At 69.6% G+C, this 112987-nt stretch carries 97 protein-coding genes, 1 tRNA gene and 3 pseudogenes (2 of these 101 only partly in view); 52 read left to right on the forward strand and 49 right to left on the reverse strand.

Annotation, left to right across the window (positions count from 1 at the left end; genetic code table 11):
* The 11 genes and pseudogenes from OOT46_RS12725 to OOT46_RS12775 all read left to right on the forward strand — a co-directional run.
* Positions 1-1154 carry the end of an AAA family ATPase gene (locus OOT46_RS12725; protein WP_265403984.1) on the forward strand. The gene continues 2092 nt to the left of window position 1, outside the view, so 1154 of the gene's 3246 nt are visible here — the last part of the coding sequence; its start codon lies beyond the left edge, outside the window; it ends in the stop codon at positions 1152-1154.
* Positions 1155-1164: 10 nt separating this feature from the next.
* Positions 1165-3438 carry an AAA family ATPase gene (locus OOT46_RS12730; protein ID WP_265403985.1) on the forward strand — a complete coding sequence of 758 codons (2274 nt, stop codon included), beginning with the start codon at positions 1165-1167 and terminating at the stop codon, positions 3436-3438.
* A gap of 452 nt (positions 3439-3890) precedes the next feature.
* Positions 3891-4163, forward strand: a complete 273-nt coding sequence (locus tag OOT46_RS12735; protein WP_265403986.1) for a hypothetical protein — start codon at positions 3891-3893, stop codon at positions 4161-4163.
* Between the two features lie 170 nt (positions 4164-4333).
* On the forward strand, positions 4334-12202 hold the full coding sequence (locus OOT46_RS12740; RefSeq protein WP_265403987.1) for a type I polyketide synthase: 7869 nt from the start codon (positions 4334-4336) through the stop codon (positions 12200-12202).
* Between the two features lie 84 nt (positions 12203-12286).
* Positions 12287-12808 carry an SET domain-containing protein-lysine N-methyltransferase gene (locus OOT46_RS12745; protein ID WP_265403988.1) on the forward strand — a complete coding sequence of 174 codons (522 nt, stop codon included), beginning with the start codon at positions 12287-12289 and terminating at the stop codon, positions 12806-12808.
* An 81-nt stretch (positions 12809-12889) separates the two neighbouring features.
* Positions 12890-13921 carry a TauD/TfdA family dioxygenase gene (locus OOT46_RS12750; RefSeq protein ID WP_265403989.1) on the forward strand — a complete coding sequence of 344 codons (1032 nt, stop codon included), beginning with the start codon at positions 12890-12892 and terminating at the stop codon, positions 13919-13921.
* A gap of 8 nt (positions 13922-13929) precedes the next feature.
* Positions 13930-15354: an aminotransferase gene (locus OOT46_RS12755; RefSeq protein ID WP_265403990.1), complete on the forward strand. Its 1425-nt coding sequence runs from the start codon at positions 13930-13932 to the stop codon at positions 15352-15354.
* A complete protein-coding gene (locus OOT46_RS12760) occupies positions 15348-16760 on the forward strand; it encodes a gamma-aminobutyraldehyde dehydrogenase (RefSeq protein ID WP_265403991.1) in 1413 nt (470 codons plus the stop codon). The genes OOT46_RS12755 and OOT46_RS12760 overlap by 7 nt, the downstream gene beginning before the upstream one ends.
* A 58-nt stretch (positions 16761-16818) precedes the next feature.
* A pseudogene (locus OOT46_RS12765) lies at positions 16819-17859 on the forward strand (NAD(P)-binding domain-containing protein); the annotation flags it as partial.
* A gap of 77 nt (positions 17860-17936) precedes the next feature.
* The gene (locus OOT46_RS12770) at positions 17937-19142 is read left to right on the forward strand and encodes an alanine racemase (protein ID WP_265403992.1); all 1206 of its coding nucleotides are present in this window, start codon (positions 17937-17939) and stop codon (positions 19140-19142) included.
* A gap of 250 nt (positions 19143-19392) precedes the next feature.
* Complete coding sequence (locus OOT46_RS12775) at positions 19393-20289, forward strand: AEC family transporter (protein WP_265403993.1); 897 nt, start codon at positions 19393-19395, stop codon at positions 20287-20289.
* 45 nt (positions 20290-20334) lie between these two features.
* Here OOT46_RS12775 and OOT46_RS12780 read toward each other — a convergent pair whose 3' ends face one another.
* Positions 20335-21066, reverse strand: a complete 732-nt coding sequence (locus OOT46_RS12780; protein ID WP_416136188.1) for an IS3 family transposase — start codon at positions 21064-21066, stop codon at positions 20335-20337.
* Here OOT46_RS12780 and OOT46_RS30945 point away from each other — a divergent pair.
* On the forward strand, positions 20950-21414 hold the full coding sequence (locus OOT46_RS30945) for a tyrosine-type recombinase/integrase (RefSeq protein WP_416136189.1): 465 nt from the start codon (positions 20950-20952) through the stop codon (positions 21412-21414). The genes OOT46_RS12780 and OOT46_RS30945 overlap by 117 nt on opposite strands.
* A 164-nt stretch (positions 21415-21578) precedes the next feature.
* Here OOT46_RS30945 and OOT46_RS12785 read toward each other — a convergent pair.
* From OOT46_RS12785 to OOT46_RS12800, 4 genes are all read right to left on the reverse strand, one after another.
* Positions 21579-21669 (reverse strand) — tRNA-Ser (locus tag OOT46_RS12785).
* 66 nt (positions 21670-21735) lie between these two features.
* Complete coding sequence (gene serS / locus OOT46_RS12790) at positions 21736-23043, reverse strand: serine--tRNA ligase (protein ID WP_265403994.1); 1308 nt, start codon at positions 23041-23043, stop codon at positions 21736-21738.
* A gap of 84 nt (positions 23044-23127) precedes the next feature.
* A complete protein-coding gene (ispH, locus tag OOT46_RS12795) occupies positions 23128-24078 on the reverse strand; it encodes a 4-hydroxy-3-methylbut-2-enyl diphosphate reductase (RefSeq protein ID WP_265403995.1) in 951 nt (316 codons plus the stop codon).
* A complete protein-coding gene (locus tag OOT46_RS12800; protein ID WP_265403996.1) occupies positions 24078-24554 on the reverse strand; it encodes an FKBP-type peptidyl-prolyl cis-trans isomerase in 477 nt (158 codons plus the stop codon). Before OOT46_RS12800 ends, ispH begins: the two co-directional genes overlap by 1 nt.
* A 60-nt stretch (positions 24555-24614) precedes the next feature.
* Here OOT46_RS12800 and radC point away from each other — a divergent pair, with 60 nt between their 5' ends.
* The gene (radC, locus tag OOT46_RS12805) at positions 24615-25289 is read left to right on the forward strand and encodes a RadC family protein (RefSeq protein ID WP_265403997.1); all 675 of its coding nucleotides are present in this window, start codon (positions 24615-24617) and stop codon (positions 25287-25289) included.
* 9 nt (positions 25290-25298) lie between these two features.
* Positions 25299-25961, forward strand: a complete 663-nt coding sequence (locus tag OOT46_RS12810) for a Smr/MutS family protein (protein ID WP_265403998.1) — start codon at positions 25299-25301, stop codon at positions 25959-25961.
* A gap of 1 nt (position 25962) precedes the next feature.
* On the opposite strand, the gene OOT46_RS12815 is transcribed toward OOT46_RS12810, so the two are convergent.
* The 3 genes from OOT46_RS12815 to OOT46_RS12825 form a co-directional block, all read right to left on the reverse strand.
* Positions 25963-26085, reverse strand: a complete 123-nt coding sequence (locus tag OOT46_RS12815; RefSeq protein ID WP_265403999.1) for a hypothetical protein — start codon at positions 26083-26085, stop codon at positions 25963-25965.
* A 72-nt stretch (positions 26086-26157) separates the two neighbouring features.
* Entirely contained in the window at positions 26158-27567 is a 1410-nt protein-coding gene (locus OOT46_RS12820) for an ATP-binding protein (protein WP_265404000.1), read from the reverse strand.
* A complete protein-coding gene (locus OOT46_RS12825; RefSeq protein ID WP_265404001.1) occupies positions 27564-28226 on the reverse strand; it encodes a response regulator in 663 nt (220 codons plus the stop codon). The genes OOT46_RS12820 and OOT46_RS12825 overlap by 4 nt, the downstream gene beginning before the upstream one ends.
* 155 nt (positions 28227-28381) lie before the next feature.
* Here OOT46_RS12825 and OOT46_RS12830 point away from each other — a divergent pair, with 155 nt between their 5' ends.
* Positions 28382-30112 carry a phosphoethanolamine transferase gene (locus OOT46_RS12830; protein WP_265404002.1) on the forward strand — a complete coding sequence of 577 codons (1731 nt, stop codon included), beginning with the start codon at positions 28382-28384 and terminating at the stop codon, positions 30110-30112.
* Between the two features lie 7 nt (positions 30113-30119).
* Here OOT46_RS12830 and OOT46_RS12835 read toward each other — a convergent pair whose 3' ends face one another.
* Positions 30120-30722, reverse strand: coding sequence for a hypothetical protein (locus OOT46_RS12835; RefSeq protein ID WP_265404003.1), 603 nt, complete (start codon positions 30720-30722; stop codon positions 30120-30122).
* Between the two features lie 371 nt (positions 30723-31093).
* Between OOT46_RS12835 and OOT46_RS12840 the strand changes: the two genes are divergently transcribed.
* The 3 genes from OOT46_RS12840 (at position 31094) to OOT46_RS12850 (ending at position 34470) form a co-directional block, all read left to right on the forward strand.
* The gene (locus tag OOT46_RS12840) at positions 31094-31654 is read left to right on the forward strand and encodes a DUF5132 domain-containing protein (protein WP_265404004.1); all 561 of its coding nucleotides are present in this window, start codon (positions 31094-31096) and stop codon (positions 31652-31654) included.
* Positions 31655-31657: 3 nt separating this feature from the next.
* Positions 31658-32278 carry an HMA2 domain-containing protein gene (locus OOT46_RS12845; protein ID WP_265404005.1) on the forward strand — a complete coding sequence of 207 codons (621 nt, stop codon included), beginning with the start codon at positions 31658-31660 and terminating at the stop codon, positions 32276-32278.
* 62 nt (positions 32279-32340) lie between these two features.
* Complete coding sequence (locus tag OOT46_RS12850; protein WP_265404006.1) at positions 32341-34470, forward strand: heavy metal translocating P-type ATPase; 2130 nt, start codon at positions 32341-32343, stop codon at positions 34468-34470.
* Positions 34471-34565: 95 nt separating this feature from the next.
* Here the strand turns inward: OOT46_RS12850 and OOT46_RS12855 are convergent, their stop codons facing one another.
* From OOT46_RS12855 to OOT46_RS12885, 7 genes are all read right to left on the reverse strand, one after another.
* Positions 34566-37247, reverse strand: coding sequence for a DUF1996 domain-containing protein (locus tag OOT46_RS12855; RefSeq protein ID WP_265404007.1), 2682 nt, complete (start codon positions 37245-37247; stop codon positions 34566-34568).
* A gap of 136 nt (positions 37248-37383) precedes the next feature.
* On the reverse strand, positions 37384-38451 hold the full coding sequence (locus tag OOT46_RS12860; RefSeq protein WP_265404008.1) for a DUF1996 domain-containing protein: 1068 nt from the start codon (positions 38449-38451) through the stop codon (positions 37384-37386).
* 322 nt (positions 38452-38773) lie between these two features.
* On the reverse strand, positions 38774-39196 hold the full coding sequence (locus tag OOT46_RS12865) for a group II truncated hemoglobin (protein WP_265404104.1): 423 nt from the start codon (positions 39194-39196) through the stop codon (positions 38774-38776).
* A 27-nt stretch (positions 39197-39223) separates the two neighbouring features.
* Positions 39224-40567 carry a M48 family metalloprotease gene (locus OOT46_RS12870; protein WP_265404009.1) on the reverse strand — a complete coding sequence of 448 codons (1344 nt, stop codon included), beginning with the start codon at positions 40565-40567 and terminating at the stop codon, positions 39224-39226.
* A 44-nt stretch (positions 40568-40611) separates the two neighbouring features.
* Complete coding sequence (locus OOT46_RS12875) at positions 40612-41421, reverse strand: MinD/ParA family protein (protein ID WP_265404105.1); 810 nt, start codon at positions 41419-41421, stop codon at positions 40612-40614.
* 4 nt (positions 41422-41425) lie between these two features.
* Positions 41426-42142 carry a GGDEF domain-containing protein gene (locus OOT46_RS12880; RefSeq protein WP_322114253.1) on the reverse strand — a complete coding sequence of 239 codons (717 nt, stop codon included), beginning with the start codon at positions 42140-42142 and terminating at the stop codon, positions 41426-41428.
* A 183-nt stretch (positions 42143-42325) separates the two neighbouring features.
* Entirely contained in the window at positions 42326-44857 is a 2532-nt protein-coding gene (locus tag OOT46_RS12885) for an ABC transporter permease (protein WP_265404010.1), read from the reverse strand.
* 199 nt (positions 44858-45056) lie between these two features.
* Here OOT46_RS12885 and OOT46_RS12890 point away from each other — a divergent pair, with 199 nt between their 5' ends.
* Positions 45057-45917, forward strand: coding sequence for a dioxygenase (locus OOT46_RS12890; RefSeq protein ID WP_265404011.1), 861 nt, complete (start codon positions 45057-45059; stop codon positions 45915-45917).
* Between the two features lie 49 nt (positions 45918-45966).
* On the opposite strand, the gene opgC is transcribed toward OOT46_RS12890, so the two are convergent.
* Entirely contained in the window at positions 45967-47247 is a 1281-nt protein-coding gene (gene opgC / locus OOT46_RS12895) for an OpgC domain-containing protein (protein ID WP_265404012.1), read from the reverse strand.
* A gap of 257 nt (positions 47248-47504) precedes the next feature.
* Between opgC and OOT46_RS12900 the strand changes: the two genes are divergently transcribed.
* Entirely contained in the window at positions 47505-48125 is a 621-nt protein-coding gene (locus tag OOT46_RS12900) for a DUF938 domain-containing protein (protein ID WP_416136190.1), read from the forward strand.
* Positions 48126-48135: 10 nt separating this feature from the next.
* Here the strand turns inward: OOT46_RS12900 and OOT46_RS12905 are convergent, their stop codons facing one another.
* From OOT46_RS12905 to OOT46_RS12955, 11 genes and pseudogenes are all read right to left on the reverse strand, one after another.
* Positions 48136-49215, reverse strand: coding sequence for a BMP family ABC transporter substrate-binding protein (locus tag OOT46_RS12905; protein ID WP_265404014.1), 1080 nt, complete (start codon positions 49213-49215; stop codon positions 48136-48138).
* 67 nt (positions 49216-49282) lie between these two features.
* Positions 49283-50326, reverse strand: a complete 1044-nt coding sequence (locus tag OOT46_RS12910) for an adenosine deaminase (RefSeq protein WP_265404015.1) — start codon at positions 50324-50326, stop codon at positions 49283-49285.
* A gap of 75 nt (positions 50327-50401) precedes the next feature.
* On the reverse strand, positions 50402-51556 hold the full coding sequence (locus OOT46_RS12915; RefSeq protein WP_265404016.1) for a BMP family ABC transporter substrate-binding protein: 1155 nt from the start codon (positions 51554-51556) through the stop codon (positions 50402-50404).
* A gap of 116 nt (positions 51557-51672) precedes the next feature.
* The gene (locus OOT46_RS12920; RefSeq protein ID WP_265404017.1) at positions 51673-52599 is read right to left on the reverse strand and encodes an ABC transporter permease; all 927 of its coding nucleotides are present in this window, start codon (positions 52597-52599) and stop codon (positions 51673-51675) included.
* A 1-nt stretch (position 52600) separates the two neighbouring features.
* Positions 52601-53710: an ABC transporter permease gene (locus tag OOT46_RS12925; protein WP_265404018.1), complete on the reverse strand. Its 1110-nt coding sequence runs from the start codon at positions 53708-53710 to the stop codon at positions 52601-52603.
* Positions 53697-55262: an ABC transporter ATP-binding protein gene (locus OOT46_RS12930; protein ID WP_265404019.1), complete on the reverse strand. Its 1566-nt coding sequence runs from the start codon at positions 55260-55262 to the stop codon at positions 53697-53699. The genes OOT46_RS12925 and OOT46_RS12930 overlap by 14 nt, the downstream gene beginning before the upstream one ends.
* 14 nt (positions 55263-55276) lie before the next feature.
* Positions 55277-56617, reverse strand: a complete 1341-nt coding sequence (gene guaD, locus OOT46_RS12935) for a guanine deaminase (protein WP_265404020.1) — start codon at positions 56615-56617, stop codon at positions 55277-55279.
* A 52-nt stretch (positions 56618-56669) separates the two neighbouring features.
* Positions 56670-57572, reverse strand: a complete 903-nt coding sequence (locus OOT46_RS12940; protein ID WP_322114254.1) for a LysR family transcriptional regulator — start codon at positions 57570-57572, stop codon at positions 56670-56672.
* 170 nt (positions 57573-57742) lie between these two features.
* Positions 57743-58355: pseudogene (gstA, locus tag OOT46_RS12945) on the reverse strand (glutathione transferase GstA).
* Between the two features lie 89 nt (positions 58356-58444).
* The gene (locus tag OOT46_RS12950) at positions 58445-59449 is read right to left on the reverse strand and encodes a Bug family tripartite tricarboxylate transporter substrate binding protein (RefSeq protein ID WP_265404022.1); all 1005 of its coding nucleotides are present in this window, start codon (positions 59447-59449) and stop codon (positions 58445-58447) included.
* Positions 59450-59570: 121 nt separating this feature from the next.
* A complete protein-coding gene (locus OOT46_RS12955; RefSeq protein WP_265404023.1) occupies positions 59571-60401 on the reverse strand; it encodes a Crp/Fnr family transcriptional regulator in 831 nt (276 codons plus the stop codon).
* 167 nt (positions 60402-60568) lie between these two features.
* Between OOT46_RS12955 and OOT46_RS12960 the strand changes: the two genes are divergently transcribed.
* A complete protein-coding gene (locus OOT46_RS12960; protein WP_265404024.1) occupies positions 60569-61102 on the forward strand; it encodes a hemerythrin domain-containing protein in 534 nt (177 codons plus the stop codon).
* A gap of 7 nt (positions 61103-61109) precedes the next feature.
* On the opposite strand, the gene OOT46_RS12965 is transcribed toward OOT46_RS12960, so the two are convergent.
* Both OOT46_RS12965 and OOT46_RS12970 read right to left on the reverse strand, forming a co-directional pair.
* Positions 61110-63362: an ATP-binding protein gene (locus OOT46_RS12965; RefSeq protein ID WP_265404025.1), complete on the reverse strand. Its 2253-nt coding sequence runs from the start codon at positions 63360-63362 to the stop codon at positions 61110-61112.
* 147 nt (positions 63363-63509) lie between these two features.
* Entirely contained in the window at positions 63510-64787 is a 1278-nt protein-coding gene (locus tag OOT46_RS12970; protein WP_265404026.1) for a glycerate kinase type-2 family protein, read from the reverse strand.
* 212 nt (positions 64788-64999) lie between these two features.
* On the opposite strand from OOT46_RS12970, the gene OOT46_RS12975 reads away from it, so the two are divergent.
* Complete coding sequence (locus OOT46_RS12975) at positions 65000-66694, forward strand: SulP family inorganic anion transporter (RefSeq protein WP_265404027.1); 1695 nt, start codon at positions 65000-65002, stop codon at positions 66692-66694.
* Here the strand turns inward: OOT46_RS12975 and OOT46_RS12980 are convergent.
* Complete coding sequence (locus OOT46_RS12980) at positions 66682-67674, reverse strand: CYTH domain-containing protein (protein ID WP_265404028.1); 993 nt, start codon at positions 67672-67674, stop codon at positions 66682-66684. The two genes, OOT46_RS12975 and OOT46_RS12980, sit on opposite strands and share 13 nt — an antisense overlap.
* A gap of 98 nt (positions 67675-67772) precedes the next feature.
* Here OOT46_RS12980 and OOT46_RS12985 point away from each other — a divergent pair, with 98 nt between their 5' ends.
* Positions 67773-68438 (forward strand): hypothetical protein, encoded by a 666-nt coding sequence (locus tag OOT46_RS12985; protein WP_265404029.1) that lies wholly within the window; start codon positions 67773-67775, stop codon positions 68436-68438.
* A gap of 11 nt (positions 68439-68449) precedes the next feature.
* Here OOT46_RS12985 and bamE read toward each other — a convergent pair whose 3' ends face one another.
* Positions 68450-68938, reverse strand: a complete 489-nt coding sequence (gene bamE / locus OOT46_RS12990) for an outer membrane protein assembly factor BamE domain-containing protein (RefSeq protein WP_265404030.1) — start codon at positions 68936-68938, stop codon at positions 68450-68452.
* 153 nt (positions 68939-69091) lie between these two features.
* On the opposite strand from bamE, the gene OOT46_RS12995 reads away from it, so the two are divergent.
* The 4 genes from OOT46_RS12995 (at position 69092) to panC (ending at position 72018) form a co-directional block, all read left to right on the forward strand.
* Positions 69092-69301 (forward strand): DUF3460 family protein, encoded by a 210-nt coding sequence (locus tag OOT46_RS12995; RefSeq protein ID WP_265404031.1) that lies wholly within the window; start codon positions 69092-69094, stop codon positions 69299-69301.
* Positions 69302-69356: 55 nt separating this feature from the next.
* Positions 69357-70211, forward strand: coding sequence for a segregation and condensation protein A (locus OOT46_RS13000; protein WP_416136185.1), 855 nt, complete (start codon positions 69357-69359; stop codon positions 70209-70211).
* Positions 70212-70328: 117 nt separating this feature from the next.
* Positions 70329-71171 (forward strand): 3-methyl-2-oxobutanoate hydroxymethyltransferase, encoded by an 843-nt coding sequence (gene panB, locus OOT46_RS13005; protein ID WP_265404032.1) that lies wholly within the window; start codon positions 70329-70331, stop codon positions 71169-71171.
* 7 nt (positions 71172-71178) lie between these two features.
* Positions 71179-72018: a pantoate--beta-alanine ligase gene (panC, locus tag OOT46_RS13010; RefSeq protein WP_265404033.1), complete on the forward strand. Its 840-nt coding sequence runs from the start codon at positions 71179-71181 to the stop codon at positions 72016-72018.
* Between the two features lie 10 nt (positions 72019-72028).
* Here panC and OOT46_RS13015 read toward each other — a convergent pair whose 3' ends face one another.
* Entirely contained in the window at positions 72029-73039 is a 1011-nt protein-coding gene (locus OOT46_RS13015) for an SDR family oxidoreductase (protein WP_265404034.1), read from the reverse strand.
* A 128-nt stretch (positions 73040-73167) separates the two neighbouring features.
* Here OOT46_RS13015 and OOT46_RS13020 point away from each other — a divergent pair, with 128 nt between their 5' ends.
* Positions 73168-73905 carry a Mut7-C RNAse domain-containing protein gene (locus tag OOT46_RS13020; protein WP_265404035.1) on the forward strand — a complete coding sequence of 246 codons (738 nt, stop codon included), beginning with the start codon at positions 73168-73170 and terminating at the stop codon, positions 73903-73905.
* Positions 73906-73919: 14 nt separating this feature from the next.
* Here OOT46_RS13020 and OOT46_RS13025 read toward each other — a convergent pair whose 3' ends face one another.
* Positions 73920-74504: a hemerythrin domain-containing protein gene (locus OOT46_RS13025; RefSeq protein WP_265404036.1), complete on the reverse strand. Its 585-nt coding sequence runs from the start codon at positions 74502-74504 to the stop codon at positions 73920-73922.
* A gap of 113 nt (positions 74505-74617) precedes the next feature.
* On the opposite strand from OOT46_RS13025, the gene ybaL reads away from it, so the two are divergent.
* Positions 74618-76336 carry a YbaL family putative K(+) efflux transporter gene (gene ybaL / locus OOT46_RS13030; protein ID WP_265404037.1) on the forward strand — a complete coding sequence of 573 codons (1719 nt, stop codon included), beginning with the start codon at positions 74618-74620 and terminating at the stop codon, positions 76334-76336.
* Here ybaL and OOT46_RS13035 read toward each other — a convergent pair.
* The gene (locus OOT46_RS13035) at positions 76293-77030 is read right to left on the reverse strand and encodes a TetR/AcrR family transcriptional regulator (protein ID WP_416136186.1); all 738 of its coding nucleotides are present in this window, start codon (positions 77028-77030) and stop codon (positions 76293-76295) included. The two genes, ybaL and OOT46_RS13035, sit on opposite strands and share 44 nt — an antisense overlap.
* 303 nt (positions 77031-77333) lie before the next feature.
* Here OOT46_RS13035 and OOT46_RS13040 point away from each other — a divergent pair, with 303 nt between their 5' ends.
* The 5 genes from OOT46_RS13040 (at position 77334) to OOT46_RS13060 (ending at position 84363) form a co-directional block, all read left to right on the forward strand.
* Complete coding sequence (locus OOT46_RS13040) at positions 77334-78695, forward strand: NAD(P)-dependent oxidoreductase (protein WP_265404039.1); 1362 nt, start codon at positions 77334-77336, stop codon at positions 78693-78695.
* A 26-nt stretch (positions 78696-78721) separates the two neighbouring features.
* On the forward strand, positions 78722-80029 hold the full coding sequence (preA, locus tag OOT46_RS13045) for an NAD-dependent dihydropyrimidine dehydrogenase subunit PreA (RefSeq protein ID WP_265404040.1): 1308 nt from the start codon (positions 78722-78724) through the stop codon (positions 80027-80029).
* A gap of 122 nt (positions 80030-80151) precedes the next feature.
* Positions 80152-81600, forward strand: coding sequence for an NCS1 family nucleobase:cation symporter-1 (locus OOT46_RS13050; RefSeq protein ID WP_265404041.1), 1449 nt, complete (start codon positions 80152-80154; stop codon positions 81598-81600).
* Positions 81601-81623: 23 nt separating this feature from the next.
* Positions 81624-83084: a dihydropyrimidinase gene (gene hydA / locus OOT46_RS13055; RefSeq protein ID WP_265404042.1), complete on the forward strand. Its 1461-nt coding sequence runs from the start codon at positions 81624-81626 to the stop codon at positions 83082-83084.
* Between the two features lie 16 nt (positions 83085-83100).
* A complete protein-coding gene (locus OOT46_RS13060; RefSeq protein WP_265404043.1) occupies positions 83101-84363 on the forward strand; it encodes a Zn-dependent hydrolase in 1263 nt (420 codons plus the stop codon).
* Between the two features lie 15 nt (positions 84364-84378).
* Here OOT46_RS13060 and OOT46_RS13065 read toward each other — a convergent pair whose 3' ends face one another.
* The 3 genes from OOT46_RS13065 to OOT46_RS13075 form a co-directional block, all read right to left on the reverse strand.
* Positions 84379-84579, reverse strand: coding sequence for a hypothetical protein (locus OOT46_RS13065; protein ID WP_265404044.1), 201 nt, complete (start codon positions 84577-84579; stop codon positions 84379-84381).
* Between the two features lie 103 nt (positions 84580-84682).
* Positions 84683-85162, reverse strand: a complete 480-nt coding sequence (locus tag OOT46_RS13070) for a nuclear transport factor 2 family protein (RefSeq protein ID WP_265404045.1) — start codon at positions 85160-85162, stop codon at positions 84683-84685.
* Positions 85159-85782, reverse strand: coding sequence for a TetR/AcrR family transcriptional regulator (locus OOT46_RS13075; RefSeq protein ID WP_265404046.1), 624 nt, complete (start codon positions 85780-85782; stop codon positions 85159-85161). The genes OOT46_RS13070 and OOT46_RS13075 overlap by 4 nt, the downstream gene beginning before the upstream one ends.
* A gap of 206 nt (positions 85783-85988) precedes the next feature.
* Between OOT46_RS13075 and OOT46_RS13080 the strand changes: the two genes are divergently transcribed.
* From OOT46_RS13080 to OOT46_RS13120, 9 genes are all read left to right on the forward strand, one after another.
* On the forward strand, positions 85989-86936 hold the full coding sequence (locus tag OOT46_RS13080; protein ID WP_265404047.1) for a sugar ABC transporter substrate-binding protein: 948 nt from the start codon (positions 85989-85991) through the stop codon (positions 86934-86936).
* 5 nt (positions 86937-86941) lie between these two features.
* Positions 86942-88489 carry a sugar ABC transporter ATP-binding protein gene (locus OOT46_RS13085; RefSeq protein WP_265404048.1) on the forward strand — a complete coding sequence of 516 codons (1548 nt, stop codon included), beginning with the start codon at positions 86942-86944 and terminating at the stop codon, positions 88487-88489.
* A gap of 19 nt (positions 88490-88508) precedes the next feature.
* Positions 88509-89492, forward strand: coding sequence for an ABC transporter permease (locus OOT46_RS13090; RefSeq protein WP_265404049.1), 984 nt, complete (start codon positions 88509-88511; stop codon positions 89490-89492).
* A gap of 4 nt (positions 89493-89496) precedes the next feature.
* The gene (locus OOT46_RS13095; protein ID WP_265404050.1) at positions 89497-90519 is read left to right on the forward strand and encodes a LacI family DNA-binding transcriptional regulator; all 1023 of its coding nucleotides are present in this window, start codon (positions 89497-89499) and stop codon (positions 90517-90519) included.
* On the forward strand, positions 90516-91466 hold the full coding sequence (rbsK, locus tag OOT46_RS13100; RefSeq protein ID WP_265404051.1) for a ribokinase: 951 nt from the start codon (positions 90516-90518) through the stop codon (positions 91464-91466). Before OOT46_RS13095 ends, rbsK begins: the two co-directional genes overlap by 4 nt.
* Positions 91463-91855, forward strand: a complete 393-nt coding sequence (gene rbsD, locus OOT46_RS13105; protein WP_265404052.1) for a D-ribose pyranase — start codon at positions 91463-91465, stop codon at positions 91853-91855. The genes rbsK and rbsD overlap by 4 nt, the downstream gene beginning before the upstream one ends.
* Positions 91856-91963: 108 nt before the next feature.
* Positions 91964-92188 carry a hypothetical protein gene (locus OOT46_RS13110; protein WP_265404053.1) on the forward strand — a complete coding sequence of 75 codons (225 nt, stop codon included), beginning with the start codon at positions 91964-91966 and terminating at the stop codon, positions 92186-92188.
* Positions 92189-92215: 27 nt separating this feature from the next.
* Complete coding sequence (locus OOT46_RS13115) at positions 92216-92875, forward strand: response regulator (RefSeq protein WP_265404054.1); 660 nt, start codon at positions 92216-92218, stop codon at positions 92873-92875.
* 2 nt (positions 92876-92877) lie between these two features.
* Positions 92878-94266: a sensor histidine kinase gene (locus OOT46_RS13120; protein WP_265404055.1), complete on the forward strand. Its 1389-nt coding sequence runs from the start codon at positions 92878-92880 to the stop codon at positions 94264-94266.
* A 4-nt stretch (positions 94267-94270) separates the two neighbouring features.
* On the opposite strand, the gene OOT46_RS13125 is transcribed toward OOT46_RS13120, so the two are convergent.
* From OOT46_RS13125 to kbl, 3 genes are all read right to left on the reverse strand, one after another.
* Entirely contained in the window at positions 94271-95716 is a 1446-nt protein-coding gene (locus OOT46_RS13125) for a glycosyl hydrolase family 18 protein (RefSeq protein WP_265404056.1), read from the reverse strand.
* 176 nt (positions 95717-95892) lie between these two features.
* Positions 95893-96852 (reverse strand): NAD-dependent epimerase/dehydratase family protein, encoded by a 960-nt coding sequence (locus OOT46_RS13130; protein WP_265404057.1) that lies wholly within the window; start codon positions 96850-96852, stop codon positions 95893-95895.
* Positions 96852-98057 (reverse strand): glycine C-acetyltransferase, encoded by a 1206-nt coding sequence (kbl, locus tag OOT46_RS13135; RefSeq protein ID WP_265404058.1) that lies wholly within the window; start codon positions 98055-98057, stop codon positions 96852-96854. The genes OOT46_RS13130 and kbl overlap by 1 nt, the downstream gene beginning before the upstream one ends.
* A gap of 100 nt (positions 98058-98157) precedes the next feature.
* Between kbl and OOT46_RS13140 the strand changes: the two genes are divergently transcribed.
* Positions 98158-98748 (forward strand): helix-turn-helix domain-containing protein, encoded by a 591-nt coding sequence (locus OOT46_RS13140; RefSeq protein WP_265404059.1) that lies wholly within the window; start codon positions 98158-98160, stop codon positions 98746-98748.
* A gap of 19 nt (positions 98749-98767) precedes the next feature.
* Here OOT46_RS13140 and OOT46_RS13145 read toward each other — a convergent pair whose 3' ends face one another.
* From OOT46_RS13145 to OOT46_RS13165, 5 genes are all read right to left on the reverse strand, one after another.
* On the reverse strand, positions 98768-100597 hold the full coding sequence (locus tag OOT46_RS13145) for a hybrid sensor histidine kinase/response regulator (protein WP_265404060.1): 1830 nt from the start codon (positions 100595-100597) through the stop codon (positions 98768-98770).
* Positions 100594-102138, reverse strand: coding sequence for a B12-binding domain-containing radical SAM protein (locus OOT46_RS13150; protein ID WP_265404061.1), 1545 nt, complete (start codon positions 102136-102138; stop codon positions 100594-100596). Before OOT46_RS13150 ends, OOT46_RS13145 begins: the two co-directional genes overlap by 4 nt.
* A 26-nt stretch (positions 102139-102164) precedes the next feature.
* Positions 102165-102905 (reverse strand): response regulator, encoded by a 741-nt coding sequence (locus OOT46_RS13155; protein ID WP_265404062.1) that lies wholly within the window; start codon positions 102903-102905, stop codon positions 102165-102167.
* A gap of 138 nt (positions 102906-103043) precedes the next feature.
* On the reverse strand, positions 103044-103499 hold the full coding sequence (locus tag OOT46_RS13160; RefSeq protein WP_265404063.1) for a MaoC family dehydratase: 456 nt from the start codon (positions 103497-103499) through the stop codon (positions 103044-103046).
* The gene (locus tag OOT46_RS13165; protein ID WP_265404064.1) at positions 103496-104122 is read right to left on the reverse strand and encodes a ParA family protein; all 627 of its coding nucleotides are present in this window, start codon (positions 104120-104122) and stop codon (positions 103496-103498) included. Before OOT46_RS13165 ends, OOT46_RS13160 begins: the two co-directional genes overlap by 4 nt.
* Before the next feature lie 149 nt (positions 104123-104271).
* Here OOT46_RS13165 and OOT46_RS13170 point away from each other — a divergent pair, with 149 nt between their 5' ends.
* Positions 104272-104877: an NAD(P)H-dependent oxidoreductase gene (locus OOT46_RS13170; RefSeq protein ID WP_265404065.1), complete on the forward strand. Its 606-nt coding sequence runs from the start codon at positions 104272-104274 to the stop codon at positions 104875-104877.
* 53 nt (positions 104878-104930) lie between these two features.
* Positions 104931-106745, forward strand: a complete 1815-nt coding sequence (gene kefC / locus OOT46_RS13175; protein WP_265404066.1) for a glutathione-regulated potassium-efflux system protein KefC — start codon at positions 104931-104933, stop codon at positions 106743-106745.
* A gap of 15 nt (positions 106746-106760) precedes the next feature.
* Here kefC and OOT46_RS13180 read toward each other — a convergent pair whose 3' ends face one another.
* Entirely contained in the window at positions 106761-107522 is a 762-nt protein-coding gene (locus OOT46_RS13180) for a sulfite exporter TauE/SafE family protein (protein ID WP_265404067.1), read from the reverse strand.
* Positions 107523-107593: 71 nt separating this feature from the next.
* On the opposite strand from OOT46_RS13180, the gene OOT46_RS13185 reads away from it, so the two are divergent.
* The 3 genes from OOT46_RS13185 (at position 107594) to OOT46_RS13195 (ending at position 109089) form a co-directional block, all read left to right on the forward strand.
* Positions 107594-108226 carry a trimeric intracellular cation channel family protein gene (locus tag OOT46_RS13185; RefSeq protein ID WP_265404068.1) on the forward strand — a complete coding sequence of 211 codons (633 nt, stop codon included), beginning with the start codon at positions 107594-107596 and terminating at the stop codon, positions 108224-108226.
* A 116-nt stretch (positions 108227-108342) separates the two neighbouring features.
* Positions 108343-108603: a hypothetical protein gene (locus OOT46_RS13190; RefSeq protein WP_265404069.1), complete on the forward strand. Its 261-nt coding sequence runs from the start codon at positions 108343-108345 to the stop codon at positions 108601-108603.
* A 54-nt stretch (positions 108604-108657) separates the two neighbouring features.
* On the forward strand, positions 108658-109089 hold the full coding sequence (locus tag OOT46_RS13195) for a DUF1841 family protein (protein ID WP_265404070.1): 432 nt from the start codon (positions 108658-108660) through the stop codon (positions 109087-109089).
* Between the two features lie 175 nt (positions 109090-109264).
* Here OOT46_RS13195 and OOT46_RS13200 read toward each other — a convergent pair whose 3' ends face one another.
* Entirely contained in the window at positions 109265-109948 is a 684-nt protein-coding gene (locus tag OOT46_RS13200) for a c-type cytochrome (protein WP_265404071.1), read from the reverse strand.
* Between the two features lie 99 nt (positions 109949-110047).
* Here OOT46_RS13200 and OOT46_RS13205 point away from each other — a divergent pair, with 99 nt between their 5' ends.
* Both OOT46_RS13205 and OOT46_RS13210 read left to right on the forward strand, forming a co-directional pair.
* The gene (locus OOT46_RS13205; RefSeq protein ID WP_265404072.1) at positions 110048-110890 is read left to right on the forward strand and encodes an AAA family ATPase; all 843 of its coding nucleotides are present in this window, start codon (positions 110048-110050) and stop codon (positions 110888-110890) included.
* A 10-nt stretch (positions 110891-110900) separates the two neighbouring features.
* Positions 110901-111497 (forward strand): GNAT family N-acetyltransferase, encoded by a 597-nt coding sequence (locus OOT46_RS13210; protein WP_265404073.1) that lies wholly within the window; start codon positions 110901-110903, stop codon positions 111495-111497.
* A 63-nt stretch (positions 111498-111560) separates the two neighbouring features.
* Here the strand turns inward: OOT46_RS13210 and OOT46_RS13215 are convergent.
* Positions 111561-112019 (reverse strand): annotated as a pseudogene (locus tag OOT46_RS13215) (hypothetical protein); the annotation flags it as partial.
* Positions 112020-112230: 211 nt separating this feature from the next.
* On the opposite strand from OOT46_RS13215, the gene OOT46_RS13220 reads away from it, so the two are divergent.
* A protein-coding gene (locus OOT46_RS13220; RefSeq protein WP_265404074.1) for a vWA domain-containing protein crosses the window boundary here: on the forward strand, positions 112231-112987 show its 5' portion. It continues 428 nt past the right edge of the window; 757 of the gene's 1185 nt are visible here — the first part of the coding sequence; its start codon is at positions 112231-112233; its stop codon lies beyond the right edge, outside the window.

Consider the following 112987-nt stretch of genomic DNA (forward strand, 5'->3'; position numbering starts at 1 on the left):
TGCAGCTGGAGCGCGTGCTGTCGCGCGACGGCTTCGTGCGACGGCTGAGCTTCCTGAACGTCTCGGAAGACGGGCTCGAACAGCTCGCCCACCTCGGTCACGACGAAACGCTGGGCGCGCGCGCCCTCAAGCGCGCCATCGAACGGACACTGACCGGCCTGGTCGCACAGCGGCTCGCCTCTTCCCACACGGACCGTCCGATGCTGCTCGACGTGACCGTCGAGCAGGGACGGCTCGCCACCCGCGCCACCCTGCTCGACTACGCCGCGCCCCGGCCGGTCGCGCTGCCGCCCGACAGCGCATCGGCCAGCGGCTACGACAGCCTCTCGCGGCAGGCCGAGGCGCTGCACGAGCGGCTGCATGCAGGGCTCGATACCGCGCCGGACCCGGCGACGGTGCTGGCACTGCGGGCGATCCAGGTGCGGCTCGACCCGCTGCGCGACACGCTGGCGCGCATCACCTGGGAACTGGCCGAGCACCGGGTCCCCGCGCTGCGCACCGCCAGGCCGCGGCAGCCGCGGCCGCGCGACTGGCGCGAGCTGGGGCGGCCAGTGACGGACATGCTGTTCGCGCAGCACGACATCCACGACTTCTTCGAGCAGCTGCACACCGCTGCCCACCCGGTGCGAGGCGCGGAGAGCGAGCTGGTGCGCTGGCAGCTGGAACTCGCGCTGCTCGCGCGTCGCGCCGACTGCCTTCAGCAGCACGGGCTGGAGCGCGTCGAGATCGAGATCGTCACGCTGCAGCGCGGCGCGGTGCCCGCCGTGGTCGACACCGCCTGGGCCGACTACGCGGCGCTGCTCGCGCAACTGGACCTGCACGAGCTGCCCGCTGCGCGGCCCGGCACCCGCTGCTTCGAAGGCGCGGGACTGCGCAGCGCCTTCGCCGGCGAATGCGGCATCCACCTCTGGTACATGGGCGACCAGCGCCCCGTGCCCGTGGCGGTACGCCTGCTGCCCATCACGGCGGAAAACCTCCGGCCGCCCCCGCCCACCGAGATCGTTCGCCTGCGGCTCGAACCGGCACGCGCCGGCGATCAGCGCCGTTTGACCGACCTGCGCTCCGGCTGGGTGCGCAAGTTCTCCGGCCCCTTGTCCGAGGAGGACTGGCGGCTGCTGCTGTGGAACGGCGGCTCGCCGGACCGGCCCGTCTGAGGTGTTCCCGATGGCGACATCGTCTTATCCCCTGGTGTGTTGGCAGATCGGCGAGGAGTCGGTCTTCGGCCTGCTGCTCGGCACGGACTTGCAGGCGGTCGAGCGCAACACGCGGCGCCTGAAAACCGCACTCGCCGAGACGCTGCAGCGCGAGCGTGAACGCGGCCGTCCGCTGCCCGAGCCCGAGCTCGACGAGGCGCGCATGAAACTCGTCACGGTCAAGGTGAACCTGGCGCACCGCACCGCCAAGGGCAGCTTCGCGGTGCCGACCGCGACCGAGTTCACCGTGGCGGCCATTTACGGCGGCAATGCCGTCGAAGGCTATTCGAAGTGCTACCTGCCCTACCTTGACGAGAGCTTCTACTACTACGACGACGGCCAGCTGCCGGTGCTGATCGAGCACTACACGCGCGACCGGCTGGACGGCATGGCGCCCGAGGACGCTCAGCGCTACCTCATGCCCACCCGCCCCTGGCTGGAGCAGGTCGAGTGGCGCAAGGACGACCGGACGCCGGACCGGCAGCGTCTGCCCCGCTACCTGCGTGACGCCCACGCCCGGCTCGCCGTCGTCGCCGACCGCCTGCCCGAGACAGGCGCTCGCCGAGGCCAGCACGTGTTCCCGGAGACCGCCTGGGAGCAGGGCGCGCTGGTCGACGAACTGGCCGGGCGCCTGGCACGGGGTGCCAACCTCCTGCTGGTCGGCGAACCTGGCGTCGGCAAAAGCGTGGCGATCCTCGAGGCGATCCGCAAGGCGCACCGCCTCACCGCGGGGACCGAGCAGCCGTTCACCTTCTGGCGCAGCAATGCCGAGCGCCTCATCGGCCGCGCCAAGTACCTGGGCGAATGGCAGGCACTGTGCGACCAGCTGGTGCAGTGGCTGGAGATGTCGGAGGGCCTGCTCTGGGTCACCGATTTCGTCCACCTGCTGCAAACCGGCGGTGACAACGCCGAGGACTCGATGGCCGCCTACCTGCTGCCGGCTCTGCGCCGCGGCGCACTGCGCCTCGTCGGCGAGGCGACGCCCGAAGAGCTCGAGAGCGCGCGCCGACGACTGCCGGCATTCATCGACTGTTTCGAGCCGCTGCGCCTGGCCGAGATGGACGGCACCCGCGCGCGCCGGGTGCTGGACCTGTTCGCCGGTCATGCGAAAAACGCGCTGTCCATCGAGATCGAGCCCGCGGCGCTCGATACCGGCTACCGGCTGCTGCAGCGTTATGTGCGCTACGAGCGTTTTCCCGGCAAGGCGGTCAAGTTTTTCGGCGAGTGCGTGCGCAGCGCCATGGCGGACCGTCTCCCGGCGGTCAGCGAACAGGCCGCCATCGCGCACTTCGCCAGGACGACGGGCCTGCCCGAGGCTTTCCTGCGCGACGACCGGCCGCTGGTCGAGGAGGAGGTGCGCCACTTTTTCGGCCAACGGCTGTTCGGCCAGCATGCCGTCATCGGCCACCTCCAGGACGTGGTCTACCTGTTCAAGGCCGGGCTCAACGACCCGGCCAAGCCCATCGCCACGCTGCTGTTTGCCGGCCCGACAGGCGTTGGCAAGACCGCCGCGGCGAAGGCGCTGGCCGCCTACTTCTTCGGCGCAGGGAGCGGGGCCGATCCGCTGTTCCGCATCGACATGAGCGAGTTCCAGCACAGCTTCCAGATCGCCCGCCTCGTCGGCACCGGCGAGCGGCCCGGCAAGCTGGTCGAACACGTACGCCAGCGGCCCTTCTCGGTGGTGCTGCTCGACGAGATCGAGAAAGCCGACCCGTCGGTGTTCGACCTCTTGCTCGGCGTGCTCGACGAAGGCCGGCTGCGCGACAGCCGCGGACGGGTGACCGACTTCCGCAGCAGCCTGGTGGTCATGACCACCAACCTCGGCGTGCGCCACGGGGCCTCGCTCGGCTTCACCGAAGCGGGCGGCGGCGACACCGTGCTGCAGGACATCCGGCAGTTTTTCCGGCCGGAGTTTTTCAACCGTATCGACCGGGTGGTGCCCTTCGCGCCGCTGTCGCGCGAAGCGATCGAGGCGATCGCGCTGCAGGAGCTGCGTGGCATCGAGCGCCGCGAAGGGCTGCTTCGGCGCGGCATGAGCTTGCGCTTCTCGCCAGCCGTCGTCGCCTTCGTCGCCGGTGTCGGATTCAGCCCCCGCTATGGGGCCCGTCCGCTGCAGCGCGCGGTCGAGCAGCACGTGGTGGCCGCGGTGGCACGCGCACTGTTCGAGGTGGTGGACGATGGGGTCTGCCTGGAGGTCGAGATGGCTGGGGACACGGTGGTGGCGAGGCCTGCGGCAGGCCCCTGAGCCGCGACCCGCAAAACGCCTCGCGTTGAGGGGCTACGGCAGGCCCGAACGGGCTCATTCTGCAGACCTGTAAGGCGCGCGAGTTGCGCCGCTGGTTGGACGGCGGAGGTCGGCTATTGCCCGGCCCGGCGGCCCACCGGGAGGCCGAGGCGCTGTTGCTGCCGGGTGGTGACCGAACACGCTACCACCATTGAGGAATCGGGATTTTTGCTGAACCGCCAAGAGGCCAGGTCTGCGCCTCGAAATGATGACTCACCCGGTTGATTTCGAATCTGGAGAGCCAGCGGCGCAGGAAAACATGTGCCTCATCAACTGATATTGCTGCTTCCCGGTGTCTGCCTCAGAAATACGTGACATTGAGACGGGACACCAGTACCACTTAAAAGGCCCGTTGGAATGCGTGATTGTGTTTCGGCCGCCCCTTACCGGCTGAACAGGAAGGCGCCAGTGATATGCATACTGCGCTGCCCGCCGAAGTCATCCGCCAGGTCTGGGACGAGGAAGCGCTACGCTTCAACGCCGATCAGCACCTCGTCCCATCCCAGGCCCACCACGTGAGAGACCAGCCAGCTCAAGGTAGGCAGGCGAAGTTCCTCGGATTCCGTGCGTTCACCGCACCCATCCATCTGCAAAAACTAACAGTTCCGGCCTGGTATCTGCATTGGCATCATGAGGATCTAAGAGAAACAGATAACGAAAACTCGAATCAGGTCCAAGGCAGTTAAATCTGTTCCCTCATCCTGTTTGAACCTCGTGTCGTTTCGATCCGAGAGGCTGCTCACCTGGTTGCCGTTCGTCGTTACATCGATTCAGCATTTCAATCTGCTGCGCCAACGATGAGATTCGCGCTCCCAGTGCGAGGGCGCGTGGGCGCCAGTATTGGCGAGAACATGCCATGTCTCGGATAAGGTCAACCGTTAGCGGCTCTTTGAATAGCGGAGTAAAACTGATCGCACTCCCTTTTGCCGGCGGCGGGGAGTCGAGCTACCGTACTCTGGCGGATAGGCTGAAGAACAATTTCGCCGTCGTCACCTTGAGTCTGCCCGGCCGCGGCGCACTGCACGATGTCGACTCGTATAGCGACTGGCCTCGCCTCATTGCCGATCTGACTGAGGAGGTCGGCAAGCAGACAGCCGGGGCTCCGTTCGCCCTGTTCGGGCACAGTTTCGGTGCTCTTCAAGCTTTCGAAGTGTGCCGCGCATTGGCGCTTCGCCAGATGCCGCTCCCGCTGGGCCTTTTTGTTTCGTCTCATCAAGCGCCCCAACTCGTCAACCCGCGCAGCCTGCCTGGCCAGCAAATCCACACGTTGCCCGATGAAGAATTTGCGAGCGCCGTTCGTGAATGGGGCTTCTTCAGCCGCGAGCTCACCGACGAGGTCGGTTCAGGGCAGCAAGAGGCCTTGCTGCTGCAGTACGCGGCCGGTGCACTGCGAGCGGATCTGCGTCTGGATGAAACCTATCCCTACGCGCCGGGCGCTGCATTGCCGATCCCTGTCGTCGTTTTCGGTGGCACCGACGACGACAGTGTGACGCCCGAGGGTCTGGCCGAGTGGCGTGCTCAATCCGCTCCATGCAGCGCCTTTTCGCTAGAGCGTTTCGAAGGCGGGCATTTCTATTTCCTGCAGGAGGCGGCCGCTGATGCACTGGCTGAGCGCCTGACATTTCACATGGAGCAGTGGCTGGGCGACCTGCGGCCCTCTCTGCTGGAGGTCCGTCTGCCTCCCGGTTCCCTGCTGCCAGGCTGCTCCTGGCAGTCCGAGGCGTGGAGCGCTGAGCACTCGGTACTCGCCCACATCTGCCGACAGGTCGAGCGGGTGCCGCACTCTCTGGCACTGTTGGACGGCGATCGAAGCTGGACCTACCGGCAACTGTCGGCCGCCGCCGTACAACTGGCCGACTCGCTCGCAACCGCCGGCATCAAGCCCGGCGACGTGGTGGGCGTATATCTGCCTCACTGTGCCGAGTACACGCTGTCGCTGCTGGCCGCCTGGTCCGTCGGGGCTGCCGTCTGCCTGCTGGAGAAGAACTGGTCCGACACCCTACTGACCGAATTCGTCGCGAGCTGCGAAGTGAGGCTGGTCTTGGCCCTGCCTGCTGAAATCGGGCGCGTGCAGGCGCTGCTGTCGCCGCGGCCCTGCCTGGCCGTGTCGGCAGGCTCCGGGCGGGACGCCAACGCGCGCTTGACGCCAGCCCACTGCCAGGGCGACGCACTGGCTTTCGTCTCGCTCACCAGCGGCTCCACCGGCAAACCCAAGGCCGTCCTCACCGCACAGCAGGGTGTGAGCTACTGCTTCTTGGCGCGCCAGGATCTGTATCCCTACCAGGACGGCGAGCGCGAAGGCGTGAACGTGTTTTTCGCCTGGGAGTGCCTGCGGCCCTTGATGTTCGGGCTGACGGCCGTCGTTATCCCGGACAACGTGATCTTCGATCCGCCCCGCCTCGTGGCTTTCCTCGAACGGCAGCGCATCACCCGGCTCGTGGTGACGCCCTCGCTGCTGGAAACGACGCTCGACGTCCCCGGTCTTGCAGGCCGGATGCACCGCGCACTCGGCCAGCTGTCGATCTGCTTCCTGATGGGAGAGGTGGTGCCAGCTCGCCTGGTGGACAAGGCAGCCCGGGATCTGCCGGCCCAGCTTCGCCTCGTCAACGCCTACAGCACCTGGGAGAGTCTGGACATTGCCTATGCCGAGCTGCTCCCGCCGGCGCCTTTCCCGGCCCAGAGCGCACCGGTTGGCCGTCCCCTTCCCGGGTGCACGGTGGCGGTGCTGGACGAGGCCGGCCGGCCCGTCCCGCAAGGTGTCGCCGGCGAGCTATACGTCGCCAGCCCGGGGCTCGCCCTCGGCTATCTCGGCGATGCGGCCAAGACGGCGGAGCGCTTCGTGCCCGCTCCGGCGGCCCTGGCTCGCCCCGAGGGCCCGGCGCTCTTCTACCGCACCGGCGACGCGGCGCGGGTGTTGCCCGACGGGCAGCTGCTGGTCCTAGGCCGCATCGACAGCACCGTCAAGATTCGCGGCTTCAAGGTGTCCTTGCAGGCGATTGAGTCGGTGGTCGATGCCGTCGAGGGTGTCGGCAAGTCGCTGGTCCTGCCGATTGAGGATCGCCAAGCAAACCAGCCGACCGTTCTGGTCGCCTATGTCGTCGGCATCGGGGGGGCACCGTCCGAAACCGTGCTGGCCCGCGTGCGCCAGCAGGCCCGGGCCCAGCTACCGGAGTATGCGGTGCCGGCGAATGTCATCGGCCTGCCGTCCTTCCCGCTGCGCCAGGGGGAGTCGCGCAAGCTCGACCGGACCGCGCTGCCACGCCCGCAGCTCGCCGCCGAATCGGCCGCGACGCCGCAGTCCGAACCAGAGCAGACGCCGCTGGAACAACAAGTGGCCGCCGTCTGGCGCGAAGTTCTCGGGCTTTCGGCCGTGCGCCGCGACGACCACTTCTTCGAACTGGGGGGCAGTTCGCTCGCGGCGGCTCGGTTGGTGGGCTTGCTCAACGAGCGTCTTGGCCTGTCGCTTGCGGTGCTCGACCTCTACCAGCACAGCGTCCTTGGGGACTTGGTGCGGCACTGCATGGGCACTAGCAGCGATGTGTCCGGGCCGGCGCCGCTGCCGCACACGACCCCGCCGGACGCTGCCGCCCGCCCCGTCGCGGTTGCCATCGTCGGTCTGGCAGGGCGATTTCCGGGCGCCCCTTCCATCGAAGCCTTTTGGCACAACCTGAGCCAAGGTGTGGACAGTCTGCGTCGCTTCGGGCGGGAGGAACTGCTGGCCAAGGGCGTGGCGGCCGCCCAGCTCGATCATCCCGACTGGGTGCCGGTCGGGCAGGTGGTGGACGATGCCGACAAGTTCGACGCGCTTTTCTTCGGCATCGGCCAGCGCGAGGCGGTGTTGATGGACCCGCAGCACCGCCTGTTCATGGAAGTCGCCTGGTCGGCGCTCGAGCAGGCCGGTTATGCCCGCAGCAACAACCCCTACCGCACGCGCACCGGGGTGTTCGCCGCCTGCGGCATCGACGGTTACCTGGTGCATCATCTGCAGGGCGGTGGGCTGCACACGCCGCTCGACCCGGGTCGTCTGTTTCTCACCGAGATCGGCAACGAGAAGGACTACATCGCCACCCGGGTGTCCTACCAGCTGGACCTGGGTGGCCCGGCTGTCACGGTCACCTCGGCCTGCAGCAGCGCGCTCGTCGCAGTGGCCCAGGCGGCGCAAGCCATCGTCTCCGGGCAGTGCGACATGGCGGTGGCCGGCGCCGCCTCGCTCACCTTCCCCAATTTCGGCTATTGCTACGAAGAGGGGCTGGTGGGCAGCCAGGACGGGCACGTGCGGCCTTTCGACAGCCGCGCCAGCGGCACGCTGTTTGGTGATGCCGTGGGAGCCGTGGTCTTGAAGCGACTGGACCTGGCCCGGGCCGACGGCGATCACATCTGGGCGGTGGTGTCGGGCTTCGGTCTCTCCAACGATGGCCGCATGAAGGCCGGCTACACAGCGCCGAGCGCCGAGGCGCAGAGCCGCTGCATCGTCGATGCGCTGCGCATGGCTGACGTCCATCCGGCCCAGCTGTCCTATGTGGAGTGCCACGCTACCGCCACGTTGATCGGCGACGCCATTGAGCTCAAGGGCTTGAGCGATGCCTTTGCCCAAACGCAGGACGGTCGGCCGTTGCCGAGCGCGAGCTGCGCCATCGGCAGCGTCAAGGGCAACATCGGCCACGCGAACGCGGCAGCCGGCATCACCGGCCTGATCAAGACGGTGCTGCAACTGCATCACCGCCAACTCACCCCCACGGTCCATTTCGAGACACTCAACCCCAAGCTGGTGCCCTTCGTGGACCACGAGCGCTCGCCCTTCCGGGTGCAGCGGGTGTTGAGCGACTGGACCGTGGCCGACAGCACTGCGCAGCTGCCGCGGCGTGCTGGCGTCTCGAGCTTCGGTATCGGCGGCACCAACGCCCACCTGATCCTCGTGGAAGCCGAGGCGGAGTGCCCCTCAGCCCCCGACTCGGCCGCGAGCGTGCGTCCGCTGCACTTGCTGACGGTGTCGGCACGGTCGCGCGGCGCTTTGCAGCGCCACCTGCGCGAGCTGGCCGACGACCTGACCACGGCTTGCGCCGATCAACTCGCCTGCAGCGCCTATACCCTGCATCTGGCACGCGAGGCGCATCCCCTGCGGGTGGCGCTCAGCGTGCCGGCCACCCCCGGCGCGGCGGCCGCCGCCCTGCACGAGCGTGCCGCCCGGCTGCCCGCCGAGCTCGCCCGGGCGAAGCACGGAGCCACCGTGGCCTTCTGCTTCTCCGGCCAGGGCTCTCAGCATGTCGGTATGGCCCGGGGCCTCTACCACTCGCAGGCCGAGGGCGGGCGTTTCAGGCGCCATTTCGACAGGGCGTGCGCGGCGCTGAGCCAGCGCTTGGGCTTCGACGTCGCGGCCTTGGTCATGGAGGCCGACGAGGTGACCTTGCAGAGGCCCGTCGTGACCCAGTGCGGCCTGTTCGCCATCGAGCATGCGCTGGCCGCTGTCCTGGGGGAGTACGGCATCCGCCCGGTGGCGGTGGCGGGCCACAGCATCGGGCAATACGCGGCAGCGGTCGTCGCTGGCGCGCTGACGCTGGACCAGGCAGCGGCGCTGGTGGCGGCGCGGGCGGCGGCGACCGAGGCTTTGGACGGCTTTGTGGCCCCGAACGGCGAGCAGGTCGCGGGCGGCATGCTCGCCGTTCGGGGCAACGAGTCGGCTGTCCTCGCCTGGCTGAAAGGCAGGCGCGATGTCTGGCTGGCGGTACGCAATGCGCCGGGCCTGCTGGTGCTCGCCGGACTCGGCCCTGCCTTGCAACAGGCGCAGCAGGACCTCGTTCGGCTCGGCGCTGAATGCCGGCCGGTACCGGTCTCGCATCCCTTTCACACGCCGCTGCTGCAACCGGTGGCCGATGCGATCGCAGAGGTACAGGTCGCCGGCCAGCGCCCTGGGCTGCCGATGGCCTGCAATGTGACCGGCGGCTGGCTGGGCGAGGAAGCCGGTGACACCGCCTATTGGGCCCACCATGTCCTCGCGCCTGTCCGATGGGCTGACAACGTCGCGACGCTGCTGCGTTGGCAGCCCGACGCGGTCGTCGAGATCGGCCCTGGCAAGGTGCTGTGCAGCCTGGTGGGCAAGTGCCTGCCGGCCGACGCTCCGGCACCGTACATCATTGCCAGCCTGCCCGACGCCCAGGGTGTGCAGGACGACGTGCGCCACTTCAGCGACGCGCTCGGCCAACTCTGGTGCGCCGGCGTCGCGCTGGATTGGCGGGCCTATCACCGGGGCGAGGCGGCCTCCCCGGGCCGCGCGCTGAGGCGCCGGCCGTTGCCGACCTATCCCTTCGAGCGGGACAGCTACTGGTCGCGTCCGCAAGCCTCGATCTATGTCGATGCGCCGCCGCCAACAGGGCCTACCACGGCCGTGGCCGTCTCGCCTTGGCTGGTGTGCCTGCGGCCGCGGCCGCAAGCGCAACTCAAGCTCTACTGTTTCCCCTACGCCGGAGGCAGCAGCCGCAGCCTGGAAGGCTGGTCCCGCCGAGCGCCCGATTGGCTCGAGGTGGTCGCCATCGAATGGCCCGGCCGCAACCAGCGCGCCGAGGAGGCGCTGGCGCAGGACGATGCGGACGACGCGCGCGCCCGCCAAGCGATCGCTGCTGCCATACGGGCCGATGCTGGCAACTTGCCAGTGGCGTTCTGCGGGTTGAGCTATGGCGGCGCAGCGGCAACCGAACTGCTCTGCGCCGAGCTGGCCGACTTCGCCCGCAGCGGCCAGGTGAAGGGACTGGCCGTCGTAGGCCGCGCGCCGCTGCTGGAGCCGCCGCCCCTGAGCACCGATGCCGAAAGTTTTCTGCTGGTGCCGGCCGAGCTGCAGGCCGATGCGCTGTGGCGGGATCTGTTCCGACCTATCCTGAACGCCGACTTGGCCGCTGATGGCCGCGCCGCCCGGCGCATCGCCGCCCGCTGGCGGTCGGGTGGACGGGAACCGTTGCTGAGCTTGCCGCTGCAGGTGCACGGTGGCGAAGCCGACCCCGCCTTTGACTGGCTGCACGCAGCCGAGTGGGGGCGCATCTCCTCTGCGCCGCCGGCCGGCCTGCATGCTTATCCCGGCGGCCACGACTTCATGATCCGCGCCGAAGCCGACATCCTCGGTCGACTGGTTGACTGGTTGCGCCCACATGGCTCACCCGGCAAGACGGCTGCAGTGCGTCCGGCGCCGACCTACGGCCTGCGTTGGCAGCCGCTGCCTGCCCGGCCGCCAGCCGGTCAGACACAGGCGTGGACCGAATGGCGCGCTGGCGAGGAGCTGGCAGCACTCGACTGGCTACTGGCACACCTGCAGGCCGGGGGCGACCGGGCGGCCCTGCTGTGTCGCCGCGGTGAGGTCCCCGACGCCGCCGGCGTGCGGCAATGTGTGGGCTTCGTGGCCTTGTGGCAGGCGCTGATGCAGCACAACTGCCAGGGCACGCTTTGCCTGCTGCTGCCAATGGACGCCGCGAGCGGACCGCTGGCGGGTGCGGCCCGTGTCGCACACGCCGAATACAGCGCGCTCGACGTGCAGCTTGTGTTCGCCGACGATCACCCCGATCTCGGCGTCGCGAGGAGCGACGCCGCCTGGACGGACCGTCTGGTGGCCGAGGCCGCTGCGTATCCGGACGAGCCCCAATGGTGCCGCCGGCAGGGTCGGCCCCTGGCAGCACGGCTCAAGCCCCTTGCCGGTGATTCCTTGCCCGATGGCAGCCTGGGTCGCTCCGGCGGCCACTACCTCGTGACGGGCGGTTCGGGTGGGCTGGGCTCAGTCTTGCTGGACTGGCTGATCGATCGCCAAGGCGTGGCGCCGCAGCGCATCGTCGTGCTGCAGCGCACGCCGAGCCGGGTCCGCGAGGGCGTGCAAACCCGGGTAGCAGACCTGAGCGATGCCGCCGCCCTGGCGACTCAGCTGGCCGGCATCGACGCCGTCGAAGGCGTGTTCCACCTGGCGGGGCTGCTGGACGACGGTGTCATCGCTCGCCTCGACGCGACACGCATCCACCGTGTGCTGGGTCCCAAGCTGGGACTGGCGCACCTGCTCCCGCACACGGCACGCTGGCAGACCCGCTGGATCGTGGCCTTCTCGTCCACCAGCTCGCTGCTGGGAGTGGCGGGCCAGACGGGCTATGCCGCGGCCAATGCATGGCTCGATCAGCTCGCCAGCTGGCCGCCCGGTGGTCAACCGCCGGTGATCAGCGTGCAGTGGGGCAGCTGGGCCGAGGTCGGCATGAGCGCGCGTAGCGACAAAGCGATGCGCCGCGCGATGCAGGACGGCGAGCGCCCGTTGCCGACTGCCGCCGCACTGGCCGCGCTGGGTTCGCTGCTGGCTGGTCTGCTCGGCGAGGCCTTGCCCGGCCGGCAGTTCGCGGTCTGCGACGTCGACTGGCCACGCTCGCCCTGGGCTCAGCTGCCGTTGCTGCGCCCGGTGCTCGACAGCGAGCCGGCGCGTCTCCACGAAGCGACGGCCGAGCCGCCGAGCACGAAGGGTGCCGGCGGCGGCCAGAGTGATGCCGTCCAGTCCTTCCTCAGCGACTACCTGAGCCGCTGGGACGAGGGGCTCGATCTGGCCGCACTGGGCCTGGATTCGCTCGACCTCGCGCAGCTCCGCAATGGCTTCTTCAAGCGTTTCGGCCGGCACATCCCGCTATCGCTGCTGTCCTCACCCACGCTGACCGTCGGCGAGCTGATGCGGCACCTGCGCGAGGCCGCCGGCACCGAGTTGTCCCAAGTCCCCTGAACCCCTATCCAACGCTCGGCGTGGCGTTCCGGACCCGGTGCCGGGTACTCCGATCGAGCGAGCACCCAAACAAAGGGAAACAGCATGAGCACATTGAGCATCGTCGAGTCGACCGCCCCGCCCGAAGGGTTCTACCCCTACGCCGACCTCGATCCCCGCGAGGGCTATCCCAGCACTAGCGATTTCCAGGTCATCCAAACCCAGGACGGCCGTGGCGCCGGCATCCGGGCCGTCAGGGGGTTCAAGCGCGCGGAGATGATGGCCCGCGTCTCGGGGCAACTGCTCAGCTCGCGTCGCCTGCACACGCTGCAGATCAATCCCCAGTCACACCTGTTCGACCCATACTTCTGTGGCCTGCTGTTGCATTCCTGCGACCCGAACACCCGGCTCGACATGGTGGCCTTCGAGCTGTGGGCCCTGCGGGACATCAGCGCCGGCGAGGTGCTCACGATGGACTACGCAACGACAGAGGACGTGCTGATGCGTCAGTTCGCCTGCCGCTGCGGCGCGCCCAGCTGCCGCCGCTGGATCGCCGGCGCGAAGGAGCGTCCCAACGAAGAAGGTCTCGCCATGCTCAGTCGCTCGCAGGCAGTGGCCGAGCACTGAAGGACCCGGTTCGCGCGGGGTCCCGCAGGGACGGCAAAAGACCTGTCCTTCGATGACGACGATCGACACAGGAGCGACGAGATGCAAGGTTTTGTCGAACTGAAGGATGTCAGCGACCGGCAGGTGCCGGTGCGCGGACGCCGCTATCTGGCTGGCTCTGACAGCCAGCACGTGCCGTTGGCCATCTCGATGGCCAACGAGAAGTTGCTCGTGCTGCGCCCGAGTTCGACTCTCGGCATGGCGGAGGATGCTGCGGCCTGCTGTCGACCGGTCGTCGACGAACGGCTCGATGCCGCCGGGGCGCTTCTCTTTCGAGGCTTGCCGCTGGGCAGCCGGGACGACTTCAACCGCTTCATGGCTGCGCTCGGGTATACACCGCACAGCTACGCAGGCGGCATTGCGGTTCGCGCGCGCGAGGCCGGTTATGCGCTGTTGGCGAGTCAGGAAGACGCACGCATCACGATGGCGCCACACAACGAGATGGCTTACTTGCCCGCGGCCCCGCGCAAGGTGTTCTTCTTCTGCGAGCAGGCCGCCGCGCAGGGTGGCGAGGTGCCGATCAACGACATTCGCGAAACCGTTCGCCACATTCCCGATGCCATCCTGCAGGCGTTCGCCGACCGCGGCATCCGCTACCACCGTCACCTGCCACGCGAGTCCACCGCGACCCAAGTCGGCTGGCAGGAAACCTATGGCGTGACCGATGCCGCTGAGCTCGAGACCCGCCTGCAGAGCCAGGGACTGGAGTATCGCTGGACACCGGAACAAGGCCTCCAGTTCAGCCAGCGCCAACCGGCCTTCCGCCCCGATCCTGGCGGCGGCCCACCGCTGTGGTTCAACCAAGTGACTGAGCTGCACAGCTCCTACTGGCGCCACCACCCGCTGTTTCCGTCTGACGGCTGCGAAGCCGACTACCCAGCCACGACCACCTACGGCGACGGCGATCCGATCGACCCGGAACTCATCACCTTCCTGCGCGCAGCCCTATGGAGAACATCCCGGGCGGTGCAAATGGCACCGGGCGATGTCCTGGTGCTCGACAACACCCACATCCAGCATGGGCGCTTCGCGTACGAGGGACAGCGCCGTCACCTGGTCAGCATCACCGCATGAGGCAATCGATGACGCCGTACACGGAAGCACACGGACCAACCGCCCAGCTTGACATGCAGCATCTGCTGCACCCCTGGGCCGACATGTCCAGGCTGGGGCAGCAGCTGCCCATGGTGATCACCGAAGCGCACGGCGCGCGTGTGGTGGACAGCACCGGGAAGAGCTATCTCGACGGCATCGGCGGCATGTGGTGCGTCACGGTCGGCTACGGCCGGGCTGAGCTGGCGGAGGCGATGCACGCGCAGGCCCTGAAGCTGCCCTTCTACACACCCTTCGGAGCGATGAGCAACGAGCCGGCCAGTGAGCTGGCAGCCCTGCTGGCCGAGCTGGCACCGGGCGACCTCCAGCGTGTCCACCTGACCACCTGCGGTTCCACGGCCGTCGAGTCGGCACTGCGCTTTGCACACTACTACTTCGGCGCCACCGGCCGCCCGCAAAAGCGCCACATCCTCTCGCGTGCCGACGCGTACCACGGCAGCACGTATCTCGCCGCCTCAGTGTGCGGCAAGGCCTGGGACCGCACGTGCTTCCAGTATGAAGCTGGTTTCGTACACCACCTGAGCGCACCCAATCCCTATCGCCGGCCCAAGGGTATGGCGGAAGCCGACTTCTGCGACTGGCTGGTCGAGGAGCTGGAGCAGCGCATCCTCGCCATCGGGCCCGAGCAGGTGGCCTGCTTCATCGCCGAGCCCATCCTCGCCTCCGGCGGCGTGATCGTGCCGCCGCAGGGCTACCATGCCCGCACACTGGAGGTCTGCCGGCGCTACGACGTGCTCTACATCTCGGACGAGGTGGTGACGGGCTTCGGCCGGCTCGGACACTTCTTCGCGTCGCAGGCGCACTTCGGCATCGTGCCCGACATGATCGTCTTGGCCAAGGGCTTGACCTCGGGCTACCAGTCGCTCGGGGCGCTGCTGATCTCTGAGCGCCTGCTGCAAGCTGTCTCGGGCGAACGGGCACCTTCCAACAGCGTCTTCACCAACGGCTTCACCTACTCCGGCCACCCGGTCGCTTGCGCAGTGGCGCTGGCCAACATCCGCCTGATGCAGCAGGAACGCATTTGCGAGCACGTGCGCGAGGTCGGGCCCTACTTCATGGCGCGGCTGAACGAGCTGAGGCGCTATCCCCTGGTAGGCGATGTGCGTGGCGACCACCTGATGGCCTGCATCGAGTGCTCGAGCGGCTTGGTCGAGGCGCTGCCTAGCGCGCCGGACATCGCCATCGCGCAGCGGGTCGACGCCCATTGTCAGGCGCTGGGGCTGCTGGTGCGTCCTTACGAGAGCATGTGCATCCTCTCGCCGCCGCTCACCATCACCCGCGCGGAGATCGACGAGATGTGCGCCATCCTGGCGCGTGCGTTGGAGCTGACGCAACAGGACATGGCGGCCGAGGTCGGTGAGGCCGACAAGCGCAAGGCAGGTGGCGCATGCTGATCGACGGGCGGCCAGTTCGTGGCGAAGGCGAGCCCTTGGAGTTGCTGGACCCCGCCACCAGCGTACCGATCGAGACGGTCCGAAGCGCCACCCTCGCCCAGGTGGATCGGGCGGTCGCCGCCGCAGCCGCTGCCTTTCCCGGCTGGCGCGCCACTCCAGTCGCCGGTCGCGCGCAGCGCCTGCTGGCGCTGGCGCAGGACGTCGAGGATCAGGCCGAGACTCTGGCGGCCATCGAGAGCGACAACACAGGCAAGCCCCTGCACCTCGTGCTGCAGGACGAACTGCCGGCCATCGTCGACTGCTTCCGCTTTTTTGCTGGCGCTGCGCGCACCCTGTGGACGCCGGCCAGCGGTGAATATGTGGCCGGTCACACCAGCCTGGTGCGGCGCGAGCCAGTGGGCGTGGTGGCACAGATCGCCCCGTGGAACTATCCGTTGATGATGGCCGCCTGGAAGATCGCCCCCGCGCTCGCGGCCGGCAACACGGTCGTTTTTAAACCCTCGGAGTGGACGCCACTGTCCATCCTGGCGCTTCAGGAGGCCGTCGCTCGCAGCTTGCCTCCGGGCGTGCTGAACATCTTGACCGGACCCGGTCAGACAGTGGGGCAGGCGCTGGCCGCCCACCCCGGCGTACGCATGGTCTCGCTGACCGGGTCAGTGCGTTCCGGCCAGGCCGTGCAGCGCACCGCCGCCGGCAACCTGAAACGCACACACCTCGAACTCGGGGGCAAGGCCCCGGTCCTCGTGTTCGACGATGCCGATGCAGAGGCGGTGGTCGCGGCAGTCCGTTCGGCCGGGTTCTACAACGCTGGGCAGGACTGCACCGCCGCCTGCCGCGTGTACGCCCAGCAGGGCATCCACGATCGCCTGGTGGACGCGCTGGCCGAGGCAGTGGCCTCGCTGAAGGTCGGGCCACCGCGTGATCCGGCCACCGAAATGGGGCCGCTGATCCACCCGTTACACCGTCAGCGCGTCGCCGATTTTGTGCAGCGCGCGGCCGCCCTGCCGCACGCGCGTGTGCTGACCGGCGGGCAAGCGCTGCCTGGGCCCGGTTGCTATTTCGCGCCGACCCTGATAGCCGGCCTGGCGCATGCCGATGAGATCGTCCGCGAAGAAGTGTTCGGCCCGGTCGTCACCGTCACGCCCTTCGACACCGAAGCGCAGGCGCTGGCGTGGGCGAACGACTCGGAGTACGGGCTGGCGGCTTCGGTCTGGACCCGCGACGCCGGCCGTGCGATGAGAGTGGTGACGCAGATCGAGGCCGGCGTCAGCTGGGTCAACGCCCACTTCACCTACACCGCCGAGATGCCGCACTGCGGCATGAAGCAGTCCGGCCACGGCAGCGACCTCTCCGCGATCGGCCTGCACGATTACACCCATCCGCGTCACGTCATGTGGAGGCATTGAGCCGCCGCTGCCTGCCGAGACCTTCCTTGCATCCCCCACAAGCGATCTTCCATCACCCATGTCCAATCCCATCTATCACGACGAACAGGTTTCAGCGGAACCGCTGGACGGCTTGACCGTTGCTGTCATCGGCTACGGCACGCAGGGCCGAGCCTTTGCCGCGAACCTGCGCGACAGCGGTGTGACCGTGCAGGTCGGCAACATCGACGACAACTACTTGCGGCGCGCCGTCGCCGACGGCCACCCGGTGAGCGGCATCGCCGACGCGGTACGGCAGGCCGACGTCGTCCTGCTGCTGATTCCCGACGAGGCGCATGGACGGGTGTTCGAGGCCGAGATCGCGCCGCAGCTGCGCGAGGGGGCGATGCTGGTGGTCGCGCACGGGCACTCCATCGTTCAGGGCTATGTGCGGCCGCTGCCCGGCCGCGACTTGGCGATGCTGGCACCGCGTATCTACGGCGAGCCCATCCGTCGCCACTACCTGGCGGGACAGGGTGCGCCGGCGTATTTCGACGTGATGCAGGACAGCAGTGGCCAGGCCTTGCCTCGCCTGCTGGCGCTCGCGCGTGCGGTCGGCTTTACCCGGGCGGGCGTGATGCGCGTGGACCCACGGCAGGAAACCTTCCTGGATCTGTTCCAAGAACAATTCCTGGCACCGGCCCTGGTCGACCTGGTCGAGACCAGCTACCAAGTCCTGGTCGAGCAGGGATTCGACCCGCGCGCCGCCCTGCTGGAGGTCTACGGCTCGGGCGAGATGGGCCAGATGTTGTTGGATGGCGCCGACATCGGGCTGGACGAGGTGATCGCTCAGTATGGCTCGCCGACCTGCCAAGTGGGCTACCACCGTTGGCGCGGCCGGCTGCTGCCACCGTCGCTGGCAGAGGCCGCCCTGGTCATCCTGAAACAGATGGAGAACGGCGATTTCTCTGCGGACTTGAAGGAACAAGCAGCACAGGGTTATGCAGACGTCGCTGCGCGGCAGCGTGCCTGCGAGGAGCGCCCGATGAACCGTATGCACCGCGAGGTTCGCGCCTCGTTCCGGTTTCCGTCGGAGTCGTTGGACACGCTCTACCGGGCGTGGGCCGACGTGAAACCGGAAGGTGCCGGGATCACGTCCGCGACCGTACCGGTCGATGCGGCTTGCACCACGCCTCTTGCTCCCACGAAAGCCTGATGATGCATGCGTTCGGACACTGGTGGGCCCGCGAGGACCTCCGCTATGACCACGAGCGCCTCGTCTTCTGTGGCCGGGACGTGGCGGCACTGGCGGCGGCCTTCGCGGAGCCGCTGTTCCTCTACAACGCTGCTCGGCTGAGGCAGAACGTCGGGCGGCTGCACCAGGCCCTCAGCGGACTCGGCCTGCCGTTTCGGATTTACTACGCAATGAAGGCCAACCGCTTCGAGCCGCTGCTGTGCGAGCTGCGGCGCACACCGCTGTACGGGATCGACGTGTGTTCGCCCGAGGAACTGCGCGAGGCCCTGGCTTGCGGCTGGCGACCCGAGCAGCTGTCCTTCACCGCGCACGGGATGATGCCCGAGGATGCGGAACTGCTCGCGGCGCTGCCGCAGGTGCACGTCAATTGCGACACGCTCAGCGCGATCCGCCTGCTCGGCGAACATTCACCGGGACGAAGCATCGGCCTGCGGGTCAACCTGGGCATCGGTATCGGCTATGCGGACAGCGATCGCCTGAGCTATGCCGGCCAGCGCACGACCAAATTCGGCATCTACCGCGAGCAGTTCTCTGAAGCGCTGGAGACGGCCGCCTGCCACGGCCTGCATGTGACTTGGCTGCACTGCCACGCCGGATGCGGCTACCTCGAGGCCCAGCTCGCATCTTTCGAGCGGGTGCTGCAGGCACTGGCCTCCTTTTCGGACAAGGTGCCGGGCCTGCAGGGCCTGAACCTGGGGGGCGGGCTGGGCCTTCCTCACCGGGCGAACGACGTCGCGCTCGACCTGGGCCGTTGGGTCGGCCTGATTCGGACGCACCTGGGCCACCTGGGGCTCGAGATCGCTATCGAGCCGGGCGACTTCATCGTCAAGGACGCAGGACTGCTCGTGCTGCGCGTCGGTTATGCCGAAACCAAGCGCGACCGGCGTTTTGTCGGTCTCAATGGCGGTTTCAACCTGGCGGTGGAACCGGCTTTTTACGACCTGCCGTGCGAGCCTGTGCCATGCCGCCCCCGTGCCGGTCCTGCAGAAGTGGTCACGCTGGCTGGCAACATCAACGAGGCGCTCGATCTGTGGGCAAGCGATGTGGCCCTGCCGCCGGTAGAGCCTGGCGACTTCATGGCCTTGCTGAACGCCGGCGGCTATGCGTCCTCCATGAGCTCCAACCATTGTTTACGCGGTCGGTTTCGGGAATTGCTGCTACAGCCATAGGCAGGCAGCACGAGCTTTGCGGAAGCAGTATGGACTGGAATCGGGCCCCACCCCTCCAGCACGGACGGCAGGCTGGTCCCCAGCGGCGGCTGGCCTCGGCCCCCGGTCTGTACCAGAATTCGAACCTTCAGGGGGGGCCGCGCGCCAACTTCGGCGGCACGATGCCAGCTGGGCCATGTGTTTGTAAACGTGTGACATCGCTGAGGCGCCGGGCAGCTTCAGCTTCACTCACCAAAACAAGAGGATCCAGATGCAGGGATTAGCGCTGATTGCAGTTTGCTTGTTGATCGGCGCGGCCCTGGCCCGCAGCGAGCGTCTGCCCGACAACTTTTGTGCGGTGCTCAACCTGTTTGCAGTGCGAGTGGCCTTGCCGGCCCTGGTGCTCAAGCACATACACGCCATTGAGTTTGACGCGACCTTGTGGCTGCCCCTTCTGACACCTTGGGTGGTCTTTGCGCTGTCCGCCGCCGCGGCCCACTTGGCTGGGCGGATCTGGGGTCTCAGGCGCGACACGGTGGGCTGCCTGACGCTCGTGTGCGGGACGGGCAACACGTCCATCGTTGGCATCCCCTTGATCCAGGCTTTTGTCGGCGTGCCGGCGGTGGGCTACGCCGTGGTGGTGGACCAGTCCAACTTCGTCGTGATGTGCACGCTTGGCATGATCGCGGCCAGCATCTACTCCGACGGCCAGCAGGATGGTCGGCGCATCCTGCGTCAGATGCTCAGCTACCGGCCTCTGCAGATGCTGGTGCTGGCCCTCCTGTTGCGGCCCATCCAGTTCCCCGTATGGCTCGATCAGGCCTTGTCGTCGGTGGGCGGCACGTTAACGCCGATTGCGCTCATTTCCGTTGGTGCCAGCTTCCATTGGCCCCGGGATTGGGGCGTCGTGCGCAACTTCCTGATCGGCGCTGCCATCAAGCTCATGATGGTGCCGGCCTTGGTGCTGCTGCTGTGGAGCCAGCTCACCGGCGTGCGTGATCTGGCCTTCACGACCTCGGTGCTTCAGGCGGCGATGCCGCCGATGATCATTGCTGGACTGATCGCCACCGAAAAGAATCTCGATCCGCCCCTGACGCAGGTACTGATTGGGGTGGGCATTCCGTTGTCGTTTCTCACCACCGCCATCTGGCTGGTGTTCCTACGGTAGTGAAGGCAGCCGGAAACAAGGTATCGAAGGTCGTAAGCTTCCCCGTCAAGTAGCCATCCCAGAACTGGAATCTGCGGCTGTTGTGATCCTGGGCAGGAACTGCCGCGGCGGCAGCCCTGCCAGGGCATCGTGAGGCCGGCGCTCGTTGTATTCGAGCAGCCACTCCTCGGTGATGTGCTGCACCTGCTCGATCGACTTGAACAGGTAGGCATCGAGCACCTCGTTGCGGTACGTGCGGTTGAAGCGCTCGATGTAGGCATTCTGATTGGGCTCGCCGGGCTCGATGAAGCGCAGCGCGATGCCCTTGGCAGCGGCCCACTCACTGAACGGCAGGGAGGTCATCTCCGGCCCGTTGTCGAAGCGAATCGAGGCCGGCGTGCCGTACCACTCGATCAAGCGGCTGAGCGTGCGGATCAGCCGCCTGGCCGGAATAGAGGTGCTGACCTCGATGGCCAGCGCCTCTCGGTTGGCTGCGTCGATGACGTTCAGCGTCCTGAAGCGTCTGCCGTCGTACAGGGCATCGTGCATAAAGTCCAGCGCCCAGCCTTGATTGACGTACTGGCCCGCCTGCAGCGGCACGGGCTCGCGCTGTGGCACACGCTTTTTCGTTCGCCGCGGCAGGGTCAATGCCATCTCGCAGTACACGCGCCATGCCCTCTTGTGGTTCCATGGCCGTCCATCCAGTCGCAGCCGCTCGTAGCACTTCCAGAAGCCGCAGGCCTGCGGATTGGCGAGCAGCTGGCGCTCCGCTGGCAGAGCGTCGATATGCGGAGCTATGCCGTCGTGGTGCGCGAGGCCAGGGTAATGGGGCGCGACAAGGACCGCACGAAGACCGCGTTCGAGCGAATCGTGGAGCTTAACGTTCGGGCGGCTGCGGTGCTCCATCGCCAACGCGCTCGCACCCAGTCGCAGAAGCACGGGCGCGTCTTCGCAACGGCGGGGCAGCCGGACAAGCCCTGGCACGACGAGCAGCTTCAGTGGCGCGCGTGGAATAGCTGCCTGCGCCGCTGCGGCGTCCGCTATCGCGCCCCGAAGGAGTGTCCGGAACCGGCGTCACCATGGCGCTGCAGGCCGGCGCCGACCCCGTGTGGGTGGCCAACCAGCATGGGCACAGCGTCCAAGTGATGATGCGTGACTACGCAGGATTCATCCCGAAAGCAGACCGCGGGCGCAACCTGGCAGCGGTGAACCGGGCCCTCAGAACTCAGGGTCAAACCGCGGATTCCGCAGTAGAACCGCAGTAGGCACCCTGCAGAAACAAAAAAGTCCTTGAAGATCAAGGACTTAGTTGGCGGAAAGGGAGGGATTCGAACCCTCGATACGGTAAAACCGTATACCGGATTTCGAGTCCGGCGCATTCGACCACTCTGCCACCTTTCCTGGTGTTCGCTTTAGCTTTTAAGCTCGCGGGTCGTCGCGTAAAGCGAAGTCAGCGATTGTAGCGCATCAGGGCCGCAGTTCTGCAAGCCCCCCCAGGTAAGGCCGCAACACGGCCGGTACCTCGATGCTGCCGTCGGCCCGCTGGTAGTTCTCCAGCACCGCCACCAGGGTGCGCCCGACCGCCAGGCCCGAGCCGTTGAGCGTGTGCACCAGCTCGGTCTTGCCCTGGGCATTCTTGAAACGCGCCTGCATGCGGCGGGCCTGGAATGCCTCGCAGTTCGAGACCGAGCTGATCTCGCGGTAGGTGTTCTGCGCCGGCAGCCAGACCTCCAGGTCGTAGGTCTTGGCCGCGCCGAAACCCAGGTCGCCGGTACACAGCGCCACCACGCGGTAGGGCAGCCCCAGCTTCTGCAGCACCGCTTCGGCGTGGCCGCGCATCTCCTCCAGCGCCTCGTAGCTCTTCTCGGGGTGCACCACCTGCACCATCTCGACCTTGTCGAACTGGTGCTGGCGGATCAGCCCGCGGGTGTCGCGGCCGGCACTGCCCGCCTCCGAGCGGAAGCAGGGGCTGTGGGCAGTCAGGCGGATGGGCAGCTCCTCGGCCGAGAGGATCTGCTCGCGCACGCTGTTGGTCAGCGAGACCTCGGCCGTCGAGATCAGGTATTGCACGGTGCCACTGTCGTCGCCGCCGCGCGAGACCCAGAACATGTCGTCCTTGAACTTCGGCAGCTGGTTGGTGCCCACCAGTGCTTCGGCATTGACGATGTAGGGCGTGTAGCACTCGGTGTAGCCGTGCTCGCCGGTCTGCAGGTCCAGCATGAACTGGGCCAGCGCACGGTGCAGCCGCGCCACGGGCCCGCGCATGAAGGTGAAGCGCGTGCCCGAGAGCTTGGCGCCGGTCTCGAAGTCCAGGCCCAGCGGGGCGCCCAGGTCGACGTGGTCCTTGACCGGGAAGTCGAAGCTGCGCGGCGCCTGGCCTTCGGGGCTCCAGCGGTGCAGCTCGACATTGGCCGATTCGTCATGGCCCACCGGCACGCTCGGGTGCGGCAGGTTGGGCAGGTAGAGCAGCAACTCGTTGAGCTCGGCCTGGAGGGCCTCCAGGCGCTCGGCCGAGGCCTTGAGCTCGTCGCCGATGCCGCCGACCTCGGCCATCACGGCGGCCGTGTCCTCGCCCTTGGCCTTGAGCTGGCCGATCTGCTTGGACAGGCTGTTGCGGCGCGACTGCAGCTCCTCGGTCCGGGTCTGCAGGCTCTTGCGTTCGGATTCCAGGGCCTTGAACCGGTCGACGTCGAGGAAGGGTTGCGGCGACTTGCGCGTGGCAAGCCGGGCGGTCACGCCGTCCAGGTCTTTGCGCAGCAGGGTGATGTCGAGCATGAAGGGGGGCGGGGGCAGGCAGCCCCCGGGTCAGTTCGGGTTGAGAAAGCCGGGTGGAAGGAAAGATTGTATGTAGGCGGCTGCTCAGCGCAGTCCACTGCCGCCCAGGCCCTTGGGCAGCGGAAAGCGCACCGTCTCCTCGACGCCTTCCATGCGCCGCACCGAGACCGCGCCGAGCGAGCGGATGCGAGCGATGACCTGGTCCACCAGGATCTCCGGCGCCGAGGCGCCGGCGGTCAGGCCGACGCGCCGCTTGCCCTCGAACCACTCCGGTTTCAGGTCGTCGGGCTGGTCCACCATGTAGGCCTCGGTGCCCTTGCGCTGCGCCACCTCGCGCAGCCGGTTGCTGTTGGAGCTGGTCGGGCTGCCGACGACGATGACGAGGTCGACCTGGGGCGCCAGCACCTTCACCGCGTCCTGGCGGTTCTGCGTCGCATAGCAGATGTCCTGGCGCTTGGGCTCGCGCACCTCCGGGAAACGTGCTTTCACCGCGGCCATGATCTCGGCGGCGTCGTCCACGCTGAGCGTGGTCTGCGTCACGACCGCCAGGCGCGACGGATTCCTGACCTGCACGCGCGCGACGTCGGCAACGTCCTCGACCAGATAGATGCCGTCGCTGAGCTGGCCCATCGTGCCCTCGACCTCGGGGTGCCCCTTGTGGCCGATCATGATGAACTCGTAGCCTTCCTTGTGCAGCTTCGCGACCTCGACGTGCACCTTGGTCACCAGCGGGCAGGTCGCGTCGAAGACCTGGAAGCCGCGGCCTGTCGCTTCGGTGCGCACCGCCTTGCTGACACCGTGGGCGCTGAAAACCAGCACGGCGCCGGGCGGCACCTCGGCCAGGTCCTCGATGAAGATGGCGCCCTTGGCCTTGAGGTCGGCCACCACGTAGGTGTTGTGCACGATCTCGTGGCGCACGTAGATGGGCGCGCCGAACTGCTGCAGGGCCCGTTCGACGATCTCGATCGCCCGGTCCACGCCGGCGCAGAAGCCGCGCGGCTCGGCCAGCAGGATTTCACGTCCGGCAGCTTGCATCACAGCACCCCGATCAGTTGAACCTCGAAACTGACGGGCTGGCCCGCCAGCGGGTGGTTGAAGTCGAACAGCAGCCAGTCCTCGCCGATCTCGCGCACCACGCCGGCGTAGCTGGCCGTGCCGTCGGGGGTCGGGAACTGCACCACGTCGCCGACGTGGTAGGTCTCGTCGGGGTCGCCGAGCTGGTCCATCAGCGAGCGTTTCACGCGCTGCACCATCTCCGGGTTGCGCTCGCCGAAGGCTTCGCCCGGCGCCAGCTCGAAGCGGGTGCGGCTGCCCTCCTCCAGGCCGATGAGGCGCTGCTCCATCGCAGGGGCCAGTTCGCCGGTGCCCAGCGCCAGGGTCGCAGGCTTGTCGTTGAACGTGTTGATGATGTCGGCCCCGTCGGGACCGATCAGTCGGTAGTGCAGGGTCAGGAAAGACCCGGGTTGTACTGCGGCCACCAGCGGCACCTCGGTTTTGTAGACTGCGTGCATTGTAAAAGCCGCCCTCGGCGCCGCCGGCACATCGCCGCTCCACCTGCTTCCACCCGGGTCATGCTCCTCAAGGAACTGCCGCTCGACGCCCGTCCCCGCGAAAAGATGCTGGCCCTCGGCCCGTCCGCGCTGGCCGACGCCGAGCTGCTGGCACTGCTGCTGCGCACCGGGCTGCAGGGTCTGTCGGTGCTGCAGCTGGCCGAGCAGCTGCTGAAGGGTTTTGGCGGCATCTCGGGGCTGCTGCACGCCGGCAGCGATGCCTTGAAGGCCGTCAAGGGCCTGGGCCCCGCCAAGCGGGCCGAGCTGGCCGCGGTGCTGGAGCTGGCCCGCCGGGCGCTGGCGGAGCAACTGCAGACACGCCCTGCCTTCGAGGCGCCCGAGCAGGTCAAGCACTACCTGCGGCTGCAGCTGGGCGCGCGCCCGCACGAGGTTTTCGCGGCACTGTTTCTCGATGCGCAGAACCGGCTGCTGGCGCTGGAGGAACTCTTTCGCGGCACCCTGACCCAGACCAGCGTCTATCCGCGCGAGGTGCTCAAGCGCGCGCTGGCGCACAACGCCGCCGCCGTGATCCTCGCGCACAACCACCCCTCGGGCCACGCCGAGCCGTCCAAGGCCGACGAATACCTGACCCGCACCCTGCAGACGGCGCTCTCGCTGATCGACGTGAAGGTGCTGGACCATGTGGTCGTCGGCCGCGGTGAGGCCGTGTCCTTCGCCGAACGCGGACTGTTGTAAGGTTTTGCGATGAGAGCCAAGAGCTTCGCCGAACTGGGCGCCGTCAGGAAGTTGCTGCAGGAACAGGCCCGCGAGGCGCAGCAGCGCGAGGCCGAGAAACGCGCCGCCGAAGAGCGCGCCCGGCGCGAACGCGAGCTGTTCGTGCGCAGTGTCGGCCAGGTCCACCAGATCAAGGAGCGCGGCCTGGCCGAGCTCGACCGGCCCCGTCCCGAGCCCCTGCCCTTCCAGCGCCGGCTCGACGAGCAGGAGGTGCTGCGCGAAGCCATCAGCGACGAGTTCGATGTCGAGAGTCTGCTGGAGACCGACGAGGCGCTGTCGTTCCGGCGCCCCGGCATCAGCCTGGAGGTGGTCAAGCGCCTGCGCCGCGGCGACTGGGTGATCCAGAGCCAGATCGACCTGCACGGCCTGCGCCGCGACGAAGCACGCGAGCAGCTGGCGGGCTTCCTGCGCGAGGCGGTGCGCGACGGCCTGCGCTGCGTGCGCGTGATCCACGGCAAGGGCAACGGCTCGCCGGGTCGAGAGCCGGTGCTCAAGGCCAAGGTGCGCAGCTGGCTGGTGCAGAAGAACGAGGTGATCGCCTACGTCCAGGCGCGCGCCTCGGAGGGCGGCAACGGGGCGCTGGTGGTGCTGCTCAAGCCCAGCAGCGAGCTGCCGCGGGCGCGCGCCGCATAGCTCAGTCGAAGAGGATAAACACCGCGGAGTAACCGACGACCAGCCAGGCCAGGGCAGACAGGGCGCGCAGCGCCAGTTGGCGGATCAGCCGAAACCGGGCGGTAGACGGAGCAGAACGGTGCATGGCGGGGCGAGCAGTGAAAGGCAGAGGCGCCGATGCTCTCGCCGCCCGACTTAAGCGCTGCTTAAGCACCCCTCAGGTGCCCGCCGCCACCTTGGGCAGGTGCCGGGCGGGCGCGAACACCACCCGGGCCTCCAGGCCCCGGCCGCCGGCCGACGTGTGCAGCGAGACCTGCGCCTGGTGGCGCTGCGCGATCGCGGCCACGATCGCCAGCCCGAGCCCGCTGCCCGGGACATCGACGCGCTCCTGCAGGCCCTCGCCGCGGTAGAAGCGGTCGAACACCCGCTCACGCTCGGCCGGCACGATGCCGGGGCCGTTGTCCACCACCCGCAACGCCGGTCCTTCCGGCAGGTGCTCGGCCCGCACGTCGACGACGCTGCCCGGCGGGCAGTAGCGGATCGCGTTCTCGACCAGGTTGGCCAGCAGCACGTGCAACTGGTGGCGGTCGCCCTGCACCTGCACGCCGTCACCCGTCTGCGCGCCCAGGTCGATGCCCTGGTGCTCGGCCTTGATGCTCAGCTCGCCGACCACCTGGCGCACCAGGCCGTCCAGCTCGACCGCCTCGAAGGGCCGGGTCGGCGCGTCGGGCTCCACGCGCGAGAGCTGCAGCAGCTGCTCCACCAGGTGCTGCGAGCGCTCGATGCCGGCGCGCAGCTGCACGACGGCGGCCGCGCGCGCCGCCTCGTCCCGGCTGCGCTCGAGCAGCTGCAGCTGCAGGCGCAGCGCCGTCAGCGGCGTGCGCAGTTCGTGCGCTGCGTCGGCGACGAACTGGCGCTGGCTGCGGAACGCCTGCGAGAGCCGCTCCATCAGGCCGTTGATGGCGCCGATCAGCGGGTGGACCTCGCGCGGCAGGTCGCCCCGGCCGATCGGCTCCAGGGAGCGCTCGCTGCGCGCCGCCACCCGGTCGGCCGCCAGCTGCAAGGGCTGCAGGCCGCGGCGCAGCGCCACCACGAGCAGCACCGCGGTGAGCACGATCACCAGCAGCGCCGGCGCGAGCATCGTGACGGTGGTCTCGACGGCGAGCAGGTGGCGCGCGCCGACCGGCTGGGCCGCCTGCACGATGCCCTGCGGCAGCACCAGGGTGTAGACGCGCCAGTGTTCCGGCCCGACCGGCACGGTGGCCAAGCCGTCGTGGCGCAGCAGCGGTACCCGCACGGCGGGATCGGAGGCGAACAGGCGCTGCCCGTCGTGCCGCCAGGCCAGCGTCACATAGTCGAACCTGGCCTCGCGCTCGTAGCGCTCGGGCAAGGGCGGAAGCTCATAGCGCTGCGGCAGCGCCGGCAGCTCGGCGCGGGTGCGCGGCGCATAGCCATGACCGAAGGCGTGATGGCTGGCGACCGCGAGGGCGACCTGCTTCAGGTTCTCGTCGAACACCTCGCTTAGCTCTTCCAAGGTGACCAGATAGGACGCGACCAGCAGCAGGGCCGCTCCGGCACTCAACGCGCCCAGCATCCAGCCCAGCAGGTGGCGGCGGATCGAGGTCACGGTGTCTCGGCCAGCCGGTAGCCAACACCACGCACGTTGCGGATGCGGTCGGCGCCCAGCTTCTTGCGCAGGTGGTGCAGGTGCACCTCGATCGCATTGCTCGCGACCTCGTCGAGCCAGCCGTAGACGGCTTCCTCCAATTGCTGGCGGGACAGCACCGCGCCGGGCCGGATCATCAAGGCCTCCAGCAGCGCGAACTCGCGAGCCGACAGAAGCACCGCCTCCCCGGCCAGGGTCACCCGCTTGCGCACCGGGTCCAGCACCAGGTCGCCGGCCTGGTAGACCGGCGAGGCGCTGCCGGCCTGGCGACGCAGCAGCGCACGGATGCGGGCCACCAGCTCGTCGAGATCGAAGGGCTTGAGCACATAGTCGTCGGCCCCGGCGTTGAGCCCGGCGATGCGGTCGCTGACCGCATCGCGAGCGGTCGTCACGAGCACCGGCAGCGAGTCGCCACGAGCGCGCAGGCCCTGCAGCACCGCCATGCCGTCCTTGCGCGGCAGGCCCAGGTCGAGCAGGGCCAGGTGGTAGACGCCGTTGGCGAGCGACAACTCCGCCGCGCGCCCGTCGCGGACCCAGTCAACCGAGAAACCGGCGTCGCGCAGGCCCTGGCGCACGGCCGTTCCGATCATGGCGTCGTCTTCGACGAGGAGGATACGCATCAGCGGGAAGGAAGGCGGCAGGGGGTGGGTGCTTCTCTTCGCTGTGCATTATCTCCGCGCGGCGCCGCCGTGCCGGCGCGCTTAAGCAAGGCTTAAGTCGCGGCTGGGGATCATCGCGCCGGTTCGCTGCCACTGGAGGCAGCGCACGCCGCCCAATGAAACTGCTGTCTTGCCCTGCCGCTGTCCTGGCCCCGCCCGGCCTCTTGCTGCCCGCGCGGCGCCCGATGTCGCAGGAAGGATTGGCGCTGTGCGCGAGCCTGTGGTTCACGCTGGTCAGCAACGCGTCGTTCTGGCACGGCGTGCTGGAAGACCGCTCGCTGGCCGAGCCGGCGACCTGGGGCGTCCTGGCCGCCTGCGGCATCGCGCTGACCCTGCTGCAGTTCGCGGGCCTGTGCCTGCTGCTGGGCGAGCGCTGGGCCCGGCCGCTGCTCGCGGCCCTGCTGGTCGCGACCGCCTGCGGCGCCCATTTCATGCAACGCTTGGGCATCGTGCTCGACAGCTCGATGCTGCGCAACGTGCTGGCCACCGACTGGAAGGAGGCGCGCGAGCTGCTGTCCTTCGGACTGCTGGAGACGCTCGCCTGGCAAGCCGCCCTGCCCGCCTGGCTGCTGTATCGCACGCCGCTGCTGCGGCGCGGCTGGCGCCGGGCCGCAACCCGCCGCCTGCTGGCCCTCTGGGCCGCGCTGCTGGTGGCGGCCCTGGCCATGCTGCTGGTCTTCCAGGACCTGTCGGGCCTGATGCGCAACCACAAGGCGCTGCGTTACCAGATCATGCCCGGCACCTACGTCCATGCGCTGGCACGTTTGGTCAAGCCGCGGCAGCCGGTGTGGCTGGGCACGCGCGAGCCGATCGGCACCGATGCCCGGCTGGGCCCGGCCTGGCAGCCCGGCCGCAAGCCGGTGCTGTTCATGCTGGTGGTGGGCGAGACCGTACGCGCGGCCAACTGGGGCCTCAACGGCTACGCCCGCCAGACCACCCCGGAACTCGCGGCGCTCGACGTGGTGAACTTTGCGGAGGTGAGCACCTGCGGCACCAACACCGAGGTCTCGCTGCCCTGCATGTTCTCGCCCTGGGGCCGGCGCGACTACGACGAACAACGTATCCTCTCGCACGAGTCGCTGCTGCACGTGCTGCGGCGCGCCGGGCTGCGGGTGACGTGGCGCGACAACCAGTCCGGCTGCAAGGGTGTGTGCGACGGCCTGACGTTGCAGCAGCTGGACAGCTTGACGACGGCCGGCCTGTGCACCGACGGATTGTGCCTGGACGAGATCCTGCTGCAGCGACTGGAAGGGGTGGCCACGGACCCGCAGGGCAACCAGGTGGTGGTGCTGCACGAGCTGGGCAATCACGGCCCGGCCTATTTCAAGCGCTACCCGGCGGCGTTCCGGCGCTACCTGCCGACCTGCGACAGCACCGAGCTGCGCAACTGCACCCGCGAGCAGATCGTCAACAGCTACGACAACGCCCTGCTCTATGGCGACCATGTGCTGGGCCAGGCGATCCGGCGGCTGCAAGAGGCGCAGAGCGAGCGCGACACGGCCCTGCTCTATGTGTCGGACCACGGGGAATCGCTGGGCGAGAACGGGCTCTACCTGCACGGCCTGCCCTACGCCATCGCGCCGGCGGAGCAGACCCGCGTGCCGATGGTGATGTGGTTCTCGCGTGGCTATGCGGAACGCTTCGGCGTGGACCCGGGCTGCCTGAAGGACCGCGCGCGTCGGCCGGCAAGCCACGACCACCTGTTCCACACCGTGCTCGGCCTGCTGGACGTGCGGACCAAGGTATACGACGCGGAGATGGATCTCTCGGCGGGCTGTCGCACGCCTGCCGCGGCCAGGGCCGGCACCCCGATCGCCGTGCCGGCCGCGCCAAGGCCCCAGGGCTGAACAGGCGTCAGGCCGCGGCGCAGCCGACCATCCGCGTCAGAACAGGACGCAGCAGGATGGCCAACAGCGCCCGCACCCAGTGCTCGGCACGCAGCAACGCCACGATGCACGCCAGGCCCTCGACGAAACGGGCGCAGCGCGGCGGTTCGGCCAGGGACCGGGCGCGGTGTTGCAGCGCCGCGCTGACCGCGGTCACGAGAAGGCGCAGGGCCGTGAGCGCCGGCACCGAGGCCTGCGGCATCAGGGTCAAGGCCAGATCGGCAAGCGCACAGGCGAGCAGCTGCCGCCGGGCGGCCCGGGCCCGGCTCGTGGTGGCGCACCGGACAGGTGCTGCGGGCACGGCGGGCGGCGCTTCCTGCGAGCCGCGATGGTGCATGGCGGCAGCCCGGTGCAGCGCCTGCTCCACCTTGGCCACGACCTCGGCAAGCGGCAGCGCGTGGAACACCGTGAGCGAGGCGCAGGCCCTAACCAGCCGGAAGGCGAGGACATCACGCATTTGGACCAGCGCCACGACCAGTTGATCCCAGGGGGGCACCGGCCCGCGCGCCGTGTCGATCCGCAGTCTCGTGCGTCCTGTCGTGTGGTGCACCACCTGAAGCCGGGCCTGCACCCGACCAGGGGAACCAGTCCGTGCGGCAGCGCAAGTCAGAACTGGCAGGCACGCCACCGAACGGCGCGCGGCGACGGGGGCTTGCACCTGCAGGAAGCAGGGAGCATGGAGCAGTGCGACCGGGGATGTCATGGCGCTTTCGAAGGGGTCTTCACGGGATGGCGCCTGCCAGCATGGCCGTCCGGCAAGACAGATTGATGACCGTGCCCCGAGACAGGGAACGCGTTTCATGCAGATGCACCTGTTCAGCTCCTCTCGTGACTCGGTGTAATGATCTCCAAGAGGAAAGCAAGGCCTTCCTTGCCACGGCGAAGTTCCGACCTAAATTGCATGAATCCCTGATGACAGTTCACCTTTAAAGGGGGTTAGACATGCCGAAGCGTTCCAGCAGCGATGAATCCGACTCGCCCGAGGGCCCCAACAACGAGACCACCGGGCATGAGGGCCAGGACGACAGCATCACCGAAGCCCGCGCCACTGACATCCAAGCCGAGCAGGAAATATCCGAGCCCTTGAGCGCCGACGGTCGCGAACGGGCGCGCGACACTCGCGCGCGCCGCTCCGCGACGGAGCCTGACGACATCGCGGGCAATGTCGGATCGGTGGGCACCGCGGTCGCGGTCGGGGTCGGCGCCGCGTTGATCGAAGCGGAGCTGATTCCCGGCATTCTGATCGGCGCCGGAGCGGTGCTGCTCGGCAAGATGTTCCCGCAGGTCGGGCAGACCTTGCGCCCGGTCGTGAAGACCGTCATGCGCGCTGGCTTGGCCGTCACCGACAAGGCGCGCGAAATGGCGGCCGAGGCCGGTGAGCAGGTGCAGGACATGGTGGCCGAAGTGCAGACCGAGCGCAGCGAGCGCCTGCGGCGGCCGCTGCCATCGACTCGGACCAGCGTCTCGCACGGCAGTGCCTCTCACGCGGCCAGCGGGGAGTGAGCCATGGCCAGCCCGCCCTTGGCGCGCGATGCCCGCGTGGTCCACCACGTGCCCGGGCGGCTGCGCATCCGCGTCGAGGAGCGACACGACGAGGCCGCTTTCCTTGAGCAGTTGCAGGGCCTGTTGAAAAGCCTGTCCGGTGTCGAATCGGTGCGCATCAACGTGGCAGCGGCGAGCCTCGTGATCCAGTACGACTGCGCCGACGGCGACTTCCCGCAACGTTTGTCCAGCCAGGAGGCCCTGCGGGGCTGGTTGGCATTCGACGCGGCGCCCTCCGGCGCCCCTCGGGCACGGCGCTGCGATGCGGCCCCGGCCTCGCCGGAGGGGGACCACTCGCACGTTGCGCGGGCCCTCGTCCGCGCGACGACCGGGCTGGACCGCTCGCTGCGGCAAGCCAGCGACGGATACCTGGACCTCAAGCTGCTGATGCCGGTGCTGGCCGCGGCGGCGAGCGGCCTGAGCCCGCGCCGCCGTGAGGGCACGCCGATGTGGATGACACTCGCCATCTTCGCCCTCAACTCGTTTCTGAGCCTGCATCGCCAGTCGTCCCCCGCGCCCGGTCCAGCCAGCGGGCGGCCCGCCGTGCCCACCGGGCCGCCCTGGCTGCCGGAGGCCCGCACCTGATCGCTCCCGGGGCCCGGTTCATTGACCTGGCCTGCCTCTTCCTTTGCTTGGACCGCGCCCACATGAGCTCATTGGCCCTGCTGCATGCTATTCCCGGGCGTTGCCGCCTGCGCATCCCCCTGCTGCGGGTCCATCCGCAGCGTCGTCGCGCCATCGAGTCCTGTCTGGGTACGCACCCGCTGGTGCAGTCGTTCCGCTTCACGTTCCCGTGTGATTGCGTTGTGGTGGAGCACGGCGGGGAGACCCGCGCCATCGTGACCCTGCTGAGGCGCGAACTCGGCGTGCTCGATGCGGCGGGCGATCAGGGGCCGCCCAGCGCACCAGCTGAAGAGCCGCCGGCCCCGTCACACAGCCGGCACGCCTTCGCCTGGGCCAGCTGCGCGCTGTTGCTCTCGCCCCTGCCGGCCCTGGCGCCGTTCTCATGGGTCACGCTGGTGGTTTGCAGTGTGCCGATCTGGCAGCGGGCGCTGCGAACGCTGCTGCAAGAGCACCGTCTGAACGTCGACTTTCTCGACGGCCTGGCGCTCGCCATCGCCCTGTTGCGGCGCCAGACGGCCACGGGCGCACTGATGGCTTGGCTGGTCCACCTGGGCGACACGATCCGCGACCGCACCGCCTCGCATTCGCGCCGCGAGATCCGTGCCCTGCTCGACTTCCAGACCGTGCAGGCACGGCGCCTGGAGGCGGACGGTTCGGTGCAGCTGATCGCCGCGCGCGACCTGCTGCCTGGACAAGGCGCGCTGCTGCTGGCGGGCGACATCGTGCCGGCCGACGGGGTGGTGAGCACCGGCGTGGCCGCGGTGGACCAGCGCCACATCACCGGCGAGTCGGTGCCCGCCACGCGGCGCATCGGGGACGTGCTGTACGCCGGCTCCTCGCTTGTCGAAGGTTCGGTGACCCTGCGCGTCCTGCACGTCGGCGATGACACCGCCGCGGCCAAGATCGTGCAGCTGCTCGAAGCCGCGCCGATCGGTGAAACGCGCATCCAGAACTACGCCGAGAAGTTCGCCGACGGCCTGGTGGCGCCGCTGCTCGGTGCCAACGTCGCGCTGTTCGCGCTGAGCGGCAACGTCGATCGTTTCATGTCGCTGGCGATCGTGGACTACGGCACCGGCATCCGGGTTGCGGCGCCGACCAGCGTGCTGTCCTCGATGCTGCGCGCGGCCCGCGAAGGCATCCTGATCAAGAGCGGCCGGCAGATCGAGCAGCTGGCCCAGCTCCGCTGCGTGGCCTTCGACAAGACCGGCACGCTGACCCGTGGCCGCCTCGCCATCGTCGGCGTGCGCGCCTGGTCGCGCAGCCTGTCGCCCGATCGCGTGCTGCAACTCGCCGCGGCGGCCGAGACGCAGTTGCGCCACCCGCTGGCGCGTGCGCTGGTCGAAGCCAGCCGGGCCAGAGGCCTGGTGCTGCCGGCCGGCGAGGACGTGGACTTCAGCATCGGGCTGGGCGTGAGCGCCCGGGTCGGGCCGCACCAGGTGCGGGTCGGCAACGAGCGCTACCTGAGCTCGGCCGGCATCGCCATGGCGCGTGCCCGGCGCTACCTGCGCGACACCGAAACCCATGCCCAGGGGGCCCTGCTGGTGGCGGTCGACGAGAGCCTGGTCGGCGCGATCTCCTATGCCGACGAACTGCGGCCTGAGGCGGCCGGCGTCATCGCTGCCTTGCGGCAGCGCGGCATCGAGGATGTCGTGATGCTGACCGGTGACCGCGAGGGCGTCGCTCGGCGGGTGGCGGCCTCGCTGGGCATCCGGCGCTACTACGCGGAGGTGCTGCCGGCCGACAAGGCGGATATCGTGCGCTCGCTGCGCAACGGCGCGCCCATCGCCATGGTGGGCGACGGCGTCAACGACTCGCCGGCGCTCGCGCAGGCCGACGTCGGCGTGGCCCTGGTCGAGGGCGCCGACATCGCGCGCGATGCAGCGGATGTGGTGCTGATGGAGAACAACCTGCGCCACCTCGTCGACGCGATCGACATCAGCCGCGACGCGATGGCGCTGGTGCGCCAGAACGTCACGCTGATCGCCGGCTTCAACACGGTGGCGCTCGCGCTGGCGCTGCCCGCGGGCTGGATGTCGCCGGCAATGTCGACGCTGCTGAGCAACGGTTCTGCACTGGCCGCGACCTTGAATGCGATGCGGCCCCTGATGGTCCAGCGGTTTGCGCCTGCGGCATCGCGCGCCAGGCGCCTCTGACCCACACGCTGCAGGGGCGGGCGCAGCCCAGGAAAGCAAAAAGGGCGGGCACCCAGCCCGCCCTCGTGGCGCCCGATCAGGCTCGGTGCGTCACATCATCCTCCCATCGCCCGCCCGTCACCCAGCAGGTGGGAGTGGCAGTCCACCCCTCCCGCGGTGCAGTTCCTGATGAAGGTGTCCATGATGTCCGGCTTCCAGCCGTTGAACCAGTCGGCATGCGCCGAATAGCCACCGGGCTTGGAGCTGTCGTACATGTCCGAGCTCAGGCGCCAGCGCAGCGGTGAGCCCGCTTCGGTGACGTTGTAACGGATGTTGAAGGTGATCGCCGGCATGACCACCGGGTGGGTGGCCGGGCAGACACCGGGCACGGTGTTGTAGGCCACGTGGCTCTTGTGGTCCGGCGAGTCGAGGTTGCGGCCGTCCCAGCACTGCGGGAAGAGGATCTCCAGGTTCATGATCGAACCCGCCGGGCAGTTCGGGATCGACTGCGAATTCATGGGACCCGAGGGGCCGATGCACGAGTAGCGGTGCACGCCGCCCGGCCCGTCGCTCTTCGCGTCGCCGGCGATCATGCGCAGCCCTTGCGGGACCGTCTTGATCTGGCTCGGCGAGAAGCCGGCGTAGCCGCTCTTGTAATAGAAATGCGCTTCCAGCGGTTTGAGGGGCCGCCCGTCGCGGGTGTCGATCATGGCCGGCACCCAGTAGCCCGAGCGGTTGACCGTGCCACCCCGGCAGGTCGAGTTGCCGCTGTTGGCGATGCTCTGAGCGGTCGAATGCCCGTTGACCCCGGTGTTGCCGAAAAACGCGTGCAGGTGCGAGCGTCCGGGCTGGCCAGGGAAGACGATCGGGTCGTCATAGGCCATGTGGCTGAATTGGCAGACCGTGCGGAAGGCACCGAAGTTCTCTTGCGCGGCGGGCCGCTCCGAGGTCGGAAAGAGGAGGTCCGTGCTTCTGCCGGGGTCGCCGGTCGGGATCAGGGCGTTGTTGATATACGGCCCATGGCCCTCGTGGGGGTTGGGCGTCGGAGTCGGAGTCGGAGTCGGCGTGGGCGTCGGTGTCACCGGTCCGTCCTGCCGGATCTGACACTGCTTCACGACCCCCCGCAGCGGATCGCGGCCGAAGAAGGTGTTGGTGCACTGGCCATTGCCGGAGACGGTTTTTTCGATCCAGGTCGAGCCCGAACCGTAGCGAACCACCCGGCTGCCCTGAACGCTGAAGGCACCTCCCTCGTTGGCGATCCTGACCCAGGTTCCCGGTGCCGGGGTGGGCGTGGGCGTGGGCGTGGGCGTGGGCGTTGGCGTTGGCGTCGGATTCGGTGTTGGCGTCGGTGTCGGCGTGCTCGAAGAGCTGCCGAGTTCACACACCTTGCCGACCCCTGGCAGCGGGTCCCGGCCGAAAAACGCGTTGGTGCAGGCCTGCGTGCCCGAAACCGTCTTGGTGACCCAGGACGTGTTTTTCCCGTAGCGCACCTGCCGGGTTCCGGTCACCGTGAAGTTCTGCCCTTCATAGGCGATCCTGGTCCACTGCTCGGGTGTGGGGTTCGGCGTCGGCGTCGGCGTCGGTGTGGGCGTGGGTGTCGGGTTGGGCGTCGGGGTCGGCGAGGTGGCCGAACAGCTGCCCGCACCTCGCGTGGTCTGGAAGTGGGTGCGCCTGGAGGTGTTGCGGATGCTGGCCGAGTCGCTCAACACCACCTCTGTCGCCCAGCCCGGCTTCAGCGTGGACAGGTGGATGCCGTCGCGCACCATGTTGAAGGACGAGGTCCCGTCAGGCAGGGGGCAGTCGTTGCCGATACCGTCCCAGGACCAGGGGAGGTAGCCGATGCCGTAGGCCTGCGCCTGGCGGATCAGTTGCTGGTACGGCACCTTCTCCGAGCAGGCACCGGCCCCGGTCGGGCCGAACTCGCCGATGATCAGCGGGATCTTCCCCGCCGCGGCGGTCGTGAACGCCGAGGTGTAGCGTTCCACCTGCTGGGTGCCCGGATCGTACGGATGCCACGAGAAGATCAGGTTGTGCAGCGGGTCGGCCGCCTGCAACTGCGGCGCCACGCGCAGCAGCTGTTCGATGTTGCGGCCCCAGCCGGCCGCGTCGATCACCAGGGGCATGCGCAGGCCCGCGCTGCGCAGCTTGTTGATGATGCGGGTGTAGGTCGAGACGAACTCTTCGTCCGCCACCTGGTCGCCGGCCTCGTTGGCAATGTTCACGAGCAGGCGCGACTCGAACTGGCGCAGCACCGCAATCGTGGCCGGCGAGGTCCAGAAGGCTTCGATCTGTGCCAGCCGGCCGAAGTTGCCGGTCGCGTCGTGCAGTTCCCACATCGGGATCAGCTGCGAGTCCACCGCGCGCTGCAGGGTCTGCACCGCTTCCGACGCGGGCACCCCGGTCACCCACATGATGCGCACGACGTTCGCGCCGGTTTTGGCAATCTCGGGGAAGGAGTTCCCGGCCCGGTCCTGGAACACCGCCATCTTGTTCACGCCGCGCAGCACGATGGGCTCGCCGCAGGGGTCGTAGAGCTTGCCGTCGCGCACGGTGTAGGCCGGTCCCGGCGAGCCGGCGGTCGGCACCGCCGTGCCACTGCCGGCCGCCGGGGCCGTGGGGGCCTCGTGGCCGGCATGGGCCGCGTGCGCGACGTCCCCTCCGGCCTGCGCGGCTTGTGCCTGGTTGCCACTGCCGGAGGAACCGCCTCCGCAGGCTGCCAGAGCGGCGGTGAAAACGATAGACAGTGCTACGCCATGCCATGCCGGGGGCGGCATGGTGGTCCCTGATTCTTTTTGCATGTCAGAACCTTTGCTTGTTGGATAGATGGATCCGCGCCTGGGGAACCGGGCACGGAGGGTGGGCCCCCGCCCACTCCGGGATCGAAAAAACGCCGGAGCGCTCCACGGTGGGGGAAGCACGGGCGACGACGGCTTTTCAGTCGATCGCGCGCCCGTCGCCGAGCAGGTGCGCATGGCAGTCCAGCGCGGCCTGGTCGCAGTGGCGGATCCAGGTGTCCTGGATGTCGGGCTTCCAGCCGTTCCACCAGTCGCCATGGGCTGAATAGCCGCCCGGCTTGGAAGCGTCGTACATGTCCGAGGACAGCCGCCAGTGCAGCGGCGCGTCGGGCTCGGTCACCGCGTAGCGGATGTTGAACGTGATCTGCGGAACCGGGACCGGGTGGGTGGCCGGGCAGCGCCCGCCGACCGGGTCGGCCATGTGGCTCTTGTGGTCCGCCGAGTCGAGGTTGCGGCCATCCCAGCACTGCGGGAAAAAGACCTCCATCCACAGCTCGGAGCCCACCGGGCAGTTCTGGATCGACGCGCCGGCCAGGTGCTCGGCATTCGCGCCCACACACTTGTAGCGGAAGGGGCCGGACGGCGATTCGTTCTTCGCGTTGCCGGCGATCATGCGCAAGCCCGGCGGGAAAGCCTGGATGTCCCGGGGCGCGATGCCGGCATAGCCGGTCTTGTAATAGAACATGCCGTCCAGCGGCTTCAGCGGCCGGCCCTCCCGGGTGTCGATCATCGCCGGCACCCAGTAGGCCGTGCGGTTCACGGTGCCGCCGCGGCAGCTCGAGTTGCCGCTGCCGGCGATGCTCTCGGCGGTCGAGTTCCCATTGGCGCCGGTGTTGCCGAAAAACGCGTGGAGGTGCGAGCGCCCCGGCTGGCCCGGGAAGACGATGGGATCGTCGAAGGCCATGTGCGTGTAGCCGCACACCGTGCGGAAGGCGCCGGTGCCGTCGGACGCGCTGGGGCGCTCGCCCGTCACCGAGACCTTGTCCTCGGCGCTGCCGGGCGAGCCGGACGGGATCAGGCGGTCGTCGATGAACGGCCCGTGCCCGTCATGGGGGTTGGCCGCGGGGCCGGAGGCCGAGGTGGGGGCGGGGGTCGCGCTCCCGGGCTGCTCTTCCCCACCGGAACCGTCGCCTCCGCAGGCGGCGACGAACAGGGACAACAACAGGGCGCAGCAGGTGTGCCGTTCGGCGGCAAGGGTCGCGATCAAGGGGGCCTCCGCTTTGTTTTTCCCGCACACCGGCCTGGGCACGCGGCAGCCGGTCAGGCTGTTGTAAGAAACGCGGTCGGATCCTAGGTCCACTCCTCAGGGTGCCAAAGAGAGTTTGTGGTGTTTGGTAAATCGGGCGAAGCGCGGTGCTACCCCTTACTCACCGGGGGCCGCCGACGCCGGGACACGCGTCGCAGTGCCGCATGTTTCGGTGACAGGCACGACTGTTCGCACCATTCACGTCTTGCAACGCCAAGGCCGCGTCAACGCCTTCCGTTTGGCAGCGTTCTCGCTACCGCTCGTCGACAAGCCCCGCGGCGCCTCAGCCACCCTTGTTCCGCATCCAGTCTGCGGTGTTCATGAAGGCCGCACTCAGGCGGTGCGCCAGCAAGGCTTCCACGCCGATCTCCCGCATGGCCTGCTCCATGCAGGCCATCCACTGGTCGCGTTCCCGGATGCCGATGGCAAACGGCAGGTGGCGCGCGCGCAGCCGCGGGTGGCCGAAACGCTCGATGTAGTGCTGCGGCCCGCCCAGCCAGCCGCACAGGAACCAGTACAGCTTGTCGCGCGAGCCCTCCATCTGCGGCGGGTGCAGGGTCCGCAGTTCGCGGTAGGCCGGCTCCAGCTCCATCAGGTCGTAGAAGCGATCGGCCAGCTCCCGCACCCGGGCCTCGCCGCCCAGCAGCTCGAAGGCGCTCGGCGCCGCGTCGCGGCCGGTGTCGTCGTCGTCGCGTTTCTCATTCACAGGGTTCACTTCGGTCTCGCTTCGCAGTCACTTCAAATACCCCCAGGCCTTGAGCCGGCTGGCCGAGTAGGTAGCGGCATCGCCCTGCCGCGTCAAACGCAGGTAGCTGTTGTAGTGCTGGGCGGCACGCGCCTTCTCGCCCATGCCCTCCAGCGACACCCCCTTGAGGAAAACGACACCCGGGTCGCCTGGCAGCAGCCGGTCGAAGGCATGCAGCTCCTCGTAGGCGCGCTCGGGCTCGCGCGCGCTCAGGGCCAGCACGCCGGCCAGCTTGCGGGCCTGCGCTTCCTGTGGGTAGACGGTCTTGGCGGTGTCGGCATAACGCCGCGCATCCTGGGTCTGGCCCTGGGCCTGCAGGCATTGCGCCATGCGCAGGTTGGCGGCGTAGTCCTGCGGCGTGCGCTTGAGCGCCGCCGCGAACTCACCCTGGGCGCTCGGGTAGGCCTTGCGGGACATGGCGGTCTCGCCGTTCTTGCAGGCCTCGACGGTGGGCTTGATGCGACGCAGGCCCGCGGTGTGGTCCATGAACCGTTCGCGCCCGGCCGGCGCGCCGCGGCTCTTGGCATAGCGCGTTTCGGCCAGGCGTTGCGCGGTCTCACGCCGCTCGGTGCTCATCGGATGCGAGGAAAACATCGTCTCCAGCAGGCTGGGCGCCTCCTTCTGCTGCTCGAGCAGGATACCGTGCAGCTGCGTCATGCCGCTGGCCGGGTAGCCGGCACGCACCATGTACTCCTGCCCCAGGGCATCGGCCTCGCGTTCGTTGTCGCGCGAATAGCTCGACAGCAGCGCGCTCGCGCCGAGCTGGCTGCCCAGCCCGGCCAGCGCCCCCCACTGCGAGCTGGACGCCGCGACGTTGAGGCCCAGCACCACGGCCTGGGCCATCATCGCCTGGCCCTGCCGCTGCGCCGCGTGGCGGGCGTTGACGTGGCCCAGTTCGTGGCCGAGCAACGCCGCCAGCTCGGCCTCGTCCTGCAGCTCCGTCATGATCCCGCGCGTCACGCCCACGGCGCCGGCCGGAAAGGTGTAGGCGTTGACGTAGTTGGCGTTGAGCACCCGGTAGGAGTACGGCATCTCCTGCCGGTGCGACTGGCGGTGCAGGCCTTGCCCGACCTCGGCAACGTAGCGGTTCAGCGCACCGTCCTGCACCGCGCCCAGGTCCTGCGAGAACTGGTGCGGCGCATGCTGCTGGTCGACCTGGCGCTCTTGCGCCTCGCTCATGCCGACGACAATGTTCTGCCCCGACACCGGCGAGACGGCGCAGCCCGGCAGCAGCGCGACGCCGGCCGTGCCGGCGCCAAACAGCCACAGCGTGTCGCGCCGGCTCAGGCGGTTGCGCTGCAGGCGCGCCGCGAGGTCGTGAGGAAAGTCCATGAGGGAGCCCCTGAAAGACAGACTCCCCGAATTGTAGAAAGGGCTCAGGGCCGGTCGCTGGGCGTGTCCACCTTGGCCGCGACGCTCTTCACCCCCTGGGCGGCGGCCGAGCCGGGCAGGACCTCCAGCAGCAGCTGGCGGCGTTGCACCGCCTCGCGCACCGAGGGGTCGAGCGGGATGTCGCCGACGTGCGAGAGCTTGACGGCGTCGCCCGCCGGCGTGGAGACGAAACGGTCCACCACGTTCTGCAGCTGTTGGGCGATGGACTTGCCGTCGCCGGGGCGCGCCACCTGGTTCACCACCAGGCGCAGCGTGCGCCGGCGCTGTTGCGTCGCCAGCACCTTGATGGTGGCGTAGGCATCGGTCAGCGAGGTGGGCTCGGGCGTCGCCACCACCAGCACCTCGTCGGCCAGCGACACCGCATAGAGCACCACATCGGAGATGCCCGCGCCGGTGTCCAGCAGCACGTAGTCGTAGCGCGGCACCAGCGAGGCGACCGCGGCCTGGAACTTGTCGCGCACCTCGGGCGTGAGGCGCGAATACTCCACCAGCCCCGAGCCGGCCAGCAGCACCGAGAAGCCGCCGGGCGCCGCCAGCACGGCTTCGTCCAGGGTGGCCTTGCCGGTGAAGACGTCGTGCAAGGTGATCTTGGGGAAGAGGTTCAGCACCACGTCCAGGTTGGCCAGGCCCAGGTCGGCGTCCAGCACCAGCACCTTGTGGCCGCGCTTGGCCAGGGCCGCCGCGAGGTTGGCGGACACGAAGGTCTTGCCGACCCCGCCCTTGCCGCTGGTCACGGCCAGGACCCAGGCCTTCCGGCCCTCGGCCGGGAGGGATTGAGCGTGGCTGGAGTTCATAGATTCATTCATCGTCCGGTTCCTCCTGCAATTCGGAGGCACTGACACCAAACAGCATGCCTTTCTCTTCGGCACTGACGCTGCTGATCGCTGCCTGCTCCAGGCAGACCCGGTTGCGCCCTTCGGTTTTGGCACAGTAGAGCTGAAGATCGGCCCGCTCCATCCACAGCGACACCGAGGAGCGCACCCACTGCGGGGCATAGGCACCGCCGACGCTGGCGCTGATGTGGACCTCGTGGCCCGACCTCAGCTTGACCGGCCGGCTCTCGATGGCGACACGCATGCGCTCGGCCACCGCCAGGCCGAAGGTCGGCTGGCAGTTGGGCAGCACGATGGAAAACTCCTCGCCGCCGTAACGCGCCACGGTGTCCATCGGCCGCACACAGTCGCTGAGGCGCCGGCCGACGGCCTGGATCACCTGGTCGCCCGACTCGTGGCCATGGGTGTCGTTGATGCGCTTGAAGTGGTCGATGTCGAGGATCAACAGCAGCGCCGACTCGCCGGTGCGTGCGACACGGTCGATCTCGCGTTCCAGCACGGCGCGGAAATGGCGCCGGTTGGTGAGCCCGGTGAGCGCGTCGCGCAGCGACAGGTCGCACAGGCCGTCGATGACGGCCTGCAGCCAGGCAGCCGGCGATGCGTCCTGCTGCTGCGGCAGCGGATAACCGCCCTGCTGCAGCAGCGTCAGCGCCTGCTCGAGCTTCAGCTCGCGCAAGTTCACCACAAAGGAGGCAGGCTCAAAGTCCACAATGCAGGAAAGGGATTGGTTCAACGCAGTCTAGCAGCGGGGTACCGGGCGGCGAACCACCGAATAGACCGGCGAAACACCCCCCTGTTTGCTGCTTATCGGACGAAGCGGACGGTACTGAAGAGCCGGCGCGAAGAATTTTCTGTCAGCCGTGATTCAGGCGGCGGCTTTGCGCAAAGTTTCCACCACCGGCCGTCGCAGCACCTCGCGCAGCCCCCACCAGCCGGCGGCCAGCGCCAGCAGCGCACCGGCCGCCGTGCCGGCCAGCGGGACCCAGGGCGAGGGATGCCAGCTGAAGTCGAAGACCCAGCGCGCCAGCGCCCAGCCGACCGCCGAGGCGGCCAGCGAAGCCAGGAAGCCGGCCAGCGCGCCAACGCCCAGCAGCTCGGCGCGCTGCACCCGGCCCAGCAGCGCGCTGCCCGCGCCCATCGCGCGCATGATCGCGAACTCGCGGGAGCGCTGCTCGCGGGTGGCGACCACCGCCGCGAACAGCACCACCAGGCCGGCCGCCAGCGTGAAGCCGAACAAGAACTCGACCGCCCGGATCACCTGGTCCAGCACCTGCTGCACCTGGCCGAGCGAGGCCGAGACGTCGACCGCGGTGATATTGGGAAAGGCCCGGCTCAGTGCGTTGTCGAAGCCCGGCGCCACGGGCGCCTTGAAGGCCGCGATGTAGGTGGACGGCAGCTCGGGCAGCTGCGCCTGCGGGAACATCACGAAAAAGTTCACCCGCATCGAGGCCCAGTCGACCTTGCGCAGGCTGGTGATGCGGCCTTCGACCGGCATCCCCGCGATGTCGAAACGCAAGCGGTCGCCCAGCCTCAGGCCCAGCGTCTCGGCCAGGCCCGATTCCACGCTGAGTCCACCGGGCTCCTCGGGGATCCAGCGCCCGGCGGCAAGTTCGTTGTGGGGCGGCATCTGGGCCGCGTGGCTCAGGTTGAACTCGCGGTCGACCAGGCGCTTGGCGCGCGCCTCGGCATAGTCGCCGGCGCCCACTTCGCGCCCGTTCACCGCCACCAGCCGGCCGCGGATCATCGGGTACCAGTCGAAGCTGGCCACGCCGGCGTCGTGCAGATGCTGGCGGAAGGGCTCGGACTGCTCGGGCTGGATGTTGATGACAAATCGGTTCGGCGCGTCGGGCGGGGTGGCGGCGCGCCAGCTGCCGATCAGGTCGGTGCGCAGCAGCACCAGCAGCATCAGCGCCAGCAGGCCCACCGCCAGTGCCGAGATCTGCAGTACCGCGAAGCCCGGCCGCGCGCAGACCTGGCGTGTCGCGAGCACCAGCCAGCGCGGCGCACGCGCCTCCGGGACCGCGCGGCGCAGCACCGCCACGGCGGCAAAGGCCAGCGCGGCGAACAGCAGCACCGCGACGGCGAAGCCGCCGACCGCGATCAGCCCGAGCTGCAGATCGGACGAGGCGGCCAGCAGCAGCGCCGCGAAACCGCAGGCGCCGGCCGCCAGCACGAGCAGCGAGGCCGGCTTGAGTTCGCCGACATCGCGGCGGATCACCCGCAACGGCGGCACCCGCGCCAGCTGCAGTACCGGCGGCAGCCCGAAACCGAACAGCAGGGTCAGCCCGACGCCCAGGCCGAACAGGGCCGGCCAGGCGCTCGCGCCCGGCAGCGCGGTTTCCACCAACCCGGCCAGCAGCACCACGAAGGCGTGGTGCACCGCGTAGCCGAGCGCCACGCCGAGGCCGCTGGCCAGCACGCCGACCGCGGCGAACTCCAGCGCGTAACTGAGCGCGATGGTGCGCTGCGACTGGCCCAGCACCCGCAGCATTGCGCAGTCGTCGAGGTGGCGGGCGGCGAAGTCGCGCGAGGCAATCGCGACCGCCACCGCTGCCAGCAGCGCCGCCAGCAGGGCCACCAGGTTGAGGAATTTCTCGGCCCGGTCCAGGGTCTGGCGCATCTCGGGCCGGCCCGACTCCAGCGACTCGACCCGCACGCCGCGCAGCTTGCGGGCAGCGATCTCGGCCTCGGCCCAGCGGACCCAGGCGCGCGCGTCGGCATCGCGGCCTTCGCGTGCGGCGACGGCCAGCCGGTAGGTGACCCGGCTGGCGGGCTGGATCAGGGCCGTCGCCGGCAGGTCCGCTTCGTGCAGCATCACACGCGGCGAAAAGCCGAGGAAGCCTGCCCCGCGGTCGGGTTCGAGCGTGATGATGCGGGCAATGCGCAGGCGCGCGTCGCCCAGCAGCAGCGCGTCGCCGACCTCCAGGTCCAGCGCCTCCAGCAAGCCGGCATCGACCCAGACGCTGCCGCGCGCCGGGATGTCGCGCACCGGGCGGCCTTCGGCGCCCGGCGCCTCGGCCACCCTCAGCGTGCCGCGCAAGGGATAGCCCGGGCTGACGGCCTTCACCGAGACGAGGCGGCTGGCACCGCCCTGCTCGTCCGGCGCACGGGCCATGCTGGGGAAGGACACGGTGCGGGCGCTCTCCAGCCTGGCCGCGGCCGCCCGCTCGGTGAACAGCTCGGGGGTCGGCAGGTCGCTGGCGACGATGGCGTCGCCGCCCAGCAGCTGGCGCGCGTCGCGCGCAAGGCCGGTCTTGAGCCGATCGGCGAAAAAACCGACCGCGGTCAGGGCGGCCACCGCAAGCAGCACCGCGACGATCAGCAGGCGCAGCTCCCCGCTGCGGAAGTCACGCGCCGTCTGGCGCCAGGCGAGCTGGAAGGTACGGGGTTGAAACATCTCGACGGGCCGACAGCGGCAGGCAGGATCAGGACGCACAGGAGCGGCGAACAGTAGCGCATGCCGCGCCGGCTGCCAATGGAGGGGGCATTGGGACCGGCTCTGCGGCCCGCCGGCCCGCGACCCGCGCCGTCATTTTTGAACGTAACGTTCAAGCCGCTGGAACCGAAGCGGCCGGCAGCGGTGCTGCAATCCCTCTATGAATACGAACGCCCCCGCTTCCACCCCGCTGCCCCCGCTGTTCGTCTCGCATGGCTCGCCGATGATCGCGCTGGAGCCGGGAGCCACCGGCGCCTTCTTCGGCCGGCTGGGCCGCACGATAGACCGCCACCTGGGCCGCCCGCGCGCCATCGTGGCGGTCTCGGCGCATACCGCGACGCACCGGCCGGTGCTGCTGGCCGCGCCGCGCCATGAGACCGTGCACGACTTCGGCGGCTTCCCGCGTGCGCTGTACGAGCTGCGCTACGACACGCGCGGAGCCCCGGCGCTGGCGCAGCAGGTGCGCCAGCTCCTGCAGGCGCGCGGCGTCGAGGTGGCGGTGCTGCCCCACGGCGGGCTGGACCACGGCATCTGGACAGCCCTGCTGCACCTGTGGCCCGAGGCCGACATCCCGGTGCTGCCGCTGTCGCTGGTCCCGGACGCGGCCCCCGAGCGCCAGTTCGCCATCGGCGAAGCGCTGGCGCCGCTCGCCGCCGAGGGTGTGCTGGTGCTGGGCACCGGCAGCATCACGCACAACCTGAGGCTGCTCTCGCTGAGCGGGCCGGCCGAAGGCCTGCCCGAGCGGCCCGAGTCGGCGGCGTTCCGGCAGTGGGTGCTGGAGCGCTCCACGGCGCGCGACTGGCCGGCGCTGTGGGACTACCGGCAGCTGGCGCCGCATGCCGCACTGATGCATCCGACCGACGAGCACTGGCTGCCCTTCTACGCGCCGGCGGGCGCGGGCGGCCGGGAGCACGCCGCCGTGCGGCTGCATGCCGGGGTGACCTTCGGCGTGCTCGGCATGGATGCCTATGCCTTCGGTGCAGGGGCGCAGCGCCTGGCGGAGTGGCTGGCAGCCGCTTGAACGCACCGCAAGGTCGGAACGCGGGTGAAGGACAGGCCCGCAGCCGGCTTCAGGCCAGGCCGCCCTGCGGCGCCTCCCTGCCCGCCGGGCGCCGGGCCTGAGGCTGCGACTGGGCCGGGGCGCGCAGGACAGCCACATGGGCTGCCGCCGGTGGTGCCGGGGCCGCTGCGGGGGCCGGTGCAAGGGCTGTTTGCGCCGGTGCCCGGGCGGCCGGCCGTTTCCACGCCGTGAGGACCTGGCCCAGCAGCAACAGCAGCGCCAGACTGCCGAAGGCCAGCGCAAAGTAGGTGCTGTCCGCCGGTCGTGCCAGCCACATCAAGGCCGCCAGGTAATTGAGAACGATGGACGCGCAGAACGCATGCAGCGAATGCGCGCCCACGTTCGAAACCATCCGGGCCAGCGGGTGGCTCAAGATCGCGGGCCAGCGTGTCGGCAGAGCCAGCAGGGTCAGCAAGACCAGCACGGCATGCAGCAGACGCACCGGACCCGCGGTGCGCTTGTCGACGCCCGGCATGTCGAAGTACGCGCCCAGCAGCAGGTTCGAGCGGTCGACCCGACAGAGCACGAAACTCCCGAGCAGCAGGGCCAGCAGCCAGGCCGCCCGCTGCGGCTTGTCCTCCAGCCAGCGCGTGAAGCGCCCCAGCAGGTCGAGCCGGCCCGCCAGCATGCCGCCGAAAAACACCAGCTGCCATGCGAAGGGGTGGAAGGCCCCGCCCAGCCGGCTGTCCAGGGGCAACAGGGTCGGGTCGATCTGGACCAGCACGTAGGGAAGCACCAGCAGCAGCAGCGCCAGGCGCGCCGATATCCGCAGCACCAGGAACAGCAGCGGCGCCGTCCACATGAACAGGCAATAGACCTGCAGGATGTCGAGGAACTTCGGCCGCCGGTACAGCAGCGCGAACTCGGCCACGGCACGCAGTCCGTCAGACGCCAGGAGGTGGTAGTTGGTGGCCTGCCTCAGGGCATGAGGGCCGAACAGGACGATGGCCGCCAGCAGCAGGAACAGCACGCCGTTCCACATGTAGAGCTTGAGGCTGCGCTCCATCACCCGCTTGCTGGCGCCGACCCACCAGCCCTCCTGGTCCCGCGACAGGTAGAGCTTGCCGATCAGGTACCCGGACAGCAGGAAAAAAAGTTCGGCCGCCGACGAATAACCGAGGTGGGTCAGTGTCGGGACATCCCTGCCGTCGCGCCCCACCAAGTGGGTGAGCGCGCCCTGGTGGTTCAAGGTGATGGTGAGAACGGCCAAACCGCGGATGAGGTCCAACCGCGTGTCCCGCCCGCGCGGCACACTCGACGGCGCACCGGCTCTGGCGTTCGTGGCGTTCATCTGCGGTTCCCCAAGGCACGTCCTTTCTTCCGGCGTTTCGCGAACGGAGGTGGCGTTTCGCGAACCATGGTGGCATCGCCCCCTTTGACCCTCGGATCAGTGGGTGTGTCTCTTTGTGTGATGCCTCCCTCCCGAAAAGGGCCGTGCGCCGGCACGCCGAACACTTCCCCACCCTAGAAGGACAGAGGGGTCACGAAAGGCGCCGCCCTAGGGTTCACCCGGACCCGTGTCCCGGGGTACAAACCTAGTTCGGTAACATTTTTGGCTCGCAATCCACCCCGCCCATGACGTCCCGCCTCCACAGCCCTGCCGCCGAGCGAAACCGCATCCCCATCACCGAGGTGCTGAGACAGGTCCTGCCCGCGCAAGGCGCTGCGCTGGAGATCGCCAGCGGCACCGGCCAGCACGTCGCCCACTTTGCCGTGGCGCTGCCCGGCTGGCAGTGGCAGCCGAGCGACCCGGACGCGCAGTTGCTGGAATCGATAGGATCCTGGGCGCAAGGCCTTGCCAATGTGCTGCCGGCGGTGCCGCTGGACGTGACGGCGCCCGACTGGCGGCTGCCGCGCTACGACGCGATCTTCTGCGCCAACATGATCCACATCGCGCCGTGGAACGCCTGCCTGGCGCTGCTGCGCGGCGCCGCCGCCCACCTGCGGCCCGAGGGCCTGCTGGTGCTCTACGGGCCCTACCGCATCGCGGGCCGCCACACGGCGCCGAGCAACCAGGCGTTCGACGCCGACCTGCGCCAGCGTGATCCCGCCTGGGGTGTGCGCGATCTCGAACAGGTGCAGGATGTCGCGCAGGCGCAGGGGCTGCACCTGCAGCAGCGTTTCGAGATGCCGGCCAACAACCAGTGTCTGGTGTTTCGGGGCGGCTAGGAGCCCGTCTTCAGCGTTTCGGGAAGGCCCCGACGACACCGTCGACGTGGTAGTCCATCGTCGCGATGGCCGCCTCGTGCATCACGCCGCCGGCCTGCCGCTGGCGGCCTTCGTTGTCCACGATACGCCCCGAGAAGGGATGGAAGGTGCCAGAGACGATGGCCTGCTCGCGCTCGCGCACCAGGGCCGCCACCTCGGCCGGCACCCGCGGGTGCAGCGGCGCCAGCCGCACCATGCCGTCCTTGAGTCCACCCCAGGCAGGGCTGGCACGCCAGCGACCGGCGAGCACGGCCTGCGCCACCTCGGTGTAGAAGCGACCCCAGTGATGGGTCACCGCGGTCAACTGGCCCTGCGGCGCGAGTCGGCGCATGTCGCTGTGGTAGGGAATGCTCATCGCCCCCTGCTCCTCGGCCGCCTGCACCGCGGCGCTGGTCGCGCTGTGGTGGGTGACGACGTCGGCGCCCTGGCGAATCAGCGCCAGGGCTGCGTCGCGCTCGCGCGGCGGATCGAACCAGCTGTTGAGCCAGACCACCCGCACCTGCGCCTTCGGGTTGGCCGCACGCATGCCCAGCGTGAAGGCGTTCAGCCCCTGCACCACCTCGGGCACCGGGAAGCCCGCGACATAGCCGGCCGTGCCAGTCTTGCTCATGCGCCCGGCGAGCAGGCCCGCCAGGTAGCGGCCCTCATAGAAGCGGGCGTTGTAGGTCGCGACGTTCGGGGCCGACTTGTAGCCGCCCATGTGCTCGAAGCGCACCTCGGGAAAGTCGCGCGCGACCTTCAGGGTCGGGTCCATGTAGCCGAAGCTGGTGGTGAAGATGAGGCGGTGGCCCTGCTGCGCCAGGTCGCGGATGACCCGCTCGGACTCCGGCCCCTCGGCCACGTTCTCGACGTGGCGCACGGCCACCCTGCCCGCCAGGGACCTGGCGAGCTCGAGCTCGCCGAGGTGGTGCTGGTAGGTCCAGCCGGCCTCGCTCACCGGGCTGACATACACGAAACCGACCTTGAGCGGCTCGGCACGAGCGCCGGCGGCGCAGAAGACGGCAGCGGCGAGGCCGGCCATCGCGGCCGCCCGGCTGAGGTTTTTGAACATGGTGTTCCTCTACATGGCTCCGGGGAAGGACCGCTGGCCTCCTGGAGCGCAGAGGACAAGCGGGATGTCAGGACCGGAAGCGCTCGAAGGTCTCGTCCAGCCGCGCGATCCAGCCGGCCTTGTCGGCAGCGGAAGCGAAACTCGCCTCGAAGCTGTTGCGTGCCAGCACATAGGCATGGCCGGCATCGAGCGGCAGGGCCGCGAAGGTCTCGAGGTAGTTCTGGTTGAGGTAGCCGCCGAAGTAGGCAGGATCGTCGGAGTTGACGGTGGCCACCAGTCCGGCCGCCAGCAACTCACCCAAATTGTGCCGGCCCAGATCGGCGAACACGCAGAGCTTGACGTTGGACAGCGGGCAGACCGTCAGCGGCACGCGCTGCTCGGCCAGGCGCCGCACCAGCGCCGGGTCCTCGACGCAGCGCACGCCGTGGTCGATGCGCTCGACCTTCAGCACGTCCAGCGCGTTCCAGATGTACTCGGGCGGCCCCTCTTCGCCGGCATGCGCCACCAGCCGCAGCCCCAGCTCCCGGCAGCGCGCGAAGACGCGGGCGAACTTCTCGGGCGGATGGCCGCGCTCGCTGGAATCGAGGCCGACGCCGATGAAGTGCTCGCGGTACGGCAGCGCCTGCTCCAGGGTCTGCAGCGCGTCCTCCTCGCTGAGGTGGCGCAGGAAACACAGGATCAGCGCCGCGCTCACGCCCAGTTCGGCCCGGGCGCGCTCGGTCGCGCGCTTCAGCCCGCGGATCACGACGCCAATGTCGACACCGCGCGCGGTGTGGGTCTGGGGGTCGAAAAAGAGTTCCGTGTGGAGCACGTTCTCTTCGGCCGCCCGCACCAGGTAGGCCCAGGCCATGTCGTGGAAGTCGTCTTCCAGGAGCAGCACGCTCGCGCCGGCGTAGTAGATGTCCAGGAAGCTCTGCAGGTCGGTGAAGGCGTAGGCCGCGCGCAGCGCCTCCACGTTCGGGTAGGCGAGCTTCACGCCGTTGCGCGCCGCGAGCGCGAAGATCAGCTGGGGCTCCAGCGATCCCTCGATGTGGATGTGCAGCTCGGCCTTGGGCATCGCGGCCAGCAGGGCCGGCAGGCGCTCGCGGGGGATGTCGGCGTATCGGTTCATCGTGCGGGATCGGTGGTGATGGCGGGCCCGGGGAATTGCCCTGCGGCGGGTCCCCCGGGGACTCGGGAAACGAGCTTACTGGCCCGACGGCAGCTTGCCCTCGACGCCCTTCACGTACCAGTTGATACCGTGCAGGAACTTGTCGTCGGCCACCGCGTCCTTGGCCAGCACTTCCTTGCCGGCCTGGTCGACGATCGGGCCCTTCCAGATCGCGAAGCTGCCGTCCTTGAGGCCGGCCTTGACCTTCTCGACCGCTTCCTTGACGTCGGCCGGCACCTTGTCGGACACGCCCACCAGGTCGATCGCGCCCTCCTTCACGCCCCACCAGGTGCTGGAGGTGGACCAGCTGTTGTTCAGCACGTCGTTGACGGCCTTCTTGTAGTAGGGCCCCCAGTTGATGATGGCCGAACCGAGGTGGGCGTTGGGTCCGAAGCTGCTCATGTCGGAGTCCCAGCCGAAGCCGAACTTGCCCGCCTTCTCGGCGGTCTGCAGCACGGCCGAGGAGTCGGTGTTCTGCATCAGCACGTCGGCGCCCTGGTTGATCAGCGACTGAGCCGCCTCGCCCTCCTTCGGGGGATCGAACCACTTGTTGACCCACACGACCTTGGTCTTGATCTTGGGGTTGACCGACTGCGCGCCCAAGGTGAAGGAGTTGATGTTGCGGATCACCTCGGGGATGGGGATGGAGGCGACCACACCCAGCGTGTTGCTCTTGGTCATCTTGCCGGCGATCACGCCGGCCATGTAGGCGCCTTCATAGGTGCGCGAATCGTAGGTGCGCAGGTTCTCGGCGGTCTTGTAGCCGGTGGCGTGCTCGAACTTCACGTCCTTGTGGTCGGCCGCCACCTTGAGCATCTGCTCCATGTAGCCGAAGGTGGTGCCGAAGATCAGCTTGTTGCCCTGGCCCACCATGTCGCGCACCACACGCTCGGCGTCGGCCGCCTCGGGCACGTTCTCGACGAAACTGGTCTGGATCTTGTCGCCGAACTCGGCTTCCAGCTCCTTGCGCGCGCGGTCGTGCGCGAAGGTCCAGCCGGCGTCCCCGACCGGGCCGACATAGGCGAACGCGATCTTCAGCGGCTCGGCCTTGGGCGCCTCGGCGGCCGACGCGGGCTCGGTCGGCGGCAACGGCGCCTCCTCCTTCTTGCCACAGCCCACCAGGGCGGCAGTCGCCACGAGCGAGCTCAACCCCGCCAGCTTGAGCAGGGAACGTTTCGTCTGATCGGTCATGTGGTCTCTCCGGGAGATGTCAGGAACTACGAAGGCTCATTATCGATTCGGGCACAGGTGAACCAACACCTTCACGGCCGCCCCGCGGGCCGTCCGGCAGTGGATCTCGCTTGCTGTCAGCTGCCCGGATGAAAAGGCTTGCCCAGCGAGGCCGGCATGTTGATGCGGATCCAGGTCGGGTTGCGCGAGATCAGCACCAGCACCACGATGGTCGCCAGGTAGGGCAGCATGGTCAGCAGCTGGCTGGCAATCTGCACGCCCTGGCCCTGCAGGTGGAACTGCAGCATCGTGACGCCGCCGAACAGGTAGGCGCCCAGCAGCACACGCGCCGGCCGCCAGGTCGCGAAGGTGGTCAGCGCCAGCGCGATCCAGCCCTTGCCGGCGATCATGCCCTCGACCCACAGCGGTGTGTAGACCACCGAGATGTAGGCACCGGCCAGCCCGCACAGCGCGCCGCCGCAGACCACCGCGAGCAGCCGCAGCCGCCGCACCGGGTAGCCGAGTGCATGGGCCGCCTCGGGCGACTCGCCGACCGCCCGCAGCACCAGCCCGCCGCGCGAGCGGTAGAGGAACCAGGCCAGCGCCAGCGTCAGCGCAATCGCGAGGTAGACCATCGGGTGGTGCTTGAACAGCGCCGGGCCGAGCACCGGGAGGTCGGCCAGCCCGGGGATCTCGAAGCGGGCCCGCTGGCTCAGCTTCTCCTGGGTATAGCGCACGCCGGCGAAGGCGGAAAAGCCCGCGCCGAACAGGCTCAGCGCCAGCCCCGAGGCGTACTGGTTGGTGTTGAACCAGATCACCAGCACACCGAAGGCGGCCGCCAGCAGCGCCCCGGCGCCCGCGCCCGCGGCGAAGGCGAGCCAGTCGCTGCCGGTGTGCACCGCGGTCGCGAAGCCGGCGATGGCGGCGACCAGCATCATGCCTTCGGCGCCCAGGTTGACGATGCCGGCGCGTTCGTTGATCAGGAGGCCCAGTCCGGCGATCGCCAGCACCGTGCCCGCGTTCATCGAAGCCGCGACCAGCAGCGCGATTGCATTCCAGTCCATCTCAGGCGGCCTTGTTGCTGACGGAAGCGTGCACCGCCCGGGCGGCGCGCGCGGCGCTCGCCTGCCAGCGGATGCGGTAGTGGATCAGGGTGTCGCAGCCCAGCAGCGAAAACAGCAGCAGGCCCTGGAACACGCCGGTGATGGACTTCGGCAGGCCCAGCCGGGACTGCGCCAGCTCGCCGCCGATGTAGAACATGCTCATCAAGGCCGCCGCGAAAACGATGCCGACCGGATGCAGCCGCCCGACGAAGGCGACGATGATGGCCGCGAAGCCGTAGCCCACCGGCACATAGGGCGTCAGCTGCCCCAGCGGCCCGGCCGCCTCCAGCCCACCGGCCAGGCCCGCCATGCCGCCCGAGGCGAGCAGCGCGACCCACAGCGAACGGCGCGAGGAAAAGCCGGCATAACGCGCCGCGTGCGGCGCCAGCCCGCCCACCTGCAGCTGGAAGCCGGCATAGGTGCGGAACAGGAACAGCCAGAACAGCACCACCATCCCCAGTGCCATCAGCAGGCCGATGTTGGTGCGCAGCCCGGTGAACAGGCGCGGGATGCGGGTCGCTTCGAGAAAGCTGATGGTCTGCGGAAAGTTGTAGCCCTGCGGGTCCTTCCACGGCCCGTAGACCAGGTAGCTGAGCACCATCTCGGCGACATAGACCAGCATCAGGCTGACCAGGATCTCGTTGGCGTTGCAGCGGTCGCGCAGCAGCGCGACGATGGCGGCCCACAGCATGCCGCCGACGACGCCGGCGAGCAGGATGGCCACGACGATCCAGCGCCCGGTTTCCGGCCCGGCCTGCATCGCGATGCCACTGGCGAACACCGCGCCGAGGATGAACTGCCCCTCGGCCCCGATGTTCCAGACGTTGGAGCGGAAACACAGCGCCAGGCCCAGCGCGATCAGGATCAGCGGGGTCGCCTTGACGGCCAGCTCGCTGAGTCCATAGGCGCTCTTGACCGGCTCCCAGAAAAACATCTGCAGCCCGCGCAGCGGGTCCTTGCCGAGCAGGGCGAACAGCAGCACGCCGATGCCCACGGTGATCAGGAGCGCCAGCAGCGGCGAGGCGACGGACATCGCCTTCGAGGGCTGGGGGCGCGCTTCAAGCTTGAGCATTCAGCACCTTGCCATGGCTGTCTTGGGTATCACCGGCCGCCTCCGCACCGCCGCCGTCCTGCGGCCACAGGCCGCTCATCCACGCGCCAAGCTGCTCGACGGTGGCCCGGGCGGTCGGGATGGAGGGCGAGAGCCGGCCCTGCGCCATCACGACCAGCCGGTCGCTGATCTCCAGCAGCTCATCGAGCTCCTCGCTGACCACCAGCACCGCGCAGCCCGAGTCGCGCAGCTTGAGCAGTTCACCGCGGATCTGCGCCGCAGCGCCGACGTCCACACCCCAGGTGGGCTGGGCCACGATCAGCACCTTGGGGCCCGCGTCGATCTCGCGGCCCACCAGGAATTTCTGAAGGTTGCCGCCCGACAGGCTCTTGGCCGCGGCGTCCGGTCCGCCGGCCTTGACGTTGAAGCGGGTGATCAGGTGCTGAGCCAGCGCCCGCACCGCCCCGACACGGATCCAGCCGCTGGCGCCGTGCACTGCCTCGGTGCGGGTGAGCAGGGTGTTGTCGGCCAGGGACAGCGTGGGCACCGCACCGCGGCCCAGGCGCTCTTCCGGCAGGAAATGCAGGCCGGCGTCGCGCCGGCGGCGCGGCGACTGGCCCGAGATGTCCTGCCCGAACAGCAATATGCTGCCCTGCGGTGCGCGCCTGTCCTCGCCGGAGAGCGCGGCCAGCAGCTCCTGCTGACCGTTGCCCGAGACCCCGGCCACGCCCAGAATCTCGCCGCCGCGCAAGGCCAGCGACAGGGACTTGAGGTCGGTGCCGAAGGGGTGCGAACGCGGCAAGGACAGGCCCGACACGCCCAGTGCCACCGGCCCCGTCTTGGGCGGCCGGTGCACCAGCTGCGGCGGCTCGGCGCCGATCATCAGACGCGACAGGCTGGCGTTGCTCTCCTTCGAAGGATCGACCTCGCCGGTGACCCGGCCGCCACGCAGCACCGTGCAGTGATGGCACAAGGTGCGGATCTCGTCCAGCTTGTGGCTGATGTAGAGGATGGAGCAGCCGCCGGCGGCCAGCTGCCGCAAGGTCACGAACAGCTTCTCGACCGCCTGCGGGGTCAGCACCGAGGTCGGCTCGTCGAGGATGAGCAGCTGCGGGCCGGTCAGCAGTGCCCGCACGATCTCCACCCGTTGGCGCTCGCCCACGCTGAGCGTATGCACCGGGCGCTCGGGGTCGACGTCCAGACCGTACTGCCCCGAGACCGCGCGGATGCGCCGGCTCACGTCGGCCAGGCTGCCGGCCTTGTCCAGGCCCAGCCAGACGTTCTCGGCCGCGCTCAGGGTGTCGAACAGCGAGAAATGCTGGAACACCATGCTGATGCCCAGCTGGCGGGCTTCCTGGGGACTGCGGATCAGCACCGGCTGCCCGTTCCAGCGGATCTCGCCGGCATCGGGGCGCACCGCGCCGTAGATGATCTTCATCAGCGTGGACTTGCCCGCGCCGTTTTCGCCCAGCACCGCGTGGATCTCTCCGGGCGCCACCTTCAGGTGGACGCCGTCGTTCGCCTTCACCGACGGGTACTGCTTGCTGATGTCGTGGAGTTCGAGTCTGAGCATCGCGAAAAAACGCCTCAGGGGCGGTCCAGGGTCGGTGCGACACCGGGCCGGCAGTAGCGCTCCCGGCCGGCGACCCAGGTGGAGACCACATAACGCTCGTCACCGAGCGTCATCCAGGCAAAGACCTGCTCATGCAAGTCACGCGCCACCTCGTGCCGGCGCTGCGCCACCGGTCCCTGAGCCCAGTCCCACACCACCAAGTCGGCCAGTGTACCGGGCTGGAAAGTTCCGATCTCATGGGTCAGTTGCAGTTGTTCAGCAGCGCCCAGCGTGGCGGCGTGCAGCGCCTTCCAGGCGGTCAGCTTCTGGCCCTGCAGCGCCAGCACCTTGTAGCCGTCGGCGAGGGTCCTGAGCAGGGACAGCGCCGTCCCGCCGCCGACGTCGCTGCCCAGGCAGACGCCCACGCCCTGGGCCTCGGCCTGGCCCCAGTCGAACAGGCCCGAGCCGATGAACATGTTGCTGGACGGGCAGAAGGCGATGGCGGCGCCCGCCTCGCGCAGCACCGCGCGGTCGGTGTCGTCGAGCCAGATGCCGTGGGCGAACACCGCACGCCGGTTCACCAGGCCGTGGCGCACATAGATGTCGAGGTAGCTGCGGGCCTCGGGAAACAGCTCGGCCATCCAGCGCACCTCGGCGCGGTTCTCGGCGACGTGGGTCTGCAGGTAGACGCCCGGGTGCGCGGCGCACAGGCGGCCGGCCATTGCCAGCTGCTCGGGTGTCGAGGTGGCTGCGAAGCGCGGTGTCACCGCGTAGGCCGCGCGCCCGCGCCCGTGCCAGCGCTCGATCAGTTCGACGCAGTCGCGCTCGGCCTGGTCGACATCGTCGAGCAGGCCCTCGGGGGCATGGCGGTTCATCAGCACCTTGCCGGCCAGCACCCGCATGTTGCGATCGGCGGCCGCCTCGAACAAGGCATCGGCCGAGACCTTGTGCACCGTCGGGAACACCAGGGCCGAGGTGGTGCCGCAGGCGAGCAGCGCGTCGAGGAACAGCCGCGAACCGCGGCGCGCCTCCTCGGGATCCGCGAACTTGCGCTCGGCCGGGAAGGTGTAGGTGTTGAGCCACTCCAGCAGCTCGGTGCCGAAGCTGGCGATCACGTCGATCTGCGGGGCGTGCACATGGGTGTCGATCAGGCCAGGCGTGATCAGGTGGCCGCGCCGGTCCACCTTGCGGCCGTTCTGGCCCAGCCAGGCATCGGGCGGCCGGTCGCCGGGCTGCGCGCCGGCGCAGCGGCCGGCCTCGTCGATCAGCAGCCAGTGGTCGGGCCGGAAGCGCACGGCCGCGCCAGCGTCGACCTGCCAGCCGGGGTCGCCGGTGAAATCCAGCAGGTCGCCGCGCAGGGCGGTACGGACAGTCATCGTGGGTTCCTTGTCGTGTTTCTTGGCGGCGCAGCGGCACCCGCCGGGGCCGTCAGCGGCTCAGCAGCTCACGCGCGACGTCGCGCACGCGTTCGCGGAACCAGCGGTGCGCGGCCGACGGGTGGGTGCGGTCGTGCCACAGCTGGTAGTAGTTCATCGGCGGAAAGGCGACCGGACAGCGCACCACCTTGAGCGGCAGCTCGTCGAGATAACGCTCGCAGAACTGTCGCCCGGTGGTCAGCACCAGCAGGCTGCTGGCCACCATCTGCGGGATCTGCCCGAAATGGGCGCTGCGCACCGTGACGTTGCGGCTCAGCCCCAGCGACTGCAGGTGGGCGTCGATGACGCCGCGCGCCTCGCGCCCGGTGTGCAGCGGGGTTGGCGCGACATGCTGGCAGGCCAGGTATTTTTCGACCGTCCAGCCGCGCGCGGAGCGCACCGCCGGGTGGTTCTCGGCCACCAGGCAGACCACCTCGTCGGTCAGCAGCCGGCCCAGGTGCAGGTCCTCGGGCGGCTCCATCCAGTTGCCGATCACCAGGTCCACCTCGCCCGAGACGAGCTGGCGCTGCACGTCGAACTCGGCCGACAGCGGCAGCAGGTCCAGGCGCACGCCGGGCGCCGCCTGCTGCACGGCGGTGACAAGGCGCGGCAGGAACAGCGGGTCCAGGTAGTCGCTCGCGGCGATGCGGAACAGGGTATCGCTGGCCAGTGGCTCGAAGCCGCGGCTGGCCTGCTGCCGACCGAACAGCCGGTCGGCCTGCTCCAGCAGCGCCCGCGCCGGGCCCAGCAGCTCCAGCGCGACCGGCGTCGCCGCCATGCCGTTGCCCGAGCGCACCAGCAGGGCATCGCCGGTGGCGTCGCGCAGTCGGCGCAGGTGGGCGCTGACCGCGGGTTGCGACAGATCGAGCTTCAAGGCGGCACGCGAGACGCTGCATTCGGTGATCAAGGTCAACAAGACCCGGACGAGATGGAGCTCAATGTTGTCGAAATGCGCACGGCCGCCCATACGAGCTCGCAAATAGGAAATATGCCTATTCTCGTATACGCCTGGGGACGGCCAGGCAGTCCCGGGTATCTGCGGATGCCGGGACCCGGCGCCAAAGCGGCCCCAGCCTCCTGGGCGCCTCAGCTCTTGGCGGGCGGGGCCTCGGCGGCCAGCGCGCGCTGGACGGCCGGGCGTTCGCCGGCGCGCCGCATGAAGGCCTGCACGTTCTGCAGCCCGGAGATGTCGATCTTGGTCGGCGCGGTCCAGCGCGTCACGACAAACAGATAGGCGTCGGCCACCGTGAACTGCTCACCCATCAGCCAGCTCTTGCCGGCCAGCTGCTCGTCGAGCCAGCGGTAGCGCTGCAGCAGCTTGTCCCGCATCACGGCCTTGCCTTCCTCCGGCATGGCGGGATTGAACAGCGGGCTGAAGCTCTTGTGCACCTCGGTGGTGATGAAGTTGAGCCACTCGATCAGGCGGTAGCGCTCGAAGGTCCCCGCGGGCGGCGCGAGTTTCTTCTCCGGCACCTGGTCGGCGATCCACTGCACGATGGCCGGTCCCTCGGTAAGCCGCCGGCCGTCGTCGAACTCCAGGGTCGGCACGTAACCCTTGGGATTGATCGTGTAGTAGTCGGTACCGTCGAGCAGCTTGTGGGTTTTGGTGCTGGCCAGCACCGCTCGAAGGCAGGCCTGCCTCGTAGAGCGCGATGTGGGGTGACAGCGAGCACGCGCCCGGGCTGTAGTAGAGCTTCATGGCATCTCCGTCGAACCGTTGCAGAGACGGCAACAATAGCCTTCCTGCCGCCGTCCTGCACGGCAAGCCCCCACCGGCCCCGCTCTGCCTCAGGCCTTGAGCTTGAGCATCAGCGTGACGGCGCTGGCGATGCCCTGCTCGATCGCCAGGAAGTCCTCGAACTCCTTGCCGTAGAGCAGCGAGCCCAGCCAGTTGTTGTCCAGCAGCGCCTGCCGCCAGGCCGGCGACTCGGTGGCGCGGATCACCAGCTGGCGCAAGGCCACCTTGCGGCTGTCCTCCAGCAGGCCGGGCGCGAAGACGCCGCGCCAGTTGGCCAGCTCGGTGTCGATGCCCTGCTCGCGCAGCGAGGGGATGCCGAACAGCGTCTTGCGCGAGGACACTGCCAGCGGGACCAGCGACTTGTCCTCGATGCCGGCCTTGAACTCGCTGTAGCCGGAGATCGCGACCGCCGCCTGGCCCGACTGCAGCAGGACCACCGCGTCCTTGCCGCTGCTGGTGGGACGGTACTGCAGCCCGGCCGGGTTGACGCCCAGCGAGCGCACGATCATGCCGGCCAGCATGTGATCCACCCCGCCGGCCGAGCCGCCGGCGATCGGCACCGTCGCCAGGTTCTGGCGTACCTCGGCGACCATCTTCTTGAGGTCCGTGATGCGGCCCCCGGCAGGTGCCACCAGCACCATGTAGTCGCTGGTCAGGCGGGCGATCGGCGTGACCTGCCGCAGCGCCTGCTCGTCGCGGTTGACGGCCAGCGCACCGATCATCACCATGCCGCCGATCAAGAGCGCGTCCGGGTCGCTGCCGTGGCGTGCGACGAAGTCCGCCAGCCCCAGCGTGCCGCCCTTGCCGCCCTTGTTTTCGTACTCCACGTGCTGCACGAGCTGGGCGGCCTGCAAGGCGCCGCCCAGGCTGCGGCCGGTCTGGTCCCAGCCGCCGCCGGCATTCGCCGGGATGTAGATCTTCAGCCGGGGCAACGCCGCGGGAGCGCCGGAGGTGGCCGCAGCGGACGACCTGCCGCTTTGCGCGGGAACCAGCGGGGCGATGGCCGGCAGAGCGAGGCCGGCCGCCGCGACCAGGGTGTGTCGACGGGTAGGCATGCTGGACCCTCCTAGCAATGGTGTCGATATGCTAGGAAATGATTCTGCTATGCAGACCTGGGTTTCCCCTTAATCGCCCCGCGCCACGGCCGCTTTCCGGCGGCCCGCGCCCGCCGGCGTGTTATCGCCTGCCGTCGGCGATGCGCCGCAGCGCCTCCGGGTCGAGCAGCCTCACCTCGTAGCCCTCGGTCTCGATCAGCCGCTTCTCGCGCAGCTGCCTGAACACGCGCGAGAAGGTTTCGGGCGTGATGGCGAGCTGCGAGGCGATGGCCCGCTTGCGCTCGCGCAGCTTCACCGTCGCGACCGCCGCCGCCCCGGGCTCCGCATGCTGCAGCAGCCAGGTCGCACAGCGCGCCTCGGCGTCCTTGAGCATCAGACCCAAGGTGCCCTCGGTCAGCGCCCCGACGCGCTGCGCGAGCACACCGAGCAGCGCCACAGCGAGCCCCGGGTGCTGCTCGCAGCAACGCTGCAGCGGCTCGATCGGGAACGAGCACAACAGCGCATCGCCCAGCGTCCAGGCGTCCTCGAAGTAGGCGCCGCCCAGCCAGGCGCTGGCCGCGTCCAGCCACTGCCCCGGCTCGACCAGCCGGGTCTGCTGCAGCGGGCGGGCAGCGTCGCGAGTGCCGAGCGCGACCTGGCCGGCCAGCACCAGCCACAAGGCCCCGGCAACGTCGCCACGGCCGAGCACCGGGCAGCCGGCGACGACCTCGTGCTCCTGTCCCAGTCCGGCCAGCGCCAGCAGTGCCGAGCGCGGCAGCTCGACATGCCGCAGGGCGGCCTGCAGCACGCTGGCCCTGGCGTCCAGCGCAGCAGGCCCGGCCCCGCCCTGCGGGGCCCTGGCGCCGCGCGAGCGGGCACGGCGAGCGGGAGGGGGGTCGCTCCCCACCGCCCCGGCAGCATGGGCGGGGCTAGGGTCGAGGGACAGGCAAGAGGGGGCTAGGGATGGGCTCACGGCTCGGCTCCTGAAGGCTTGTCACTGTGGCCGCTGCGCCGCCGCCCGGCGTTGAGCTGGCGCAAGGAAGCCGCGCGTGGAGGGCCGGCACCCCACGACTGCGGCGTCCGCGCAGAGCTTGACGGGCGTCAAGCTGGACCGGGTTCGCCTGGGCGGACAATGGCGCGATGTTGCCCGGATTCACCAGCCCCGCCGCCGGCTTCGAAGCGCCCTTCGAGATGCTCTCGGCTTGCCACCAACGTGTCGAGCGCTCGCTGCGCCTGCTGCAGCGCCTGCTCGCTCACCTGCGCGAGCACGGCTGCGACCCGGCCGCACGGGACGCGGCGCGCGACGTGCTGCGCTACTTCGACCTGGCCGCGCCGCAGCACCACCGCGACGAGGAGCTGCACGTCTTCCCCCGCCTGCTGAGCGACGCCGCGCCGACGCTGCGCGAGGCCGTCGCCCGGCTGCTCGACGAGCACCGCGAGATGGACCGCCTGTGGATCGCGATACGCCCCGGACTGCAGGCCCTGGCCGACGGGAGCCGCACGACGCTGGAGGCGCAGGCGGAAGCCGACGCAGCGCGTTTCCTGGCCGTGCACGAGGCCCACCTGGCCACCGAGGAGCGGCTGGTTTTCCCCGCCGCGCGTTCGCGCTGCGACGACACCACCTTGCGGGCCATGGGCGAGGAGATGGCCTTGCGCCGCCGCGCGCCGCGCTGAGCCCGCCTTAGCGGCGCGCCCGGCTGACCAGCTGCAGCACGCCCTGCAGGCGGTCCTGCTCGACCGGCTTGGTCAGGTAGTCGTCCATGCCGGCCTCCAGGCAGCGCACCCGGTCCAGCGGCATCGCGTGCGCGGTGAGCGCGACGATGGGACAGCTCCAGCCGCGCACCGCCTCCATCGAGCGGATCCGGTGGGTCAGCTCGATGCCGCTCATGCCGGGGATCTGGATGTCCATGAAAATCAGGTCGAAGTCCTGTTCCTCGCAGAGGGCCAGCGCCTCGTCGGCGGTGACGGCGCAGGTGACGTGGTGGCCGAGCCGGCGGATCAGGCTGGTGGCGATGAAGCGGTTCACCGCATGGTCGTCGATCAGCAGCACCTGCAGGCCGGCGCCGGTTGCGGCCTCTTCGTCGGGCGGCGTCTCCAGTTCGTCGAAGCCGCGGTAGGCGGTCGACTCGAAGCGGCTGCGCGCCTTGTCGCGCGAAAGGTTGAGGCTCTGCGCGGCGGCCGCGCTCCAGTCGCGCCGGGTCTCGGTGTCGAGGTCCTCGGCCACCATGCTCAGCAGCGGCAGGGTCAGGTGGAAGCGGCTGCCCTGGCCGGCCTCGCTCTCGGCCCACAGCCGTCCGCCCATCGCCTCGGCCAGCCGCCGCGAGATGGTCAGGCCGAGCCCGGTGCCGCCGAACTCGCGGGTGGTCGAGTTGTCAGCCTGGGTAAAGGACTCGAAGATGCGCTCCAGCTTGTCGGCCGGGATGCCGACGCCGGTGTCGGCCACACACAGGTGCAACACCGCCGAGCCGCCCTGCCCCTCGGGCCATGCCGAGACGTCGACCCGGCCGTGGCGGGTGAACTTGATCGCGTTGCCGACCAGGTTCACCACGATCTGACGCAACCGCAGCGGATCGGCCACGATCTGGGCCGGCACGTCGGGCGCAACCAGGCAGCTGAGCGTCAGGCCTTTTTCCTGGGCGCGCGGCTCCAGCGGGGCGACCGCCTCCTGGAACAGCCGCCGCACGTCGAAGGCGAGCTGCTCGACGCGCATGCGGCCCGCCTCGATGCGCGACAGGTCGAGGATGTCGTTGATGATGTTGAGCAGCGAGGTCGACGAGGACTTCACCAGCGTCAGGTAGCGGCGCTGGGTGTCGTTCAGCGGCGTCTCCAGGGTCAGGTCCACCAGGCCCATTACGCCGTTCATCGGCGTGCGGATCTCGTGGCTCATGTTGGCGAGGAATTCGCTCTTGGCGCGGCTGGCCGCCTCGGCCGCCGTCTTGGCGTCGCGCAGCTCGGTCTCGACGCGCTTCTGCTGCGTGATGTCGGTAATGGCACCCAGCACGCCGCCGATACCGCCCTGGGCGCCGGTGAACAGCGTCTTGCTGAAGATCACGTCGCGCACTTCGCCGGTCGGCAGCGGCAGCCGCGTCTCGTACGTCTGGATGCCGCCGCCGGCGTAGAGCAGCTCGTCGTAGCGCTCTTCCTCGCGGCCGGCCTCGTCGCGCCGCAGATCGGCCGCGGTGCGGCCCAGCCAGTCCTCGCGGCGCAGGCCGAACAGCGCTTCGCAGGCGCGGTTGCAACCGATGTAGCGGCCCAGGCGGTCCTTGAAGTAGACCGGGTTGGGGATGATCTCGATCAGCTCCTCGATGAAACGCAGCTGATGCAGCACCTCCTCCTCGGCGAGGCGGCGGTCGGTCACGTCGCTGTGCGTGCCCACGACGCGCAAGGGCCGGCCCTGCGCGTCGCGCTCGACCACCTGGCCGCGCGAGCGCACCCAGCGCCACCGGCCGTCGCGGGTGAGGACGCGGAACTCCGCCTCGTACTGCGGCGACTCGCCGCGCAGGTGGGCCTGCAGGCGCTCGCGGGCATCGAGCCGGTCGTCGGGCTGCATGTGTTCGCGCCAGCGCTGCAGGGTGAGCTCGATCTCGCCCGGCGCATAGCCGAGGATCTCCGCCAGCCGCGGGCTGAAATAGGCGCGGTCGCGGGCGATCTCCCAGTCCCACAGCGCGTCATGCGCGCTGTTCATCGCCAGCTCCAGGCGCTCATGGCGGGCCCGCTCGGCCTCGCTCTGGCGCGAGGCCTCGGCGGCGCGGCGCTCCAGCGCGACATAGGCGGCGTCGAAGGCGTCGAGCAGGCCGCGCAGCTTGGCCAGGGCCTGGGCGCGCTGCTGCGGCGGCGCCTGGGTCGCGGCATCCCACCAACCGGGGAGTTCGGCCGGGTGGTTCAGGCCGAGGCTGTGTTTCAGCAGCCGCAGAAGCGACGGGCCCCAGCTCATGCGCGCGGTTTCAACAAAGGTGGAGGAGGAAGATCCGGAAGGGACACAAACGGCCACGGCATTGTGCCTCGCGGCCCTGCCGGGCAGGATGTCGTGGCAGGCCCAGGGGTAAAAAGGTGTGTGGCCTCCGTGGCGACGGAGACTTCATCACAACACGAGAATCGCACGAAAGTCGTTGACATTGGTGTATGTCGGCCCCGTGGTCACCAGGGCATCCAGCGCCTCGAAGTAGCGCGAGGTGTCATTGCGGTCCAGGCAGTCCTGCGCCGACACGCCGGCGACCGCTGCGCGCGCCCAGCTGTCGGGCGCGAGCAGCGCGCCGGCATGGTTCTGCACGCCGTCGATGCCGTCAGTGTCGGCGGCCAGCATCCATACCCGCGGCTCGCCCTGCAGCGCCAGCGCCGCGCCGAGCAGGAATTCCGTGGCGCGGCCGCCGCGCCCGCCCGGCGCCCGTACCGTCACGGTGGTTTCGCCGCCGGAGAGGATCACGCAGGGCGCCGCGAAGGGCTGACCGCGGCGCGCCACCTGCCGCGCCAGCGCCCCATGCACCCGGCCCACGACGTGCGACTCGCCCTCGACGGCATCGCTCAGGATGTGAGCCAGCAGACCGGCGCTCCGGGCCGCCGCGGCGGCCGCTTCGAGGGCCTGCTGCGGCGTCGCGACCAGCTGCAGCTCGTGCCCGGCGAAACGCGGGTCGCCGGGTTTGGGCGTTTCCAGGCGGCCGTCCTCGAGCGCCTCCCGCACCGCCGGGGGCAGCGCGATGCGATAGCGCTGCAGCACCGCCAGGGCCTCCTCGCAGCGGCTCGGGTCGGGCACCGTCGGCCCGCTCGCGATGACGGCCGGGTCGTCGCCGGGCACGTCCGAGATCGCCAGCGTGAGCACCCGCGCCGGCGCGCAGGCCACCGCCAGCCGCCCGCCCTTGACCGCCGAGAGGTGCTTGCGCACGCAGTTCATCTCGGCGATGGAGGCGCCGCTGTGCAGCAGCGCCTGGTGCAGGGCCTGCTTGTCCTGCAGGCTCAGGCCTTCGGCCGGCAGCGACAGCAGGGCCGAGCCGCCGCCCGAAACGAGGCACAGCACCAGGTCGTCGGCCGTCAGGCCGGCTGCCAGCGCCAGCATGCGGCGCGCGGCCTGCTCGCCCGCCGCGTCGGGCACCGGGTGGGCCGCCTCGACCACCTCGATGCGGCCGCCGTCGCTGCCGGGCGGCCGGTGCCCGTAGCGCGTCACGACCAGGCCGCTGAGCGGCGCTTCGGCGGGCCAGAGCGCGTCGACCGCGGCTGCCATCGCAGCGCCGGCCTTGCCGGCGCCGAGCACCAGGGTGCGGCCGCGCGGTGGCGCGGGCAGGACGCCGGCCAGGCAGCGCGCCGGCAAGGCGCTGGCGACGGCGGCGTCGAAGAGTTGACGCAGCAGGAGCTCAGGAGGGGGCATGGCGGAACAGGCAAAAAGCGGCGATGCAGCATGCCCGAAGTCGGGCGCCGCGTCGATGGGACACAGCGTGCCGCGGGGGCTTGTGACACGCGGCCCACAATGTCGCGGCGGCGCCTTGACCGGCGGCCGGCGTGCGCCCGATGATCCGCGCAGCCCGCCTCGAGCACACGCGCGCGAGGCGCCCGTTGCCGAGCAAGACAAGGAGAGCCCCCGTGCGGCTGCCGCTTGCAGAGTTCCGCCCCCGGCTGTGGCACACGCTGCGGCACTACGACCGCCACCAGTTCAGCGCCGACCTCTCGGCCGGCCTCACGGTCGGCATCGTCGCGCTGCCGTTGGCGATGGCCTTCGCGATCGCCAGCGGCGTGAAGCCCGAGCAGGGCATCTTCACCGCCATCATCGCCGGCTTCCTGATCTCGGCGCTGGGCGGCTCCAGCGTGCAGATCGGCGGGCCGGCCGGCGCCTTCATCGTGATCGTCTACGGCATCGTGCAGCGCTGGGGGCTGGGCAATCTGCTGATCGCCACCGTGCTCGCCGGAGGGCTGCTGTTCGTGCTCGGGCTGTTCAAGCTGGGGGTGCTGGTGCGCTACATCCCGGTCACCATCGTGACCGGCTTCACCAACGGCATCGCGGTGCTGATCGCCCTCTCGCAGCTCAAGGACCTGCTGGGCCTGCCGATCCGCGACATGCCAGCCGACTTTTTCGCCCAGCTGGCGGTGCTGGGCCGGCACGCGGCGCAGCTGAATCCGCTGGCGCTCGCGCTCGGGCTGGCCTGTCTCGGTATCGTGGTGGCCTGGCCCAAGCTCTACGCGCTGCCGCCCGCCCTGCTGGACGGCCCGCGCGGCCGGGTGATCCGGCGGCTGGCCCGGCTGCCCGGCACCATCGTCGCCCTGGCGCTCGCGACCGCGGCCACCGCCGGGCTCGGCCTGCCGCTCGAGACCATAGGCTCGCGCTTCGGCGGCATCCCGCAGGAGCTGCCGACTTTCGAGGTGCCGGCCTTCAGCTGGGAGGGCACCCAGCAGCTGTTCATCCCCACCCTGACGATCGCCTTGCTGGGCGCGATCGAGTCGCTGCTGTGCGCGCGCGTGGCCGACAACCTGACGGAGCTGCCACGCCACGACCCCAACCAGGAACTGATGGCCCAGGGTGTGGCGAACATCGTGGCGCCCTTTTTCGGCGGCATCCCGGCCACCGGCACGATCGCGCGCACCGTCACCAATGTGCGCTCGGGGGCGAGGAGCCCGGTGGCCGGCATGGTGCACGCGCTGACCCTGCTGCTGGTCGTGCTGGTCGCGGCGCCGCTGGCCGCCCATGTGCCGCTGGCCGCGCTGGCCGGCATCCTGATGTTCGTCGCGTGGAACATGGGCGAGTGGCGCGAGTTCGCGCGGCTGCGCAGGTTCCCCGTGCCTTACCGGGTGACGCTGGTCGCGACCTTCGGGCTGACGGTGGTGTTCGACCTCACGGTCGCCGTGGAGGTCGGCCTGGTGCTGGCCTGCGTGTTTTTCATCTACCGCATGGGCACCCTGTTCCGCATCGAACCGCTGGCGCCGCCGCCGCACGCGCGCGACCTGGCGGGGGTGCAGGTGATGAGCCTGTACGGCTCGCTGTTTTTCGGCGCAGTCGCGAAGGTCGAAGCGGCGGGCGAGCAGCTGCGCCCGGACACCCGGCACCTGGTGCTGGAGATGCGCCGCCTGGTCTCGATGGACAGCACCGGGCTGGACGCGCTGGTGCAACTGCACCGCACGCTGCGGCGCCAGGGCGTGCAGCTGGTGCTGTGCGAACTCAACGAGCAGCCGCGGGAGATGATGGCGCGCTCGGGTTTCCTCGCCGAACTGGGGCACGACGGCGTCGCGCCCGACCTGGACTTGGCCCTGGCCCTGGTCGCCACCCGCCCGGCTCAGGCGGCGTAGAGCCCGTCCAGCCCGCGCAGCCACAGCGCCTGCGCAGGACCCGAACGCAGCCAGGCCCCGGCAGCGGCCGGCTCCGGCGCAGCGCTGAGCTGCCGGCGCAGTGCGCGGACCTCGCGCGCCAGCGTCGCGGTGTCCGGCGCGCCGGGCAGGCGGGCGACGCTGCAGGCGGCCCGCAACATGGCCTTCAGCCCCAGCCGCAGCGCCTGCAGCTGGGCGGCCGCCTGAGCGCTGTCCTGCTGCTGCGTCTCGTCGCACAGTTCGCTGGCGTTGCGCAGCAGGCCCGGCCACAGCGCCAGCAGCGCAGCGCGCCAGGCGGCACGTCCGTCGGCCCCTGCGGGCGCCGCGAGCAGCGGCACCTCGGTCGCGGGCGCGCCCGCCGCGCCGCGCGCGAGACGGTCGCCGCGTTCGGCCTTGGAGCGCACGTCGAGCCACAGGCCATGGCGCTCGACCCGGCGACCTGCCTCGCGCAGCACTGCCGCATGGCGGCCGTGCAGCAACTCGAGCTCCAGCTCGCAGACCGGCAGCACCCGCTCGCCGGCGCGGATCTCGCCCCGGTCGAAGGCCAGCTCCACGCGGCCTTCGGCGCTCTCCAGCGTCAGCGTGCGACGCCGGATGTCGGTACCGTAGGTGGCGGCGAGCGGCTCGCCGGCCTCGCGCAGCAGCGCGCTCAGGCGCTCGCCGGCCGGCGTGCCCTCGTGCAGCGTGAGGTCCAGCCCGGGGGCGGCAGCCCCCGCGCGCGGCTGGTTGTGCTCCAGCCGGGTCAGGCCGTCCTCGGCCACGGCCTTGAGGGTCTGCACCCACTGCTCGCCTTCGCGGCGGAGCCGCAGCGCCATGTGGGCGCGCGCCAGCCAGCGGCCCGGGGTGTCGAAGTAGACGGCCCGGAGACGCACCTCCCCCGCCCCGGGCCCGGCCGCGAGGGCCTGCTCCAGCGCCGCCGCCTCGGCGTGCGGCACCTGGTACTTCAACTCGAACTCCTGCATGCGCCGTGCGCCTCCTCGGGCGCGATTATCCCGGGCAGCCGGTCACCGAGCTGCGGTATCCTTCGACCGCGAACAACTTCACAGAATTCGGCACCAGGGTGGGACTTCTCGACGACCTCAAGCGCCAAGCCGACGCGCTCCAGGCCCGGCATCAGACCGACAGCGCGACGCTGCAGCGCCATACGACACTGGTCGAGGGCGCGTGCACCACGGCCTTCCGCTACTGGCTGGAGCTGGCCAAACAGCTCAACGTGCTGCAGCCGCCCTCGCCGGTGCGCTACGTGCTCGACAGCCGCCATGTGCTGGAGCGGCTGCCGATGGGTGACTTCCGCGTCGACGCGCGGCGCCAGTCGACCGTCGGCACACCCTTGCACGAACACGTGCAGCTGTTCTGCCAGCTGAAGTCCGGCCGCGCGCTGGTACTGAGGCGCGATTTCCCGACCGAGATCCAGAAGCTCGAAGAGCGCCTGCGACTGGCCGGCGTCGAGTTCCAGGCCGAAAACGTGCGTGACGCCGAGACCGGCCGCTACCAGCACACCCGTTTCGAGTTCACCGCCGACCTGCATGCCGGCATCAAGCTGCTGCCCCGGCACGACAGCGGCCAGGTGCAGTTCCAGCTGCTCAACCTGGAAGGTTTCGAGACCAGCGTGGTGGAACTGCCGGCCTTCGAGGTCGGGCAGGCCAGCCTGGACGAGCTGACCAAGTTGGTGCTCGGCCAGCCGCATCGCTTTTACCAGCTGGGCCGGCTGCTGCGGCGCGGCTAGGAGCCTGCGCTTCAGCCACCCCCCTGGGTTTCGCGCGGGTCGAGGCTGCTCGCCGTGTCGATCACCTTGCCGTCGGGATCGAAACTGACGCTGAAGACCCGGTTTTCCGGTCCGTCGAGGTAACGCCAGTCCCACACTTCCTCGTTCTTGAGCGGAAAAACCTGGGTCTTGCCGGGCCGCCCGAGCAGTCGCCGCACCTGGACCTTGTCCAGCCCCGGCGTCACCTGGGCAAACACGGCAGGCTGCAGCACCTGGCGCAAGGCGCTCATCCGGCCGTCCGGGCCGATCGTGATCATGTAGTTGCGCTGGCCTTCCGGCTGGCGCGGGTACTCCAGCGTGCGGCTGCCGTCCTCGTCGTCGTAGATCGCCTCGGGCTTGCCGAACTGCGCACGCACGTCGGCCTCGGTGGCAACGCCTTCCTCCAGCTGGGCCACGCGCTCGCGATCACACCCCGCCAGCAAGGCCAGCCCGGCCGCCAGGCCGACCAGAAACAAACGCATCGCCGTCCCCCGGTAAAATCGCTGGCGCCATTTCACCACCTCGCGCACCCCGAATGTGCGTGAAGCTGAAACCCGACTGAGGCCGGCCCCGACAGGCCGCCCTGTCGACCGTCCCCATGCCCTGATAGCCGCGGTGCCGCACCGCCTCCGACCATGCCGCTGTTCTGGAAACCCTACAAGTCCGAAATCACCTCCTTCATCGAGGAGTTGAAGGCCAAAAACCCGCAACTGGAGACGCAGCAGCGTGAAGGCCGTTCGCTGCTCTGGGACCGCAACCTGGACCGCCAGGCCCAGTCCGAGTACGAGGCCGGCCGCGTCCCGCAGCAGCCCTATGTCTACCAGACCAAGGCGAGCACCGACTGACCGCGACCCCGGCGAACGACCTTCGCGTCCCCCCTCCATTGCGGACTGATCCATCGTGAACGACGAGGCGGTGCTGTCCCCGGCGCCCGACGAAGGGCGCGTCCAGGCGCCCGAGCCCGAAGTGGTCGACCACGTCGCGGTGGCCCGCCTGTACGGCTCGCCGCTGTTCCAGCTGCCGCAGGACCTCTACATCCCGCCGGACGCGCTGGAGGTGTTTCTCGAAGCCTTCGAAGGCCCGCTGGACCTGCTGCTCTACCTGATCCGCAAGCAGAACTTCAACATCCTCGACATCCCGCTGGCCGACGTCACGCGCCAGTACCTGAGTTACGTCGAGCAGATCCGCAGCACCAACCTGGAGCTGGCGTCGGAATACCTGCTGATGGCCGCGATGCTGATCGAGATCAAGTCGCGCATGCTGCTGCCGCCGAAAAAGACCGAGGAAGGCCAGGAACCCGAGGACCCGCGGGCCGAGCTGGTGCGCCGGCTGCTCGAATATGAGCAGATCAAGCTGGCCGCGGCCGGGCTGGACCGGCTGCCGGTGCTGGGGCGCGATTTCCTGCGTGGCCAGGTGTACATCGAGCAGGCGCTCAAGCCGCGTTTCCCCGACGTGTCCCTCGACGAGCTGCGCGAGGCCTGGCAGGACATCCTCAAGCGCGCCAAGCTGACCCAGCACCACAAGATCACCCGCGAGGAGCTGTCCGTGCGCGAACACATGAGCATGCTGCTGCGCACCTTGCAGGGTCGCCGCTTCATCGAGTTCCAGGACCTGTTCGACCCCTCCCGCGGCGCCCAGGTGTTGGTGGTCACCTTCATCGCGATGCTGGAGCTGGCGCGTGAACGCCTGCTCGAAGTGACCCAGGCCGAGGCCTTCGCACCCATCTACGTGCGGCTGTCCTACCAGCCGGCTTGAACGCCCGGCCACCCCTGACAACTAGACGCACGGTTCTAGCCCGCGATTTGTGCGCTGCGACATGCGCGCGCGCAGCTCGCTAGAATCCGCCCACTTTGTCACGAAGCGAGCCTCAGGATGAGCAGCCACGCAAGCCCCGACGATCAACGCCCTGCCGGCCGCAAGCCCCTCACCTTGCACCGTCTGCGCGAGATGCATGCCGCCGGCGAGAAGATCGCCATGCTGACGGTCTATGACAGCAGCTTCGCCGGCCTGCTCGACGAGGCCGGCGTCGACTGTCTGCTGGTCGGCGACTCGCTGGGCATGGTGCTGCAGGGCCAGCCCAGCACCCTGCCGGTCACCCTGGAGGAGATCGCTTATCACACCCGCTGCGTCGCGCGCGGCAACCGCAGCGCCTGGCTGATCGCCGACATGCCCTTCGGCAGCTACCAGGCCTCGCGCGAACAGGCCCTGGCCAGCGCCGTCGCGCTGATGCAGGCGGGCGCGCAGATGGTCAAGATCGAGGGTGGCGGCTGGAGCGCCGAGACGGTGCGCTTCCTGGTCGAGCGCGGCATCCCCGTCTGCGCCCACCTGGGCCTGACGCCGCAGAGCGTGCATGCGCTGGGCGGCTACCGCATCCAGGGCCGCGAGGAGTCCGCCGCCGGCACGCTGAGGCGGCATGCCGGCGAGCTGGCCGACGCGGGCGCCGCGATGCTGGTGCTGGAGCTGGTGCCGGCGGCGCTGGCCGCCGAGATCTCGACCCTCTACCCGCAGCTGATGACCATAGGCATCGGTGCGGGCCCGCAATGCGCCGGCCAGGTGCTGGTGCTGCACGACATGCTGAACATCACGCGCGGCAAGCTGCCGCGTTTCGTCCGCAACTTCATGGCCGATGCGAGCAGCATCGACGACGCGATCCGCACGTACGTGCGCGACGTCAAGAACGGCCGCTTCCCCGACCCGCAACTGCACACGTACTGAGCCCTCCATGCGCATCGTCCACACCATCCCCGAACTGCGCCAGGCCCTGGCAGGCGCCACGAGGACGGCCTTTGTGCCCACCATGGGCAATCTGCACGAGGGCCATCTCTCGCTGGTCAAGCTCGCCCGCGAGCATGGCGGTCCGGTGGTTGCCAGCGTGTTCGTCAATCGGCTGCAATTCGCGCCCCACGAGGACTTCGACCGCTATCCCCGCACCTTCGAGCGTGACTGCGATCTGCTGCGCAGCGTCGGCTGCAACGTCGTCTTCGCGCCCAGCGAGGAGGAGCTGTATCCCGAACCGCAGGTGTTCCGCATCCACCCGCCGGCGGAGCTGGGGGACATCCTCGAAGGCGAATTCCGCCCCGGCTTTTTCACCGGCGTCAGCACCGTCGTGCTCAAGCTCTTCAACTGCGTGCAGCCACGTGTCGCGGTGTTCGGCAAGAAGGACTACCAGCAGCTGATGGTGCTGCGCCGCATGGTGCAGCAGCTGGCGCTGCCAATCGAGATCGTCGCCGGCGAGACGACCCGCGCCGAGGACGGCCTGGCGCTGTCCTCGCGCAACGGCTACCTGAGCGAGACCGAGCGCGCCGAGGCGGTGCAACTGGCGATGTCGCTGCGCCACATCCAGTTGGAGATGCGCAACGGCCACGCCGATCCGGCGGCGCTGGAGCGGGAGGTGATGGAGAACCTGCGCCAGCGCGGCTGGCTGCCCGACTATGTGGCGATCCGGCGCCGCAGCGACCTGGGTGTGGCGTCGCCCGAGCAGCGCGCCGCCGGCGAGCCGCTGGTGGCGCTGGCCGCGGCCAAGCTGGGCGCGACCCGGCTGATCGACAACATGGAGATCTGAGCCCTCGGGTTCAGATCGCGCCGACGCTGCCCGTCACCGGCAGCACGATGCCGGTGATATAGCCCGAGCACACCGGCGCGGCCAGGAACACATAGGCGGGCGACAGTTCCTCGGGCTGGGCGGCGCGTTTCATGTCGGTCTGCTTGCCGAAGTCCTGGACCTTCTCCGCCGGCGAGTCGGCCGGGTTCAACGGCGTCCAGACCGGGCCGGGGGCGACCGCATTGACGCGGATGCCCTTCTCGACGAGGTTCTGCGCCAGCGACTTGGTGAAGGCGTGGATGGCGCCCTTGGTGGTCGAGTAGTCCAGCAGCCGGCCGCTGCCCTCGAGCCCGACGACCGAGCCGGTGTTGATGATCGCGGAGCCTTGTTTCAGGTGCGGGATCGCCGCCTTGGCCATGTGGAAGTAGCCGTACACATTGGTGCGCAGCGTCTCGTCGAAGCGCTCCTCGGTGATGTCCTCCAGCGACTGCGCGTGCTCCTGGAAGGCGGCGTTGTTGACCAGGATGTCGAGCTTGCCCAGTTCCTTGACGGTGCGCTCGACCGCCTGCCTGCAGTAGGCCGGGTCCTTCACGTCGCCCGGGATCAGCAGGCAGCGGCGGCCTTCCTTCTCGACGTGGCGTCTGGTTTCCTCCGCGTCCTCGTGCTCGTTGAGATAGGCGATGGCCACGTCGGCCCCCTCGCGCGCATACAGCACCGCGACCGCCCGGCCGATGCCGGAGTCGCCGCCGGTGATCAGCGCGACCTTGTCGAGCAGCTTGTTGCTGCCCTGGTAGTCGGGCGCGGTGAACCTGGGGCTGAGCTGCAGGTCCTGCTCCAGGCCCGGTTTCTCCAGGTGCTGCGCCGGCAGCGGGTTGCCGGGCTGCTCCCGCGCGCCGGCCTGCACCGGCTTGCGCTCGGACTTGCCGCCCGAGGCCTGCTGCTCCTGGTCGAGTTCGTCCTGTGCGTCCTGCAGCGCGCGCTGGCGCGCCGCCACCGCTTCGGCATCCTGCTTGTTCGCATGTCGGCCTTGAGTCTGGGCCATCATTAGCTCCTTTACGATGAATGGCCGGCGTCCGCGCGCCGCCCGGGTTCACCGTCTTTTCAGCAAGCGATGTACCGCCCGCCCTGCAGGAGGGGCACCGCCCGTACCCGGCCAGCGAGGTGCACCTCATGAGCGATTTCCGCTTTTATGCAGAGCTGAACGACTTCCTTCCACTTCCGCGGCGCGGCCGCAGCTTCACGCATGCCGTGGCGCCTCACGAAAGCCTGAAACACGCGATCGAGTCGCTGGGTGTGCCGCACACGGAAGTCGGCCTGGTGCTGCTCGACGGCGTGCCGGTGGGCCTGCAGCACCGCCCCCTCGGGGACGGCGGGCGCGTCGCCGTCTACCCGGCCTGGCAGACGTTGGGGCCGGTGCCGGCCGTCGGCCTGGCCGATGTGCCACCGCGGCGTTTCATCGCCGACGCCCACCTGGGCCGGCTGGCGCGCTACCTGCGTTTCGCCGGCTACGACACGCTCTACCGCAACGACTGGCCGGATGCCGAGCTCGCTGCGCTGGCGCGGGCCGAGGACCGCACCGTGCTGACGCGCGACCGCGACCTGCTGATGCACCGCGACGTCGTGCACGGCTGCTACCTGCGGGCCATCGAGCCGCTCGAGCAGCTGCGCGAGCTGGTGGCACGGCTGCGGCTCGACGCCCGCGCGCCGCGGGCCAGCCGCTGCCTGCTGTGCAACACGCCGCTGGCGCCGGCCGCCAAGGAAGCCGTGGCCGACCGGCTGCTGCCACGCACCTTGGCCGACTTCGACGAGTTCTGGCGCTGCCCGGATTGCGAGCGCGTCTACTGGCGCGGCTTGCACTGGCAGCGCCTGCGGGCTGCCCTCGGGAAGCCGGCCGGCGGCGGCGCCTGAAGCGCCGTCCCGGCTCAGTGACGGCGCAGCTCGAGGGCCTTCTTCAACAGCAGGCCGCCGGCCAGCAGGCCGCCGGCGGCCATCACCATCGTGGAGGCCGGCATGGCGCGCGCGGTGTTGCTGGCAATCTCGCCGGTGTGCGGCGCCGCGAGCTGCAGGCGGCGCTTGGTCATCTGTGCGCCCAGCTCGCCCAGGCGGTCCTTCAGCAGCCGCTCGGCGGCGGGCAGCAGCACGGTTTCCTCGTCCGCCACGTGGTGCATCACGTCGCGCATCAGCTGCTGGAAGGTGCTGTCGAAGGCGGCATCGCCGGGCTGCAGGCTGCGCAGCTCGCCGATCAGGCGGCGCATCTCGTCGTGCTCGGGTTTGCTCTTGGCAAGCACGGCCTCGTCGGTCGCCACGCTGCGCAGCGCCGGGTAGAAGATCTCTTCCTCGAGCTGGGCGTGGATCTCCAGCGCCAGGCAGACGGTGTTGACGATGGCCTGCTTCCTGTCGGCCGGGGTGTCGGCCGTGAAGCGGTGGAAGGTGGCCAGCACATGGGTGTGGTCCATGCGGATCATCCGCGTGATGCTGGGCGAGAGCTTGTTCAGCATGGTGGTCATCGGGGGGCTCCTTGATGAAGTAAAGGTTGTGGGAGGAGGAGCCCTTGTTCAGCAACCCGCGTTCCCCGCCCGGCTCCCCAGGACGCCGGGAACAGTGCTTGCTGCGCACCTGCATGCCGCATTCCACCCCTCTTCTCGCCACCCTGGTAGGCGGCCTGTGCCTGGCCTTCCTGCTTGGAACGGTGGCCCAGCGCCTGCGCCTACCGCCGTTGGTCGGCTACCTGCTCGCCGGCGTCGCAGCCGGCCCCTTCACCCCCGGTTTCGTCGCCGATCAGGACATCGCCAACGAACTGGCCGAACTCGGCGTGATCCTGTTGATGTTCGGTGTCGGTCTGCACTTCTCGCTGCGCGACCTGCTGTCGGTGCGGCGCATTGCGATTCCCGGTGCGCTGGCGCAGATCGCGGCCGCCACCGCCATGGGCTGGGGCATCGGACGCTGGCTCGGCTGGTCGCACGTGGCGGGCCTCGTGTTCGGGCTGTGCCTGTCGGTCGCCAGCACGGTGGTGCTGCTGCGTGCCCTGCAGGAGCGCGATCTGGTGGACAGCGATCGGGGCCACATCGCAATCGGCTGGCTGGTGGTCGAAGATCTGGTGATGGTGCTGACCCTGGTGCTGCTGCCGGCGGCCACGCCGCTGCTGCTGCCCGGCGGATCGGCCGCCCAGCCCTCGACGGGCAGCCTGTTCATCACACTGGGACTGACCCTGGGCAAGGTCTCGGCCTTCGTGGCACTGATGCTGGTGGTGGGGCGCCGCTTCATTCCCTGGCTGCTGGACCGCGTGGCCGAAAGCGGCTCCAAGGAGTTGTTCCGCCTGGCTGTGCTCGCCGTGGCCCTGGGCATCGCCTTCGGCGCGGCCTCGCTGTTCGGCGTGTCCTTCGCACTCGGCGCGTTTTTCGCAGGGATGGTGCTGGGCGAGTCGGAACTCAGCCACGAAGCGGCCGAGGAAACCGTGCCGCTGCGTGACGCCTTCGCGGTGCTGTTTTTTGTCTCGATCGGCATGCTGCTCGACCCGCGGGTGTTCGTGCGCGAGCCGCTCGCGGTGCTGGCGGTTTTCGCCGTCATCGTCGCCGGCAAGTCGCTGATCGCCTTTGCCATCGTCAAGGCCTTCCGGCATCCGACCACCACCGCGCTGACCATCTCGGCCAGCCTGGCCCAGATCGGCGAGTTCTCCTTCATCCTGGGCGGCCTGGCCATCTCGCTGAAGCTGATGCCGGAGGACGCGCGCGACCTCATCCTGGCCGGTGCGATCCTGTCCATCCTCTTCAACCCGCTGATCTTCGCCGCTTTGGCAGGCCTGGCCCGGCGCGCCGAGCGACGCTCGGGGGTGCAGGACTCGGAGGCCGCCGCCGACAACCCGGCGCGCAGCGGGCTGAGCGGCCACACCGTGCTGGTGGGCCACGGCCGGGTCGGCTCGCGCATCGCCCGTCGGCTGCGCGAGTCGGGCCACCCGCTGGTGGTGATCGAAGACCGCCTGGAGGTGGTGCGCGAGCTGCGCTCGCAAGGCTACGAAGTGCTGTGCGGCAACGGCGCCCGGCCCGCTTTGCTGGAGCAGGCCGGCATCGCCCGGGCCAGCCGGCTGGTGGTGGCGATCCCCAATGCCTTCGAGGCGGCGGAAGTGGTGCACAGCGCCCGACAGGCCCACGCCGGCCTGCGTGTCGTCGCCCGCGCGCACTCGGACAGCGGCGCACGCCATCTGCACGAGCACGGCGCCGACCGCGTCATCCTGGCCGAGGCCCAGCTGGCCCAGGAGATGGCCGAATGGGTCCTGGTGGAAGACGTGACCGGCCGCCTCACGCCGGCTTCGGGCGCAGCCCCCCGAGCACCAGCTGCATGATCAGCCGCTCGGCGGCGGCATAGTCCTTGTCTTCCAGCGCCGGCTTGCCCAACAGCAGCGCGAACTGCGGCGCGAGGTCGGCATAGGCCTGCGTGACCGACCAGATCACGAACATCAGGTGGGTGAAGTCGACCCGCCCGATGCGGCCCTGGCGGGCCCAGCGTTCGAAGGCCTTGACGTCGGCCTTCAGCGGCGGCCCCACCTGGGCTGCGATGGCGTCGCCGTAGCGCGGCGCACCGGCGATCACCTCCTTCGTGAAGACCTGCGAGCCACTCGGCCGTTCGCGCGAGAAGCGCATCTTGGCGCGGATGTAATCGCACAGCGCCGCCTCGGGATCCTCGCTGTCGGCGATCGCTCCCATGCCGTCCAGCCACCACGCCATCACGTCGTCGAGCACCCGTCGATAGAGCAGTTCCTTGCTGGGGAAGTAATAGAGCAAATTGTGGCGGCTGATGCCCAGCGCCGCACCGATGCTCTCGAGCGAGGCCCCTTCGAAACCGAACTGGGCGAACTGGCGCTCGGCCTCGCGCAGGATCTCCTGTTCCTTGCGCAGGCGTGAGGCGCGCGGAGGACGGGCTGCGGTCGGTTCGGTCGCCGCGACCTCGGATTCGGCCGTCGGGGCGGCCGCGGCGCGGCGGCGACGTGGTGCGGGCCGCTCGGTGCTGCCCGGCCGTCGGCGGATGGGAGTGCTCATGCCGGCCATTGTCGCCGTCGCCGTGTCGGCGCGCCGTTGGCAAAGAACTTGCGTACCCGGGAAATTACCAGGTGGTAAAACTTTACCAGCGAGTAAGTTTGGTGCAGCGTGCACCGCGCCGGTGGGCTCCCCGCCCTGCCGCGCTCCAAAGAAAGGCAGCGATGAACGAGCCTGACGAGCGACCGATCCTGCCCGCCTCCTGCGGGGGCGACGCCCTTGCGGAGCTTCACGGCGGCGCCCCGCCCCCGACACGCCGCTGAGTCCGGCCCCCGCCGTTCCCCTCCCCACGACACGGAGCCCACGATGGACATGCCCACCGCGCCCTTGGGCGTCGATGCGGCCGGCCTACTGGCCGGCCGGCTGAGCGCCGACGACTATCAGCGCAACTTCGCAGACGCCCACCCCCCGCTGACCCGGGCCCAGGCGGTGATCGAGGCCGAACGCTGCTATTACTGCTATGACGCCCCCTGCACCGCCGCCTGCCCGACCGGCATCGACGTGCCCACCTTCATCCAGCGTATCGTCCAGGACAACCTGCGCGGTGCGGCGCAGACCATCCTGGAGGCCAATGTGCTGGGCGGCCTGTGTGCCCGCGTGTGTCCGACCGAGATGCTCTGCGAGCAGGCCTGCGTGCGCAGCGTGCACGAGGGCAAGCCGGTGGAGATCGGCTTGCTGCAGCGGCATGCCACCGACGCCTATTTTGCGAACCCCGGCGCGCCGCTGTTCACCCGCGCGGCGCCGACCGGCCGGCGTGTCGCGGTGGTGGGGGCCGGCCCGGCCGGCCTGTCGGCAGCGCACCGGCTCGCGGTGCTGGGCCACGCGGTGGTGCTCTACGACGCGCGGCCGCGGCTGGGCGGGCTGAACGAATACGGCCTCGCGACCTACAAGACCACCGGAGGCTTCGCCCGCAAGGAGATCGAGTGGCTGCTGTCCATCGGCGGCATCGAGGTGCGCGCCGGACAGGCCTTGGGGCGCAATTTCACGCTGCAGGCGCTCGTCGAGAGCCACGACGCGGTCTTCCTGGGCCTCGGCCTGTCGGGCGTCAATGCGCTCGGGATCGCCGAGCCGGCCCTGGAGGGTGTGCGCGACGCCGTGGACTTCATCGCCGAGCTGCGCCAGGCGGCCCACCCGGCCGAGGTCGCGGTCGGCCGCCAGGTGGTGGTGATCGGCGGCGGCATGACCGCGGTGGACGCGGCAGTGCAGGCCCGCAAGCTGGGCGCGCGCGAGGTGCACATCGTCTACCGGCGCGGGCCCGCCGACATGGGAGCTTCGGCGTACGAGCAGCACTGGGCGCAGGGCAACGGCGTGCACATCCACCACTGGGCGACACCGCGCGACCTCCTGACCGAGGACGGCCGGCTGCGTGGCGTGTGTTTCACCCGCACGCGCGCCGAAGGCGAGCGGCTCGGCGAGACCGGCGAGACCTTCGTGCTGCCGGCCGACATGGTGCTCAAAGCCATCGGGCAGCGCTGCGAAGCCGAGTGCGCCGCACCCGCGCTCGAGCTGCGTGCCGGCCGCATCCTGACCGACGCCGAGGGCCGCACCTCGCTGGCCCGCGTGTGGGCTGGCGGCGATTGCCGCCACGGCGGCCGCGACCTGACGGTGGAAGCGGTCGAGCACGGCAAGCAGGCCGCCCTGTCGATCGACCGTGCGCTAAGCGCCTGATACCCAGCCAACCCGAGGAGCCCGTCATGGCCGACCTGAGCAGCCACTTCCTGGGCATCAAGAGCCCCAACCCCTTCTGGCTGGCCTCCGCGCCGCCGACCGACAAGGCCTACAACGTCGTGCGCGCCTTCGAAGCCGGCTGGGGCGGCGTGGTCTGGAAGACCCTGGGCGAGGACCCGCCGGTGGTCAACGTCAGCGGCCCTCGCTATAGCACCCTGCTGTCGCAGGACCGGCGCGTGATCGGCCTCAACAACATCGAGCTGATCACCGACCGGCCGCTGCAGCTCAACCTCGACGAGATCGCCCAAGTGAAACGCGACTGGCCCGACCGCGCGATGGTGGCCTCGCTGATGGTGCCCTGCGAAGAGGCGGCCTGGAAGCGCATCCTGCCCAGGGTCGAGGACACCGGCGCCGACGCGGTCGAGCTCAACTTCGGCTGCCCGCATGGCATGAGCGAGCGCGGCATGGGCGCCGCGGTCGGGCAGGTGCCGGAGTACGTCCAGAGGGTCACCGAATGGTGCAAGCACTATTCGCGGCTGCCGGTGATCGTCAAGCTGACGCCGAACATCACCGACGTGCGCCAGCCGGCCCGCGCGGCAAGGCGCGGCGGCGCCGATGCCGTGTCGCTGATCAACACGATCAACTCGGTGATGGGCGTGGACCTGGAGCGCATGACGATGACACCCAGCACCGACGGGCAAGGCTCGCACGGCGGCTACTGCGGCCCGGCGGTCAAGCCCATCGCGCTCAACATGGTGGCCGAGATCGCCCGCGACGCCGAGACCGCGGGCCTGCCGATCTCGGGCATCGGCGGCATTACCACCTGGCGCGACGCGGCCGAGTTCATCTCGCTGGGCTGCGGCACGGTGCAGGTGTGCACCGCGGCCATGGTCTATGGCTTCCGCATCGTGCAGGACCTGGCCAGCGGCCTGTCCAACTTCATGGACAGCCATGGTTACGCGAACGTCGCCGAGCTGCAGGGCCGCGCAGTGCCCAGCGTGACCGATTGGCAGCAGCTGAACCTGAACCATGTCGACAAGGCCGTCATCGACCAGGACCTGTGCATCCGGTGCGGACGCTGCCATGTGGCCTGCGAGGACACCGCGCACCAGGCCATCAGCGCGAGCCGCGACGGCCGGCGCCACTTCGAGGTCAGGGAGGAGGACTGCGTGGGCTGCAACCTGTGCGTCTCGATCTGCCCGGTGCCCGGGTGCATCACGATGCGCAGCCTGGCGCCCGGCGAAGTGGACCGCCGCACCGGCGCGGTGGTCACCGGCCGCTATGCCAACTGGACCACCCACGCCCACAACCCGATGCGCTTCGCGCAGGCTTGAACCCTTCCACCGCGGGCCGGGGCCCTGCCCGCGGGCCAATGGCCCGCAGCTTGCAGTGCCCCCGGGCGGATCCGGCCGTGGCCGGTGCTCCGCCCCCCTTCGCCCCACTCAGGAGAAACGGCATGAACCCTTCCTACACCTCGCCGGTCCCCCCGCTGGCCGAGGGCGGCAACGACGCGCTCGCCAACGCCGACCTCGTGCCCACGTCGGAAGCCCAGCGCCACTGGCGCTGGAAGGACTACGCCGCGCTGTGGGTCGGCATGGTGATCTGCGTGCCCACCTACACGATGGCGAGCTCCATGCTTGACCAGGGTTTCAGCTGGCAGATGGCGATCTGGCTGGTCTTCGTCGCCAACTGCATCGTGCTGGTGCCGATGCTGCTGATCGGTCGGGCCGGGACGAAACACGGCATCCCCTTCCCGGTGCTTGCTAGGGCCTCCTTCGGCGTCAAGGGCGCCAGCCTGCCCGCCGTGCTGCGCGGGCTGGTGGCCTGCGGCTGGTTCTCGATCAACTGCTATTTCGGCGGCCTGGCGCTGCACGGGCTGCTCAACACGCTGGGCATGGGGCTGGCTGCGCCCGCCGCGGGCGAGACCATCAGCGACTCCCAGTTCGTCTGCTTCCTGGCCTTCTGGGCCTTGCACCTGGGCTTCATCTGGAAGGGGCTGGAGTCGGTGCGGGTGCTCGAGGTGGTGGCCGCGCCGCTGATGATCGTCGCCTCGGTCGCGCTGGTCGCCTGGGCCTTCGTCACAGTCTCGCCGGCGCAGATCTTCCAGCTGCCCGCCAAGGTGGTCGAAGGCGGGCCCAGGACCTGGGCCGCGCTGACCGGGCTGGTCGGCTTCTGGGCCACGCTGGCGCTCAACATCCCCGACTTCACCCGTTTCGCCAGGTCGCAACGCGACCAGGTGATCGGCCAGGCGATCGGGCTGCCGCTGCCAATGGCGCTGTTCTCGCTGGTCGGCGTGATCGGGTTTTCGGTCTCGCAGATCCTCTACGGCAAGGCCCAGCTGTTCCCCGACGGCCTGCTGACGCAGATGGGCCCGGTGGCCGCGGGCCTCGGGCTGGTGGTGATCCTGCTGGCCAATCTGACGACCAATGTGGCCGCCAACCTGGTGTCGCCGTCCTATGACTTCTCGCAGCTCGCGCCCGGCCGCATCAGCTTCCGCACCGGCGGGCTGATCGCCGCCGGCCTCGGGCTGCTGTTCCTGCCCTGGAAGCTGCTCGCGACCTCGGGCGGCTACCTGTTCACCTGGCTGGGCGGCTACGGCACCTTGCTGGGCGCCATCGCCGGCATCCTGCTCGTCGACTACTACCTGCTGCGCAAGACCGAGCTGAACCTGCGCGACCTCTACCGTCGCGGCGGCGAGTACGAGTACCGCAAGGGCTGGAACCCGCAGGCCGTGATCGCCTTCGTGATCGGCGTGCTGCCCTGCCTGCCCGGCTACCTGGCCGTTTCCGGCGTGGTCGACAAGCACAGCGTCCCGCCGCTGCTGCTCTCGCTGTTCGACTTCGGCTGGTTCTTCAGTCTGGCGGTGGCGGGCGGCTACTACCGGGTCGCGGCACCGCGCCGCTGACCCTCACCAGAGAGGAGACTGTCATGAACACTGCCTGTCTGATCCAGGGCGGCACGGTCGTCAATGCCGACCGCGAGTTCAAGGCCGACGTGCTGTGCGCGGGCGGCCTGATCGTTGCAGTCGGCGACGACGCGGCCGGGCTGGCCCCGGCCGGCGCACAGCGGCTCGACGCCTCCGGCCAGTACCTGCTGCCCGGCGGCATCGACCCGCACACCCACATGCAGCTGCCCTTCATGGGCACCGTGACGATGGACGACTTCTACACCGGCACGGCGGCGGGTCTGGCCGGCGGCACGACCACCATCATCGACTTCGTCATTCCCAACCCGCAGCAGCCGCTGATGGAGGCCTACCGCACCTGGCGCGGCTGGGCCGAGAAGGCGGCGGCCGACTACAGCTTCCACGTCGCCGTCACCTGGTGGGGCGAGAGCGTGCACCGCGACATGGGCACCCTGGTGCAGGAGGAAGGCGTCAACAGCTTCAAGCACTTCATGGCCTACAAGAACGCCATCATGTGCGACGACGAGACGCTGGTGAACAGCTTCCGGCGCGCGCTGGAGCTGGGCGCGATGCCGACCGTGCACGCCGAGAACGGCGAGCTCGTCTACCTGCTGCAGCAGGAGGTGGCCCGCATGGGCATCACCGGCCCCGAGGGCCATCCGCTCGCGCGCCCGCCCATGGTAGAGGGCGAGGCGGCCAACCGCGCCATTGCGATCGCCGAGGTGTTGGGCGTGCCGATCTACATCGTGCACGTCTCTTGCATCGAGGCCGCCGAGGCCATCGCGCGGGCCCGCGCGCGCGGCCAGCGCGTGTATGGCGAGGTGCTGGCGGGCCACCTGTTGATCGACGACAGCGTCTACCGCCACCCCGATTTCGCGATCGCGGCCGCGCACGTGATGAGCCCGCCCTTCCGACCCAGGGGCCACCAGGAGATGCTGTGGCGCGGTTTGCAGTCGGGCCAGCTGCACACCACGGCGACCGACCACTGCAGCTTCTGCGCCGCGCAGAAGGCGATCGGCCGACAGGACTTCAGCAAGATCCCCAACGGCTGCGGCGGCATCGAGGAGCGTTTGGCGGTGCTGTGGGATGCCGGGGTCAACACCGGACGGCTGACACGCAGCGAGTTCGTCGCGGTGACCTCGGCCCATGCGGCGCGGATCTTCAACCTCTACCCACGCAAGGGGCTGATCGCCGCCGGCAGCGATGCCGACATCGTGCTGTGGGACCCGCAGGGCAGCAAGACACTCTCGGCCCGCACCCAGCATTCGAAGGGCGACTTCAACCTCTTCGAGGGTCGCACGGTGCGCGGCGTGCCCAGCCACACCTTGAGCCGCGGCGAGGTCGTGTGGGCTGACGGCGACCTGCGCGCGCGCCAGGGCGGCGGCCGCTATCTCAAGCGGCCGGCGTTCGGCCCGCACTTCGAGGCGGCGCTGCGCCGCAACCAGGACCTGGCTCCGAGCGCGGTCGTGCGCCCGGCAGCCTGAGCCAGAAGGAGACGACATGGACACGCGAGTGACTCAGGACATCGACACGCTGCGCATCGACGGCAACCGGCTCTGGGGCGCCCTGATGGAGCTGGCGACCATCGGCGCGACACCCAGGGGCGGCGTCTGCCGCCTGGCACTGACCGAACTCGATCGCCAGGGCCGCGACCTGGTGGTGGGCTGGGCCCGCGACGCCGGGCTGGCCATCACGGTCGACCGCATCGGCAATGTCTTCATGCGCCGTCCGGGGCGCAACGACAGCCTGCCGCCGGTGATGACGGGCAGCCATATCGACACCCAGCCCACCGGGGGCAAGTTCGATGGCAACTACGGCGTGCTGGCCGGGCTGGAGGTGGTGCGCACCTTGAACGACCGCGGCATCCGGACCGAGGCGCCGATCGAGGTGGCCTTCTGGACCAACGAGGAAGGCTCGCGTTTTGTCCCGGTGATGATGGGCTCGGGTGTGTTCGCGGGGGCCTTTCCGCTGGAACACGCCTACGCGGCGCGCGACATCGAGGGCAAGAGTGTCGAGGAGGAGCTGCGCCGCATCGGCTATGCCGGCGAGCAGGTGCCGGGCGACCACCCGGTGGCGGCCTATTTCGAGACCCACATCGAGCAGGGCCCGGTGCTGGAGGACCACGGCAAGACGATAGGCGTGGTCGATGCGGTGCTGGGCATCCGCTGGTACGACTGCACCGTCACCGGCATGGAGGCGCATGCCGGCCCGACCCCGATGCCGCTGCGCCGCGATGCGCTGCAGGTCTCGACCCGGCTGATGCAGGAGGTCGTCGCGCTGGCCCATCGCCATGCGCCGCACGGCCGCGGCACGGTGGGCATGGTGCAGGTCCACCCCAACAGCCGCAACGTGATCCCCGGGCGCGTGAGGTTCTCGATCGACCTGCGCCATGTCAGCAACGAACGGCTCGACCGCATGGACGCCGAGTTGCGCGACTTGGCCGCGCTGCTCGCGGGCGAGAGCAAGCTCGACATCGCCATCGAGCAGGTCTCGCACTACCCCGCGGTGCCCTTCCATGCCGACTGCGTCGCGGCGGTGCGGCGCGCCACCGACAAACTCGGCTACCTGCACATGGACACCGTCTCGGGCGCGGGGCACGACGCGGTCTACGTCGCGCGACGGGCGCCGGCCGGCATGATTTTCATCCCGTGCAAGGACGGCATCAGCCACAACGAAATCGAGTCGGCGACACCCGAGCACATCACGGCGGGCGCCAACGTGCTGCTGCACGCGATGCTGGAGCGGGCAGGGGTGGCGGGCTGAGGGGCGCCCGGCTTCCTACCAGGCGCAGCCGCCGCTGCAGGCGACGGCGAGGGCCTCGGCGGCCCGCTCGGGACAGTGCGAGCCGCCGTATTCTTCCCAGGCGGCGGTGGCCCATTCGACCGCGCCCTGGCGGTCGTCGGCCTCGGTGCGGGCCTGCAGGCGCGTGGCGCAGCGTTCGATCCAGTCGGTCATCTGGGTGAGTTCGATCGCATCCATTCCGGTCTCCCTGTTGAAAACGTTCAGGGCATCGTAGGGCAAGCCGGCCGTCACCGCGCTTCACCAGGGGCTGTCACACCTGTCAGAAACCTCCTACGCCTGTTCAAAGTCCCAGGTGACTCAAGCCGGGGTGCGCGTCCGGACGGCGGCCGCTCGGCCAACGGAACAGACGCTGCCCTTCCGCGATCGGCAGGTCGTTGATCGAGGCATGCCGCCGGCTCATCAGGCCTGCTGCGTCGAACTCCCAGTTTTCGTTGCCGTAGGAGCGGTACCAGTGGCCGGAATCGTCGTGCCACTCGTAGGCGAAGCGCACCGCGATGCGATGCCCGTCGTGGGCCCAGAGCTCCTTGATGAGGCGGTAGTCCAGTTCGCGGGCCCACTTGCGGGCCAGGAACTGCTCGATCGCGTCGCGCCCTTCGAGAAACTCGGCCCGATTGCGCCAGCGGCTGTCCGGCGTATAGGCCAGCGCGACACGCTGCGGATCGCGGGTGTTCCAGGCGTCTTCGGCGAGGCGCACCTTCTGCACGGCGGTCTCCAGGGTGAACGGTGGCAGCGGCGGACGGGCGCCGGAAGGCTGGGTCATGGCTCGGTCTCCGGTGAAGGTGAGGAGGGTGGGGATGGTGGCAGGCAAGTCGCCGGACCGGCGCAGCGCAGCAGCTGGGCCGCCATGTCCTTGGCATCGAGCGCGGCACCCGGGCCGCCCGTGACGCTCGCCACCGCGATGGCGCCGTCGACCAGCACCAGGAAACGACGCGCCCAGCCCGACGCCGGCCACAGCCCGGCCGCCGCGCAGGCGGACTCCAGCCAGCCCAGCAGCGCGGCCTTGTGCTCGCGCGCAATCACGCGGGCCGCTTCGCCGGGGTCGGCGTATTGGCCGGTGACATTGAGAAAAGCGCAACCGTGGAAGTCCTCGGCGGTGAACCAGCGGTACAGCACGTCGAACATCACCAGCAGCCGCTCACGCGGATCGCTGGTCTGACGCCTGACTTCGTCGTCCAGCCAGGCCATCCAGCGCAGGTGGCGCTGCTGCAGCACCTGTTCGACCAGGCCCTCCTTGGAGCCGAAGTGCTTGTAGATGCTGCGCCGTGGCACGCCCGAGAGCCGCACGATGGTGTCCATCCCGACGGCATGCACGCCGTGCGCGTAGATGAGGGCTTCGGCGGTGCGCAGCACCTGGGCCTTGAGTTGGGGACTGGGCGTCATGACGGCATGGTAGAACGATCGTTCTACTTGGTCAACGATCGTATGGAGGAAACGTGCAGCAAGGGTAAATCCGAGGTAGCAAACGATTGCGCAAACGTTTGCCTTGCCTATGATCGCCGCACTACGAGCTTCCGGGGCCTGGTGCCCGGCCTTTGCGTCGGCCCATTGCCACCGGGTGCCACCCTTCACTCGACAGGAGACCCGCCATGACCCTGACCCGTCGCACCCTGCAAGCCGCCGCGGCCGCTGCCCTGCTCGGCAGCCTGTACAGCGCCCCTGCCCTGGCCGCCGAGCCGCCCCAGGTGGCGCTGGTGATGAAGTCGCTGGCCAACGAGTTCTTCCGCACCATGGAGGACGGTGCGAAGGCGCACCAGAAGGCCAACGCGACGAAATACCGGCTGATCGCCAACGGCATCAAGGACGAGACGGACACCGCGGCGCAGATCAAGATCGTCGAGCAGATGATCGCCCGCAAGGTCGATGCGCTGGTCATCGCGCCGGCCGATTCCAAGGCGCTGGCGCCGGTCGTCAAGCAGGCCATCGACAAGGGCATCGTGGTGGTCAACATCGACAACCGCTTCGATGCCGCGGCGCTGCAGGAAAAGGGCATCCAGGTGCCCTTCGTCGGCCCCGACAACCGCGCCGGCGCGAGGATGGTCGGGGAGCACCTGGCCAAGAGCCTGAAGCCCGGCGACAAGGTGGGCATCATCGAAGGCGTCTCGACCACGGTCAACGCGCAGCAGCGCACGCTCGGCTTCCAGGACGCGATGAAGGCCGCCGGCGCCACCGTGGTCGGCGTGCAGTCGGGCCAGTGGGAGATCAACAAGGGCAACACGGTCGCGGCCGGCATGCTGCGCGAGCACCCCGACCTGCGCGCCCTGCTGGCCGGCAACGACAACATGGCGCTGGGCGCGGTGGCCGCCGTCAAGGCGGCGGGCAAGGCCGGCAAGGTGATGGTGGTCGGCTACGACAACATCAACGCGATCAAGCCCATGCTCAACGACGGCCGGGTGCTGGCGACCGCGGACCAGTTCGCCGCCAAGCAGGCGGTGTTCGGCATCGAGACCGCGCTCAAGGCCCTGACCGACAAGACCCCGCAGTCCGGCATGCCGGCCGAGATCAAGACCGACGTGGTGGTGGTCACGAAGAAGTGAAGCCCGTGCCGGCGTCCGCCAGCGCCCCGCCCTCCGATGCGGCGAGCCGCGCGGTGCTGAGCCTGCAGGGCATCGGCAAGGACTACGCCGAGCCGGTGCTCGAAGGCATCTCCCTGTCGCTGCAGCGCGGCGAGGTGCTGGCGCTGACCGGCGAGAACGGTGCCGGCAAGAGCACGCTCGCCAAGATCGTGTGCGGCCTCGCGAGGCCCACGCGCGGCAGCCTGCAGCTCGACGGGCGGGCCTATGCACCGGCCGCGCGCCGCGATGCGGAGCGCCTGGGCGTGCGTCTGGTGATGCAGGAGCTGGGCCTGGTGCCGACACTCAGCGTGGCCGAGAACCTGCTGCTCGGCCGCCTGCCCCACCGTGCCGGCTGGGTGCGGCGCGGCGAGCTGCACGCGCTGGCGCAGCGCCAGCTGCAGCGCATCGGACTGGACGACATCGACCCCACGACGCCAGTCGCCCGGCTGGGCATCGGCCACCAGCAGATGGTCGAGATCGCACGCAATCTGCAGGACGACACCCGCGTGCTGGTGCTGGATGAGCCCACCGCGATGCTGACGCCGCGCGAGACCGACCGCCTGTTCGAGCAGATCGCCCGCCTGCGCGCCGCCGGCGTCTCGCTCGTGTATGTCTCGCACCGGCTGGAGGAATTGCAGCGCATTGCGCAGCGGGTCGCGGTGCTGCGCGACGGCCGGCTGGTCGACCTGCGGCCCATGGTCGGCGTCGAGGAAGCCGAGCTGGTGCAACGTATGGTGGGCCGCGCGGTGCGCAGCGAGGAGCAGCGGCCGCGCCGCGAGGCCGGGCCGGTGCGGCTGCGCGCGCGCGCCCTGAGCCGCGGGCGGGCGGTGCGCGAGGTCGATCTCGATCTGCACGCCGGCGAAATCTTCGGCATCGCGGGGCTGATCGGCTCCGGCCGCACCGAGTTGCTGCGCCTGCTGTTCGGCGCCGACCGTGCCGATGCCGGCGAGGTCTGGCGCGAATCGGGCGGACGGCGGCAGCACTGGCGCACCCCGGAACAGGCCGTGCGTGCCGGTGTCGGCCTGATCACGGAAGACCGCAAGTCGCAGGGCCTGCTGCTGCCGCAGTCGGTGCGCGTCAACATCTCCCTGAGCCGGCTCGAGGTGGTGTCGCGCGCCGGCTGGCTGCAGCGTGAGCGCGAACGCGAGCTGGCGCGCGAGTGGGCCGCCCGCCTGCGCATCCGCTGCCACAGCGAGGAGCAGCCGGTCGGCTCGCTGAGCGGCGGCAACCAGCAGAAGGTGGTGTTCGCCCGCTGGATGCTGCGCGACTGTGAGGTGCTGCTGCTCGATGAACCGACCCGCGGCGTCGATGTCGGCGCGCGCGCCGACCTCTACCAGGAACTCGACCGCATGGCGGCCGCCGGCAAGGCCCTGCTGATGGTCTCCAGCGACCTGCGCGAGCTGATGGCGATGTGCGACCGCATCGGCGTCATGAGCGCGGGCCGACTGGTCGACATTTTCGAACGCGGCCAGTGGAGCGAGCAGTCGCTGCTGGCGGCCGCCTTCCGCGGCCACAACGAACGCCTGCGCGCCTGAACGGCGCGCCACACCCACGATGAGCGCCAGCTTCACCCCCGCCCCCGTCTCCCGCCCGCGCCCCCTGCACGGCGAGCTCGGCACCTATCTGGGCCTGGCCACGGTGCTGGCCGCCATGGTCGCGCTGTTCGGCAGCCTGAGCGAACACTTCCTCAGCCTCGACACCTTCGTCACCATCGCCAACGAGATCCCCGCGCTCGCGGTGATGGCCGTGGGCATGACCTTCGTGCTGATCATCGCCGGCATCGACCTCTCGGTCGGCTCCGTACTGGCCTTCAGCGCCGCCATCTCGACCACCGCCATCCTCCAGTGGCACTGGGGCCCGCTGGCCGCGGGCGCCCTCGGGCTGGCGGCGGGTGCGGTGTGCGGCACGGTCACCGGGGCGGTGTCGGTGGCCTGGCGCCTGCCCAGCTTCATCGTCTCGCTCGGCATGCTGGAGATCGTGCGCGGCAGCGCCTACATGGTGACGGACTCGCGCACCCAGTACGTCGGCGACGCCATTGCGGGGCTCGCGGCACCCTGGCTGGGCGGCATCTCGGTGGCCTTCCTGGTCGCGCTGGCACTGGTCGGCCTGGGCCAGCTGGTGCTCTCGCGCACGGTGTTCGGCCGCAGCGTGGTCGGCATCGGCACCAACGAGGAAGCGATGCGGCTGGCCGGCGTCGACCCGCGCCCGGTGCGCATTGCCGTGTTCGCCCTCACCGGCCTGCTGGCCGGGCTGGCCGGCCTGATGCAGGCGGCGCGCCTGGAGGCGGCCGACCCGAACGCCGGCCAGGGCATGGAGCTGCGGGTCATCGCCGCAGTGGTGATCGGCGGCACCAGCCTGATGGGCGGCCGCGGCTCGGTCGTCAACACCTTTTTCGGCGTGCTCATCATCGCGGTGCTGGAAGCGGGCCTGGCCCAGGTCGGCGCCAGCGAGCCGAGCAAGCGTGTCATCACCGGCTGCGTGATCGTCGTCGCGGTGGTGATCGACATGCTGCGCCAGCGGCGCACTGCGGGGGGCTGAGGCGATGGCGACCATCAAGGACGTGGCCGAGCGCGCCGGCGTCTCGGTGACCACCGTGTCGCATGTGGTCAACGGCACACGCCATGTCAGCGCCGAGGGGCGCACACGGGTCGAGCAGGCCATCCGGGACCTCGGTTATGTGCCGAGCGCGGTGGCCCGCAGCCTCAAGCGCAACACCACGCGCACGCTGGGCATGCTGATCCCCAACAGTTCCAACCCCTATTTCGCGGAGATCGTGCGCGCGGTCGAGGACCGCTGCTTCACGGCCGGCTACACGCTGCTGCTGTGCAACACCGACGACGAGACGCAGCGCCAGGGCGTCTACCTGCAGGTGCTCGCCGAGCGCCGCGTCGACGGGCTGGTGGTGGTCTCCACCGGCGCCGACGAGTCGCTCTCGGCGCTGCTGGCCGGGCTGCGGGTGCCCACCGTGCTGCTCGACCGCGAAATCGGCGCGCTGCCCTGCGACCTGGTCGAGACCGCCCACCTGCACGGCGCAATGCTGGCGACCCGCCACCTTGCGTCGCTGGGCCACCGGCGCATCGCCTGCATCGGCGGCACCCAGGGCCTGGCCCCCAGCGAGCAGCGCATCGCCGGATGGCGCCTGGCCCTGAGCGAAGCCGGCCAGGCGGCCGACGCCGACCGCCTGCTCTGGCATGGTGACTTCACCAGCCAGGGCGGCTACGCGGCCATGCATGCGCTGCTGCGTGTGCCCGAGCGGCCCAGCGCGGTGTTCATCTGCAATGACCTGATGGCGATGGGGGCCTTATGCGCTGCCCACGAGAGCGGCGTCCGGGTGCCCGACGACCTGTCCATCGTCGGCTTTGACGACATCGAGCTGGCGCGCTTCACCAGCCCGCCGCTGACGACCGTGGCCCAGCCCAAGCAGCGCATCGCCGCGCTGGCGGTGGACATGCTGCTCGAGCGCATCGACGGGCGGCGCCAGCAGCCGGCCAAGGTGGTGCTGCAGCCCGAGCTGTGCGTGCGCGCGTCCACCGGGCGGCGCGCGCTGCCGAAAGAGGATCTATGACAGCAGCAGTACAAGTGACGCGGCCCCGGCTGGTCGTGCTCGGCAGCTTGAACATGGACCTGCTGGTGCGCGTGCCGCGCGCCCCGCAGGCCGGCGAGACCCTGACCGGCCACACCTTCGCCACCTTGCCCGGCGGCAAGGGCGGCAACCAGGCCGTGAGCTGCGCGCGCCAGGGTGCCCAGGTGAGCATGGTGGGCCGCGTCGGCGCCGATGCCTACGGCGCGGCGCTGCGGGAGGCACTGGTGCGCGATGGCATCGCGCACCACGCGGTGAAGAGCGACGCCGGGCCGACCGGCGTGGCACTGGTGATGGTGGACGACAGCGCGCAGAACCGCATCGTCGTGATCCCCGGCGCCAACGGCCGCCTCGAGATCGACGCGGCCCAGCTGCGCCAGGAGCTGCAGGGCGCGGCCTTCCTGGTGACCCAGCTGGAGGCACCGCTGCCGGCCGTGCTGCAGGCTGTCGCGGTGGCCCGCGCGGCGAACTGCCGGGTGCTCTTCAACCCCTCGCCGGTGGCGCCGCTGCCCGACACGCTGTGGCCCGACATCGACACCCTGGTGCTCAACGAAGTCGAGGCGGCCGCACTGACCGGCTCGCAGGTCGACAGCCGGGCCGCCGCGCTGGCCGCCGGCCTGGCGCTGCGCGGCCGCGGCGTGCAGCGGGTGGTGGTGACCCTGGGCGCGCAGGGCGCCGTCGCTGTGGACGGCGACGGGGGGCGTTTCCACCCCGCGCTGGCAGTGACCGCCATCGACACCACCGCCGCGGGCGATACCTTCACCGGGGCACTCGCGGTCGGCCTGGCTCGCGGCGAGCGCTTCGATGCGGCGGTCCGCCGCGGCATCCGGGCCGCCGCCTGGTGCGTGACCCGCCTCGGTGCGCAGCCCTCCATCCCCGATGCCGCCGCGCTCGACACCCTGCCCTGGCCCGACGACTGGATCGCCTTATGAAACGCACCGCCCTGCTGCACGCCGAACTCTCCTCGGTCATTGCCTCGATGGGGCACGGCGACATGATCGTGATCGGCGACGCCGGCCTGCCCATCCCGGCCGGCGTGCACCGCATCGACCTCGCGGTGTCGCCGGGCGTGCCCGGCTTCGACGCGGTGCTGGCGGCGGTGCTGAGCGAGTTGCAGGTGGAGCGGGCCCTGCTCGCCTCGGAGGCATGCAGCCGCGCCGGGGGCGGCCTGCCGGCCTGGTGCGCGGCCCTGCCGGTGCGCCCCGACAGCGTGCCGCACGAAGAGCTCAAGCGCCTGAGCGCGCAGGCCCGCGCGGTGGTGCGCACCGGCGAGTGCACGCCGTACACGAACGTGGTGCTCTGCGCCGGCGTCACTTTCTGACGGTCCGGAGGCGGGGTCGCGCTAATCTTCGCCTAAGCCGGCGGGGCTAAGTTCAGCCCAGGCCGCTCAGGGGAGCGGCCGCTTCCTCAAACCAAGGAGAGTTGCGCCATGAACAGATCCCTGACCCAGCTGATGCTCGCCGCCGGCCTCGCCACTGCTGCCGCGCTGGCCGCGGCCGCCCCGAATGCCGCCAAGGCCCCGGCAGCCACCGCGAGCGACACCAATGCCGGCACCGCGTCCACCTCCGCCGCCGGCAAGCACGTGAAAAAACACGGCAGTAAGAGCCACAAGAAGGCACCGGCGGAGCCGGCCAAGGCGGGCAGTTCGTCCTAGGGCCTGTTAACAGGCCCTAGCCCGCCCATGCGCGTGCTGCTGATCGAGGACGACCGCATGATCGGCCAGGCCGTGAGGACCGGCCTGGCCCGCTGCGGCCTGCAGGTCGACTGGGTGCGCGACGGCGCGGGCGGCTTGGCCGCCGCCCGCTGCGAGCCCTATGCCGCGGTGCTGCTCGACCTGGGGCTGCCGCAGCGCGGCGGCCTGGCGTTGCTGCGCGACTTGCGTGCCGCGGGTCACCGGGTGCCGGTGCTGATCGTGACCGCCCGCGACGCCGTCGAGGATCGCATCGAGGGCCTGGACGCCGGGGCCGATGACTACCTCGTCAAGCCCTTCGACGTGAACGAACTGGCGGCCCGGCTGCGCGCGGTGGTGCGCCGCCACGAGGGACGCGCCGAACCGATCATGCAGTGCGCCGGCATCCGCCTCAACCCTTCGACCCGGGAAGCCTCGGTCGATGGTCGGCCGCTGACCCTCTCGGCACGCGAACACGCCCTGCTGGAGCTGTTGCTGAGGCGTCCGGGCATGCCGCTGTCGCGGGCCCAGATCGAGGCCGGCCTGCTCGGCTGGGGCGAGGAAATCTGCAGCAACGCGGTCGAAGTTCAGATCCACAACCTGCGCCGCAAGCTCGGCGAGGGGCGCATCCAGAACATCCGCGGCGTCGGCTATTTCATTCCAAAGGATTGACGGTGCGCGCCGGCCCGCCCTCGATCGAAAGGCAGCTGCGCTGGCGCCTGCTGTTCGGCAGCCTGGCCGTCAGTGCGCTGCTGTCGGCCGCAGTCGCGCTGCTGGTGGCGCGAGAGGTCAGCGGCCTGCTGGACTACCAGCTCGAGCAGGTCGCGCGGGTGCTGGTCGAGCGCGACATCGGCAGCCTCGCGCCCGGCCATGTCCCGGCCGCCGAGGACCAGGCCCTGCATCTCGATGTGCAGGTCTGGGACACCGACGGCCGGCGCCTGTACCGCTCCAGCAGCGCCTTCGAGCTGCCGATGTCCACGCCGCTGGGCTTCTCGCAGGTGCGCAGCGGCGGCGAGGACGATGCCGTCGAGCTGCAGCTGTTCACCCTGCGCACTGCGCACCGCGTGGCCCAGGTCGCGCACCCGCTGGACCTGCGCCGCGAGCTGGCGCGCGACGCCGGCCTCAAGATGCTGGGGCCGGCGCTGGCCGCGGTGGCCGCGCTGTCCCTCTTCGTGGTGCTGACCGTGCGGCGTGCGCTCGCGCCGCTCCGGCGACTCAGCAAGGAGCTGGCGCGCCGCGACGCGCAGGCCCTGGGCGCCATCGTGCTGCCCGACGCACCGGGCGAGCTGCAGCTGCCGCTACACACCCTCAACGAGCTGCTGGGACGCCTGGCGGTGAGCTTCGCCGGCTACCGCCAGTTCGCGGCGGACGCGGCGCACGAGTTGCGCACGCCGCTCGCGGCGGTGCGCCTGCAGGCCGACAACCTGGCGCAGGCCGCCGATGCGGCCGAGCGCGAGCAGGCCTCGGCCGAACTGCGCGGCGGCATCGACCGCGTGCAGCACCTCGTAGAGCAGTTGCTCGACCTGGCCCGGCTGGAGGCCCGCCCCCTGGCGGCCCGAGCGCCGGTGGACCTCGCGGCCCTGGCCGGCGAATGCCTGGTGGCGCGGGCCGCGGAGGCATCTGGCCGCGGCATCGAGCTGTCGCTGGATGCCGACGGGGAGGCGCCCCTGCCGGCCGACCCGCTGGCACTGCGCATGCTGCTGGACAACCTGGTCGACAACGCGCTCAAGTACACGCCGCCCGGCAGTCTGGTCGAGCTGGCCGTGCAGCGCAGGCACGAGGTGCTGGCCTTGCTGGTGCGAGACCGGGGCCCGGGCATTCCGCAACACGCGCGGCAGCGTGTGCTGGAGCGCTTCTACCGGCACGAAGCCGGCGATCGGCCGGGCAGCGGGCTGGGCCTTGCCATCGTCGCGGAGGTGGCGCGCAGCCACCGGGCCGGCCTGGCGCTGCGCGACCGCGGCAACGGTCCGGGGCTGGAGGTGGAGGTCCTGTTCCCGCTGTCGGCCTCGGGAGCTGAGGTCGACAGTGCCACGCGCCATGATGTCCTCCGCCTCAGGTTCTGAGGGCTCAGGGGTTGACCAGCGGCTGCAGTGTGTTGGCGAACGGCCAGCCCTGGCTTTCGTCGGTGTGGATCTGCCAGTCGAAGGCGCCGCGCAGGTCGGGGTGGCGGGCCTTGACCCGGTTCCAGGCCTCCACCGCCTGGTGGATCGTCATGTAGTTGGCGGCCGGGGCGACGCCGAAACCCACCACCACACGACGGGCACCGAGCAGTCGCACCCAGGTCTCGATGTTCTCGGCCACGTAGGCGGGATCGGCCAGGCCCGGCCCGTCGTAGTACTGCGGCGCGGCATAGTCCATCGCGCCGGCCTCCACCATGGCCCGGCAGAAGGCCTGGTCGCGGGTGCTCCAGGGGGCCGGCGGCGAGGTGATGATGAAACCAGGGTAACGCCGCTTGAGCTCCAGGCTGATCCAGATCATCTCCGCCGTGTCGGGCGCCTGGTCGGCTTCGAAGGTGTTCCAGTCCAGCCCGTCGAAGCCGCCGAAACGGTGGTAGAGCGCGACCACGCTGTCCACGAAGGCCTGCGACTTGGCGCGGTTCGGGAAGCTCATGCCGTGGCCGGCGCCGCCGACCGAGAGGATGATCTTGCGGCCCTGCACCGTGCGGGCGTACTGGATGTCGCTCACGAAATTCGTCGCCGCGCCGCGGCCGTCGCCGGGAGGGCTCCACACCAGCGCGCCGGTGGTCCCCGGCGCTCCGCCCTCGGGGCGCGCATGGAACAGGTAGACCAGGTTGTAGTTCGGATGGATGTCGCGGATGCGCACCGGCGCCTGCGGCCAGTACGGCCAGTAGCCGGCCAGCACCTGGCTCGGCAGCCCGGTGGGCGGCTGAGGCGGGGGCCCCTCGGGGGCCGCCGTCAGGCTCAGGCTCTGGATGCTGTACTCGACGCCGGGCTGCAAGCCGCTCAGCACCACCGATTGCAGGTTCGCCAGCCCGGCCAGCTGGAACCGGCTCAGCGGGAGGGTGACCTCGCTCAAGCCGGTCGCGAGGTTCGCGGTCACGGCGGCCGAAGTACCGGTGGCTGTGCTGCAGCCGCCGCCTCCGGTGTTCAGGCTGACCTGCAGCGCCGCCGCTTGCGAGGCTTTCGCGACGATCTTCAAGGCGCCCATCTTCGAGGCGTCGAGACAGGACGTCGCGCCGGCCAGCACGCTGTACCAGTAGCCCGAGCCTGCGGACCTGAGCCGAAGCACGCCGCCGTCGGCGATATCGACCTGCAGCGTCCCGTCGTCATCGGTGTAGCGGCCGAGCCGGTTGCGGTGCTGGGTGTTGTAGCGCTCGGGGGACTCGAAGCTGTCGATCGGGATGTCGGCGGCCGGCGCGTCTTTCGCCGAGATGCCGAGCGGCTCCCCGGTGGCGTTGTAGCTTTGCGCCCCCGCCGCCTGCGACAGCGCAAGCGCCGCCACGCCGGTCAGGCACCATTTCACCCAGCCCTTGCGGACCCTGCTATCGAACATCGCGCCTCCTGCTTGGATCGAGCCGGCCCCACCGCTCTGCGCCGGAACCGATTCCAATTGGACGGGATGACGAACGGGGGGGAGGCCGGCGCCTCGGTAATCGCTGGTAAAGCACGCAAGATCGTGCTGCCAGTTCCAGCCTCTCGGCGGCCGAACCGGCGTTGCGCTTTTTGTCGTCAGGCAGCCGCCGCCGCGGCGCGTGGCGGCCGCAGATGCTCCAGCATGTCGTCCACCATGGCCTGCAGGCCGTACTCCAGGCGCCAGCCCCAGTCGCGCTGCGCCACGCTGTCGTCGATGAAGCGCGGCCAGCCGGCCGCGATGGCCTGGCGGAAGTCCGGCTCGCACTCGAGGCGGAAGCCCGGGACGCGCCGTGTGATCGCTGCGGCGAGCTCCGCCGGCGTGAAGCTGATGCCGCCCAGGTTGTAGCTGCCGCGCTCGGTGATGCGCTCGGCCGGCGCTTCCATCAGCTCGATGGTGGCCCGCAGTGCATCGGGCATGTACATCATCGGCAGCGCCTGGTCCTCACGCAGGAAACAGCGGTAGTGCCCGTCCTTCAGCGCGGCGTGGAAGATCTCGACTGCGTAGTCGGTGGTGCCGCCGCCGCAGGCGGTCTGGTACGAGACCAGGCCCGGGTAGCGCAGGCTGCGCACATCCACGCCGTGCTGGGCGTGGTACCAGCGGCACCAGCCCTCGCCGGCCAGCTTGGAGATGCCGTACACGGTGGCCGGCTCCATCACGGTCTTCTGCGGCGTTCCCTCGGCCGGTGAACTGGGCCCGAAGGCCGCCATCGAACTGGGCCAGAAGACCCGCTCCAGCGCTGCGGCCCGCGCCACCTCCAGCACGTTGAGCAGGCCGGTCATGTTGAGGTGCCAGGCCCACTGCGGCGCTTTCTCCCCGGTGGCGGAGAGGGCCGCGGCAAGGTGCCAGACCTGGGTGATGCGGTGCTTCTGCACCACCGCCGCGAGCGCGCCCTTGTCGGTCACGTCGAGCTGCTCGTGGGCGATGCCCGGGGTGCGGCCGGCAGGCACCAGGTCGCTGCTGACCACGGCCTCCTTGCCGTAGCGCCGGGCCAGGGCCTCGGTCAGCTCCGTGCCGATCTGCCCGTTGGCGCCGGTGACGAGAATGCGGGTCGACATCAGATGAGCCCCAGTTCGCGCCCGGCCTGGGCGAAGGCCGCCAGCGCCCGATCCAGGTGCTCGCGTTCGTGCACCGCGCTCAGCTGCACGCGAATGCGCGCTTGCCCCTTGGGCACCACGGGAAAGAAAAAGCCCACCACATAGACGCCCAGCTCCAGCAGCCTGGCGGCCAGCTGCTGGGCCTTCACGGCGTCATACACCATGATGGGCACGATGGGGTGCTCGCCGGGCTTGATGTCGAAGCCCGCCGCGGCGATGGCGGCGCGGAAGTAGCGGGTGTTGTCCTCCAGCTTGTCGCGCAGCGCGGTACTGCGCTCCAGCAGGTCCAGCACCGCCAGCGAGGCGCCCACGATGCTGGGCGCCACGGTGTTGGAGAACAGGTAGGGACGCGAGCGCTGCCGCAGCAGCTCGATGACCTCCTTGCGCCCGCTGGTGAACCCCCCGGAGGCGCCGCCGAGCGCCTTGCCCAAGGTGCCGGTGATCAGGTCGATCTGCCCGAACACGCCGCGCAGCTCGTGGGTGCCGCGGCCGCGCGGGCCGAGGAAGCCGCTGGCGTGGCACTCGTCGATGCCCAGCAGCGCGCCGTGGGCGTCGGCGATGCGGCGGATCTCGTCGAGCCGTGCGATGGTGCCGTCCATCGAGAACACGCCGTCGGTGAACACCAGCTTGAAGCGCGCGCCGTCGGCCGCTGCCTGCTGCAGGCAGCGCTCCAGGTCGGCCAGATCGTTGTGGCGGTAGCGGTAGCGGCGCGCCTTGCAGAGCCGGATGCCGTCGATGATGGAGGCGTGGTTGAGCTCGTCGCTGATGATCGCGTCGGCCTCGCCCAGCAGCGGCTCGAACAGGCCGCCGTTGGCGTCGAAGGCGGCCGCGTAAAGAAGGCTGTCCTCGGTGCCGAGGAAGCGGGCCAGCCGCGCCTCCAGGGTCTTGTGCAGATCCTGGGTACCGCAGATGAAACGCACCGAGCTGAGCCCGTAGCCGTGAGTGCGCAGCGCTTCATGGGCCGCTTCGACCACCTGAGGGTGCGACGACAGGCCCAGGTAGTTGTTGGCACACAGGTTGATCACCTCGCGGCCGTCGGCCGTGCGCACCGTCGCGCCCTGAGGCGACACGATGACACGCTCGGTCTTGTAGAGCCCGGCCTCGCGCAAACCCTGTACTTCGCTGCGCACGTGCTCGTAGAAGGGGTCGGTGTTGGAGGGCGGCATGGCGGGCTCCCGGCGGGTTAGGATGCAGGCAAGGGATTTGTCCAATAGCGCACAAATCCGTTAAATCGAACAATTCGTGCAGCATATCGAACGCCCAGACATGGCGCAATCCCCTCTGACCAAGGTCCCTTCTACCGAGCCGCCCTCTGTCGGCCTGACGCTGCAGGCCTTGCGGCAGGCACAGGAGCTGTCGCTGGACGATTTGTCGCGCAAGGCCGGGGTGTCGAAATCGATGCTCTCGCAGATCGAGCGCAACCAGGCCAACCCGACCGTCGCGGTGGTGTGGCGGCTCGCCAATGCGCTGGGCGTCGGGGTGGCCGAACTGCTGACCGGCCAGCGCGCTCCTGCGCCGGCGCTGGTCACGGTGCCGGCGCATGCGACCCCCTCGCTGCGCAGCCCCGACGGCAAGTGCGAGCTGCGCATCCTCGGTCCGATCGAGCTGGCCGGCCAATTCGAGTGGTACGAGCTGATCGTGCAGCCGGGCGGCACGCTGGAGTCCGAAGCCCACGAGCCCGGCTCCCGGGAGCACCTGACGGTGCTGGCCGGCACGCTGGAGGTGCGCGCCGGCGCCGACAGCGGCCGGCTCAAGCAGGGCGAGACCGCCCGCTACGCGGTGGACATGCCGCACGCGATTCACAATCCGGGGAAGTCGGCCGCCACCGCCTTGCTGATCGTGCTGCACCCGGCCTGAGGAGGCCGGGTACACAGGCTCACTTGCTGCGCACGCCCAGCTTGAACGCGATCATCGCGCGCAGCTTGGTGGGCACCACCGGCTTGATGAGCAGATGGAAATTGTGCCGGCTGGCCTCGGCGTCGAGGCTGGCGGTGCTGCTGCCGGTCACCATGATGGCCGGCAGGCCGGCGCCGAAATGCTCGCGCAGCGCCAGCAGCGCCTCGATGCCGGTGCTGGTGTGGTCGAGCCGGTAGTCGACGATGACGAGATCCGGGTGCTGGCCCTGCCGATGGGCCTGCTCGGCCCAGTGGCGGCACTCGGCGACCGAGTCGAAGGCCGCGACCGTCGCGCCCCAGCCCTTGAGCAGCACCTCCAGCCCGTCACGCACCGCCGGCTCGTCTTCGACCACCACCACCAGCCGCTGCTGCAGGGTCAGGCCCAGCGGCGGCCGCGCCGCTGGCGACTCCGCGGCACGCACCGCCTTGCCGACCGGCACCACCAGCGAAAACACCGTGCCCCGGCCGGGCTGCGAACGCAAGGTCAGCGGCGCGTTCATCAGGCCAGCCAGGCGGCGCACGATCGCGAGCCCCAGGCCGAGGCCCTTGCGCTGGTTGGCCGGCAGCGGCTGCTCCGGCTGGACCTGGTAGAACTCCTCGAAGACACGGGTCTGCTCGGTCTCTTGGATGCCGATGCCGGAATCCCAGACCTGCAGCAGCAGCCGCTCGCCGCGCTGACGGCAGGACACCAGCACGCCGCCATCCTCGGTGTAGCGGATCGCATTGGAGATCAGGTTGCGCAGGATGCGGTCGACCAGCATCGGATCGGCGAAGGCGTGGTGCTGGCCGCCGCGGAACTTCAGCTCCAGGCCTTTTTCGAAGGCGGTCGGCTCGTAGTGCAGGCGCAGCCGGGCGAACACCTCGCGCAGGCTGAAGTTCTGCGGCCGCGACTCGACCGCCCCGGTGTCGATCTTGGTGATGTCGAGCAGTTCGCTGAACAGGCCTTCCAGCGCATCGACCGAGCTGTTGATGCTGTTCACCAGCTGGATCACCTCCTCGTCGCGGCTCTTGTTGCGCAAGGCCTCGGCGAACAGGCCGACCGCGTGCAGCGGCTGGCGCAGGTCGTGGCTGGCGGCGGCGAAAAACTGCGTCTTGGCACGGTTGGCGACCTCGGCGGCGCGCCGCGCCTCGTCGGCCGCAGCTTTCTCCAGGCGCAGCTGCTCCAGCAGCTGCTCGGTCCGGGTCTTCAGTTCGATCACCCGGTCCATGGCCTGCCGGTAGTTGCGGCCTAGCACCGAGGTCATGCCCATCACCAGCAGCAGCACGCCGGAGAGCTCCAGGCTGTAGAGGCTGCCCTCCTTCGCGATGGCCAGCACGGTGGGCACGAAACACAGCCCGATGAACACCAGGAACACGGTGCGCTGCTCGGCCAGCACCGGCACCGCCGCGACGCAGAAACTGTAGATCGTCAGGATCAGCCCGATCTGCTGGATCGCGCCGCCCGAGCCGTAGAGCAGCCAGGCGGCGGCGCCCCAGGTGGTGCCCGAGGCATAGACGCCGGCGACCCAACGGCTGCGCCAGAGGCGGAAGTCGGTATCGGGCCGGGTCTGGATGGCCGAGAAACGCCGGGCGATCCAGAAGCGGTAGAGCCACTGCGCCGCGAAGCAGCTGCCCCACAGCGCCAGGGTCAGCGGCGGCGCGAAGCCGATGTAGAGGATCAGCACCACGACGGCACCGATCAGGTTGCCGCCCAAGCTGGAGGCTGAATAGGCGTAGAGGTTGCGGACGTGGTCGGGCCAGTCGCCGCTGCGGTCGGCGGGGGCCGGCGCCAGGCTGTCGGCGGCCAGCGGCGGGCTGGGGCTGTTGTTCATGACCCGGTCATCGCGCGGGCCGGCTGCGGCCGCTTCAAGGCCACCGGGCGATGCGCCTGCGGCAGCCAGGCGTCGAGGACGCGGCCGTCTTCGTCGGTCACCGGGGTAGGGCTGCAGATGTCCAGCTGCTCGGCCTCGGAGCTGAAGTCGTCGGCAGCGAAGGGCACCTTCTCGGGCGGCAAGGGATCGGTGCCCGCCATGAAGGTCCGGCCGCGCACCGGGCGCCCCCCGCTCGTGCCCATGTCCACCACGTCGAGGGCGGCGGCGGTCCAGGAGCCGCGCGCCAGCAGCCGCGGCAGGTCGTCGGCCAGCTTGGCCAGCTTGCGCCCGGGCGAGTACACCTGCTTCATGCTCTCGCGGTAGGCCGCCAGAAAGTCGTGCAGCGGGCTCTGCTGGGGACGCAGGACCAGGGTGTAGGAGCTGAAATCGCAGAGGTTGGCATGCGGCAAGAACAGGGCTTTGGCGTCGGACGCGAGGCGCTGGAACAGGTGCGTTCCGGGGATGGGCGTCTCGAACGAGATGAAGCTGGGCACGTGCAGCCCGCTCGAGCGCAACCGTTCCGGAAGCGACCGAATGTAGCGCGCATCATCGTGGATGGCACTGACCATCAGGCCAGCCATCACGAGTATGCCTTCGTCGCGGCTCTGGGCGATAGCCTGCTGGATCCGGGAGATGTTGTTCTGCGGCTTGCACATGCCGGCCAGTGCCGCCGGATTGAAGGTTTCCAGGCCCACGTAGACCGAGCGGCAGCCGCTCGCGTACATCAGCTTGAGCAGCTCGCGGTTGGCGATGACGTTGAAGGTCAGGCAGGCGCCCCAGTGCAGGTCCAGGCGGCCCAGCGCGTGACACAGCTCGCGGAACCACTTCAGGTTTCCGGCCAGGTTGTTGTCATAGAGCACCAGCATACGCTGCTTCCAGCCGCTCACGCCGGCCAGCCGCAGCGCCTCGCGGGCAGCCAGGATCTCGCGCACCACGGCGGCCACCGGGCGCGGCCGATGGCTCTCGCCGCGCGCGGGCAGCACGCAGAAGTCGCAGCTGTAGGGGCAGCCGCGGCTGGCTTCCACCGCCAGCGGGAAGGGCTGCTTGTGCGCCAGCGCGGTGCCGCGCCACGCGGGCACGTCCTCCGGCGTCACACCCTGGGACCGGTAGACCGGCGCCAGCCGGCCGCGGCGCGCGTCGGCGAGCAGGCGCGGCACGGTGTCCTCGGGCTCGCCGACCACCACCGCGTCGAAATAGGGCAGGCACAGGTGCGGGTAGTCGGAGGCCATCGCCCCGCCCAGCACGGTGAGGGCGCCGCGCCGCCGGTAGTAGTGCGCGATCTGGCGGGCGCGGTCGAAGTCGGGATGCAGGCAGGACAGCAGCACCAGGTCGTAGGACCGGCTCCAGTCCGGGTCCTCCCAGGTGTCGTTGACGATGTCGACCTCGCACCAGTCGGGCAGCAGCGCGGCGATCAGCGGGCCGATCTGCGGCTGCATCGCTCCCCGGTGATGCGCGCCGCGACGGTGGTAGTCGGTGAAGACGGCGATGATCGCGACACGCATGACCGGGCCTCCATGGGCAGGGGAGCTCAGTGACGCGGGGGCGGCCCGGGCGAGCGCCAGGTCGAGAAGCTGCCGTGCTGCTGGGTGATCTGGCTGACCGCCAGCACCGCCTGGGTGCGCGAGTTCACACCCAGCGCCCGCAGCACCGCCGCGACGTGGTCCTTGACCGTCTCGACCGAGAGGTTGAGCTCGCGAGCGATCAGCTTGTTGGGCTTGCCCTGCAGCAGCAAGGCCAGCACGTCGGTCTGGCGTGGCGTCAGGCCCAGCGAAGCGAGCGAGGGCTGGGTCTGGTAGGCGCCCTGGGAGGCCACGCCGCCGGACGCGGGGCGCGGGCTGCGCAGCGGCACTTCCTCATCGCGGCCGCTGTCCAGGCCCATGCTCATCGGCGGCACGTAGACGCTGCCGGCCATGACCAGGCGCAGGGCTTCGCACAGGGTGTCGTTGGAGGCGCGCTTCGGCACGAAGCCCATGGCCCCCATGTCGATCGCGCGGATCACGTCGCTGCTGCGGTCGGAGGCCGAGATCACCACCACGGGCAGCGCCGGGTAGGACTGGCGCAGGTCGGCCAGCAGGTCGAAGCCGTTGGCATCGCCCAGCTGCAGGTCGAGCAGCACCAGGTCGAAGTCGCCCTGCCTCTCGAGGAGCGCCTCTCGGGCGGCGCGGCCGGTGGCGACGCCGGTCACCACCACGTCGTCCCCCAGACCCTGGATCACGCTCTGCAAGGCGGACAGGATCAGGGGATGGTCATCGACCAGCAGTACTCTCATGTTTCGCCCCTCAGCTCAGACGTGTGGACTCACCTTCACAGGGTGGGTCGGCGACGATGCTAGCCCAGCGAACAGGGGCGACACACCCCCAAGAAGAGGGAGGGGAAGCGCGGCAACGGCCCTAGGATTAGGGGGAAGTCAGGGATAGCGCCGGGCGATGGACTCGGCCACGCAGACCGGCTTGGCCGAGCCTTCGCGTTCCACCGTCACCTCGATGGTGAGCTGGGCGCCGCCGTTGTCGATGGCTTCGAAGGCCAGCAGCTTGAAGTGGGCCCGCAGGCGGCTGCCGACCGGCACCGGCGCCGGAAAGCGCACCTTGTTGAGCCCGTAGTTGACGCCCAGGCGGCTGTCGCGGATCTCGAAACCGGTGGCGAAGAAGGCCGGCAGCAGGCTGAGGGTCAGGAAGCCGTGCGCGACCGTGGTGCCGAAGGGGCCGGCCTTGGCGCGCTCGGCATCGACGTGGATCCACTGGTGGTCGCCGGTGGCTTCTGCGAACTGGTCGATGCGAGACTGCTCGACGCTGATCCAGTCGCTGGTGCCGAGGGAGGCGCCGACCTGGGAGGCGAGGTCGTGAAGATGTTCGAAGGTTTTCATGCGGGCTCTGAGTTGATCCATTGAACGAGCGGCTGCCACTGTTGCAGATCACGCTCGACCCGGCTCGGCGCGACGTCCCACAAGGTGAGGCCGTGCGCGGCGAGCTGAATGTAGTTCTGGGTGTCGCGCAGCTGGGCAATCACGGGGACGGCCAGCGTGGCGACATAGGCCTTGAGCTGGTCGGCCGCGATGGTGCCTTCGCGCACCCGCATGCCCACCAGTCCGACACGCACGCCGGCCGACTTGCGGTGGGCCAACACATGGCCCAGGAAGTCGGCGGTCGCGTAGATGTCGAACAGGCTGGGCTGCATCGGCACCAGAATGTGGTCGGCCAGGCGCATCACCGCGTCGAGCCGCTTGCCGTGCAGGCCGGCCGGTGTGTCCAGCACCACGTGGGTGGTGCCCCTGGGCGGTTTCAGCGGTGCGTCGCGCGCGAGTTCCCAGCCGGCGATGGGGGCCGCCTTCGCGGGCCTCAGGGACAGCCAGGTACGCGCCGACTGCTGCCGGTCGGTATCGCCCAGCATCACCTGGTGACCCTGCGCCGCCAGGCAGCCGGCCAGGTTGGTCGACAGGGTCGACTTGCCGACTCCGCCCTTGGGATTGGCCACGACGAACACCGGCATCGCACCCTCCGCCACTGATGGGGTTCAAAAACGCGGCCGGGGCCGCCGCCGGGAGCGGCTGCCCAAGACCGGTTCTAATGGTAGCGGCGGAAACCATGCCGCCAGCATCAAGACAAACCACGACGGTTTCCGTCACTTGCGCGACACCGATGCCCCAGATCCTGATCCTTGCCGCCCATCCCCAACTGCACCTTTCGCGCACCACCCGGGCGCTGATCGACGCCGCCCGCGGCGCCGGCCTGGGCCGTGTCGAGCTGCGCGACCTGTATGCGCTCTACCCCGATTTCCTGATCGACGTGCAGGCCGAGCAGGCCGCGCTCGAGGCGGCCCAGCTGGTGGTCTGGCTGCACCCCATCCAGTGGTACAGCATGCCGCCGCTGATGAAGCTGTGGCTGGACGAGGTGCTGAGCTATCCCTGGGCCTACGGCGCCGGCGGCTCGCATCTGCGCGGCAAGGACCTGTGGCTGGTGGCCTCCACCGGCGGCTCGGAAGCCTCCTACCATCCGGGCGGCTACAACCGCTACTTTTTCGATGCCTTCCTGCCGCCCTACGAGCAGACCGCCACCTTGTGCGGCCTGCGTTTCCTGCCGCCGCTGCTGCTGCACGGCGCGCACGCGGTCAGCCACGAGGAGCTGCAGGCCCATGTCGAGGTGTTCATCGAGCGGCTGCGCAGCTACCCGGACTGGCCCGAGCTGGCAGACATGCAGTCCTGTCCCGAGTGCATCGTGCCCCCCTCCGAGCGGCCCCAGGCCTGAGGCCTGCCCGCCCCGACGCGTCCGTCCACGCCCCTCTTGCCGACGACCTTCTCATGGAACACAACTCCTGGTTGAGCAATTCGCTGGTCTACCTGGCCGCCGCCGTCATCGCCGTGCCGCTGGCCCGGGCGCTGGGGCTCAGCGCCATCATCGGCTACCTGGGCGCCGGCATCGCGATCGGCCCCTGGGGCCTGGGGCTGGTGACCGACCCGCAGCAGATCCTGCACTTCGCCGAGTTCGGCGTGGTGCTGATGCTGTTCCTCATCGGGCTCGAACTGGAGCCGCGCCGGCTGTGGGCGATGCGGCGGCCCATCTTCGGCTGGGGCAGCGCGCAGATGCTGGGCTGCACCGGCCTGATCGGCGCGGGCGCGCTGTTGGCGGGGCTGCCCTGGCCGGTGGCCTTGGCGGCCTCGCTGGGGCTCGCGATGTCGTCCACCGCGATCGCGCTGGGCGCACTCGACGAGCGCAACCTGATGGCCACCCGCTCCGGGCAGTCGGTACTCTCGATCGCGCTGCTGCAGGACATCGCGGCCATTCCCATCCTGGCCCTGGTGCCGCTGCTCGGCAGCGGCGCGATGGCGCACGCCGACGCACCGCCGGGCTGGGGCATCGCCAAGGCCGTCGGCGTGGTCGGCGGCATCGTGCTGGGCGGGCGGCTGCTGCTGCGCCCGGCGCTGCGCTGGATCGCCAACAGCCGCACCCGCGAGGTCTTCACCGCCGCGGCGCTGCTGCTGGTGGTCGCCATCGCGGCCTTGATGCAGGTGGTGCAGCTGTCGATGGCGCTGGGGGCCTTCCTGGCCGGGGTGCTGCTCGCCGAGAGCGAATACCGCCGCGAGCTGGAGACCGACCTGGAGCCCTTCAAGGGGCTGCTGCTCGGCTTGTTTTTCATCGCGGTCGGCACCTCGATCGACTTTGGCGTGGTGATGCAGCAGCCGCTGCTGGTGGCCGCCATCGTGGTGGGCTTTTTCGGCGCCAAGCTGCTGGTGATGTGGGCCATCGCGCGTTCCATCCCGCTGCCGGCGGGCGAGCGGCCGGTGTTCATCCTGCTGCTGGCGCAGGGCGGCGAGTTCGGTTTCGTGGTGTTCCAGGCGGCCACCCAGGCCCGCGTGATCGACGCCCGCATGGCCTCGCTGCTGCTGGCGGCGGTGGCCCTGTCGATGCTGATCACGCCGCTGCTGCTGGTGGCCGTGGACCGCTGGCTGCTGCCTCGCATGGCGGCCGGCAAGCCGGCGCCGCTGTCCGAGATCGACGAGCCGCAGGAGGCGCCGGTCATCATTGCCGGCTTCGGCCGCTACGGCCAGATCATCGGCCGCCTGCTGTATGCCAACGGGGTGCACGCCACCGTGCTGGAGCACGATGCGGAGCAGGTGGAGTCGGTGCGCCGCTTCGGCTGGCGGGTCTTCTACGGCGACGCGACGCGGCTGGACCTGCTGCGCATGGCCGGCGCCGCGCAGGCCCGCGTGCTGGTGCTGGCGATCGACGACATCGACCAGAGCCTGAAGGTGGCCGACCTGGCGCGCGAGCACTTCCCGCAGCTGACCGTGGTGGCGCGGGCGCGCAACGTGACGCACTACTACGAACTGCGTCAGCGGGGGGTCAGGCTGATCGAGCGCGAGACGCTGGACGCCGCCCTGATGAGCGGGCGCAGCGTGCTGGAGGCGATGGGCTGGCTGCCGCACCATGCACGCCAGCTGGCGATGCGCTTCCGGCGCCACACGGTGCAGCAGCTCGAAGACCAGTTGCCGCACTACAAGGACCAGGCCCAGCTGATCGCGCTGGCCAAGCTGGGCCGCCAGCAGCTGGAGGAATTGTTCGCGCAGGAAAGGCAGAACCGCGAACAGCGCCAGCGCGAGGGCTGGGGGCGCTGATGCGGGCACCGCGAGTCAGTGCAGGCCGTCCCAGAGCAGCTTGAGGCCGGTGAGCAGCATGCCGGCATAGATCAGCCGGTAGAACCAGGCGGGACGCACGTGCTTCACCAGGCGCACGCCCGCCCAGACGCCGACCGGGGCCAGCGGCATCAGCACCAGCGCGGTCGCCATGTTGCGCAGGTCGATCAGGCCCAGCCCGGCATAGGGCAGCCACTTCGAGGCATTGACCGCGGCAAAAAAGACCGCCATCGTCGCCGAGAAGGTCAGCGGCGGCAGGCGCAGTGGCAGCACGTAGGCGCTGATAGGCGGCCCGCCGGCATGCGCGACGAAACTCGTGAAGCCCGAGGCGACCCCGAGCAGCGCCCCCAGCCAGCGCGGCGGGGGCGGCGCGTCGGGGCGCGGTGGAAACAGCAGGCGCTGCGCCAGGAACAGCAGGGTCAGGGCCCCGACGACGGCGGCCACCGCCTTCGCCGGCAGCACGCCGAACAGCAGGGTTCCGACCACGGTGCCCAGCAGTCCCGCGGGCAGCAGCAGGCGGATCAAGCCGCGGTCGACGTGTTTCAGGTAGGCCGCCACGCCCAGCGTGTCCATCACGGCGAGCAGCGGCAGCATGATGGCCGCCGCCTGCGGCACAGGGAGCGTCAGCGCCATGATGGGCACCGCGAGCGACCCGAAGCCGGCACCGAAACCGCTCTTGGACAAGCCCATCAGCAGCACCGCCGGTACCGCGGCGGCATAAAACCAGGGGTCGGTGATGAGGCTGCTTTGCCAGTCCATCACAGCTCCGGCCGGGAAACAAGGCCTACCATCGGACCGACGGACAGCGGAAATCGGAAGTTCAAGACCATATGGACGTACTGCGCCTCGAAGGTTTACGGCTGGTGATCGAGGTGGCGGCCACGCTCGCCTTCGCATTGTCGGGGCTGCTGGAGGCGGCGCGCCGCCGGCTCGACCCGGTGGGCGCCTGCGTGGTGGCCTTTCTGGCAGCCTTCGGCGGCGGCACCTTGCGCGACCTGCTGCTCGATCAGCGGCCCTTCTTCTGGGTACGGCATCCCGAATATGTCTGGGCGGTACTCGCACTCGGCGTGGTCGCGATGGCGGTGATGAAGGCCCGTCACCTGGCCTTGACCGAGCGAGCCATCCAGGTGCCGGATGCGCTGGGGCTCGGCCTGTTCGCGGCGGCGGGGGTGGACCTGGCCCTGGGCCTGGGCCATGTGCCGCTGATCGCGGTGCTGATGGGTGTCGTCACGGGCGTTTTCGGCGGGGTGCTGCGCGACATCGTCTGCAACGAGATCCCGACGGTGTTCAAGGACCACCGCCCCTATGCGGTGGTGGCCTTCGCGGGGGGCTGGCTGTATGTCGGGCTGGACCGGCTGGAGGTGCCGGCCGAGTGGCGGCTGGCAGCCACGGTCGTGGGCGTGGCCGGAGCCCGGGGACTGGCAGTGGCCCGCAGGTGGGAGCTGCCGGCATGGAGAGTGTAAGTGCTCGCAAATTGCGCCTGGGCGGAGCGCCAAGGACGAGATGCACGACGCTAAGATCCGCGCTCACCGGCCTGCCGTACAGCCACCTCCCCCTACATGTGATGTATGGAGCCACCATGACCGCCGACATCGAACACAGCATCCTCAAACAACTGAAGATCATTCGTGCCGACCAGCTCGACATGCGAAGGGAACAACGAGAGCTGGCCTCCAGGCTCTCGTCCCTGGACCAACACGTCGCCAAGTTGTACGGTGACATCGCGGGCCTCCATTCCGACGCTTCCGGCGTTCGAGGTGACATCGCCGCGATCCACCTCCGCCTGGACCGCGTCACCGAGCGCCTGGACCGTATCGAGCGCCGGCTCAACCTGCACTGAACGCGCCCCGCCTCCTCTCAGCAAGGACTTCCCCGCCGGAGCGACAATGCGACCATGTTCGCTCCCTCCCAACACGAGGTCCGGCAGTTTTTCTGCGAGGCCTTCCGCAAGCGCAACAGCGGCGAGCCGCTGACCCCCATCGAGGCCATCGCGTCGGACTGGATCGCCGAACACCCCGAATACCACGCCGACCTGGCCGACGTCGAAGCAGCCAAGGCCGCCAGCTTCCAGGTCGAGGAAGGCCGCACCAACCCCTTCCTGCATCTTGCGATGCATTTGTCGATCACCGAGCAGATCGGCATCGACCAGCCGCGTGGCATCAAGCAGGCCTACGAACTGCTGGCTCACCGGCTCGGCTCGGCCCACGAGGCCCAGCACCAGGTGATGGAATGCCTGGGCGAGATGATCTGGGCGTCACAGCGCAACGGCCTGCCGCCGGACGGCGACGCGTATATCGACTGCGTGCGCCGCCGCGCGACACGCTGAAGCCCTCGATCCCGCACTGCAGCCCCGTGTCGCCGACCGGACAGCCGACCGCCGGGGCCCGCACTACCCTCCTGCTGCCACGGACAGGAAAAAGCCGCTGCAAGGCAGCGGCTTTTCGAGCGGCACGACCCGCCACCGGGTGCCGGCGACCCGCCGGCACGCGAGGCAACGAGGCTCAGCGGAAGCGGTCTTGCGGCACGACCTTCAGGTCGCCCGGCAGGCTGCCCAGGTAGTTGGCCATCGCCTTCAGTTCGGCATTGCTGAACTGCTTGGCGACACCGCCCATGATCGCGTTCGAACGGCCGATGTAGACATTCTTTTCCGTCTTGTATGACTTCAGTGCCACAAACAGGTAGTCCGCAGACTGGCCCGCGACCTTCGGGTAGCTCGGGTCGATCGGCTTGTTGAAGTTGTCGCCATGGCAGGACACGCAGGCGCCCTTCTTCAGCAGTGCATCGACCGCCGCGTCGGCCGCTTTCACCTCGCGCTGCGAGGCCTCGGTCGCACCGGCGGCCTTGCCGAGCTGCTCGTAGTAGGCGGCGACGTCGGCCATGTCCTGCTCGGTCAGCGACTCGGCGATGCCACGCATCGTCGGGTGCTTGCGCTCGCCCTTCTTGTAGGCGTTGAGTGCCGCCACGATGTAAGTCGAGCTCTGGCCCGCGATCATCGGCACGTTGTGCACTTCCGGGAAGCTGGAGCGGTAGCCGGGGATGCTGTGACAGCCGATGCACATGGCGACCTTCATGCCGCCGGCCTTGCTGTCGGCCTTGGTCTCGGCCTGTGCGGTCTGCGCCGAAGCAGCGCCGGCGAAACCAGCCGCAGCGGCCAGCACCATCATCGTGGAAAGCACTTTTTTCATGGGGTTGCGCAGAGTTCGGAATTTCGAATCAACCCCGCATTATAGGCGGCCCTCTTATACTGGCCGTGCCCCTCTAACCCATTGATCCTACTCAGATTCATGAAGTTCCAAGGTTCGCAGAACTACGTCGCCACCGACGACCTCATGCTGGCGGTGAACGCGGCGCTCACCCTCAAGCGCCCATTGCTGGTAAAGGGCGAGCCGGGCACCGGCAAGACCATGCTCGCCGAGGAAGTGGCGCAAGCGCTGGGCATGCCGCTGCTGCAGTGGCACGTCAAGTCCACCACCAAGGCCCAGCAGGGCCTCTACGAATACGACGCGGTGAGCCGGCTGCGCGACAGCCAGCTGGGCGACGAGCGGGTCAAGGACATCCACAACTACATCGTCAAGGGCGTGCTGTGGCAGGCCTTCGAGGCCGAGCAGCCGGTGGCGCTGCTGATCGACGAGATCGACAAGGCCGACATCGAGTTCCCGAACGACCTGCTGCGCGAACTCGACCGCATGGAGTTTTATGTCTACGAGACGCGCCAGATGGTCAAGGCCAGACACCGGCCGCTGGTGTTCATCACCTCCAACAACGAGAAGGAGCTGCCCGACGCCTTCCTGCGCCGCTGCTTCTTCCACTACATCCGCTTCCCCGACGCCGAGACCATGAAGAGCATCGTGCAGGTGCACTTCCCGGGCCTCAAGCAGGAGTTGCTGGGTGCCGCGCTGAAGAGCTTCTACGACGTGCGCAACCTGCCCGGCCTGAAGAAAAAACCCTCCACCAGCGAGCTGCTGGACTGGCTCAAGCTGCTGGTGGCCGAGGACATCCCGCTCGAAGCGCTGCAGAGCACGGACGACAAGGTGGCGATACCGCCGCTGGTCGGCGCGCTGCTGAAAAACGAGCAGGACGTGACCCTGTTCGAGAAACTGGTCTTCATGCAGCGGCACAACCGCTGAAGGCGGCGCGATGAGCTTGCAGATCGAGCCGGTCACGCTCGAAGGCCGACACGCGCGGCTGGAGCCGCTCGCGCCCGGCCATGCCGAGGGCCTGGCCGAAGCGGTGCGCGACGGTGAGCTGTGGAAGCTCTGGTACACGACCATCCCGGCACCCGAAACCATGGCGACGGAGGTGGCTCGCCGCCTGGCGCTCGGGGCTTCCGGCCAGATGCTGCCCTTCGCGGTGCGGCACCTGGCCAGCGGCCGGCTGGTCGGCATGAGCACCTATCTGCAGATCGAGACGGCCCACCGGCGCCTGGAGATCGGCGGCACCTGGTATGCCGCCTCGGTGCAGCGCAGCGCGCTGAACACCGAGTGCAAGCTGATGCTGCTGGGCCATGCCTTCGAGGCGCTGGGCTGCATGGCGGTGGAGTTCCGCACCCACTTCATGAACCACGCGAGCCGCCGTGCGATCGAGCGCCTGGGCGCCAAGCTGGACGGCGTGCTGCGCCGGCATCAGGTGATGCCCGACGGCACTGTGCGGGACACCGCGGTCTACAGCGTGCTGGACAGCGAATGGCCGACCGTCAAGACGCACCTGCGCTGGCAGCTGGACCGGCCGCGCTGAAGCGGGGCTCAGCCCCCCCTTGGGGTAAAAGAGCTCCTTCGCCGAACGTTCCTTGTAGGCCATCTTGGCCAGCGCCTTCAGCAGCATCGCGACCGTGCCGGCGAAGGCCTCGTCGAAGGGCGCTTCGCAGCCGCTCACCCCGACCACGATGCCGTCGAGGCAGACGCTGCCCCACAGCGTGGTGTCGCCGGGGCCCAGCAGATAGGGTTCGTCCATCTGGATGCGGAAGCTGTCGCGCCGGTGCTGCCAGCTGATGCGGGTCTTGGCACGCGCGAAGGCGGCGTAGTCCGCGTCCCAGTCCTCGCGCCGGCCGCCGAAGGAGGCCTCGTACAGGATGGCCTCCTCGAAGCTGGCGTTCATCGGCGTGCGGGCCGGGTCCATCACGACCAGGTGTCCGAAGCCACCCTGGTTGATGCTCATGTCGCGCGCCGAGTCGTCCAGGAGGGGGCGGGCCAGTTCGACCGCGCGCTCGGCCATCTGGCGGTCGATCAGCGCGCTGTCACTCGTGCGGGGGGTGCTCATGGTTCATGGCGCCGGAGCGCGAAGTGGAGTCGCCGCAGCGAGGCAAACCGCGTGCCGCCTCCAGCGCCCCACTTCCCGCCCCGCAGCCGGTCGCTTCTGCCTGTGGCGTCGGCAAGCTTTACCCGCGTGATCTCCAAGAGCCGCGGACTGAGGTTCTTTCACATCCGCTCACAGGCCGGTCCACAATAGTGGCAACATCGAGGCGTCCATCATGCTCATCGACTTCTTCTTCACACTGCGCAGCGCGCGGCTGCCCGTATCGATCAAGGAATACCTGACCCTGCTCGAAGCCATCAAGAGCGGCGTGATCGACGACGAGGGCGGCCCCACGATCGACAAGTTCTACTACCTGGCGCGCACGTCGCTGGTGAAGGACGAAGCCAACTTCGACAAGTTCGACCGCGCCTTCGGCTCCTATTTCAAGGGGGTGGAGATGCTCACCGACTTCGGCAAGGACATCCCGCTCGAATGGCTGCAGAAGCGTCTCGAGCTGGACCTGAGCCCCGAGGAGAAGGCACAGATCGAGAAGCTCGGCTGGGACGAGCTGATGAAACGCCTGGCCGAGCTGTTCGAGAAACAGAAGGAGCGCCACGAAGGCGGCAGCCGCTACATCGGCACCGGCGGCACCTCGCCCTTCGGCGCCTACGGCTACAACCCCGAGGGCATCCGCGTCGGCCAGGACCGCTCGCGCAACCGCAGCGCGATCAAGGTCTGGGACCAGCGCCAGTTCAAGGACTACGACGACACCCTGGAGCTCGGCACGCGCAACATCAAGGTCGCGCTGCGCCGGCTGCGGCGTTTCGCCCGCGAGGGCGCGCACGAGGAGCTCGACCTCGACGACACCATCCGCGCCACGGCGGCCAATGCCGGCTGGCTGGACCTGAAGATGGTGCCCGAGCGCCACAACAACGTGAAGGTGCTGCTGCTGATGGACGTCGGCGGCACCATGGACGAGCACATCCACCGGG

It is taken from the genome of Aquabacterium sp. A7-Y, from assembly GCF_026153205.1.
GTDB lineage: Bacteria > Pseudomonadota > Gammaproteobacteria > Burkholderiales > Burkholderiaceae_C > Caldimonas.

What these genes read in the sequence shown, in the direction of transcription:
- OOT46_RS12730 (WP_265403985.1), top strand. Translation starts at nt 1,165, where the DNA reads ATGGCGACATCGTCTTATCCCCTGGTGTGTTGGCAGATCGGCGAGGAG.
- OOT46_RS12735 (WP_265403986.1), top strand. Translation starts at nt 3,891, where the DNA reads ATGCATACTGCGCTGCCCGCCGAAGTCATCCGCCAGGTCTGGGACGAG.
- OOT46_RS12740 (WP_265403987.1), top strand. Translation starts at nt 4,334, where the DNA reads ATGTCTCGGATAAGGTCAACCGTTAGCGGCTCTTTGAATAGCGGAGTA.
- OOT46_RS12745 (WP_265403988.1), top strand. Translation starts at nt 12,287, where the DNA reads ATGAGCACATTGAGCATCGTCGAGTCGACCGCCCCGCCCGAAGGGTTC.
- OOT46_RS12750 (WP_265403989.1), top strand. Translation starts at nt 12,890, where the DNA reads ATGCAAGGTTTTGTCGAACTGAAGGATGTCAGCGACCGGCAGGTGCCG.
- OOT46_RS12755 (WP_265403990.1), top strand. Translation starts at nt 13,930, where the DNA reads ATGACGCCGTACACGGAAGCACACGGACCAACCGCCCAGCTTGACATG.
- OOT46_RS12760 (WP_265403991.1), top strand. Translation starts at nt 15,348, where the DNA reads ATGCTGATCGACGGGCGGCCAGTTCGTGGCGAAGGCGAGCCCTTGGAG.
- OOT46_RS12770 (WP_265403992.1), top strand. Translation starts at nt 17,937, where the DNA reads ATGCATGCGTTCGGACACTGGTGGGCCCGCGAGGACCTCCGCTATGAC.
- OOT46_RS12775 (WP_265403993.1), top strand. Translation starts at nt 19,393, where the DNA reads ATGCAGGGATTAGCGCTGATTGCAGTTTGCTTGTTGATCGGCGCGGCC.
- serS (WP_265403994.1), bottom strand. Translation starts at nt 23,043, where the DNA reads ATGCTCGACATCACCCTGCTGCGCAAAGACCTGGACGGCGTGACCGCC.
- ispH (WP_265403995.1), bottom strand. Translation starts at nt 24,078, where the DNA reads ATGCAAGCTGCCGGACGTGAAATCCTGCTGGCCGAGCCGCGCGGCTTC.
- OOT46_RS12800 (WP_265403996.1), bottom strand. Translation starts at nt 24,554, where the DNA reads ATGCACGCAGTCTACAAAACCGAGGTGCCGCTGGTGGCCGCAGTACAA.
- radC (WP_265403997.1), top strand. Translation starts at nt 24,615, where the DNA reads ATGCTCCTCAAGGAACTGCCGCTCGACGCCCGTCCCCGCGAAAAGATG.
- OOT46_RS12810 (WP_265403998.1), top strand. Translation starts at nt 25,299, where the DNA reads ATGAGAGCCAAGAGCTTCGCCGAACTGGGCGCCGTCAGGAAGTTGCTG.
- OOT46_RS12815 (WP_265403999.1), bottom strand. Translation starts at nt 26,085, where the DNA reads ATGCACCGTTCTGCTCCGTCTACCGCCCGGTTTCGGCTGATCCGCCAA.
- OOT46_RS12825 (WP_265404001.1), bottom strand. Translation starts at nt 28,226, where the DNA reads ATGCGTATCCTCCTCGTCGAAGACGACGCCATGATCGGAACGGCCGTG.
- OOT46_RS12830 (WP_265404002.1), top strand. Translation starts at nt 28,382, where the DNA reads ATGAAACTGCTGTCTTGCCCTGCCGCTGTCCTGGCCCCGCCCGGCCTC.
- OOT46_RS12840 (WP_265404004.1), top strand. Translation starts at nt 31,094, where the DNA reads ATGCCGAAGCGTTCCAGCAGCGATGAATCCGACTCGCCCGAGGGCCCC.
- OOT46_RS12845 (WP_265404005.1), top strand. Translation starts at nt 31,658, where the DNA reads ATGGCCAGCCCGCCCTTGGCGCGCGATGCCCGCGTGGTCCACCACGTG.
- OOT46_RS12850 (WP_265404006.1), top strand. Translation starts at nt 32,341, where the DNA reads ATGAGCTCATTGGCCCTGCTGCATGCTATTCCCGGGCGTTGCCGCCTG.
- OOT46_RS12855 (WP_265404007.1), bottom strand. Translation starts at nt 37,247, where the DNA reads ATGCAAAAAGAATCAGGGACCACCATGCCGCCCCCGGCATGGCATGGC.
- OOT46_RS12870 (WP_265404009.1), bottom strand. Translation starts at nt 40,567, where the DNA reads ATGGACTTTCCTCACGACCTCGCGGCGCGCCTGCAGCGCAACCGCCTG.
- OOT46_RS12875 (WP_265404105.1), bottom strand. Translation starts at nt 41,421, where the DNA reads ATGAACTCCAGCCACGCTCAATCCCTCCCGGCCGAGGGCCGGAAGGCC.
- OOT46_RS12885 (WP_265404010.1), bottom strand. Translation starts at nt 44,857, where the DNA reads ATGTTTCAACCCCGTACCTTCCAGCTCGCCTGGCGCCAGACGGCGCGT.
- OOT46_RS12890 (WP_265404011.1), top strand. Translation starts at nt 45,057, where the DNA reads ATGAATACGAACGCCCCCGCTTCCACCCCGCTGCCCCCGCTGTTCGTC.
- opgC (WP_265404012.1), bottom strand. Translation starts at nt 47,247, where the DNA reads ATGAACGCCACGAACGCCAGAGCCGGTGCGCCGTCGAGTGTGCCGCGC.
- OOT46_RS12905 (WP_265404014.1), bottom strand. Translation starts at nt 49,215, where the DNA reads ATGTTCAAAAACCTCAGCCGGGCGGCCGCGATGGCCGGCCTCGCCGCT.
- OOT46_RS12910 (WP_265404015.1), bottom strand. Translation starts at nt 50,326, where the DNA reads ATGAACCGATACGCCGACATCCCCCGCGAGCGCCTGCCGGCCCTGCTG.
- OOT46_RS12915 (WP_265404016.1), bottom strand. Translation starts at nt 51,556, where the DNA reads ATGACCGATCAGACGAAACGTTCCCTGCTCAAGCTGGCGGGGTTGAGC.
- OOT46_RS12920 (WP_265404017.1), bottom strand. Translation starts at nt 52,599, where the DNA reads ATGGACTGGAATGCAATCGCGCTGCTGGTCGCGGCTTCGATGAACGCG.
- OOT46_RS12925 (WP_265404018.1), bottom strand. Translation starts at nt 53,710, where the DNA reads ATGCTCAAGCTTGAAGCGCGCCCCCAGCCCTCGAAGGCGATGTCCGTC.
- OOT46_RS12930 (WP_265404019.1), bottom strand. Translation starts at nt 55,262, where the DNA reads ATGCTCAGACTCGAACTCCACGACATCAGCAAGCAGTACCCGTCGGTG.
- guaD (WP_265404020.1), bottom strand. Translation starts at nt 56,617, where the DNA reads ATGACTGTCCGTACCGCCCTGCGCGGCGACCTGCTGGATTTCACCGGC.
- OOT46_RS12950 (WP_265404022.1), bottom strand. Translation starts at nt 59,449, where the DNA reads ATGCCTACCCGTCGACACACCCTGGTCGCGGCGGCCGGCCTCGCTCTG.
- OOT46_RS12960 (WP_265404024.1), top strand. Translation starts at nt 60,569, where the DNA reads ATGTTGCCCGGATTCACCAGCCCCGCCGCCGGCTTCGAAGCGCCCTTC.
- OOT46_RS12965 (WP_265404025.1), bottom strand. Translation starts at nt 63,362, where the DNA reads ATGAGCTGGGGCCCGTCGCTTCTGCGGCTGCTGAAACACAGCCTCGGC.
- OOT46_RS12970 (WP_265404026.1), bottom strand. Translation starts at nt 64,787, where the DNA reads ATGCCCCCTCCTGAGCTCCTGCTGCGTCAACTCTTCGACGCCGCCGTC.
- OOT46_RS12980 (WP_265404028.1), bottom strand. Translation starts at nt 67,674, where the DNA reads ATGCAGGAGTTCGAGTTGAAGTACCAGGTGCCGCACGCCGAGGCGGCG.
- bamE (WP_265404030.1), bottom strand. Translation starts at nt 68,938, where the DNA reads ATGCGTTTGTTTCTGGTCGGCCTGGCGGCCGGGCTGGCCTTGCTGGCG.
- OOT46_RS12995 (WP_265404031.1), top strand. Translation starts at nt 69,092, where the DNA reads ATGCCGCTGTTCTGGAAACCCTACAAGTCCGAAATCACCTCCTTCATC.
- panB (WP_265404032.1), top strand. Translation starts at nt 70,329, where the DNA reads ATGAGCAGCCACGCAAGCCCCGACGATCAACGCCCTGCCGGCCGCAAG.
- panC (WP_265404033.1), top strand. Translation starts at nt 71,179, where the DNA reads ATGCGCATCGTCCACACCATCCCCGAACTGCGCCAGGCCCTGGCAGGC.
- OOT46_RS13015 (WP_265404034.1), bottom strand. Translation starts at nt 73,039, where the DNA reads ATGGCCCAGACTCAAGGCCGACATGCGAACAAGCAGGATGCCGAAGCG.
- OOT46_RS13020 (WP_265404035.1), top strand. Translation starts at nt 73,168, where the DNA reads ATGAGCGATTTCCGCTTTTATGCAGAGCTGAACGACTTCCTTCCACTT.
- OOT46_RS13025 (WP_265404036.1), bottom strand. Translation starts at nt 74,504, where the DNA reads ATGACCACCATGCTGAACAAGCTCTCGCCCAGCATCACGCGGATGATC.
- ybaL (WP_265404037.1), top strand. Translation starts at nt 74,618, where the DNA reads ATGCCGCATTCCACCCCTCTTCTCGCCACCCTGGTAGGCGGCCTGTGC.
- OOT46_RS13035 (WP_416136186.1), bottom strand. Translation starts at nt 77,030, where the DNA reads ATGAGCACTCCCATCCGCCGACGGCCGGGCAGCACCGAGCGGCCCGCA.
- OOT46_RS13040 (WP_265404039.1), top strand. Translation starts at nt 77,334, where the DNA reads ATGGACATGCCCACCGCGCCCTTGGGCGTCGATGCGGCCGGCCTACTG.
- preA (WP_265404040.1), top strand. Translation starts at nt 78,722, where the DNA reads ATGGCCGACCTGAGCAGCCACTTCCTGGGCATCAAGAGCCCCAACCCC.
- OOT46_RS13050 (WP_265404041.1), top strand. Translation starts at nt 80,152, where the DNA reads ATGAACCCTTCCTACACCTCGCCGGTCCCCCCGCTGGCCGAGGGCGGC.
- hydA (WP_265404042.1), top strand. Translation starts at nt 81,624, where the DNA reads ATGAACACTGCCTGTCTGATCCAGGGCGGCACGGTCGTCAATGCCGAC.
- OOT46_RS13060 (WP_265404043.1), top strand. Translation starts at nt 83,101, where the DNA reads ATGGACACGCGAGTGACTCAGGACATCGACACGCTGCGCATCGACGGC.
- OOT46_RS13065 (WP_265404044.1), bottom strand. Translation starts at nt 84,579, where the DNA reads ATGGATGCGATCGAACTCACCCAGATGACCGACTGGATCGAACGCTGC.
- OOT46_RS13070 (WP_265404045.1), bottom strand. Translation starts at nt 85,162, where the DNA reads ATGACCCAGCCTTCCGGCGCCCGTCCGCCGCTGCCACCGTTCACCCTG.
- OOT46_RS13075 (WP_265404046.1), bottom strand. Translation starts at nt 85,782, where the DNA reads ATGACGCCCAGTCCCCAACTCAAGGCCCAGGTGCTGCGCACCGCCGAA.
- OOT46_RS13080 (WP_265404047.1), top strand. Translation starts at nt 85,989, where the DNA reads ATGACCCTGACCCGTCGCACCCTGCAAGCCGCCGCGGCCGCTGCCCTG.
- OOT46_RS13090 (WP_265404049.1), top strand. Translation starts at nt 88,509, where the DNA reads ATGAGCGCCAGCTTCACCCCCGCCCCCGTCTCCCGCCCGCGCCCCCTG.
- OOT46_RS13095 (WP_265404050.1), top strand. Translation starts at nt 89,497, where the DNA reads ATGGCGACCATCAAGGACGTGGCCGAGCGCGCCGGCGTCTCGGTGACC.
- rbsK (WP_265404051.1), top strand. Translation starts at nt 90,516, where the DNA reads ATGACAGCAGCAGTACAAGTGACGCGGCCCCGGCTGGTCGTGCTCGGC.
- rbsD (WP_265404052.1), top strand. Translation starts at nt 91,463, where the DNA reads ATGAAACGCACCGCCCTGCTGCACGCCGAACTCTCCTCGGTCATTGCC.
- OOT46_RS13110 (WP_265404053.1), top strand. Translation starts at nt 91,964, where the DNA reads ATGAACAGATCCCTGACCCAGCTGATGCTCGCCGCCGGCCTCGCCACT.
- OOT46_RS13115 (WP_265404054.1), top strand. Translation starts at nt 92,216, where the DNA reads ATGCGCGTGCTGCTGATCGAGGACGACCGCATGATCGGCCAGGCCGTG.
- OOT46_RS13125 (WP_265404056.1), bottom strand. Translation starts at nt 95,716, where the DNA reads ATGTTCGATAGCAGGGTCCGCAAGGGCTGGGTGAAATGGTGCCTGACC.
- OOT46_RS13130 (WP_265404057.1), bottom strand. Translation starts at nt 96,852, where the DNA reads ATGTCGACCCGCATTCTCGTCACCGGCGCCAACGGGCAGATCGGCACG.
- kbl (WP_265404058.1), bottom strand. Translation starts at nt 98,057, where the DNA reads ATGCCGCCCTCCAACACCGACCCCTTCTACGAGCACGTGCGCAGCGAA.
- OOT46_RS13140 (WP_265404059.1), top strand. Translation starts at nt 98,158, where the DNA reads ATGGCGCAATCCCCTCTGACCAAGGTCCCTTCTACCGAGCCGCCCTCT.
- OOT46_RS13145 (WP_265404060.1), bottom strand. Translation starts at nt 100,597, where the DNA reads ATGAACAACAGCCCCAGCCCGCCGCTGGCCGCCGACAGCCTGGCGCCG.
- OOT46_RS13150 (WP_265404061.1), bottom strand. Translation starts at nt 102,138, where the DNA reads ATGCGTGTCGCGATCATCGCCGTCTTCACCGACTACCACCGTCGCGGC.
- OOT46_RS13155 (WP_265404062.1), bottom strand. Translation starts at nt 102,905, where the DNA reads ATGAGAGTACTGCTGGTCGATGACCATCCCCTGATCCTGTCCGCCTTG.
- OOT46_RS13160 (WP_265404063.1), bottom strand. Translation starts at nt 103,499, where the DNA reads ATGAAAACCTTCGAACATCTTCACGACCTCGCCTCCCAGGTCGGCGCC.
- OOT46_RS13165 (WP_265404064.1), bottom strand. Translation starts at nt 104,122, where the DNA reads ATGCCGGTGTTCGTCGTGGCCAATCCCAAGGGCGGAGTCGGCAAGTCG.
- OOT46_RS13170 (WP_265404065.1), top strand. Translation starts at nt 104,272, where the DNA reads ATGCCCCAGATCCTGATCCTTGCCGCCCATCCCCAACTGCACCTTTCG.
- kefC (WP_265404066.1), top strand. Translation starts at nt 104,931, where the DNA reads ATGGAACACAACTCCTGGTTGAGCAATTCGCTGGTCTACCTGGCCGCC.
- OOT46_RS13180 (WP_265404067.1), bottom strand. Translation starts at nt 107,522, where the DNA reads ATGGACTGGCAAAGCAGCCTCATCACCGACCCCTGGTTTTATGCCGCC.
- OOT46_RS13185 (WP_265404068.1), top strand. Translation starts at nt 107,594, where the DNA reads ATGGACGTACTGCGCCTCGAAGGTTTACGGCTGGTGATCGAGGTGGCG.
- OOT46_RS13190 (WP_265404069.1), top strand. Translation starts at nt 108,343, where the DNA reads ATGACCGCCGACATCGAACACAGCATCCTCAAACAACTGAAGATCATT.
- OOT46_RS13195 (WP_265404070.1), top strand. Translation starts at nt 108,658, where the DNA reads ATGTTCGCTCCCTCCCAACACGAGGTCCGGCAGTTTTTCTGCGAGGCC.
- OOT46_RS13200 (WP_265404071.1), bottom strand. Translation starts at nt 109,948, where the DNA reads ATGAAAAAAGTGCTTTCCACGATGATGGTGCTGGCCGCTGCGGCTGGT.
- OOT46_RS13205 (WP_265404072.1), top strand. Translation starts at nt 110,048, where the DNA reads ATGAAGTTCCAAGGTTCGCAGAACTACGTCGCCACCGACGACCTCATG.
- OOT46_RS13210 (WP_265404073.1), top strand. Translation starts at nt 110,901, where the DNA reads ATGAGCTTGCAGATCGAGCCGGTCACGCTCGAAGGCCGACACGCGCGG.